Genomic DNA, 113,400 nt, shown 5'->3' on the forward strand with positions numbered 1-113,400 from the left:
ATGCCTGAAACGGTATGTCACGCGGCAGATCCACCGAACCCTGACGCAGGCCAACGCGACGACTTGACAAACATAGAAGCCTCCCGGTGAGTCCGGAGACTTTGATGTTCCCCGGGTTTCCCGGAGTCGGTTTGGCTGACTTCTTGGTCACGACACCGTCGAAGGAGACTCGTTCGTGCCAAGGCGCTATCCCGAAGAGTTCCGCCGCAAGGTACTGGATCTGGTCGCTGCCGGGCGTCCGGTCGCGCAGGTCGCCGCCGATCTGGGCATCAGTGACCAGACGATCTATGTCTGGCGCAAGCAGGAACTGATCGACACCGGCCAGCTACCCGGCGCAAGCCGCGCCGAGCAGACCGAACTGTCGATGGCCAAACGGCGGATCCGGGAACTAGAGCAGGAAGTGGCGATCCTGAAACGGGCTCGTGAACTGCTGAAAGAGCAGGGAGGCGACCCAAAAGGCGATACGCGGCCATAGCCACCATGGCGTCCGAGGGCTTGCCGGTGCAGGCCGCGTGCCGGCTCCTCGACGTCGCCGAATCGGGCTACTACGAATGGCGGTCCCGGCCGCCGTCTCAGCGTTCGATCCGGCATGTGTGGCTACTGGATCAGATTCGCGCCGTCCACGCCGCTTCCCGCGGCACCTACGGTGCCCACCGTGTCCACGCCGAACTCACCCTCGGTCTCGGAATCAGCGTGGGCCACGGCCAGATCGAGCTGCTAATGGCCCGCGCCGGGATCAAGGGGCTGCCCGGCAACCGCCGACCCAAGCCGAGGCATCAGACCCCGACAGCGGGAGATCTGGTCAACCGGTCGTTCACCCGATCACAGCCAAATCAGTTGTGGGTCACCGACATTACCGAGCACCACACCCGGGAAGGCAAGGTGTACTGCGCGGTCGTGCTCGACACGTTCTCCCGCCGGGTCGTCGGCTGGTCGATCGACTCGACCCAGACCGCCGCGCTGGTGACCAACGCGCTGGGCATGGCCATCGCCAACCGCTCACCACAGGCCGGGACGATCATTCATTCCGACCACGGAGTCCAATTCACCTCCTGGGCCTTCACCGACCGGGCCCGCAAGTCCGGGCTGGTGCCCTCGATGGGCTCGATCGGCGATTGCTACGACAATGCTGTCATCGAATCCTTTTGGGGCAGAATGCAAACCGAGCTATTGAACCGTCAAAGATGGAGAACCCGGATCGAACTGGCAAACGCGATCTTCGAATACCTGGAGATCTTCCACAACCGGCGACGCCGTCACTCGGCCCTGGGCATGCGGTCCCCTATCGAGTACGAGATGATGCAATCACCCATCCAACCCGTGGCCTGAAGTCCAGCATCCCGACTCCACGAAACCCGGGGAACATCACTTATCGGTATGACGGCCCGGCGGGTTGCTGGGCTGGTTGTTGAGAGTAGTAGGCGGTCTCCATCTCCGCGGGAGGGATATCGCCGCAGTAGCGGTAGAGCCGCCGGTTGTTGAACCAATCGACCCATTCGGCGGTAGCGAATTCGACGTGGTCGACGCTGCGCCACGGTCCGCGCGGTTTGATCAGCTCGGTCTTGTAGAGGCAATGCCGCGTAGTTAAGTCGTTGGTAGGCAGGTCAACTCGGGTTTTTCCTAAGGAGGGTGTCGGGGAGGTAAGGCAACGGGACCTCTGCTATTGAGAGAAGCCGTCCAAGGTCTTCCTGCATCCGAGAGGTCCCGTTGCCCTCCCAGTCTGTCACTACGACGCTCACCCGCACCATTACCGTGGCCGGAGGAATCTTCGCGCCCGGTCACCTTGGGGAGCTCACGCAGTACCTGCCGTTCGAGTTGATCGATGACGTTCTCACCCGGACCCGGACGGTGCAGCGTCGCACCCGCTTGCTGCCCTCGCGCGTCGGGGTGTATTTCGTTCTGGCTCTGGCGGTTTTCCCGACGCTGGGCTATGAGAGGGTCTGGGACAAGCTGATCGCCGGGCTAGGATCGCTGCTCCCTCGCAGGCCCTCGGAGAAGGGACTGCGGGATCTTCGCCGGCGTCTGGGAGCGGCACCGTTGAGGGCGCTGTTCGAGGTCGTGGCAGGCCCGCTGGCGCAGCCCGCCACCCCGGGTGTGTGCTATCGGCATTGGCGCACTGTGGCTTTCGACGGCTGCGGTTCGCTGCAGGCTCCAGACCAGGACCGGATCCGGATGCGGCTGGGCAAGTTCACTCGATACCGCGGCGGCACCGAGGGCTACCCGCATCTGCGGGTCGTGACCTTGTGTGAGACCGGGACCCGCGGCCTACTCGGCGCAGTCTTCGGCTCGATCAAGCGTAGTGAGACCGACTACGCCGCCACTTTGGTGCCGCTGTTGAACGACACGATGCTGTTGCTGGCCGACCGCAACTTCGGTGGTGATGACATTCTCACCCGCGTCGCGGCCTCCGGCGCTCAGCTCGTGGTCCGGCTCAGCTCTCGCCGTCGTCCGGCCGTGTGGGCCACACTGCCCGATGGATCGGTTCTGACCAGGATCAATGGTTACCGCTTCCGCATCGTCGATATCCAGATCACCGCCACCTGCGCGGACGGATCCCGCACGGGTGACCGCTACCGGATCATCACCACCCTGCTCAACCACCGCACCGACCCAGCGATCCAGATCGCCCGCCTCTACCACGAGCGCTGGGAGATCGAATCAGCATTCTTCGCGTTGCGCCACACCATGTTCCGCGGACGCGTTCTGCGTTCCACCGACCCGGTCGGCCTCGAGCAGGAGATGTGGGCCGCCCTGACGATCTATCAGACGTTGCGCCGCGCCATGTGTGACGCCGTGGAGACCGCTCCGGGAACCGACCCCGACCGGGCAAGCTTCACCGTGGCCATGACCGCCGCCATCAACCAGATCGTCACCGCAACCAACATCACCAGCAACGACTCACCCGAAAACGCAATCGCCCGAGCGGTTTTGGAGAAACTCTTGCCCGCCCGCCGTCCGCGCATCAGCGCCCGCAAGGTCAAATGCCCCATGTCCCGCTACGGGACCGCCCTCACCGGCAACCGCCCTACCAAGAGCCAAGCCGTCATCCGGCTGGAACTCTGCGCACTCACCGACCCACAACAGACCGAAGCGGCCGAACACCCCGCAAGCACTGCCGACCCGGGCCACCGCCAGCAAGTGTTGCAGCTACTGCGGACCGACCCCGACCGCGACTGGACTCCCAGCGAAATCACCCAAGAGCTGAAACACGTTCGCTACCGAAGCCTTTGCAGCCAAATAGGCCGATGGACCGACCAAGGGTTCCTCGACCGGATCGGTCGTGGACGCTACCGCCTCAACCGCCAATGGCTGGCACCGGAACCACCACAGCCAGACGGCGACTCGACAACCGACCCCACCGCTTAACTACGCGGCCTTGCTTGTAGAGGCCGTTGATCGTCTCGGCCAGGGCGTTGTCATACGATTATCCGACCGCCCCGACCGACGGCTGGATCCCAGCCTCGGCCAACCGCTCGGAGAACGCAATGGATGTATATTGCGAACCCCTATCCGTATGGTGCACAACATCTTTCACATCCCATCCGGCCCGCTCGCGGGTCCAGATGGCGTGCTCGATCGCGTCGAGCACCAGCGAGGTCGTCATGGACGTGGCGGTTCGCCAGCCGATGATCCGGCGCGCGTAGGCGTCGATCACGAACGCGACGTAGACCCAGCCCGACCACGTCGACACATATGTCATGTCCGCCACCCATAACCGATTCGGTGCCGACGGCGCGAAGTGACGCTGCACCAAATCCGCCGGCTGCGGCGCGGCGGGATCGGGCCAGGTGGTGCGTTTGACCCGGCCGCGGACAGCGCCGCGCAATCCGAGTTCACGCATCAACCGCTCGACGGTGCAGCGGGCCACTGGATGGCCCTCCCGGTTCAGCTGCAGCCATACCTTTCTCGCGCCATAGACCCCGAAGTTCTCCGAATGAACGCGTGTGATCTCCACCTTCAGTTCTTCGTCACGGAGCTCCCGTCGCGCCGGAAGGCGTTTGCGTTGCTCGTAATACGTTGATGGGGAGGCTTTTACGCCGAGTTCGCAGAGCGCGGCGCAGATCGACTCGACACCCCAGACGAGGCCACCGCTTTCACGGTGGCCCTGATGTTCGGTGATGAACCGAACGATCAGCGCTGGGGCCGGTCGATCTCGGCGGCGAAGAAAGCCGACGCAGCCTTGAGAATTGCATTGGCGCGCTTGAGTTCTGCGTTCTCGCGTCGCAGCCGCTTCAGCTCCGCCATCTCATCGGAACTGGTTCCTGCCCGGTTTCCGGTGTCGATCTGGCCTTGGCGCACCCATTTGCGGACAGTTTCCGGCGTCCCGACCCCGAGCAGGTCAGCGACCGCTTTCATCGCCGCCCACTCCGACTCGTGCTCGCCCTTGATCTCGGCGAACATCCGCACGGCCCGCTCACGCAGCTCCTGCGGGTACTTCTTCGAACTCGACACGACTCCATCCTTCACAGAGGTTGAAGTCTCCCGACACTCCGGGGCGGTTCACAACCTGGATCTGACCACCAATGCCGCGCCCGTGCCCGTCGATCCGAACGCCGCCGTGGGGCGATGGACATGGTCGAACGTGGCGGGTGTGTTGTCCAATCCCAAATACACCGGCCACCAGGTGTGGAACCGGCGGGGCCGCAAATCCAACAAGAACCAGGCCAACCCGATCTCGGAGTGGGTCTGGTCGGAAAAGCCAGTCCACGAACCGCTGGTCGATCTCGACCTGTTCGTCGCAGTCCAAGAGCGCGGCAAGACCCGGGACAACTCACGGCGCGGAGCCGGGGCGAACTCTCACCCGCAAACCAAACGCTCCTACCGGTTCCGGTCCCATCTCTACTGCGACCTGTGCAACCGGCGGATGTTCGGCAAGACCCGCCGCGTCGCCGCCTACTACGTGTGTGCCGCGAAAAAGGGCTACATCCCCGAAGGCCATCCCACCGGCGGCTCGTTCTTCGTCCGCGAAGACGACATCAGCGAACACCTCAACACATTCCTGAACCAGCACGTCTTCGGCGACTACCGCCGCGCCCTGCTGACCAACGCCAACCTCCATACCCACGCCGAAACCGAACACACCCAACGGATCACCGCGCTACGCCACGGGATCACCGACACCGAAACCAAAATCAAGCGACTAGTCCGCAGCCTGGAACTCGTCGACGAACCCGACCAAGACCTGATCCGAGACATCAGCGAACGCCGTGCCCAGTTACGCGACCACCTAGCAGACCTGCAGGCCCAACTCGCCGACGCCGAAACCCAGCAGCAGCAACAGCCCAACCCCACTCTGATCGATGCGCTACCCACCGGCGAAATCCGGATCGACCAACTACCCGAACACATCGCCCGCGATGTTTACCAAGCCCTACAACTGGAAATCAGGTACAACAAGACCGCCAACCGCGTGCGGTACCGCATCACGCTGACCGGCGCGACGCTCAACCACGCACACCGAACCACCAGCACCGCGATGGCACTACAACCAAGAACCGACCAGATCGGCGGCACCTGCCAGACAAAGCAGCCGCCGCCCGGCACCGCGCCGGGAAAATCTGTTCCCATGTTCACAGTGCCCCCGGCGGGGCACTGTGAACATGGTAACGGGCCTGACCTGTGATTCCCTGTAGGGCGGTTGGTCATTGAAGCCGATTACCAGTGACGGCGCTCGCTGAATTTCCCCGCTGACGCTCACCGAAATTCCCCATTTGTCCGTGTGGCTCCGCCGTGAAGGGCGGGCCTCCTCCAATGCTGGTGGTTACCACACCTGACCAGCAGATTCACCTCGGAGGAGGCCCGCTTTTCCATGTTGACACGTGAGGAAGATGTGGAAATCAGTGCCCTACGCGCCCGAGGCTGGACGATCTCCCAGATCGCCCGCCACACTGGCCGTGACCGCAAAACTGTTCGCGCCTATCTGGCCGGGGAACGCACTCCCGGCGTCCGCAAACGTCATCTGCCGGACCCGTTCGAGCCGTTTGTCGAGTATGTGACCGCCCGCCTGGCCGAGGACCCGCACCTGTGGGCGCAGACGCTGATGGACGAGCTGGAACCACTGGGTTTCCCGCTGTCGTATCAGTCGCTGACCCGCAACATCCGCGCCCGCGGACTGCGTCCGGTCTGCCAGGCGTGCCGGGCCACGACCGAACGCCCCAACGCCGTCATCGAGCACCCGCCCGGTAGTGAAACCCAGTGGGACTGGGTCGATCTGCCGAACCCGCCCGCCTCATGGGGGTGGGGTGCCAACGCGCACCTGCTCGTCGGATCCCTCGCGCATTCCGGTCGCTGGCGCGGCTACCTTGCCCCCTCGACTGATCAGCCGCACCTGATCGAGGGCCTGGACCGGGTCGCTCGCGCGTTGGGCGGGGTGACTGGGTCGTGGAGGTTCGACCGCATGTCCACGGTCTGCCACCCCGCCAGCGGTCAGATCACCGCGTCGTTCGCCGCGGTCGCCAAGTATTACGGCGTGCTGCCGGCGATCTGCCCGCCCCGGCGCGGGAACCGCAAAGGCGTGGTCGAGAAGGCCAATCACACTGCCGCGCAACGCTGGTGGCGCACACTCGCCGACGAGACGACCGTCGAGCAAGCCCAAGCCTCGCTCGACAAATTCTGCACGCTGCGCGGCGACACCCGGCTGCGGCCCACTGCCGACGGCTGCGCCAGCGTCGCGACGGTCGCGGCGTCCGAACCGTTGCGGCCGTTGCCCGCCGACCCGTATCCGGCGATGGTCGCCGAACCCCGCGTCGCGTCTCGGCAGGCGATGGTGTCCTGGCGAGGCAACCGCTACTCGGTCCCACCCGAACTCGCCTCCGCGACGGTGGTCGTCGCGCAACCGTTGCGCGGCAACCACATCGATATCGCCACCACCGCCGGGATCGTGATCGCCCGCCACGAACGCGCCGCCGACGGTCTCGGCGCCACCGTCCGCGACCACGGCCACGTCGTCGCGCTGGGCGCCGCCGCGATGGCGGCAGCGAATACCGGCCGCCCGCACCGCCGCAAGGAACGCATCCCGCCCGGCGACACCGCGCGCGCCGCCGCCGCGGCATTGCGCGCCGCCACCGACCCCACCGTCTCGACCGCCGCGGACACCGCCGGCGCGACGGTCACCGATCTGGCCGCCTACGAGCGCGCCGCCACCGCCAGGAGCCGCAAATGACCACCCCGGCCCCCAAGACCGCCACCCGCCGCACCACGAAAGCCGTCGGCGCCGACGAGACCGCGACCCGCTACCAGCAACTCCGATCACACCTGGCCACGCTCAAGCTGCACGCCGCCGCCGAAGCACTGCCGTCGGTCCTCGAAGACGCCACCGCACAGAACCTTTCGGCGACAGCGACGCTGGAGAAACTGCTGCGGATCGAGGTCGACGACACCGAAGCCCGCCGCCTGGCGGGCCGGCTGCGGTTCGCCAGCCTGCCCACCCCGGCCTCGCTCGACAACTTCGACGTCGATGCCGCGTCCGGCATCGACCGGCCGCTACTCGACGAACTCGGCACCTGCCGCTACCTGGAAACCGCCACCAACGTATTGCTGATCGGCACGCCCGGCACCGGCAAGACGCATCTGGCCACCGGTTTGGCGCGAGCAGCCGCGCATGCCGGCTACCGCACTTACTTCACCACCGCCGCCGATCTCGCGGCCCGTTGTCATCGGGCGGCGATCGAGGGCCGCTGGGCGACCACGATGCGTTTCTACGCCGGCCCAGCGCTGCTGGTCATCGACGAACTCGGCTATCTCCCCTTGCCGGCCGAAGCCGCTTCAGCGTTGTTTCAGGTTGTGTCGCAACGCTATTTGAAGACCTCGATCGTGATCACCACCAACCGCGGTGTCGGCTCCTGGGGCGAGATCCTCGGCGACAACACCGTCGCCGCCGCCCTGCTCGACCGGCTGCTGCACCGGTCGATGGTCATCAACCTCGACGGCGACTCCTACCGGCTCCGCGACCACCAAGCCACCGCGGACAACCTCCGCCGAGCCACGACCGGGAACCGGCAGCCCCTATAATCAGGACCGCTCACGGGTGGGGCATTTCGATGAGCCCGGTTGGGGAGATTCGATGAGCGCAGTCACCAGTTGTGAATTGGCGTGCGCATCTGATGCCTTGCAGGTCGTGACTTCCTCACGCAGCAGTCCCGTCACCCCCCGAACGAGCTAGCATCCGCGACGCTCAGCGGTTGGTCGCCAACCATCGCGGTGAACACCGATTGCTGGTCGGTTGGGTCGTAACGCGCGAGGTGGGCGTGGCGTGATCGGCGGCAGCAGTTAGCTTATGCGATGCCGCTGGTTCGTTGAGCGGAAGAAGTTTTGGCAATTCGGCGGCCACGAGTCCAACATCAAGCGGCACAAACTGTCCCGATACGTCGCAAATCGAACACAGCCATATCGAACGAGATCAAACCCCCCGTGAACGAAATCTCCGCCTCCATCGACCCATATCAGTCGACCAGGTAATGCGCTTCGATATAGGCGACGGTGGAGTCGTACGGTTCGCCCACTGGTTTCAACATGTACCGGCGGAAAACGGCGGCGGTCGCGCGGCGGGCCCCCCGGTTACGGGCGTCGGCGTTGTCCCACGACCGAGCGAGCGTGTTGGTAACCACCCGGTCGATCTCTTCGGCCAGGTTCCGCTCGGTGACCGTCAGCCCAGAGGGCGCATGGTCGTGGATGATTCGCGTTAGCACTCCTACGTGGTCATCGTCCAGCACGACAGCTTCGTCGGGGTGCTTCTGGGCGTTCACGATGGCGCGAGCGATTCGAAGCGCTTCGGACAAGAACTCCAGGGCGTCGTGAGAGTTCTGAATGATTCGGTCACGCAGCAGCCTGATCCGCTCGGCGAGGGCGGTGTACTTCGCAGATCCTGGTTCGACGCCCTCATCTAGTGCGGCCTTGATGTGGCGAAGGATTTCTGCTGCGGACGGCGGCGTTTTTTCCTCGCCGTCGCCCTTGCCGGGCTTGCGGCGGACAAGTGCCAGCAGTTCCTTAAGGATCGCGATGCCCTGGGCGTCCAGGACAAGGGGTTCTTCCTGGGAGGCGACCACAGAGAAGGAGTGCACGTGGCCATTGATGATCTCCAGGACCATCGGCCCCAGCTCGCCCAGCCGTTCCCTACGATCTTCGTCGGAGGACTTCTTGAGTAGGGTCGTGTAGACGGACCCGAACAGTCCAAATCCGTCCTGATACTTGGTAATCCGCTTGTCAGTATTGACGAATGGGTACAGCCGGGCCAGGAGCTGGTAGTTCTTCGTGAACACTTCGGCGGCGCCAGGATTCGCATCAAGGCAACTGTTAATAGCTCGCACGGATTCGTAGCCGTGGACCGCGAGGTCCAGGCCGTCCACGTCCGCGAGCATGTCTTCGATAGAGGCGAAGGTGGTGCGGAATTCGGCCACCAGCTCGGACACGTCGATGACGAACCCGCCGCCTCGGTCGGCCTCCGCCGGAGTAGGGTCGGCGACGGCTCGTTGGACCTCTGCGGCCAGGCCGATGTAATCCACGACGACACCGGCAGCTTTCACGAATCCGGTCGGGGACACCCACGTGCGGTTCGGGCGGGTGATCGTCTGGAACAGGCTGTGGGCCTTAAGCGGCTTGTCGAGGTACAGGACGCCCTCGTTGGGGGCGTCGAACCCGGTCATCAGCTTCGCGGTCACTACCAGGAAGCACAGCGGGTCGTCTGGCCTGAGAAACCGCCGCTTCTGTTCCTCCTCCTCATTCTCCGAAAGCCGGAATGGACGCATAGCGGGGTCTTCGTCCTTGGAGTCCGAGACGGAGATGTTCACCTCGGCAGTGATCCGGTCGTGCTTCCCGACCGCAGCGAGCACCTGTGAAGTCTCGAAGCCGGCGAGCAGCTCATTGATCTTGTCTGTGTAGGCCACGGCCAGCTCACGGTTGTAAGCGACGACCTGCGCTTTGAGGCCATTGCGGTAGGGGCCGGCCAGGTAGTGGTCCACGATGTCCTGACAGACCGCATGGATACGATCGGGGTTGGCGAACACCGAGGTGAGTCGCCCGAATTTGCGGGACAGGGTCTCGCGATCAGGATCATCGAGGTCGAACTCGTCGGCAAACCGGTCGAACTCGGTCTGCAATTCCCGGTCGTTCATCTCGAAGGAGACCGGGTGTGGGTCCAGCATGACCGGCACGGTGGCCTCGTCCAGAAGAGACCTGGACACCGAGTACCGGTGCAGTACCCTGCTTGGGTCGGTCTCCGCACCAAAGAGGCTGAAGGTGTCGGTGGCGAGGTTTCGGACGGGGGTGCCCGTCATACCGAAGAACTTCGCTCGTGGCAACGCTGCACGCATCTGCCCGGCCAGTGACTTCGACCGTGTGGACTGGGTGCGGTGTGCCTCGTCGACCATCACGATGATGTTGCTGCGAGTCGACAGGTTCTTGCCGACGTCGGCGAACTTGTGCACGGTCGTGGAGATGACGCCGCGCACGTCGTCGGCCAGCAGCGAACGCAACTCCTGGCTTGTGGTGGGCTGGTGGAAATAGGCATCCCCCATCGCCGAGGTGAATACTCCGGAGGTCTGGCGGACGAGCTGGGTCCGGTCCGACAGCAGGATGATCGTGGGCGACTCGGTGCGGGTGTCGGCCAACAGCAGGGAAGCGGCGAACACCATCAGCAGCGTCTTCCCGCTGCCTTGATGGTGCCAGATCAGGCCCTTCGACCCGTCCTCCAGGACCCGTTTGTGGATCAGGTGCGCGGCTTCCATCTGCGGGTACCGGGGCAGGTACTTCATGTCGACCCCTCCACCGGAGGTGTCGAACAAGGCGAAGTTAGCCAACATGTCCAGGACAGTGACCGGGTTCATCAACAGTTCGACCGAGCGCTGCACATCGGGCTGCCCGGACAGGTTCTCGTCGTCGGCGGTGGACCGAAACGGCTGCCACAGGTTCGTCGGTGCACCGGCAGCGCCGAACCGCAACTTCAGCCCGTCGGAGGCAACGGAAAAGACATTGGGAGTAAAAAACCACGGGTACTCGGTGGCGTACACGTTGTTGATCTCCCGCGCTGCGTCCGCCCACCCGGACTTCGCAGTCGGAGACTTCACCTCGACCACGACGAGAGGCAACCCGTTGACCCAAGGGTAACGGACTGGTGTGGCCCGGTGACCCGGATCGGACGCGGCGGGGGTGAGCTGGGTGTTGTGCACTCCGATCCTGGCGCGGCTGGCGGGCCGGGAGCTGGCGGGGCGGTGGCCGACTACATCGTTCACCGTGAGTCGGCTTCGGCCTCGATCGGTGACACGACGCTCGTCTGTGCTGGTGCAATGGTCCGACGGCCCGAGCGAGGAGGCGGTCAGCAGTTGGCTGGCCTGCGATGCCACCGAACGACGCGCCAGCAGAGCCGCGGATCGATCGCAGCCCGCTGCGTGGATGCGACCGCTGCTGGCCATGTGTGTAGTCACCACCGAGCGCACGATCACTCCCGCTGGCATGGACATGATCGCGGCGGCGCTCGAACGCGACTGCGGGGTGAGCGTGCCACGGACCGACGAGGGTATCGACTGGGAGCGGGCTGCTGATGTATGGGTCATGGCGCCGATTCAACTGAGCGGCAGCGCTTTCGAGTCACTGGCTGGCACGGCGGCAACGACGATGCAGGGCCCGGTCCCCGTCGCTCTCGCGCTGCGCCTGGTGTCGGAGTTCGTCGACCTGACCGGCGGTACAGCGCAGTAGGAGGCGCGGTAGGGACTCGCGGGTGCGGACGCGCTCGGTGTTGTCGAGATAGAGGCCGCTGATCCCGTGTGTACCGGTCGGAGCAAGAGCACGCGCGGGGGCCGTACGGGTCATCCGGCGGATTGCCGCTGTCGTTGCGCGGCATCACGTGCTCGGGACCAGGGAGATGTTCAGGTGTCGTGCTGGTGCTCGCCACGGGGTAGAAACGGTGAGGGCAATCGGTGTGGCCTGGGACGAGTGGGTCGGGTCGGCGATGGTGGTGTGCAGCGGGAACAGCTGACCGTCGATCCGCGCGGTCCACATCCGCGGGAACTCCGGCTGTGTCGACAATTCCGCGATCAGTGCCGCACGGGCCTGCTCGGGCACAGTGCCGCGCGACAGGTAGTGCAGAGCGTAGGTGAACACCGTCGTCACCTCGTGCCAAGCACTGCCCGCGAACACCAGTCGTGCCATCGGATCATAGACCAGCCACCGGAGGAAGTTTCCGGCCTCGAGTAGCCGCGGAAGTTTTTGCACGGCAGCATCATTGGCGGCTGCGATGTCGAAGAGCCCGGCAGTGAGCAGTATCGCGGGGAACCGCGTGGCGGTGAGCTGTTGTTTCATGTCGGCCGGGGCGGGGCCCGGCTCGGGCGCGGCCCGTGCGGAGGTTTCGTTGCGCAGGATCAGTTCGGCCAGGTGGTCGCGGACCTCGTGGGGAAGCCCGAGTGGGGCGGCGAAAGTCTGTAGCGTGCGCACATTCACGCGCCGTTGCCCGCGCAGTATTTTGCCGATGTGCTCCTTGGACAGCGATGTCTGCTCCGCCAGCTCCGAGTGCGTGATCTGACGTCCCACGGTCGCGAAACCCTCGAACACCCTGTGCTCCTCGAGTTCGGCGGCGATGATTCGATCCAGTTCGGCCTCCTCGGGCCGGCTGCTCGTGCCCTCGTCTCTGCTCTCCGGCGTCGGCGGGCCGCCGGATACGGGAGGCTGGTGCGGTGAGATCTGCAAGCCACTGCTGGGGAGATAGGGGTTGATGCCGTCCCGTGTCGGTGGTTGCCCTCTGCCCCGCCACGGCCCATCGTCCGCCCACGGCGACCGGGCTCGTGCCGTGGGGCCGCCCTCGTCGCTGTCGTCGTCGGCGGTGACGAGGCTCTGGTAGACCGCCATGCCCCGGTCGGGACCCGTCTGTGGGCGGTGTGGATGGATGCGTGGATCGGCCGAGTGTGCCCTTGTTCTGGCCATCGCCAGACTCCTCGTGTTTTCGTTCGGCTCCATGTGCGGAGTCACGCCGGGATCTCCCTCCTTGGCAGCGGTGGGAGTTGTTGTGCTGCTGGCGATGTCGAACGGTTCGGCGAACTGGGTGGCTCGCAACAGCTCCAGTTGTCCGTACCGGATTCTCACCAGCATGCGTACGAGCGCGGCCCGGCCCGCGCCCGCACGGACACAGACGACACCAGGAGCAAGGACCGGCTCGATCCCGGCGACCCGAACGCCACCCTGCCGACCACCGCTGCGTGTTGAGCAGTGGCCGACAGGGGCCGGATGTGGTTCTCACAGCACCGCACCTGCCGATAGCGGTGCACCTTCGGCAGTGCGGGGCCACAGCCGTGTCGGGGATAGCGTGACGACGGCACAGACCGTGCGCACGATTTCGAGGCAGTCGCGTCCCCACCGGTCGGTGAGGTAGGTGCGGGCGGGGACCATGACCGCGTCGGCGCGCCACTTGCGCACCCGGTGCAGGAGGTAGTCGACGGGATCGGTGGTTGTGTCGTCGCCCTCCGGTGGGAAGTGCGCGATGTCGGCGACTCGCCACCGGTGGCGGGCAGCGGTCGTGCGGATCGCGTGGTCTTCGGCTGGCGTGATCGCGCTGGCGATCGCTTGAGTCCGGCAGGAGTGCAGATCGGGACGGATCAGCCCGACGACGACGGCTTGTGGACCGCGTCCGACGAGAGCGTCTGGCGGCAGCGGGTGCTCTGCCGCGCAGGGGATCGGGTCGGCCGCTCGCGGGTAGGGTGCGCTCGCGCTCAGAACCGGGGTGAATGTGGTCATGTCAGGACGGTTTCTTTGAGTGCGGTGTGGAGTGTGCCGGGGTCGGCGGGAATCCGCAGCGCGATGTGCCCGTCGGGGCGGACCAGGCACGCGGTGTCGTCGGTGGGCTGACCGTAGAGGTCGTGCACGCGGGCGTCGTGGGCGACGAGTGCCCCGGTGGGCGCGTCGGCCGGGATGTCGGGTGAGGTGATCACGACGGTTCGCACGAGGTCGTGGTAGGGCGCGGTGATTTCGGCGAGGCCGCCGGCCACGGGTGAGTGCGCTTGCCGATGCAGCATCAGCAGCGTGTAGTACGGATGAGACAACAGATCATGCACGCCGGTTGTCGAGGTGACGGGGATGTCAGGGGCGCGGTCGCCGACGGTGAGGCCGTCGAGTCGCGGCAGCCCCGGTGGCTGGGTGAGGACGTCGCGGTAGTGGTGCGTCAGGCCCGCGATCCTGGCAGCTGCCTGATAGGGGAAGTCGGGCTGCTGACGGATGATGTCGAGCCGGTCCTGGATCGAGGAGCCGTGCGCCATCATGATCTGATGCAGCATGCTGCTCGCGTCGCCGACTTGGACCGCGATCGGCAACCGCTCGGCCTGGTAGGTGTCGAGGAGTCCCTCGGGTGCGCGGCCGGTAGCGGCCGCGGCGAGTTTCCATCCGAGGTTGTGCGCGTCCTGGATGCAGTTGTTCATGCCGAGTCCAGCGGCGGGGCTGCCCACATGGACCGCGTCGCCAGCCAGCAGCAGACGCCCGCGCCGGTACTGGGTGGCCTGGCGGCGCCAGATCGGGAACTCGGTGGTCCACTGCGGAACGCTGAGCCGCGCACCGGGTAGCCAGTCGTCGACGACGGGCTGGAACGCGTTTCGCGCCGCGTGAGGGTCGGGGGCCGGGTTGGCCACGGGAGTGGCGCGCATATCGCTGATCAGCACACGGTGACCGGTGGCCAGGGTCGTGGTGAGCAGCATGTGGTCGGCGTCGATGAAGTAGTGGATCTCGTCGGTGCTGACCGGATACCGAGCGATGCGCGCGTCCATCATCCGGAATTGCAGGCCGGCGTACTCGTCGCCGGGAAAGTCGATTCCCATGTGGGCGCGCACTGTGCTGTGGAGTCCGTCGCAACCCACCAGCCAGTCCGGATGCATCCGGGTCCGGCCACGACCACCCCGGCTGGTGTGGTCGAGAACGGCGGTGATCCGGCCGTCGCTGTCGGTGGTGACCGAATCCAGCCGGGTATTCCACTCGATCGAGCCGCCCAGGGACGCCAGGTGCTCGCGCAGCGCGGCCTCGGTGTCCTGCTGCTCGATGACGAGGATGTAGGGGTACGGGGTGTCGAGCACCGTGAAGTCCAAGCGCTCGACAGCGCCGCCACGGAAGTGGAAGGCCATCCCTCGATGGCGCAGACCGCGCTCGAGGAACCGGTCGACACACCCTGCCCTGGCGAACCCCTCCAGCGTGCGCGCATGCAGCGTGAACGCCCGCGACGTGACCAGCGGACCGGGCCGCTTGTCGATGACACGGCAGTCCACCCCACGAGCCAACAATTCAGCGGCGATCGTCAGGCCCGTGGGACCGGCCCCCACGACGAGAACCGGATCACGCGAATGATGTGCAGACATGGGAATCCCTTCGTCCGATGCCGGGATCTCGGCAATGGTGCGAGTAGGCGGGAGAGCGAATGTGGTTTTGGTGAGGCGTTTACTGGGGCGCAGGGCAGTGGAGGTCGATAAGGCGAGCGTCACATGTCCGCGAGGAATTCGAATCGGTAAATACCCATGCTGCGCCTGGAAAGCTATCTACTCACGAACCTGGGGGGTGCCATAAAAATGTGTGTTCATCAGGCGTTATGTCTCGCCGACGGTACGGTGCTTCGCCCGAGGAGTAATCCGTCTGACCGGCTCGCCGGGTCGTCATGTGGCCAGTGGCGTACGGGGCCTGAAGACGGCGCGTAGGTGCGCCGGATACTCCTGAATGGGTTTTCCGGCGGGAGCTTCGCCTGTTAGTGGTGGTTCTCGGGGACGTGTTTCGCGATGTGGTGGCGGTTCGGAATGCCGAGTTTTGCCAGGGTGGCGGCAATCTGTCCGTCGACGGTTTTGGTGGAGGTGCCGCGACGGCGGGCTATCGCTGAATTCGAGAGTCCCGCTGCGGCCAGGCGAGCGACCGCTTTCTCCGATTCACTGAGTCTGTCCCATGGTGTTGCCGCGAACTTGAGGGGTGTGTTTTGAGTCGTGCGCCCGCCTCGCTGGGCGAATTCCTCCGGCGTGGGGGCGACGGAGAGGGTGAGTTCTCCGAGCGCGAGGCGATGGACGTCGTTGTTGTGTGGATTCAGTTGCTTGCCGCGGGCCGTTTCGGCTGCGAAGTGTTCGTCGCCGAGGATGCCTCGCGCTGTTACCTGGGCCTTGCGGCACATCTTGGCGAACGATCCCATGACGGTGATGTCGACGCCGAGGTGGGCTTGCAGGGTTTCGGCCCCGCCCAGGGTTTGGGCGATCTCGTGGGCGAGTTGCCAGTCGCGGTCGCGATCGTTGCCGGTGATCATGCGTTCGAGTGCCCAGGTGCGTAGCACGACGCTCCACATCGCCCCCCACTGGTCATCGAAAGCCATTTGGTAGGACAGTGTTTCGCGCAGGACGCGGGTGGCTTCGTGTGGGTCGCCGTGCATGGTCAAGGTGACGGCCCAGCTCAGTTTCACCCAGCTGGTGGCCCAGCTCGCTCCGGAGGCTTCGGCGATGCCCACGGCGCGGCGGGCGATGGTGTGGGCCTGCGGGGCCGACCCGAGCAATGCGGCGGCCAGCGCTCCGAACATGTGGGCGAACACCTCGGCCGGGTTGTCGGCGGCGTGGTACTTCTCGCGCGCTCGCTCGATGATCGCAATGGCGCGGGCGTCCTCGGCGCCCAGGAACAGGGCGGTACCCACCGTGATCTCGATGACGGCGGGCAGGCCGAAATCCCGGTCAGGGTGCTCGGCCCATTCGGCGCGGTCGGGCTCCGACAGATAGCACGGGATCACTTCGTCGAGGAAACGCCGGGCCTCGTGGCTTTGACCCGATCGGATCGCCAGCCACGCCAGCGCTGCTCGCAGCTCGAGCTGAAGGTCGACCGGTTGCGGCGACACGGTTTCGCTAGCGTCGAGGCACCTTTCGGCCAAGCCGCGGATTTCGCGTATCGACCCGCGTACGAAGGGCACGCGCAAGGTGATCAGTCCACCGCAGATCTGCAGGCCGGCCTCGGCTTCACCGCGCATGGTGATGCTGGTCTCGATCGCGGCGACGATATTGCTCCACGACGACCGTGCCCACATGACCAGCGCCCGCTCGCGCGGACTGAACCAATTGCGCGCGTCGTCGACCACCCGGTCGCGGTAGTAGGCGAGGTGACGTTTGGCCAACCGTGCGGGTTCGCCAGGGTCGTTGTCGCGCAACCGGTCCCATGCATACACCCGCAGGGACTCGAGCATCGAGTACCGCGACCCGCAAGGGGTGATGTGGATCGAGACCAGCGACTTGTCGGCAAGGCTTTCCAGCAGCCCTGCGATCTCGTGTGGAGACACACTCACCTGATCCGGGTCAGTGCTGGCGTGTTCGTCGCTGCATACGGCGATGATCGCGTCGAGGTCCGCGCCCACATCTGCCGTGTCACCGGTGTCGTCGGGATTTCTGCCGCCGGGTGCGAAGGCAGACAGCCTGGTGAACAGCAGTTTTTCCTTGTCGCTGCACAGTTGGTAGCTCCACGCGATGACGTTGGTGATCGCGAGGTGTCGCGGATCGGCGCCCGAGCGGGCTCCGGTCGACCATCCGAGCCGTTTGTCGTCCGCGCGGCCGGTCAGCTCGGCACACAGGTCCGCCAGACCTTGGTAGCGCAACCGGCCGACCGCGAGCCGGATGTGGAGGGGGTGGTGGGTGATGTGCTCGCAGATTTCGGTCGCGGCAGCGATGTCGTCGGCGTTCCATTCCAGCGAGCGTCCGATCAGGGTGCAGCGCTGCCGGAACAAGGTCAGCGATTCGGCGGGCGAAAGCACGGGAACCGGGATCAGGCGTTCGTCGACCCACGCGATCGGGCTGCGGCTGGTGGCCAGGATGGTCAGATTCGGCAGTGTGTTGAGCAGCTGGGCGATCAGATGCCGCAGAGCGGGCAGAACATGCTCCCCGTTATCGAGAACCAGGACCGCACGGCGACTCGGGCCCGCCGAGTCGGTGCCGCGCAGGGCGGCTTCCAAGGCTTCGCCCGCGCGCCTGTTGGAGAAGTCCGCGGAGATCACTGCCGAGGCGGTGGCCTGCTCCACCTGTTTGAACTCCGCATCCACCGGTAGCCGTGCCAGCGGCACCCAATACACCCGCACCCCTTGAGCCTTCGCGCTGCGGGCGGCTTCGTCGGCAAGCCGGGTCTTGCCGATACCCCCCGGCCCGATCAAGGTGATCAGTCGATCCGGCCCCGATATCAGCAGGGCGCTGATGAGCGACAGTTCGTCCTTGCGGCCCACGAAGCCATGAGTCGGTGCCGGAACCGCACCGCGAGCATTCCCCCCAGGGTTGGTCATGCCGACGACTATATCCCGGAAAAGGGCCGCACGGTCTCCATGAGCGAGCCGCGCGCACTATGGGTAGGTAGGTTTTTAGGTATATACCCATACCGACGAAAACGCTGAGAGCGCAACGGAATACGGGCCACGCCGCACAGCATCGTTTCGCTGCACTGCGATTCGGAGGCTGAAGCTCGAAAAGCCTCGCCATGCTGCATCTTTCGCGGTAGCCAACGATTCGATACCGGGTCCGGTCCGTCTCTGTCAGTGCCGCCGAATAGGTGTATTCCGGACGTGTTGTCGTTATGGGTAGGTGGGTTTTTGGGTATGCGTATCCATTTCGATGACGCTGATAAGGGTGGCACCGTATTGATTGGCTGCCGGGTAATTCGAGCAATTCCTCGCAGGCGATGAGATTGATTCCAGACCACTTTTCCAATGGAGTGACGTTGACCTGTCCTGTTGTCCATGGCTCTCCCATCGATACCGGCGAGGCCCGCGTGGCGATCCACGGGGAGAGCTTCCGCCGCGATCCGCACGCGGTGTATCGGGCGCTGCGGCGGCGGTATGGGACGTTGGCGCCGGTGGAGCTGGCGCCGGGCGTCCCGGCTACGCTGGTGCTCGGCTATTACACGGCCGTGCGGATCCTGCACGATCCGGAGCACTTTCCCGCCGATCCGAGGCCGTGGCAGCAGAGCATTGCCGGTGACTGCTCGCTGCGGCCGATGATGGAATGGCGTCCGGCCGCGCGGTACTCCAGCGGAGCCGAGCACGCTCGCTACCGGGCACCGTCGGTCGCCGCCATCGAGGGTGTCGACCTGCACGCGATGCACGCGCGCGTCGAACGGATCGCGACCGCGCTGGTCGACGCTATCCTCCCCGCGGGCCGAGCCGACCTGGCATCCCAGTACGCCTTCCCTCTGGTGCTGGCCGTGCTCACAGAGGTATACGGTGGCTCCGAGGACATCGTGGGCCAGGTCGCGGCCGGCACGAAGGAGCGCTTCGACAGCGACGGCACCGCGGCACCCGGCATGGACACCCTCACCGCCGCGTTGACCGACCTCGTCCCGTTCAAGCGCGCTCACCCAGGCGACGACATCACCACACGGCTGATCCAGCATCCCGCCCGGCTCGATGACCGGGAAGTGGCCGCCCAGCTGATGAGCTTCGCCGGAGCGGGCTTGCAAGCGGTGCCCGACCTCGTCTGCAACGCGCTGCGTTTGATGCTCAGCGACGATCGATTCGGCGGCAGCCTGCTCAGCGGCAGCCTGCACACCCGCGACGCCCTCGACGCGGTGCTGTTCAACGACCCGCCCATGGCCAACTTCTGCACCACCTACCCACGCCAGCCGATCCTGGTCGGCAACATGTGGCTGCCCGCGGTCCAGCCGGTCGTCATCAGCATCGCCGCCTGCAACAACGACCCCGAAATAGCCAGCAATGACACAGCCCGGTCGGGCAATCGATCGCATTTGGCGTTCAGCACCGGCCCGCATGCCTGCCCCGCTCGGACCGTGGCGTATCAGATCGCGCAGGACGCGATCGACTACCTCCTCGACCTCATCCCCGACATCGTCCTGGCCGTGCCCGCCGACCGGCTCGAGTACCGGCCGGGCCCGTTCCACCGCGCACTCACCGCGCTTCCCGTCGTGTTCCCCCGCGCCCAGCGATCAGGCGCACCCACCCCACACCGGACCGACCCCCGACATCTCCCACCGAAGAAAGGGTGAACACACATGCACACCGGACGCCCCAGCGACACCGCCGCCGCCATCGCGCACATCAGAGCCAAGTACTCCAAACTCCATCCAGAGATACTCGCCGATCCGCTCGCCGACCGAATCCTCTGCGAGCCGGTCCTCGACCACACAGTGCTCGATCGAGGGCTGGCACCGGACGTGGCGCACCGCCGGGGCCAATACATCCTCGCGCGCTCCCGATTCGCCGACGACCGCCTCGCCGCGGCTGTCGCCAGAGGAGTCGACCAAATCGTCATCCTCGGCGCCGGACTCGACACCACCGCCTACCGCAGCAGCCACCACGTGCGATTTTTCGAAGTCGACCACCCCGACACCCAGACCTGGAAACAGCGCCTGCTCGCCGAGGCCACCATCCCCGTCCCCGACACCGTGACCTTCGTACCGATCGACTTCGAACACACCACGCTGGCAGCAGAACTGGCGACAGCAGGTCTGGACCGCAGCCGCCCGGCGGTCTACATCGCGCTCGGTGTCACCGTGTACCTCACCCGGCCAGCGCTCGAGGACATGCTCGGCTACATCCTCGACCACCACGGCGGCGAAGGCGTCCTCGACTACTTCTACCCACCCCACCACGCCAGCGCCGACCACCTCCACACGCGCGCCGAAAGCACCGCACGACTGGGAGAGCCATGGCGCTCCTGCTTCACCGCCGACGAATTCCACCACCTCATCCAGTCTTTCGGGGGCCAGCTCCTCGAAGACCACTGCGCGTCCGAGCTTGTGGCCGCCTATGCCGGCCGGACAGAGATACCCTCCACGGCGGCGGGAACGCATGTCGTCCACTGCTCGGGCCGCTGACACCGGTCCAGGGCCAGGGCGCGCCCGCGACCTCTGGTTCTATCGGCGATCTGTGACGTCGCCGATCTGTGAACTCTGACGTCGCCTTCCGAACCGGTGATGTTCATATCGGGAATTTTGACGTCGTGATCTTGATGGTGGTGGAAAGGGGGCGTGTGCTTCGCCCTCGACGCACCCGTTGCAGGGATACCGTGCGCACCACCGTGCCTCGGACGAGGCTGCGGAGGTGCACCGCGGACCCGGCCTGCTCTACGAGAGAAGTGGCTCGAGCGCCGAGATAAGGGTAGTCGTAGCATTCGCCGAAAATCGGGCGGTTATGGCGTAGCTCGTGTCGATGTGCGAATCGACTTCTCACCTGAACTCGAAGTCGGCTTCCGCGCACTGCGGGTTCGCACTGGGGATCCGGGTGTGCCATGGAGGTTGTCGCTCGGGAGTTGGTGGCAGATCGGTGGCTGCTGCCTCTTGCTTCGCCGCTTCTGAAAGTGCAGACTTACGAAAGTGAGCGCTTTCAGAGATGTGGATCTGGCGATTCTGGGCGACCCGATGCGCAAGGCGATCTTCGAGCGGCTGGCGCGCCGGCCGTGTTCGGTGGGTGAGCTGGCGCAGGAGTTGCCGATCACTCGTCAGGCGGTCTCGCAGCATTTGCAGGTCCTCAAGCAGGGCGGTCTGGTGGTGGTCTCTCCGCAGGGCACGCGGCGGATCTATCGGATCAATCCGGAAGGGCTGGAGGCGATTCAGGCGTATTTCCAGCAGATCTGGGACAACGCGCTCGCTGCTTTTCAGAAGGCCGCCGAGGCGGCGGCCGACGATTTCGGACAGGAGAAACCGTTATGAGCACGACCCCGGATGTTGCTGCGTTGCAAGGGAAAGCGTCGGTGGCGCTGCCGATGGAGCGGGCGTTCGCGTTCTTCACCGAGTCCTTCGGTAGTTGGTGGCCGTCGGCCTACCACATCGGTGCGTCGGAGATGGCCGATGCGATCCTGGAGCCTCAGGTGGGCGGGCGCTGGTACGAGCGCGGGGTCGATGGCAGCGAATGCGATTGGGGGCGGGTGCTGGTGTGGGAGCCCCCGCACCGGCTGGTGGTGACCTGGCAGATCACCGGGCACTGGCAGTACGACCCGGATCCCGAGCGTGCGAGTGAGATCGAGGTGCGTTTCACCGCCGAGGGCCCGGCGCAGACCACGGTCACTCTCGAACATCGCCATATCGACCGGCTGGTCGAGGGCGCGGCGATGGCCAAGACCATCGTCGAGGGCGGCGGGGGCTGGAATTCGGTGCTGGAAGCCTTCGCCAAGACCGCCGAAGCCCAAGCCTGACTATGCCGGTCGCCGGTTGCCGCTGAACGCGGCGACCGGCACCACCGCCAAGGCGAGGACGCCACCGGCCAGTGCCAGGGCGGGGTAGCTGGTGGCGGCGACCATCAGTCCCGATCCCATGCCGCCGGTGGCTCCCGCGATGGCGATCGAGACATCGACCGTGCCTTGGGTTTTGGCGCGGGTCGCCAGCGGCACCGTGTCGGTGATGATGGCGGTCCCCGCGACCAGGCCCAGGTTCCAACCCAATCCGAGCAGCGCCAGGGCCAGAGCGAGCAGCACGATCGAATCTCCGGGGGCGAGGGCGGCCAGCAGTCCGGCACCCAGCAGGGTGATGCCGGAGGCGGCGGCGACGGGCAGGCGGCCGTAGCGGTCGACCAGCCAGCCGGTTACCGGTGAGGGTAGGTACATCGCGCCGACGTGGACGGCGATCACCACTCCGGCTGCGGCGGTTCCGTGGCCGTGGGCGAGCATGTGGACCGGGGTCATGGTCATGATCGCGACCATCACCAACTGGGTCACCGCCATCACGAAACCGCCTGTCGCGATGCCTCTCTCGATACCGCGGGCCGACACCGTATTCGCGGCTTGCGCGGTGTCGACGGGGTGCGCGGCACCGAGTTCACGTGCCAGCAGCAGCGGGTCCGGACGCAGCCACAGCCCCAGCACGAGCGCGGCCAGGCTGTACGCGAGGGCGGCGAGCAGGAACGGCCCGGCCAGATAGGGAATGCCGAGGGTGTCGGCCAGATCCCCGGTCGGGGCGGCGAGATTCGGGCCGACCACACCACCGAGGGTGGTCGCCACCAGCACCGTCGATACCGCGCGTCCGCGGTGGGCGGGCTCGGCGAGATCGGCTCCGGCGTAGCGGGCTTGCAGGTTGGTGGCGGTGCCCGCGCCGTAGACGAACAACGCCACGAACAGCACGACCGGGTTGTCGAGCACGGCTGCGGCGATGACGCCGAGGCTGCCGAGCGCGCCGGTGAGGTATCCGGCGGCCAGTCCGGGACGTCGGCCGCAGGCTTGGGAGAGTCGTCCGACGGCGATCGCCGCGAGGGCCGAGCCCGCGGTGAACAGGGCGCTGGGCAGTCCGGCCAGTCCGGTGGAGCCGAGCATGTCCTGAGCTAGGAGGGCGCCGACGGTGATGCCGGCGGCCAGCCCGGCACCGCTGAGGATCTGCGCGGCGACCAGAACGTTCAGCACGCGACGTTGCGCTCGCGCGGTCTCGGGGACAGGAGTACCGGCGGTGGTGGCGGGGAGGGACACGAGAGGTTCTTTCGCCGAAGGTGCAGGCAGGCCCGGGCCACCGCTGTTCGCCGGCGGTGGCCCGGTTCGAGGTCAGGCGCGAATGTTCCAGCGCGCCAGCCAGTCTCGCTCCTGCTGCTCCTTCTCGTGATGGTAGGCCGCTGACGGTTCACGCAGACTCACCTGCGGAGCGGGCGAGGCCAGGAACTCGCCTTCGCCCTTGGCCGCCAGGCCGTCTCCGAGCTCGACGTAGCAGGCTCCTTTCCCGGTGAACCGGGTATCGGGGGCGTCATAACCCAGATGCCGGGCGACCTGGTGGGCGGCGACCAGGGCTTGGGCCTCGGCGAAGATCGCGGCTTTGGGCAGGGGCTTGCCGTTGGGCAGTAGCAGCGCGGTGCTGTCACCGACCGCGTACACCCCCGCCGTGGCGGTGGCCAGGGTGCCCGCATCGACCGGGATCCAGCCGTTGGGGCCCAGTCCGGTGGAGGCGACCGCCGCGCCGGGCGCGTGCGGGGGAACGACAGCGAGCAGGTCGAAGGTTTCGGTGCTGCCGTCGGCGAACTCGACACTGCGCGTGGACGGGTCGACGCGGGTGGCCGAGGTGCCGCCGTGGAAGCCGATGCCCTTGGCGGCCATCATGTCCACCAGCGCGTTGCCGACCGCGGGCCCGGCGACCGGCATCGGCAGCGGATCCGGGGTGAACACGTCCACCCGAACCTGGGTGCTGGTGAATTTCTCGCCGAGCTGATCAGCGAGCAGGAACGCGGCCTCGAACGGGGCCGCGGGGCATTTGAACGGCGTCGAGGCAACGAGCACCATCACCCGGCCCGTCTCCAGCGCTTCGACCTTGTTGTGCAGGTCCGCGGCGCCGTCGGCGGTGTAGAACTGGCCCGCGACCCCGGCCTCGAGCGCAGCCGACAATCCGGTCAGGCGATCGAGGTCCAGGCTCGCGCCCAGCGCGATGACCAGCGCGTCGTAGCCGATCGTCCCGGCCGGGCCGCAGTCGATGGTCCGCGAGTCCAGGTCGATGCGCTCGATCTGTCCGGTCACCCGGTCGACCCCCGGCAGCGCGGCGGCGCTCGGGCGCACCGCGACCTGCTCGGTGCTGCGCCAGCCGCGCAGCACCCACAGCAGCGACAGGCCCAGGGTGCCGTCGAAGCCGCGGTCGATCAGCACGATTCGGTCCTGGGCGGGCAGGGTTTTGCGGAGTTCGGTCGCGGCGGTCAGTCCGCCCACGCCCGCACCGAGCACGACAACGGTTTTGCTCATGGCTTCGGGTTCCTTTGCAGCGGAAGGGATGTCAGACGTTGATGACCTGGTCGGCCCAGGCCGTCCAGTCGGCCAGCTCGGCCATCGAGGAACGGTGCGCGCCGTCGACGAGCTGGTCCTCGCCCATGCCGCGCGCGTCCATGCAGGCACCGCAGTTGCCGATCTGTCCGCCCTTGCCGGTGAAGGCGCTGGTCATCTTGGCCAGGTTGTAGAACCCGTTGGGAACCTTCTGCCCGGCAGTGACCGAGATGACCGCGTCAGCGAAGTTGAACACCCGCACCTGGTGTCCGGCGTCGAGCATCTGCCGGGCCCAGCGGATGCCGTTGTAGGTGCGTTCGGTGCCGTAGGGCGGGTCGTGCAGCACGAAGAGGTAGTTCACGTGTTCTCCCAGGTCAGGTGGCTCCCACCCGAAAGGGTGGCGGGGGTGCGAATACAATCGCCATGTCTGATGTTGTTCCAAAGAACTATGGAATAAGCTATTCCAAAGAGTATTGGAGAAGCAAGCGTGAGTGAGCCCACCGGCCGCAAAGCCGCCCTGTTCGACGAGATCGCCCGCGTCGGCAAAGCCCTGGGCAACGGCCGCCGCCTGCAGATCCTGGACCTGCTCGCCCAAGGCGAGCGCACCGTCGAGGCCATCGCGCACGCCACCGGCCAGAACGTGACCACCGCCTCGGCGAACCTGCAATCGCTCAAGTCCGGCGGCCTGGTCGAAGCCCGCCGCGAGGGCACCCGCCAGATCTACCGCCTCGCCGGCACCGATGTCGCCCGCCTGTTCGCCCTGGTGCAGACCGTGGCCGAGGCACACCTGGCCGATGTCGCCGTTGCCGCCGCCGCGGTGCTCGGCTCTCCTGAGGACGCGATCACCCGCGAGGAACTCCTCCGCCGCCACGACGCCGGTGAGATCACCCTGATCGACGTGCGTCCCCACGAGGAATACGACGCCGGTCATATCCCCGGGGCGATCAGCGTCCCCCTCGCCGAGCTGGCGGCGCGCCTGGCCGAACTGCCCACCGATCGCGACATAGTCGCCTACTGCCGCGGGACCTACTGCGTCATGGCACCGGACGCGGTCCGCATCGCGCAGTCCTCGGGGCGGCAGGTCAAACGCCTCGACGAAGGCATGCTCGAATGGGCCCTGGCCGGGCTGCCGGTGGACCGCCGATGGAGCCGGGCCCGATCTGTCACTGAGTGACGGTCGAATTCGCCGATACCGACGACAACATTCACCAGAACAACCACTACCTCCCGGTGTGGGCCGTGGTGGTCTTGCTCGATGAGGTGGCGGCAGAAGCTGCTGAGGTTCCGGGGACCGGGTAGAAGGCCCGTGCGGCGTCGGTGCGGGTCATCTGGCGGAAGGCGCGCGCGGTGGTGGGCCATGCGTTGGTGACCTCGCCGGACGGGCGTTTGAACCAGGCCCGCACGCCCGTGGGCCATACGGTGCGCGCCAGCTGCGCGTCGAGCCAGACCCGGTATTGCGACATCGCTGCCGTGGTGACCTCGATCGGGGCATCCCATCGGTCGGAGAGCGCGATACAGCGGGCGATGTAGCGTGCTTGATCGGCTTTGAGGGATGGATTGCTGTTGGCCGCGGTGAAGCTGTTGGGTCCGGCGATGAGGTACATGTTGGGGAAGCCCGGTACCGCGAGCCCGAGGAACGCCTCGGGTCGTGCGGAGTTCCATCGGTCGTGCAAGTCCACGCCACCGCGGCCTCGAATTCTGATCCCGCCCAGCAGTTCTGTTGCCCGGTACCCGGTGGCGTAGACGATCACGTCGGCGCGCCGGTGAGTGCTGTCCGCCGAGTAGATGCCGTCGGCGACGATGCGGTCGATCCGATCGGTCACCAGCTCGACGTTTGGCCGCATCAGCGTGGGATAAAACATGTTGTCGAGCAGAATTCTCTTCTCGCCGATCCGGTATCGCGGTGTGAGTGCCTGCCGCAGTGCAGGATCGGGGACCTGGCGCCGCAGGTGCGCGTGAGCGATCCAGGTCGCGGGCCGCGCCGACCAGCCGCCGCGCATGATCGGGGCCAGAACCGCGTCGGCCCCGTGATACAGACCCGCACGGTAGAGCTGGTGTGCTCCCGGGACACGCCCCAGAACCCAGCGAGACACCGGCCCGAATCGTTTTCCGGGTTTGGGCAAGATCCATGCCGACGAGCGTTGGTACACCGTCACGGATGCGGCGGTGCGTGCCAGCTCCGGGATCATCTGCGCCGCAGATGATCCGGTGCCGATGACTGCGATGTGCCCGGTCAGGTCGGCCTCGTGGTCCCAGCGCGCGGAGTGGAAGGCGCGGCCTCGGAAGCTGTGCGCGCCGGGAAGGGTCGGGTAGGCGGGGCGGTGCAGTTGCCCGACCGCCCATACCACTGACCTCGCTCGGATCTTCTGGCCGGCGGTGGTGGTCAGCGTCCATGTGCTTGTCGCAGAGTCGAAGTCCGCGCCGAGGACGGTTGTGCCGCACTGTAGATGCGTGCGCAAGCCGTGACGGTCGGCCACCTGCCGCATGTAGTCGAGGATGTCTGCCTGCCCCGGAAACCGGATGTCGGTGCCTCGGTACGGGTCGAAAGCGAATGAATACAGATGCGAGGGCACATCGCAGGCACAACCCGGGTAGGTGTTCTCGCGCCAGACCCCGCCGACATCCTCGCCGCCCTCCAGCACGACGAAGTTGTCGATACCCGACGAACGCAGTTCCGCAGCCATGGTGAGCCCACCGAACCCTGCGCCGACAATGACGACCTCGACGGTCCGCCCGGGACCTGAAACAGCCGACCGCATCCTTGCGGGTGGCTTTGTGCTTGTCATCAGAAACCTCGAATCAAATAACGGCAGCACAAGGAGCCTGCGCATAGTGCCGTGACGATCGGTCAGATTCAGCCGGGGCGGACTATTCGGTCACTCCGCCTATGCGGGCTTCCCGGGAACCGCTCTGCGTGATGCCCAGAATTCAGGCTCGTGTCAGCCGAGTCAACAACCGTAAATTGCCCAATTTGTGCGCGATGGACTGGTAATTGCCCAGACTGGGCAATTAATTCCGCAAAAGGTGCCTGAACTGGGCACCCGCAACCCTTTGACACCGACCTGACCTTCGAGTGAAGTAATAGAAGGCAAACAGCGATGCCGAATCCGAACTCTCTCACCATTTTTCGGCATCGCGTGCGCCTTCATTCCGGGGAGCTGTGATCGTGACGCAACTCCTCATCCTGCTCGAGAAAGGAATAAATATGGATCCGAACGATGTCCTCAACCTGCTCAATTCCGGTGCGATTCTCGCATCGAACCTGCTGTCTGTCGCCGCCCAGGCATTGAGCTTCGTCCTGTTTTTCCTCTGACCCTCGACATGCGGTGATGGGCGCTCCCGGTCGCATCGACGCCACCGGGAGCGCCCACACCGCGCATGCGCTGTCGAGCGCAATTGTCGAATCGGTTCTCCTCGTTCTTCCTTCCTCATAAGGGGTTATTCGTCATGCCCAGAAACAGAAGCAATCCCGCCGACATCACGGCCTGCTCCGAGCGCAATGCTCGACTCGGCGGGTTCGTGCATCGAGCCGTCCGCCGACGAGGTGTCGCGCTGGGTAGTCAGGCGTTGGTCGTCGGCGCGGTGCACGCGCTGGTCCTGCTGACCACGCCGGACGCCGCCGCCGCGACGATCGCGCCGATCGTCGACCAGCCCGGCGTGACCACTCCGGTACAGCCCGGAACGGCCACACCACCGCCGCCGCCACCGCCTCCTGCGCCACCGGTCGCGCCGTCGTATACCGAGCAACCGGCTGCGGTACGCAACGGACCCGTGCCCCGGCCCGCGCCATCCCCGGATCCGGTCGAGCCGGTGAAAGTGGAGGAGTTGCATCCCCCCGTCCCAGTCGCACCGGTCGCGCCTATCGCGCCGCCGGTGGACGAGATCAGGGTGGGCCAATTCGCGGTGCCGTCGCCGCCGTGGGTTCCCGGCGAGGTCCGCGACGCGATCAACGACACCGCGGCGACAGCAGAGGCTCAGGTCGCCACGGCTTTGGACTCGATCGGGATCCCGCCGGGCCGCTCGGACCGGGTCAGCGGGGCCACCCTCGCCGGTGCGGGGATCGGCGGCGCGATCGGTGCCACGATCACCGCCGCCCCGGCCGCAGCGGCCGGAGCGGTGGTCGGTGGCCTGGTGGGCGGGACGATCGGCGGGATCGCCGGGGCTGCGGTGGGCACGCTGGTCACGGTGCCGGTCATCGGGACCGTCACCTCCGGCGTCGCCGGTACCGCCATCGGAGCGGCCGCCGGAGCGGCGGCCGGAGCCATCATCGCCGGAGCGCCCGCTGCTGTGGCCGGTGCGCTGGTTGGTGGCACCGTCGGCGCGGGATTCGGTGCCGCGGTCGGGGTGGACCAACGATGAGAACCGTGCAGACGCGAACTCGTATCGCCGCTCTGCTGGCCCCGGTGGCAGCCACCGTCCTCGCGGTACCGGGACCGGCCGGGGCCGCACCCGACCCGGCCGGCCCCGGATGTCCGGTCTTGTGGGTGCTCGGAGTCCAAGGCACCGGCCAGTCGTCGCCGGACGCGAGCCGCACCGACGACACCGGGATGCTCGGCGCACTGCTCGGGCCGGTCACTGCGGCGGCCGGTACATCGGTGCAACACACCTACATCCCGTACGCGGCGGGATTCGGCGGCGTCGTCGGTGCCGGAGGAGGCGAGGAACCCTACGCCGACTCGGTCACCGACGTGATTACAGATCTCGGTGTCGAGGCTCAGCGCATCGTGGACCAATGCCCCGACACCGAGCTGGCGCTGGTCGGGTTTTCTCAAGGGGCGCAAGCTGTCTCGCAGGTCGCGCGCGCGATCGGCGCCGGGAACGGGCCGGTGGCGCCGGACAAGGTCGCGGCGGTCGCGCTCTACGCCAACCCCGAACGCAGGGCGGGCGGGCCGGTATTGGCGGGGCGGCCCGGACAGAGCACACCGGATCCCGCTCCGGGGACCAGCGGCGCGGCCGTGTCCACCGTGCACCTGGCCGCGCCGTCGGCGTCCGGGGGCGGGATCGCTGACGACGGAGCCGAATACGGGTCGCTCACCGGCCGGGTTCTCGACGTCTGTGCCGACGGGGACCTGGCGTGTTCGGCGCCCCAGCACGCGGCGGCGTTGCGGTTCGGTGCGCTGCTCGCTGCGCAAGCCGATCTGTCCAACCCGATCGCCGCCACCGACAGCCTGCAAGCAGCGATGTCGCAGGCGTTGGGGTCGGCGTGGACGACCGTGGTGCTCGACGACGTCGTCGTCGATGCGGACACCGTGGATTATCGTCCGCAAAAGTCGTTGTCGCAGCGGCTCATCGATGCCGCTGATCCACGAGTCCCCGCCCCGGGCCGGGACCGGGTGCGTGCGGCGGCCGATCGCTGGAACCAGGTGACTGCCACCGTCGTCTCTCATCCGGGCGAATTGCCGAGGCTGGCCGGACAGTTGGCGGGTGCGGTCGGCCAGGTGGCCGCCGACAACGGCGATCTGGCGAATCCCGAGGTGTGGGTTCGCATCCTCGGCACAGCACCGATCCACGAGGGGTACGCGGTGGCCGGTCAGCTTGCGTCCGGGATCGCGTGGCTTGTCGCGGTGGCCCATGACCTCGCCGACAAGGGGTCGCGATGACCGACATGACAAGGCCCGACGTCGATTTCTACACCCCGCCCGCTCTGGACGGGCTGCACCGGCCCGGAGACATTCTGCGGCTGCGTCCGGCACCGGCGTTGTCCGGCGCGGATCAGGCGTGGCAGATCCTGTATGTGTCTCGCGATTCGTGTGATCAGCCGATCCCGGTGTCGGCAACCGTGATCACCCCCGATGCCTCCGCACCCGATCTCGGTGGCGCGGTGCTGGTCTACTACCCCAGCTTCCATGGCCTCGGTGGGCCTTCGGCCTCTCAGCTGTTGGCCATGGGGGCCGAGCCCGACGGCGCCCAGATCCGGGCGGCGCTGGCACGCGGATTCGTGGTCGCGGTGGCCGATGGGGAGGGGCTCGGGGTGATCGGTTATGGTCCGCACACTTTTCTCGCCGGTCGTGCGGGCGGGCAGGTGATGCTCGACCTGGCCCGCGCCGCGACCCGTGTTCCCGCTCTGAACGCTGCGGAGTCCCCGGTGGTGTTCTGGGGTTACGGCGATGGCGGCAGGTCGGCGGTGTGGGCAGGGGGCCTGCAGCTGGTCTGTGCGCCGGAGCTGGATGTGCGCGGGATCGCTGCCGGGGCGGTGGTCACCGATCCGGGACAGGCCCTGCGCAGCGTGAATCGGGGCGCGTGGGCGGGTCTCGGGCTCGCGGCGCTGATCGGGCTCTCCCACGCGCATCGGCGTCTGCCGCTGCGCCACATCTTCACCGAGGAATCGCGCCAGAGCGTGGTGGGCGAGGCGGAAGTGTCGAACCGGGGGCGGTTCTTCGAGCGGTATCGGCACCCGGTCGGGGTCTGGTGCGAGCGGACCGACGTCTGGAACGACCCGCTCTGGCAGCACGTATTCGCTCTCGAGCTGATCAACGCGAGCCTGCTCCCGGCGGCGCCGATATACCTGTATCACGGCTCGACCGATGGCATCGTGCCGGTCACTTTCGGCCGCCGCCTCGCGCACGAGTTCCGTACTCGCGGTGCGCCGGTCGGCTGGCGCGAATACGACGGCGATCACTGCCGCACCGCCCGCACCGCCATCGACGACGTGTTCGACCAGCTCACCGAGTACCTGACCCGCCCGACACGCTCGTGACCCGCACACCGGGCACACCTGCCTGAGATGCCCTGCCCTGTCGGGTGCCCTCTCGACGGGGCGAGGCAGGTGGCACCGGGTATTCCAACTCCCTTGCGCCACATGACAATCCACTGACCGATAGAGGTGTCCATGTCCGAGTTCTACGCTGCCCCGATCCTCCACGGCGACCATTCCCCCGGTGAATTCGTGCGAATGCGCCCCGCGTTCGTTCCCCAGCTGCCCGGCGCGGCGGCGGCCTGGCAGATCCTGTTCGTCTCGCGCGATTCCCACGGCGCGCTGACACCCGCCTCGGGAATCGTCATCCTCCCCGACACCGCCACCAGCCCGGAGGCAATGCTGGTGTACTACCCGGCATTTCGAGGGCTGGGTGGGCCGTGCGCGCCGTCGCGGTCGCTGGTTGTCGGGTCCGGCCCCGACACCCCCGACATCGCGGTGCTCGCCGAGGCGCTGGCGCGGGGATGGGTGGTCGCGGTGCCCGACGGCGAAGGGCTCGGTGTGACCGGCGCGGGCCCGCACAGCTTCCTCGCCGCTCGCGCCGGCGGGCAGATCGTGCTCGATCTGGCTCGCGCCGCGCGCCTGGTTCCCGACCTCGAAGCCGACGACGGCGAGGCAGCCCAGCTGCCGGTGCTGGCATGGGGATACGCCGATGGAGGCCGCGCAGTCGCCAAAGCAGGCGAACTACACGCCGACTACGCACCGGACCTGGACTTGCGAGGACTGTGCGCGGGCGCGGTGGTCTCCGATCTCGCCGCGGTGGCCCACACCATCGGCACCGGCGCCTACTCGGCGCTCGCGGTGGCCGGGCTGATCGGATTGGCACGCGCCTACCCGCATCTGCCGCTGCTGGACGTGCTCAACGCCGAGGGACAACAGCTCGCCGCACACGCGGACTCCCTGACCGTCGAGCACCTACTCGATTGGTATCGCCAGCCGCTGTCGCACTGGTGCCGCCGCCCCGACCCGTGGAACGACCCGGTGTGGCGGTGGGTGCTGGCCGGAGAAACCCTGGGCCACACCGCACCCGGCGTACCGATACGGCTCTACCACGGTGTCGAAGATCAAGTCGTTCCCGTAACTGCTGGGCGGGACGCGATGATCGCCTACCTCCAGCGCGGCGCGGACGTGAGCTGGCGCGAGTACGACACCGGCCACCTCGCCACCGCCAGCCAGGCTTGCGGCGACGCCTTCACCTACCTCGCCAACACCCTGACCGACCCCACCGGCGACCGCCAACAGCCCGCGCGTCGCACCGACGCGGCACGCGCCTGACCCCCACCGGGGACACCTGCCCGCACCCGGCCACCCCTGCCGCCGAGTGCGGGCAGGCCACCGAAGCCGAACCCGACCGAAAGGGGTGTGAAACACGGTGCCTCGCAACGACAACAGCCCCGGCGAGGAATGGAACCGACCGGCCACCGCGCCTGAGGCGGAACTCGACCTCGACGCCGCCGAGGCTGCGACCCCGTCAGCACAGTCGGCTCCCACAGCCCAACCCGCCTGGTTCACCCCACCGTCCCCCGATGTCGACCTCGAACAACCACCAGCCCGGCGGCGCGGACGTGCTCTGCGCGGGTGGGCCGCCCTCGCGGCCCTCGCCGCGGTCTCCGTCGGCGTGCCAGCCACCACCCACACCAGCCACGAGAACAGCCCGCGTACCAGCGGGATCTCGGCGACCGCGCACCCACCAGCCACCACCACCACGGCGGCGAGCAGCGACCCGTGCGCGGGATTGTCAGGAACAGTGGTGACCCGTCGTGCCGGTAGACCCGACACCATCGCGGGCGTGATCGCCACCTTCGAATTCGACTACTACGTCGCGCGGGATGCCGAGAAGGCCATGGCGCTCGTTTCGCCGGACGCCGGAATGACCCAGCAGGGACTGGCCGAAGGCATTGCCACGATCCCGCTGGGCGCCACGCACTGTGTCGCGATCACCCCTGTCACCACCAACACCGCCAACGCCCACATCGCCGAGCTACACCCCGACGGCCGCCGCGTCGACTACCTCCAGGTCATCAACACCGTCTCAGCTCCCGCCCCCGGTGGCGGCCTGCTGATCAGCCACGTTCAGGAGCAGGGATGAAGCCGCCCGCCCAGGTGCGCGACCCGGACGCTGCTCGCCCGCGGTTGTGATGGCTTCGGGCGCACCACTTTTCCGCCGTAGTGCGGGTCGTGGGCTGCTCATCGCGGTGGCCGGAGTAGGGCCGGGCTCAGGTGTCACGACCACCACGGTCGCGCTCGCACGGACCTGGCCCGGACCCGAGCAGGCGGTGATCGTCGAAGCCGACCCGACAGGCGGACAACTGGCCGCCCTAACCGGAGCAGACCCATACCGGGGTCTGGCAAGCATGGCCCGCGCCGCCTCTGCCGGCGCACCGGCCAAAGCCCTGGAGCTCACCGAGCACGCCCAGCTCCTCCCCGGCGGGGTCGCGTTCCTCGCTTCGCCGCCCGGACCCGACTCGGGCCCCCGCGCCGCATGGACCACCGCGCTACTCACCGCTGACGACAACAGCCACCCCCGGGACTGGAACCCCAGCGGTGTCACTGTGTTCGCCGACTGCGGAGCCCCCGAGCCGGGCTCGGTCACCGCCTCGATCCTCACCCACGCCGACGCTCGCCTGCTCGTCGTGCACGCCGACCGCGACGACCCGGTCCATGCCCGGCACCGGATCCTCGCGCTGACCGCCCACGGCCGCCGCCGGGCGGTCCTGCTCATCGACCCCCACCCCGGCAGCGACTACGCGACCGCTCTCGGGATCCCGGTCATGGCGCGCCTGCCCGCCGACTCAGCGTCCGCTGCCACGCTGCTTCGCCGACCCCGCCCCTGGGCTCGCCGCAACCATCTGCTGCCCGCCGCCCGCGTCATCGCCACCGCCATCGACACCCAACTCCGCCCGTCCCGACCGACACCCCGAACCACCAGAACCCCGCGCACCAGCCCAGCGACGGGGCGCCACCTCTTCGCCCGCCCGGCGGCACGGCCGACGGTCTACCGGATCGACCTGCCTGACCGCCCGCCACCGGCCGGGCGACCGGCACCGGATACCAGGACCAGCCCGGCCTCTCGCCGGTCACCACCCGAGGCACCCGCCAACACGGGCACCGGCCGCGCGGGTACCGGTCACCGCAACCGCCACGACGCGGACAACGCCAGAACCGAGGTGCCGCAGCGGCCCACCGCATCCCTGCCCCCCTCCGGCGCGGCCGGACGCGACGCCCGGTCCGAGCCGAGATCACCGAGCGCGGGTCCGGCCCCGACCCGCGACGGCCCCGGGGCCTCTGCCACGGTCTGCACTGGTATGCCCGAGGCAGACGCGGCGGTGCCGAGGGAACCAGCGCCGGTGTTGTCGGTCACGGTGTTCGGGCCGTTGCGGGTGCTGTGGCGGCCGAGCGGCCACGACGCCCCGGTCGAGATCACCCGGAACTTGCGGCCTCGCGAGCGCGAGCTATTGATCCTGCTCGCGGTCCACCCGGCCGGCGCGACCCGCGAGACGGTAATCGAAGCGCTGTGGCCAGAGCACAACTCGCCCCGCCCGACCAACACCCTCAACACCGTCGTGTCCCGCCTGCGCACCGCCCTGGCCACCGCCACCGGCGACACCGCCAGCACCTTCATCGACAACGACCACTCCCGCTACCGGCTGGACCCCGGCCTCTGGGACGTGGACTACCGCGTCTTCGACTCCGCCGTGACCGCGCTGCGCGCCGCCACCGACCCGGTCGAGCGTGAACGGGCGTGCCGGGCGGTGCTGTCCGCGGCCGACGGCGTGCTCGCCGAAGAGCTGACCGCCGACTGGATCGCGCCGATCCGCGAGCACGCCCGCCGCGACCGCCTCAAAGCCCTCGGGAAGCTCGCCGCCATGCTGGTCGACACCGACCCCGATCAAACCATGGCCATGCTGGAAACCGCACTCGCGCTCGACCCCACCAACGAACCGATTTACCAAGACATTCTCCGCCTGCACGCCCGCCTCGGCGAACGCACCGTCATCAACCCCACCCTTGCCCTGCTGAAACGCCGCCTCGAATCCATCGGCGACACCCCCACACAACGCACCCTCGATATCGCCGAACGACTCCGCGACCAACAACCCGGCCACCACGACACCGGACCCGGCCCCGGTCAATAAACACCTAAGAGTCCCGATATCGACAATTACTAACCCCGGAGAAATAATAGCGTCACCAACGGCCCGGTACTCGCGATGGAATAGCGGACCCGATATCTCATCGCCGAGAATTGATTATCGAACAGACTCCGGCGATGCATCGGGCTCGATGCGTGTCAGGCGCTGTCGAGTCGCCTGACGGTGCTCACCCTCTATCGAGGTGATCTTGCCGGCTCGGTGGGTGCCGATACGGGGGCCGATAGGTGGGCCGATAGACGGGCCTTTAGGTGGGCCGCTTGAGATCGGCCCACCCCATCGACCGCATACACACAGGTCACGGCCTATTTCGCGCCGAGCCACACGTCCAGGCTGTATGGAGATACAACAGGGTCAACACGTCGGGGGTGGCCCCTCACCCCACCGGAACGACAGTCCCGGCCCCCTCCCGGCTTCGGTTCCCGCTTCGTGTCGCTCCGGTCGGACGACCGGCGACCTCGCTGCCGGGCCGCGCTGCTGCCGGGCCGCGCGGCGGACCGAATTCATTTCCGGGAAATGAAACTCCGCGCCGCTTGCTGTGTCGACAATTGCCGCGAGTCCGGTGTCGCGGCCGGAATTTTCCAATATTTTTCCGGTGGTTGTCTTGAATTCGCACCATTTCGCGAGCTACTTTCGACCGGTACCGACCGGGCAGGAACAACAGAATTCCGATTCCCGGACCCCCGCGTCGAATTCGGCAATTCGCCGACAGGATGACGCAACCAATTTCCGACAGGAGTTACCGACATGACCACCTATACCCCCGCAACGGCGACCGGCGCGGCCCGGCTGGCGAACGGTGAATTGCGCGCGATGGTCGCGCGGGTGCTGGCTGACAACCCCGGCACCGAATTCGGGCCGCGCCAGATCTCGCTCGTGCTGGGCCGGTCGTCCGGTGCCATCGGCAACGCCCTGGACAGGCTGACCGGTGCCGGACAGGCCGAACAAACCAACACCCAGCCCCGCCGCTACCGCGCCACCCGCACCACAGCCACCGCCGCCATCGGCGCGGCCCCCGCCCGGACCCCGCGCCCCGACCGGACCCCGCGCCGACCCCGGCCCGCCATCGTGCCCGCCCCGGCCGCGCCCGGCCCGGCCGACGCGTTCGCTGCCCTGGGCCGCGCCGCTGTCGTGTTCGGCCGCGCCGCTATCGCGCTGATAGTGGCTGTTGTCGCGGTGGCCGCCGCGCTGGGCCGCCGCACCCTCGCCATCGTGGCGCACCCGGCGACCGCCCGCACCCGCCCCGCCCCGGCCGCCCGGCCGCGCGTCACCGTGGCCGCCGCCCCGCCGCGCGTCCGCCCGGTTGCCACCACCCGCCCCGAACAAGCCCCGGCCGCGCCCAGCACCCCGGCCCCGGCCGCACTCGCCCCGGCCCCGGCCGACACTGCCTCGGTGGCTGACACCCCGGCCGCCGCGCCCGCGCCTGCCACCGCCCCGGCCGACACGGAACCAGCGACCGACACCACCGCGCCCGCTACCGAACCCGCCCCGGCCGCGCCGCGCACCGCCGCCCGCAAGGCCACCAAACCCGCCACCAAGAAACCCGCCGCCCCCAAGCGCGCCCCGGCCGCCCACGCCACCACCGACGACACCGCGACCACGGCCACCGCACCCAAACGGCGCGCCCGCAAGGACGCCACCCCCGCCGCCGACACGGCCGCCCCCACCACCGCCCCGGCCGCGTCGGGCACTACCCGCAAGGCTGCGAAACCCGCTGCGGGCACACGCACCAAGGCCGCCACGGGCAAGACGGACACCGCCACACCGGCACCGGCACCGGCGGCGGGCACCCCGGCTGCCGACGCGCCCGCCCCGGCGGCCCGCCGGACGGCGCGCAAGAACGCCACACCCGACCCGGCAAAGTCGGGCGCGGCCCGCAAGAACACGAAAACCGCTGCCGCCAAGCCTGACTCGGGCACCGACAGCAAGGCCGAAACCGTGACCGCCCCGACACCGGCCGACACCCCGGCCGCCTCGGGCACCGCGCGCAAGGCTGCGAAACCCGCAGCGGGCAAACGTGCCTCGACCACCAAGCGCGCCACCGCGACCGCGCCGGACACCGCGAACGCCACCCCGGCCGCGCGCCCCCGCCGCGCCCGCACCGCCCCCGCCACGGCCGCCGCCAGCGCCGCCGCCTGATCCACATCCCCGGCCGGGCCCCGAACACCGTGCCCCGGCCGGGGTGCCCCTGCCGCGCCCGTGCCGGTGTCCCGCTCCCTGGGACACCGGCACAGGCGTATCGGGGGCTGTATGGCCCTGTGCGGGATCGTGGGCCGCGTCCGGGCCCTTTTCCCGGGCAACGTGTCTGAACGCGCGTCCGGCGGCCTGACCGGGGCGGGCCGGGGCGGGGGCGGACGTTGGCCGCGCGGTGTGCCTGCGCCGCAACGCAACCCGCCCCGGTGCAACCTGCCGGGCGCACGACGAGAAGGGCCCCGGGGTGGGGGGGGGGGCCCGGCGGCCCCCCCCCCGGGGGGGGGGGGGGGCCCGGGGGGGGGGGGGGGGGGGGGCCCGCCGGGGGCCGGGGGGCGGGGGGGGGCGGGGGGGGGGGCCGCGCCCGCCCCCCCCCCCCCCCGGGGCCCCCCGGGGGGGGGGCGGGCGGGGGCGGCCCGGGGGGGGGGGGCCCCCCCCCCCCCCCCACCCCGGGGCCCGTTTGCTGGTCCCGAGGGGCCGGGGCGGTGCGGCCCGCCCGGGTGCCGGTGCCCGGCGGATGCTCTGGGCCCGGCCCGGGACTGCCAGCGTTGGGCGTACGCGGCCCGGGTCCGGTTGGGACGGTATCGGTTTTCAGTGTCGGCGCGGCACCGCGCCCGGCCGGTCGTTCAGTTGGCGGTGCCGGTTCGCCCCGACAGCCAATTCAGCACGGGGCCGACGGTGGTGTCGGTGTAGCCGTTCTGGTGGATACCCGAGGTCAGGTTGGCGAGTGCGTTGCGGGTGTCGGGGGTGGTGGTTGTAGTGAGGGTGTGGGCGAGTGTGGACAGGCGGGTGCCGCCGTCTCCGGTGAGGGTCGAGGCGGCGGTGGTGACGAGGTCGGCGGCGATGGGGCCGAGTCCGGTCACGGCGACTGCGGCCCCGGCGGGGTCGCCGGTGGTGAGTTTTTGTACTGCGTCCCAGGCGATCTCTTGGGCCTGGCCGATGTCGGTGGCGAGGCGTGCGATGTCGAGGTTGGCCAGGATGCTCACGATCTGCGCGGCGATGGCGGTCCAGCCCGATGTGTCGAGAGGCGCGGCGAGGGTGAGGGCACGGGCGACCAGGTGCAGATCGACCTCGGCGACCGCCTGGACCAGAGGCGCGAACTGATTGTTGAGGTCGCCCGAGACCTGGTGCAAGGCGGGGATGTTGCCGGTGACGATCAAGCCCGGCAGTTGGACGAGGTCGTTGCCGATCGCGGGGAGGTTGGCGGCGAACTCGGCGAGTCCGGACAGGACGGTAGCCACTTGCTCGATGATCTGGGACGGATCGAGACCGCCGATCGCGCCCGGCGCGGTCGGGTTCGAGTCGGGGCTCGTGGGCCAACTGGTCGTCGGCTCCGGTGTCGTGCTGGGGAACACCAGCGTGCTCGGCGTGGTGGTGGGTGTGGTGTCGGTGCCGGAGACGGCGCGTCCGAGAGCGGTGAGTACGGGGTCAGTGTCCGGGGAGGCCGAGCAGTAGAGGTCGTCGCGGGCGCAGACGGTGCGGACTCGGTCGTGGAGTTCGCCGAAGTCCTGTGCGCGAGGCCCTTCCACACCTTGCCCGCCGGCCGGCTCGCCCAGCTGGGGAGTCGAGGATCCGCGTCGAGGGTCACCGAGGAGTCCGACCGCGAGGACTCGCGATGCCGGCACGGGACCTTCCCCGTGCCCGATGCGAGTCGCGAGGTCCCCGGCGATCTGCGCGCCGTCGGAGTAGCCGAGCACGATCACCCGTGTGGTCGGGCATAGCGACGACAGCAGCGAGGCGAGCGCGTCGTGCCCGGGGTTGCCCGAGGCGTCCGGCGTCGGGGAGGTCGGCGGCGAGTCCGGCACCGTACGCACGGCGAGGTCGCTGCCGTAGCGGGCCTGCAGGTTTCGAGCGACCGGGTCCAGCACCGACGAGGGCGCACCCGACGCCGACGCCGTGTCGGTGTCGGTGTCGAGGTGTGTGTCGCGTGCGCCCGGTACGAGGACGGCGGTGACCTTCGCGCAGCCGGGCTGCTGCGGGGCGGCCACAGCGGCAACGGGGACCATGCACACGCTGGCGGCCAGCACTGTGGCCGCGCACAGCACCGCAGCGGCCAGCCGCCGCACCACCGGGCGCGGCCGTAAGCGGGTAGTGCGTCGCGCGGCGGGGGTTGGTGTTGCGATCATGGGGGCCTCCCGAGGTAGGGCGAGTGACGGGACAGCGGCAAGCGCCGTTGGCGTTTCCGCTGTCCGAGGACTCACGCTCGGGGGCGTGGAATGGACATCCGGGATCCGGCGGAATTCCCGGCCAGGGCGGGGCGGTGCCCGTGGTGGCGTCCATGGGCAGCGGCGCGCGACGCGCTGCCGGTGGCGCGGGCGGGGTGCGGGTGTGGATATGGCCGGGCCCCGGCGTCGGTATTCGTTGCCGGGGCCCGGGTTACGCGGTGGTGTTCGCGCGGGTGCTGTTCGTCTATGTGTGGGCGGTGATCATTGTTCGTACACGGCGTTCGCGGCGGCGGACGGGTTGTCGAACACCCGGCCGTCGGGCAGCATGAGCCCGCCGGTGCCGGTCACGATTGCGCTGGTGTCGGTGTCGGCCATGTTCAGCGTGGCCCCGACGTTCAAACCGCCCGAGTTGACGAGATCGCGCACGGTCCACCGGTCCGTGACGCGGGGAAATGGGAACGGGTCGTCGAAGTCGTAGTCGATCTGCCAGAGGTCAGCGCATTCGGCGCAGATCGTCTCGCCCTTGCGGTGTGAGCACTCGGCGGGTGGCACGACGGTGAAGGTGTGTTCGCGGATACGGGTGACTCTTTCGCCGGTGGCGAATCGGGTGTAGGACTCGTCCAGTCGGGCGGTCAGTTGCTCGTACACGAGGCGTCTCCTGCGGTAGTTTCGGAAACGTCACGGCCCAGGCGGATAGAGGCCGCCTGGGCCGTGACGCCTTCAGGGGTGGCGGTGCTATGCGGTGGTGGCGTGCGCCCAGTCCAGGGGCAGCCGCCCCCCGCCGCTCAGGTGGCCGTCCAGAACGGTGGCGAGGGCGACCGCGTCGCGGTAGAGCGCGGCCAGCCGCTCGCGGTGCCCGTCGTCGGAATCGGCGGCGTGGCCGTCGATTTCGGCGTCGATCTCACTGTGCCGCAGCCGCAGCCGCCGCAGCAGGTCGTCGGGATCGTCGGCGCGGACCGGACCGGCCAGCGCCGCCGGGGCCGGGGCTATGCCCACGTTGCGCGCGTAGCGGTATGCCTCGATGATCGCGGCGGTGCGCTGCCAGGGCGCGTGGAGGGCGGGGAATGGCCGAGCCTGTCCCGTGGGCCGGTGCACGCAGTGGCTGATGTAGACGTCGCGGCGGTATCCGTGGCTGCCGTCGCCGTCGCCGGGGTGGACGGTCACCGCGAACCGGTGCGCGCCCATATCGACTACAACCGTTGCCACACCGTCGTTTTCGGACCAGTGGTGCGGCAATGCGGTGGCGGCGAGCGCGAACACTTGGACAGCGACGGCGGTGTATGCCTCGTCGGCCGGGACGGGACCGTGCACGGCCATGCGGGCCCCCGTGTGCGGTTCGTGGACGTGGTCGGCCCAGCTGTCGCACCGCCAGCATGTGCGGCGGGGCGAATTGCCCAGCTGGCCGAGATCTTCCAGCTCGTTGTCCAGTTCCAGCGCGCGGGACAGATTCCGGGCGTCGGCGGCCCGGTCACGGGCCGCGCGCAACTGCGCGATCGGCTCGATGTAGGCGTGAGTCGTCATGGCATGTTCCTTAATTCGGTTGTGCGGGTGAATTTTTCGAACCGGTGCCGCCACCGGCCCGGACGCGCCGGGCCCGTGGCGGATGCTGGGCTTTAGGCGTCCGCTGCCAGCGCCCACCGTTTCGGGGCGTCGCAGGTGCGGACGGTGACCCCGTCGGCGGTGAGCTTCTCCAGCGCGTTGTTGATCGCGCCGCTCGACAGCGTGCGAGGGGCGTGGATCTCATCGAGGGCGTTCTTGACGGCCGTCGGGCTGACCGACTTGCCGGGGTTGTCGCGCATGAAGTCCTCGACCATGCCCCGCAATCCGCCCGAGGGCAGTTTCTCCAGCGGGGCCTCTCCGTTGCCGGTGTCGGCCGGGGCGGCCTTGCGGCTCTTGCGGGCGGCGGCGGGTTTCTTGGCGGGGGCTGCTGGCGCGGCCGGGGCGGCGGTGGCCGCTTTCTTGGTGGCGCGCGGGGCCCGCTCGGTCCGGCCCGCCCGTTTCGCGGGTGCTGGGGTGGCCAGCGTCCACCGGTGGGCCCCGTTGGGCTTGTCGGGGTCGGTGATGCGCGTGGCGGTGCCGTCGTCGGCCATCCGGCCGAGAATGTTGCGGGCGGTGGACACGCTCATTCCGGCGGTGAACGCCAGCGCGCTGGCGGTGGCACCGGGGTCGGCGGCCAGCGCCGCGCGCAGCGCGGCCACGTTGGGGTCGGTGTTCGGTCGTGCGTTTTTGGACATGACATCTCCGTCGTGAATCGGGTAATTCCCAGTGGATGGGTTGCCATGCCCCGGCCGGGGCGGTCACCCGCAATTCCGTGGAATTGCGAATAACCACCTATATCAACGCTCGACACCCGCATGAATGTCAAGCCGGACACTGAAACAAACGGTCACGCCGCGTTTTCCTGCCGCCATCCGGGCGCACTGGAATTCCCGAAACGGGCGAATTATGGGCCGCGAAATCGGAACCCGCCACCGCGACGATTACCACCGCCACGGCCGACGATTCGCACGTACGCGGCAGGGCAGAGACCGCCGGAACAACCCGAGTCTCTGTGTGGTGAGTGCATTGCGCGGCCGGTACGTGGTTGACGAGACCGCTTCTCGGCCGAGAATGGCGAGTTATTTTATGTGCGGTGCGTCAGGTGCCTCGTGAATTGCTTTCGGTGCGGGGGTATACGCGAGTCGCGGAGAGAAAGTCGTCGCCTGAGTATCGGTAATTCTCGATTTTGACTCGCTGTCCGAAGTCGGGAGCGTCGATCATTTGATTGTTTCCCAAATAGAGGGCGACGTGGTGGATGCCGTCTTTTGCGTTGGCGTAGAAGAGGAGGTCGCCGGGGCGGATCTGGTCGGCGGAGACGGGTGTCGTGGCGTGGTATTGCTCGGCGGCGGTGCGCGGCAACGCGATTCCGGCGGCGGCGTAGGCGGCCTGGGTTAGCCCGGAGCAGTCCCAGCCGCCGGAGGCTTGCGGCCCGTTGCCTCCCCACACATACGGCTGCCCCAACTGAGCGCACGCGAACGCGAGCACCGTGGCCGCGGTGGGGTCGGTACCGGACAGGTGCTCGCAGTCCCCCGATCCCGGTGGTGCGGGCGGGGTGGCGGCGCGGTAGCGGTCGGCTTGGTCGAGGACATCGCGCACGTACCAGTCGGCGTGGTTGTAGGCGAAGATCGCCGCGTGCACGTCACCGTGGTCGGCGCCGGAGTCGCACAGGTAGAACGCGGAGGCGTGGATGGCGTCGGAGGCGTTGTAGCGCGAGGGTGGGCTCGCGCCGCCTGCGGGCAGGTGGTGGCGTGCGGTGACCGAGTCGAAGGTGGAGGCCAGGAATTGCATGGGTCCGGCGGCGCCCGCGCTGTTTTCGCCCTCGGTGACTCCGGGCAGCTGGCTGCGGCCGTGGTCGGTTTCGACCTTGCCGATGCCGGCGAGGATCGTCCAGTCGAGTCCGGGACAGTCCGAGGCCGCCTCGCGGTAGAGGACGAGCTTGTCGGGCGGGATATCGGCGACCGCATCCGGACTGGGGGCAGGCTGCTCTCCGGTCGCGTCTGGTGTGTTGATGCTCGCGCGCGGGTAAGCGTCCTCGACCGCGACGACGGTGACGGTGAACGCGCCGACCGTCACCACGGTCAGCAGTGCGGCGGCCCCGGCCGCCGCCCCGAACATCACCGCGTCTCCTGCTCGGGCGGGCGCGGCGGAGGCGCGGCGATCACCACTCGCTGGTCGGCCGCCGTGGCTTCGCTATGGCTGGCCGTGGTGAGGCGTAGCCGGGGCCAGGCGGAGGCCAGGGCTGTCACGGTGATCCGAGGTCGTGGCCGGGCCGGGGCCGGGTGCAGTGGCAGCCACACGGGCCCCGCCGGGCCCATGCCCGGCTGGTGGTCGGCGGCGGCGGTGGCGATCGAGACGGTGTCGGGGTGTTCGAGTCCGGCGGCGGTGGCGGCCAGCGCGGTGCGGGCGGTGGCTTCGCGTTGGCTGGTGGGTAGCCAGACCAGTAGCGGGGTGGTGAGTCCGGTGGCGGCGGCGAGGTTGGCGTACCCGCCGAGTTTCCGGGTTACCTGGGTGAGTGATTCGGTGCCGCAGTCGTATTCGAGAAAGAACTCGATCCCGACCGGCCCCGACGCGGTGGGGGTGAGGCGGCCGTATCCGTCGGGGCGGGCGAGGTCTCCCCACAATCGCGCGCAGCGGGTGGGCGACCACCAGGTGGTGAGTGTGGCGGGGAGGTGTGGGTCGGTGGCGAGGGTGGTGAACCAGTCGGCGACGCCGATGTCGTGGTCGAGGCGGAGGCTGTAGGCCATGGAGAGGGCGCGGTCGTGGCGCCAGCGCAGCTCGCGCGGGTCCAGGCCGTGCTCGGCGGCTAGTACCGCGGCCCCGGCGGGGGCGAGGGTCCAGTGCCAGGGCGCGGTGCCGACGGGGCGGTGGGGCCGGAACCGGTCGATCACCCCGGCCTCGTGCAACTTGAGCAGGCGGCGGGTCGCGCGGCGGACGGCAGGAAAGGCGAGGGCGCTGATCTGGGTGGTGGTCAGGACCCGATGCTCGTACAGCATCGCCAGCAGCCACCGGTCTCGCGGGGTGAGGATGCCGGCCAGACTCGCCCGCCCGGCCAGCACCGGCACCGCCGACCGCGACGGTTCACCGGGCGAGGCAGCAGGAGACGGTGCGGCGGTTCGGGAACGGTGAGCGCGGGACATCGAACCTCCAATCGACCCGGCACACCGGCGAAGTCAGGCCAGGCGAGCCGGAAGGTGTTGTGCTGCTCGTGGTTCAGCGGCGGCGTGGATCGCGCCGGGACACCCGGGGCGCGGGAGCCTTCAGCCGAGGTGTGGGACTCGCTGCTGGCGCGGGACGTGGGACGGGTGTGGTGCGGGCAGCGGCGCGGACGCGGCGGGCCCGTCCGGGGATGGGTGGCGGCAGTGGTTCGGTGGCGACGGTGCACGGCGCGGTGTTCTGCCCGTTCACCACGAGGCGGGCGGCGGCGTGGTAGGCGTCGAGGTGGGCCAGATCGTGGTCCGACAGCTGCGGAAGCGTATGCCGCGCAAGGTCGCGGGAGTCCTCGGGAGAGACGGCGAAATAGATCTTGTTGCGGGCATTGGTCGAAATCGCCTCGCGCAGTGTGGGAGTGAGCTGGCCGAGGTTCTGATGTGCCAGCACCATCGACAGTTTCAGGGCGCGGGCCTCGGCGAGCATGTCTTCCACAGGTGTGGATGAATGCAGGAAATTGTGGAATTCGTCGAGATACAGGGCCGCATCGCGGCGCTCGGTGGCGGGGGTGGCGGCGCGGGCGGTGGCGACTTGCCAGGTCCGCGCGACCAGCAGCGCCCCGAGCAAGCGGGTGGTGTCCTCCCCGAGGCGGCCCTTGGGTAGCCGCGCCAGCACAAGACCACCGTGATCAAGCGCGGCAGTGAGGTCGACGGTAGCGGGACCGCCCGCGAGAGCAGTCTTGACGAACGGCCGCAACAGTAGCTGGCGGAGTTTGTTGAGCAGCGGTGCGGTGAGCTGGACGCGCCCGGACTCACCGAGCGCGTCGAAAGCGCGCCAGAAACGTTGCACTTCAGGCTTTTTCACCGAGGCGACGAGCCTGGCGCGGTAGGTGTCGTCGGCGAGGATGCGCTCTATGTCGGCGAGGGTGGCCGGGCGCGGCTGGGTGCACACGGTGTAGAGGCTGTTGCGGAACACATCGTCGGTGCGCGGGCCCCAGAACTGGTGATAGATGCGCGCGAACACGGTCCCGATGTTGTCCACGACCAGATCGAGGTCCCCGCCGAACGTGGTCAGATCCAGCGGGTTGATACACGGTGGTGGGCTCGCGGAATCGGCGTCGAACAACACCACCCGGTCACCGGCGTCTTCCGGCAGGCGGGTCAAGACGTCGGTGACGAGGTCGCCTTTGGGGTCGATCAGGACCAGTCCGCGACCTGCGTCGGCGTCGGCGAGGATCATCCGGCCCAGCAGCGTCGATTTACCCGTCCCGGTCGGGCCGAGGACATGGACATGATGGCGGGCATCGGACACCCGCATCGCGACCTGTTTGCCGGTGACGGCGTCGGCGCGGCCGAGGGGTTTGGTGCCGGATCCGCCGGAGGCGATGACTTCACTGGGCGCGAGCGCGCGGGCTCCGGCGCGGTGGATCTCGGCGATCCCCGCGTCGAGGGGCAGGTGCGCGATCACCGCGAGCTCGGGGCACGACAGTCGATCGCCACGCCGCAGCCGCCGCCACGACAGAGTTTGGCGCAGGCGGAGGCTGCGGCGGCGATGGTAGTGGTTGTGCCCGGAGGCCCCCGACAGAAACGAGGACACCGCGTGCGCGCGACCGCGCACTCTCGCCGCCACTTGTGACCGAGTGCTGCGGTCGGCATCGACCGGGACGGAGGCGGTGACCGCGTAGCGCACGACGGTGGCCCACTGGGTGGCGAGTGCCTTGTCGGCGGCGGCGCGATCCTGGGCAGACTGCTCCAGGCTCACCTGCCGATCCCGATACCCGCCCCGCACACTGGTACGACCCACCGGTCCGCCGACGGGACGCGCTGGGCCGCGCGTGAACAGCCCGAGGAACTCGCGGGCGAGTTCCAGCAGGAAACCCGCGAAACCTGTTGACACGCCCGTATTTCCGGTGTGGCGTGCGGGGCGGGTGGTGGTCGGGCGGGCGAGGACTTGCACGCAGGCGGTGGTGCGGGGCTCCATCGCTGAGGCGGCGTTGATCAGCGCGGCGGCGGGGTCGCCGGGAGCGTTGGTGCGGATCGGCCAGCGCGCGGCGCGACCGAGCCGCAGCTCACCCCCGGACAGCACACTGCGGTGCCCCGCCGGGGTCAGCGGTAGTGGCGGCGTGGCGGGCTGGGTGTGGGTGCGGGCACCGCGCCAGGCGACGGTGACCGCGTTCTCGATCAGGTGCGGCGGAACGCCGCCTGGCACCCACAGTCGGATGATCGCGCCCTCGTCGGGGGCGATGTGGTATTCGAATCCGAGCAGGTGCTGCCCGCCCCCCAGTCGCTGCCATCGGGTGCGGGCGAGCGCGCCGTGCATGTGCTCCCAGAACATTTGGGCGCTATCGGGCTGCACCTGGGGCGGGACCATGATCTCGACCTGCCGCGCCCCGTCGGCCCACCGCCGCTCGCGGCGGCGGCGCACCCACTCGGCGAGGGCCACGACGGCAGTGACCGCTGCGACGATGGTGAGGGCGGCCGAGACCGCGTGGTGTTCGGCGAGGGTGATCAGGTGGGGCAGGTGCGGGCCGTGGTCGGTGAGTAGCCTGCCGATCAGCCCGCCGGTGCCGTCGGACGTGTCGGGAGTGGTCTGGCTGTACAGGTCGGTGTGCATCAGGGGGCTCCCTTGTCTGCCTCGTCCGGGCCGAGGTCGCGTGCGGGGTCGGGGCCGGCGTACGCGTCACCGGCGCCGGGATCGAACTCGTCGGGGCCGAGGTCGATCTCGGTGCCGACGGTGTCGGGGGCGACGTCGTCGTAGCCGGTCTCGTCGGTGTCGTAGAGGTCGTATTCGGGGGAGGTGGTGGCGAGCTGGTGCTCTGCGGCCGAGGCGACTGCGGCGAACACGGTGCGCTGGTGGACGCCGGTGCAGATGAGTCCTTGGCCGCGGTCGGCGGCCAACAGGAAACGACGCTCGCCCTCCGACAGCGCGAAGGCATCGCCGACCTGGTCGATGGCCTGCGGAGCCTGGCGCAACAGGACTTGAGTAGCGCTGTTGGCGACGATGGCCTTTCCGAGGTCGGTGGCCAGTACATCGGCGGCGTCCTGGGTGGCCACCGTCAACCCGGCGAAGTATTTGCGCGCCGATTTCGCCAGCCGGGCCAGGAACTCGGCCCCGGCGCGCTGGCGCATCAGCAGCCATGCCTCATCGACCACCACCGAGCGCGGACGGCGCAGGCCCGGGTCGCTGACGCGGCGCCAGGTCGCGTCCAGCGCCAGCAGGGTGCCGATGGTGCGCAATTCCTCGGGCAGGTCCCGCAGCGAGTACACCGTCAACGCACCCGAGGGATCATGGCTGCTCGCCCCGTCGAGCAGCCCCGCGAACGCACCCGAGTCGACGTAGGGGGCCAGCCCGGCGGCCAGGTCGTCGGCGACGGGGCCTCCGGTAGCGGCGAGCTGGTCGCGCAACAGGTTCAATGTCGGCGCGGGTCGTGTCCAGGTGGCGGGGTCGTCGGTGATCCCGGCAGCGGCGTAGGTGGCGGTGACGGCCGTGTCGAGGGCCGCGCGCTGCGCGGGAGTCTGCTCACCGAGCAAGACCGCGATCACGGTGTGCAAGTACAGCTTTCGCCGGGTCAGCGCATCGGCCGGAGCGGTACGGTGCCCGGACGGGCCGTAGTGGATATCGAGGTCGAACGGGTTGAGGCAGACTCCGGGCGCGCCGAGGCGGATGTGGGTGCCGCCGAGCGCGTCGCACAGGACGGCGTATTCGTCTTCGGGGTCGATGACGAGGGTTTCGATGCCTCGATACAGCGACCGCAGGATCGAGGTTTTCGCCAGGTAGGACTTGCCGGATCCGGATCGGCCGAGGATGACTTCGTTGTGGTTGTGCATGGCGGGCCCGAATCGGTCGTGGAACAGCAGTCCGGCTGCGCCGTCGCGCCCGTAGAGCGCACCGGCCGGGGTGAGCGAGACCGGGTCGGCGGGCGGGAGCTGCGCGGAGGCGAACGGCACGGCGGCGGCCAGCGCGTGGGAGTCGAAGGTGCGATGCACCCGGACCGGGTCCAGGCCCAGCGGCAACGTGGCCGTCCAGCCCTGCACGGCGCGATAGCTGGTCGGGCAGGTATCGATCAGCAGACTCGCGGCCAGGGTCCGCAACGCGCTCACCTGCGCGGCGAGGTCGTCTTCGTTGCTGGCGTGCACGGTGAGATACAGCCCGGCCCGGAACAGCCGCGACTCCCCGCGCGCGAGTTGCGCCGAGAGTGCGGCGGCGTCTTCGGCGGCCACGTCGACGGCTGGATCGCCGACGCGGCCGTTCACTGCCGCCGAGGCTTGGCTGGATTCCAGGCGCGCGAGCTGGCGGCGCAATCGGAGTGCCGCCAGGCGGGGGTCGATCGGCTCGATGTGCAAGGCGATGTCAACCCGGCCGCCGAACGCCGCGAGTGGGGCGAGCCAGCCTGGGCTGACTTCGCGTGGGTATCCGGTGACCGCGATCGTGGCGATGAAATCCGACCCGACCTGGAGATGGCGGGCACCGATCGTCAACGACTCGGGCGCGAACTGCACCCTCGCACCCCGGCGCCCGGCGCGAGAGCCGAAGAGGCGACGGCCCCCGCGGGGAGTCTCGGTCTCGTCCTCGTCGTCGGCGGTGAGAGTCGCATCGAAGTGCATGCCGGCGTACTCGCTGGCTCCGGTGGTGATGATCTCGGTGGGGCCGGCTGCCTCGGCCGCGCCGAAGGGCACGAGGTTGGCGGGATTGGCGCAGCTGGTCAGGATCGCTGTCGCCGCGTCCTCGTCGAGGGCCCGCACCCCGATCCCCAAGGGGGCGAGCATGTCGGTGGCGTCGGTGACGCGCGCGGCGAGGCGGGTTTGCGCGGCGTGGCGGGCGTGGGCGGCGATGCGGCGTTCGTCGCGGCCCCGCGCGGTGAGCCCGCCCAGAACAGAGGCGGCGAGCCGGGTGACGGGGTCGAGGGGTTCACGCCAGATCAGCAGGACCTGCCGTTGCGCGGCAGTGTCGTCGTCGGCCAGCTCGGCGAGATGGCGGGCGTGGTCGCGCGCGTAGTCGGCCAGCTCCGGCGACATCTCCTGCGCGGCCAGCCGCAGGTCGCTGATACGACCGGTCACGTCCTGGCGCACCGACCGCAACAGAATCTGGACGCCCCCGGACAGGCTCTGCAAATAGTTGCCCAGCGCGGCGACCAGACCCGCCTGCTCGCCAGGTGTGCGCAGGGCGAGGTTGATGGTGGTCGCGGCGGCGATCACCGCGATCCCCTCCTCACCCAGATCGACCACACCCAGCCCCCCACTACCGGCACTGATGGATCGCGGTAGTGCAGTGGTGTCGCAAGTGATCGGGTGCGCGGCCGGTGGGAGTGGCCCGTGCGCACGATCGGTCAGCCATCGCGGTGGCGTCCCGTTGTGTTCGTCGCCGGGGTGGGCGGCGATCAGGTGGCGGTCGCGCCCGAGGTGACGCAGGGCGGCCAGCAGCAGCTGGTCGCCGGACAGGCCGTCGCGGGTGGTGAGCACGATCGCGGTCGCCACAGCGGCGATCGGGGCAGCGAAACCGGCGAACAGGGTGATCGGCACGAGAGCGCGGGTGGCGGCCCACGCCAGCAGCAGCACGAGCCCGGTCCCGGCGAGCAGACCCAGCTGGCGGGCGGTGAAGGGGCCGACGATCCGGTCGGGCCGCTCCACGTCGGAGGGGATGCGGTAGGAGTTCATCGAGAAGCACCTCCGGTGTCAGGTCGCCGTCGACGACGCACGGGTAGATCGGGCAAAGGCAGATGCAGCTGCCGCCCCGCCGGGCGCGGTGCGGGCGGCGCGATCCACACCGGAGCGGGCGTCGGCGCCGCACGCCGGACTCGCCTGACGTCGAGGGGCAGCACGTACTGGCCCTGGACAGTGGCCTTCGGGCGCGCGTACGGGTCAGCGGGCCGCGCCGCAGACACGGCGGGGGCGGGTTGTGCGGCCGGGAACCGCAACGCCAGCTGGCGACCTTTCGGAGCCCGCTTCGACCCCGGCGGAGTCGATGCCGCCGTGCCCGCTGTTCGCGCCGGAGTCGTGCCGACGCCCATGGCACTCGCGCCGGGAGGATGGCGGCCAGCGGGCGGCTTCGTGACCGGGCTGGCGTAGAACAGGGCGTACTGTCCGTCCGGGCGGGGCGCTTCCCGTGGTAGCGGCGGGCTCGGCGTGGTCAGGTCCAGCCTCAACTGGCGACCCATGTCCGGCGATGGGGAGGCGGGCACTGCGTGACCGGCGGTCTGTGTCGCGGGTTTCGGTTTCGGATTGGTGCGTTTGAGTCCCGGCAACGGCAGCAGCATCTGCCCGTCTGCGGCGGTCTCCACCTTCGAATAGGGGTCGGCGAGCTTTCCGGCTGCCTTCGTCCGGGCGGCGGGCCGGGGTGGCGTCGAGGTTTTCGATGCGCCGCGCAGCATGCCGAAGGTTTTGTAGGTGAGGTAGCTGCGGACCATGCCACCGACCAGGGAGCGGCCGGATCCGATCCGCATGGCCGAGAGCATCCAGAACGGGACCTTGGCCAGGATGCCGACGAGTGCGATCGAGACGATCAGGTTGATCAGCCCGCCATTGGAACTGCTGCCGTTCAATTTCCAGCCGTCGGGAGACAGGAACACACGGGTGGCGGTGATCAGGGCGAGGCTTTGGATGACCTGGATCGCCAGGCACGCGGCGATCGAGCGCCACCACCAGCGGGCGATCGGCTCGGTGATCGGCAGCGCGTGGCACATCAACGCCAGCGGTGCGGCCACGATCAGCACGATCGTGACCACGACCCGGATCACGTACCCGAGCAGCAACGCCACCAGACCCACCACCAGCACGAGCCCGAGTAGCAACCCGAACATGCCGAGGGTGCCGACCATCTCCGGGGAGGTCACCAGCTGCCGCAGCGCCTGCCCGGCCGAGTCGGGATCGACCCCGTTCCCCGCGACGGCCGCCGACAAGGCGTTGGCGGCGCGGACGGCGAGGGTGAGCAGCGGGAAGCTCAAGGCGGCGGCGATCATGCCGAGGATGAGGCCGGGCGCGATCTCGCGTGCGGACCAGCGTGACTGCAGCGTCTGATATGACATCACCAGCACTCCGGCGGCCATGATCAGCAGCCCGTACACGGTGAGAGTGATCTGCCACGACGAACTCCACAACTGCCCGACCCGGGGCAGGCTCGCCGGGTCCGGTGTCGCCAGCAGCGTGGTCGACAACAGCTCCAGCAGCGGGTTCAGCGCCGAGGACACCAGATTGCGGAAGAACCCGTCCATCGCCTCGACCACGCAGCCACTGATGTGGTCGATCCCGCAATCGGGTTCCGGCGCAGCAGGGCGGTGCTCGCCGTGTCGGCTGTCGGGTGGTTGCTGCGGTACACACCCGGCCGGATCCGTGCACATTCCCGCCGGAACCGGAGCCGTCGCCGGGGGCGGCGAGGTCATGGGAGACACCGGTCCCGGCACCACCGAGGCAGCCGGCGGGCTCTGGACGGGGACCGAGGGGCTCGTGGTCACCGGCGACGAAGGTGAAGGGACGGGCGGGGCCGCCCACACCGGACCGGCAGCGATACCGACAACGACGCTGATGCTCAGCGCCAGCAGGCTGCCTCGCCGCAGCCATCGCGGTGGGCCGTTGCGCGAGGGGTGCGTGGGGAGGTCGATGGTCATGTCAGCCACCCACCAGCGACTTGAGAACATTCACCACGACCGGGGCGAGGATGGCCAAGGCGTAGCCGATCATCGCCGAGCGCACGGCGGACTTGGCTCGCTCGACCTCGCCGGCGTCGCCGCCCGAGAGCACGTACCGGACTCCGCCGACGGTGAGATAGGTGGTCGCGATCGTGGCCAGAATCGCGACCAGCCAATTGCGGAGGCGGTCGCACACCTCGTTGAGCGACCCGGCCATCGCCAACACGACCGGCGTGGCCCTGGCCGGGGCCGCCGCTGCGCACACCAGGATGGTCACGGCGCAGGCCGCGAGGGCAACGGTCACCGCCAGACGACGAGAGCTGCGGGGCCGCCGCGATGCAGTGCTCGGTCGTGCGGGGATGGGAGGTGGAGTGATCATGCGCATCGGCGTTGCTCCTCGTGCGATGGGTGCGCCGCGGTAGGGGCGGACTTCGGCAGTGGGAGGACTCGCGCCGCCGACCCGGTTTTGGACATTCGCGCCGGAGCCGGTCGCCGCGTGGCGGTGTGGGTGAGGGTGTCGAGGGCGGCGGTCTCGACCCGGGTGGAGACCTGGGTGTCGGCGATGCGTTCGCGCAGCCACGCCGCGAGCCGGTGCTCGGCGCGGCGGCGGCGTTTGGCCAGCCCGTCGTAATTGATTCCGGTCTCGGCGGCGATGGTCTTGAGTCGCCGCGGATGCAGGCGGGTGTCGATGATCAATCCCGCGTCGGCGGCGGTGAGCACGCCCTCCTCGACGGCCAGCGCCAGCAACAGCTCCGGGTGCCCCTGCGGCGAACTCACCGCCTTTCCGTCGCGGGAGTGACCGCTGTCGGGCAGCCAGTCGATCGGGGTCGGCGCGGCCATACGTTCACGCACCGGTGGGCAGGCGCGGTGGAAGGTGGCCCACCGCAGCCGGTAGGCCACATTCGGGCGCGCCACATCAAGGCACGCCACTGCGTCGAGGAACGCGACGAGCACCATCGCCTCGGTGTCGGCGCGATAGGCCCAGTGCCCGCACAGCTTGGCGGTGATCGCGCTCAGCATCGGCAACGCGGCACCCGCACACACCAGCACCGCCGTCTCGTCGCGGGTGCGGGCCGCCTCGATCAGCCGCACCCACACCGCGTCGACCTCCTCGGCGGGGACCTGAGAGTTCAGTAGGGTGGCGAGGCGATTCGCGTTCAGCCGGTCCCAGCCCGGCGGCAGGCCCGGTACCCGGTAATCGGTGAGCCCGGCGAATCGCTGGCGGATCAGCGCCAGCGGCGTCGCTTCCCGGTGGGCGGGGATTCGCGCATTCGGCATCGTGGTGCTCCCGTCTCGGCGAAAAAGAAATCGACGAGGCAAGGAAAGAAGGCGATATCCACACAGCGATGACAGGAATACGTCACCGCGAATTCACGCCAACCTCGAGGCGGATTCACCACCGAATACACGCACGCGAAGACCTCAGCTAGACACCGCCGACTCACATGCTCGGCAAGCGCATGAAATAGCGCTCTACCTGCGATGTGGCGTCCGTGTGGCGCTCGTGTGGCGCTGCCGCACCGAGGCCGCACCGACCGACCGCGCAGCCAGGAAATAGTTTGTCGGCCCGATTATCAGATCGTCTTTCCCGGCGTTTATTCATGCTGTGGCGGGGTGTAGCGAGGCGGGTTACACGAATGAATCTTTGTCAGTGGATGTCCAGAAGCCGGTCTTGGGGCGGAGTCCCTTTCGCAGACCCACCCGCCAACCGGAAACGAGGTATCCCGCATGACCACACGCACACCCGCCGCCAAGCCTCGGCGCGGCGCCGCTCCCGGATCAATCCCCTCGACCTTGTGGGCGTGCGGGCCCGCGCCGATCGAGGTGGCCGACTCCTGGCCCCCGCGCGTGCTCACCCGCGCGCTCCTCGAATACAGCGCCCCCGGCGAGCGCGTCCTGCTCATGCCCGCCACTGCCGACGCCGAGCGTGTGGTCGTCGATCTGGACCGCGTTCCGGCCTCGGCGCTCGGCGGCTCTCAGGTCGCCGACACCGACCTGATGGTCGCCACCACCCTGGCGCCGAACACCGCAGCGCTGAGTCCGTGGGCGGTTGCCGAGGAGGCTGCGTCGCGGCTGCGGGCCGGAGGACTGCTCGTGGTCCTGGCCCGCTGCCACCGCGACCCCGACGGCACCTTCCACGACCCGTCCGGCGAGCTGGTCACCGCGGCCCAGAACGCCGACCTGCTGTATCTGCAACATCTCGTCGCCGTCGGCGTTCACGGCACCGACATCGCCGCCCCCCGCCCCGACGACTCGGGTGCCTCTGGCGATCACGGCGACACCGGCCGATCCGGTGCGGTCTTCACCGACCCGTCCCACCTCGATGTCCTGGTGTTCCTGCAACCCCACGACCTCACCACCGCATGAGAACCACCACCACCGCACCGCATCCACCCGCCGCGCACGGCGGGCTGTCCCTCATTTCGAAAGGCGAACCGATGTCTGCTCCCGAAACCACGCCCAGCCAGACCGCGACCACCCGGCCAGCGCCGGTGTCGGTGTGGGCGACCGCGCAGACCAGCCCCGCCGCCCAGCGCGGGGACCGCTACACCCGCGAGTCGTCGGCGCACCCGGCAAAAATGCTGCCGAACATCGCCGCCGAGGCCATCACCCGCTACAGCAACCCCGGCGATCTGGTCACGGATCCCATGTGCGGCATCGGCACCACCCTCGTCGAGGCCGTCCATGCCGGCCGTCGTGGCGTGGGCGTCGAGTACGAGGACCGCTGGGCGGCCATCGCCCGCGACAACCTCGCTCTCACAGCGGAGTCCGGACACCCTCATGAGGCGGTCGTGTATTGCGGTGACGCCCGCAAGCTGGCGACCTTCCTGCCAGAGGAGTTGCGCGGCACCGTCGACCTGGTCCTCACCTCGCCCCCGTACGGGGACAGCGTCCACGGTCATGTGCGTACCGGGAACGGAATCCGCAAGGTCAATCACCGCTATGGCAACACCCTCGATCGCGGCAATCTCGCCAACATCGGCGTGCCTCGCCTGCTGACCGGATTCACCCGCATCCTCACCGCCGCCACCGGCTACCTCAAACCCGGCGGCCACGTCGTCGTCACAGCCCGCCCCTGGCGCCAGCACGCCGAACTGGTCGACCTGCCCTCACTGCTGACCCAGTGCGCTGCCACCGCCGGACTCGTGCCCGTCGACCGCGCCGTCGCGTTGCTGGGGCGGCTGACCGACAACGACATCGTCGCGCACTCGTCGTTCTTCCAACGCGACTTCGTCCTGAAAAACCGCGACGCGGGCCTACCCCTGGCCCTCATCGCCCACGAAGACGTCCTGGTCTTCCGCACCGCCGCGAACAGCTCAAGTTCATTGAACCTGAAGCGTTCTCAGCGCGAAGGGCATTCAGGGGACCTGGCGGCCTAGCGACAGAAGAGGGGCCGGGCCGGTGTCTTTACACCGGCCCCTCTTCACGTCCTAGAGGGCAACAGGGAAAGCGCGACCTCCAGCCCCGTGGTGTAGCGGTGCCCGCCCGCGTTGTGTTCCCGCGCGCGCCAGCCCAAGGGCTCGCCCGTGCTGTCAGGCCCCGTTCAATGGGCGGTGCGGATGTCCAATCCGGCCGCTCGAGCCGGAGTCCTCCCCGTGAACGATCCCCGTCGTCTATCACTTCGGAGAGCCCATGTCTGCCGATCGCACGTCGCCGCCCGTCCGCACCGGGAAAGACGAAAGAGATAGCAATGCCTTCAGTAATAAGCACGACAAAAAGAGACATCGGGCCCCCAACGCTCACCGCATCGTCGTACGCGATACCCGATACGACCCTCCCGACGCCCGCAAACTCGCAGAAGTAATAGTTAGTTTCGCCGAATCGCTTGCCGCCGAACATGACGAGACAAAACATTCGACAGGCATCGACACGGCAGAAAAACCTCCGGCGGCGGCATAGAAAAACGCCGACGTTTTGATAAAATGACATGTTCCATCCGGCCGGATGGTTCGGATCAATTTCGAAATGTCGCCACAGGTGCGAAGCGCTGCCAATCATATTCGGATTGGCGGCGCTTTTCATCCGGCGGCACCCCGGTTAGTCAACGACAAAGAAAGAGAATTCTTCATGGCAAGCGCATATTTAGATTTCGACGGTGAACACACACCGGACGACGCGCTGACCGCCGCCGAGTCGTTCCGGGGTCTGAGGGTGGAACCGGGAACCCGAGCGGTCATCTACCTGCGCGTATCATCCCCCGGTCAGGTCAAGACCGATTACGACCCGGAAGGTCAATCGATTCCGGCGCAGCGCGTCAAGTGCCAGCAGAAGGCAGAACAACTCGGGCTGACCATCGTGGACGAGTACATCGAACCAGGGCGCACGGCCACCGAAATGTCGAAACGAGTCGCCTTTCAACGATTACTCGCCCGAGTGCGGGCCGAACGAGACATCGACTATGTCATCGTCTACAAGCTATCCCGCATGGCACGCAACCGGATAGACGACGCCATCGTCATGGCAGATCTCCGCAAACGCGGTGTCACCCTCATCTCGGCCACCGAAAGCATCGACGACACACCAGTCGGCCAGCTTATGCACGGCATCCTCGCCACCTTCAACGAATACCAATCTCGCGAATCCGGGGCCGACATCGCCTACAAAATGGGCCAGAAAGCCCGTAACGGAGGCACAATCGGACGCGCCCGACTCGGCTACCGCAATGTGATCGACCGATTCGACGGCCGCGAGATCCGCACCATCGCCACCGACCCCGAGCGAGCGCCACTGGTGCAACTCGCCTTCGAACTGTTCGCCACCGACAACTACACCCTCGACACCCTGTCCGACGAACTCTACGACCGGGGCCTGCGTACCCGGCCCACCAGGAAACACCCCGCCAAACAGGTCTCCATCAACAAACTCTCCCAAATGCTGCGGGACCGGTACTACCTCGGCTACGTCACCTACGACGGTGAAGAGATCAAAGGCCGCCACGAACCCCTCATCAACGAAAACCTCTTCGACCGCGTCCAAGACATCCTCGACGCACGCAGCACCGCCGGGGAACGCCGACGCGAACACCCCCACTACCTCAAAGGCTCCCTGTTCTGCCAGCGCTGCCACCGAACCACAGGCAGCACCACCCGCATGATCATCCAGCACACCCTCAACCGACGTGGCACCGAATACACGTACTTCTTCTGCCGCAACAGACAAGACGGCACCTGCGACGCCCCCTACATCAACGTCGCGCTGGTCGAGGACGCCGTGGAAGCCCACTACGCGACCGTGCGCTTCAGCGCCGAGTTCATCGCCGAAGTCCGCGCACACGTGACCACGGTGATCAACGAACGAGACGCGGCCGAGCGACTACTCCACAAACAACTCACCACCGAACTACAGGCATTGGACACCCGCGAAGACAACCTGATCGAACTGGCCGCAGACGCCACCGCGCCGCAACTCAAGATCAAAACCAAACTCCAGGAGATCGCCCGCGACCGCCAACGCCTGACGCAGCGCCTGACCACCACGACCGAAAACCTCTCCGACAGCGCCAAACTCATCGACATAGCGCTCGAACTACTCGAGAACCCCCAACAGCTCTACCGCCGATGCAACGACCACCAACGCCGGATGCTCAACCAAACCATCTTCCGCGCCCTCTACATTGAGGACGAACAGATCGCCGACCACCGTCTCCACGAACCGTTCAACCGTCTCCACGCGATCCAACGCGCACGCGGAACCGGCCACCCCACCGCATCCCCCCTGACAGACGATGGGGCCGCTAAAACGAAAAACGCCACCGCTTCACACGGAAGCGATGGCGTCGGCGTACTACTACACGGCATTGATTCGGCACCGTGTTCTAGTACACCCTCCAAGGTGGAGCTAAGGGGACTCGAACCCCTGACCCCCACACTGCCAGTGTGGTGCGCTACCAGCTGCGCCATAGCCCCGTGGTGTTGCCTTCGGGGGGCTCCCCGTTGGCTTGAATGAAGTTACACCACTGGCGGATGTGGGGCCAAATCGGCTGGTCGGGGGGCTGGTGGAACTGGTGTTCGAAAGGTAGGATCGAACACATGTTCGACGGCGGAGAGCTTCAGGCGATGAGCGATGAGGGGCTGATCGATGCGCTGCGGCGGGCACATGGGGCGGCGGCGTTCGCGCAGGCGGCCGAGGTGTTGGCGGTGCGCGAGCTGTATCGGCGGCGACGGGAGGAGCGGGGAGAGGAGGGGGACGACGGGCGGGCCGGGGAGTTCGCGGCCAGTGAGGTGGCGATGGCCGTGCGGGTGTCCGAGCGAGTGGCGGCGGCGCTGATCGATGTGGGGCTGGGGCTCGATGAGATGCCCGCTACGCGTGCGGCTTTCGCGTCGGGGCGGATCGATCTGGCGCGGACGCAGGTCGTGGTCGAGACAGCGCGGGGGGTCACGGCCGCGGCGCGGGCGGAGTTGGAGCCGAAGTTGATCGAGGCGGCGGATCGGGCGGATCCGGTGCGGTTGCGGCATACGGGGCGGCGGTGGGTCGGGCGGCTGGATCCGGAGGGTGAGCGGCGCAGACGGGAGGTGCGGGAGGGCGAGCGGGATGTGCGGATCAGGGGCGTGCGCGACGGGGTGGCGCTGTTCGACGGGTTGTTGCCCGCGGCCGCCGCGCAGACGGTCGCGATGCGGTTGCGGGAGATGAGTCACGAGGTGTGCGAAGAGGATCCGCGCACGATGCCGCAGCGGCGGGCCGACGCGTTGGTGGCGCTCGCGGACGGGTCGGGGCGGTTGCGATGCGAGTGTGGGCGCGGGAAGCGTTGTCCCGCACCGAAATCGAGTGGCGAGAGACGTCGGCCGCTGGTTCAGATCGGGATCTCGGCGGAGAGCCTGTTGGGGTCGCGGGAGGATCCGGCGCTCTTGGCGGGGTACGGGCCGATCGACGCGGAGCTGGCGCGGCGGATCGCCGAATCGGCCGAGTTCCAAGTGATTCCGGAACGGACGGAGGATCCGAGCGGCGACGAGGAGGCCGATCGGGAGGAGCCTCCGGTATGGCTGGATCGGGAGGTGCGGGCCGTGGACGGGCTCTGCCGGTTCCCGGGCTGCACCATGCCCGCCACGCTGGGCCGGATCGACCACAGCAGACCCTTCGATCGCGCCCACCCCCGGCGCGGCGGTGCGACGGTGCCGTCGAATCTCGCGGTCCTGTGCACGCGGCATCATCGGCTCAAGAAGGCGGCCGACGACGGCGAAACCGCCTGGCGCACAGACCGTCTCGACGCCGATCGCCTCGAATGGACCAGTCCCGAGGGCGATGTCCGCACGACCGTGCGGGAGGGCGCGCGATATCTGTTCCCGCACACCGATATCGAGGCCCCGCGACTGCCCTGGCCGCAGCCCGCGGAGGAGACCGAGGCGCCGCCCGCGGCCGCGCTCGACCTCACCTATCCCCTCGAACGAGACGTTCCGCTCCATCCCGGGCTGTCGACGGCGATTCCGGAGGACGACCGTCCCTACGCCCTGGAGAACCAGGGCCGATGAACACCTACCAGGATCATGAGGACACGGCACAGCGATGGACAACCCGGACCCTCCTCCGGCGCCGACGGTCATCGATGTCGGAGTGGAACGCGAGCGGATCGCCGGTCTCGAGCAGATCCGCAGGCGGCTGGAAGCCGAACTGGACAAGGCCGAATCCGGTTGCGGCTACGCGGCCATGGCACAGCAGTTGCGCGACACGATCAACGCGATCGCGGACGCGCGCAACCGAATCTACGAGGCCCTGCTCACCGACGAACTGGGCGAGGAGTAGCCCGCGGGTCGGCACCGCGCGGGGAGCGGGCGCCCGGACGGCTGGGGATGCCGCCCGGGCGTCCGCGCTACGGCGCGACCTTGTCGACCCAGCCGGAGTCGTTGAGGTTCAGATCGTTCGAGCCGTCGAGCACGGTCGGGGTGCGCACCTCGCCGACGGCCGCCTTCAGGGTGGTCATGGCCGACTGGGCGTGGTTGCGCGCCGAATCGACGCGCTGCCCCTTCGTGATGCACTGCTGCACCTCGGCGGGAGCCCCGGCCTCGGCGGCGATGGCGGCCAACTGCTCGTTGCCGAGGTCGCCGCCGTTCTCACTGGGTTGCTTGGTGGTGAACAGCGCGGTGTGGAACTTCGAGTACACCGGCCCGTTCCCGGCGTCGGCGACGCACTCGTTGGCGGCGACGGCGCGGGTCGAGTAGTCCTTGCTGCCCGACTTCTGGTCCAGGAAGTTGACGAGGCGATAGCGCACGGCCAGCTTGCCCTGGTCGATCTTCTGCGCGATCAGCTGACCGTAGAGGTGTTCCAGCGAGCCGCAATTCGGGCACATCGGATCCTCGTAGACGTCGATCGTCTTGGCGGCGTTGGCTTTTCCGAGCACGATCGCGCCGTCGGAGTCGAGCAGCACGCTGACGGCCGGATCGTGCACCGGACCGTACCCGTCGCCCTGGACCTTCAAGGAGTGATCGCTGTTCCAACGCACGACGAGCACGACGATCAGCACGATCACCAGCAGGGCGACACCGCCCAGGGCGTACGTGGTTCGGCTGGACATGGGTCGCGGCGTGTACTTCGATCCGGAGGAGGAGTTCACGGCGTCCACTCTGCCAAAACCGAACCGGCGATTCGACGCCGACTCACGCGTCGACGACGGCCCGCCGCCGCATCGGCTCCGGAACCAGCACCCAGCACAACGAGGCCGCGACCAGGAGCGCCCCCGTCACGGCGAGCGCCACCCCGAACGACGCTCGTTGCGCGATGGCGCCCACGGCGATCGGGCCGATGACGGTCCCCAGATCAGCGGCCATCTGGAATCCGGCCAGCACCGGCCCGCCCCGGGCCCGGGGCCCGATGACGTCGGCGACCGTGGCCTGCTGCGCCGGGGTGTACATGCCCGACCCGAGTCCGGCGATGAACGAGGACACCAGCAGCCAGGTCAGATTCTCCGACAGGCCGAGCAGAATGGTCCCGACGGCGCACACCACCGTGCCGACGACCAGAAAAGGCTTGCGGCCCAAGCGATCCGACAGCCGCCCCGAGACGAACAGCACCGCCGCGTTGCCCGCCGCGAACACCGTCAGCGCCACACCCGCCAGCCCCGGCGAGAGCCCCAGCACCGAAACCACCAGCAGCGGAACCAAAGCCATCCGCACCCCGAACACGGCCGCGCCATTGGCGAAGTTCGACCACAGCACCGCGAGATACGCCGGACGCGCGAGCGCGTCGCGGAAGGTCATCACCCGCAACTCACCCGGGGCCTCGGGTGCGGCCAACCGCGAGTCGCGCAGACTCCAGTACACGACGGCCGTCGCGGCCAGTAGTGCGACGGCGTAGATCACGAACGGCACCCGCAACCCGAATCCGACCAGCGCGCCGCCGATCAGCGGCCCGGCGAGCGAACCGATCAGGAAGCTGCTCGACCACAGTCCGGACACCCTCCCCCGCTGTCCGGGCGGCGACATCCGAATGACCAGTCCCAGCGACGACACCGAGAACATGGTCGATCCGATCCCGCCGAGCGACCGCAGCACGATCAGCTGCCAATAGCTTTGCGCCAGAGCACAAGCCCCCGTCGACAAGGCCACGATCAGCACGCCGCTCAAATACACCGACCGCTCCCCCAGCCGCTGCACCAACCGCCCGCTCACCGGGGCGAACAACAACCGCATGAACGCGAACGCGCTCACGATCGCCGACGCGGCCGCCACCCCGACTCCGAAACTCAAGGCGTACTGCGGCAGAGCCGGGGCCACCAACCCGAAGCCGAGCGCGATCAGAAACGCCGCCCCCACCAACACCCAGATCTCCACCGGCAGCCGCCCGGCCCCGCTCTCCCTCACCGATCACACCCGTCGTCCACGCCGAATCACAACTCCTCGAAACGAACAATCCATTCCATCAGGTCCGGGTGCTCGGCACGGCGACAATGGCGTCCGCGAGCGCGATCACCGGGACCGCGGAACGCAGATACCGCATTGCCGCTGGACCGCGCGCTGCCGCCAGGCACACCGTCCGGCATCAGGTGGCGTCGCCCGACCTCCCCGCCCGGGCCGATCACCCGAAGACGCGTGCGACGAATCCACTGATCACCGAAGATGCTTCACCCGGCTCGATGGAACCCCGCGCGAGTTGCAACAGCAGGCCCTCGACGAGAGCCAGGAGCCCCCGTGCCTCACGCAGTGCCTCCTCGCGAGAACGACCGATCGCGCTCGTACACAGCGCGGCCGCGATCGCCGCGGCGAGTCGATCGGATCCCGCGGACAAGCGGGCCGACATCTCGGGGTTCCGCGCGGCCCTGTTCACCACGGCCAGCCATGCCATCACCTGTATCCGCCAGCTGTCGTCGGGTCGCTCGGCCGCGGGATCGACGACGGCCCCGGGGATCATGCCCTGAAGTGCTTCGCGCACAGTCGATTCGGCGTCCGCGGGCTCGGCGAGCGTCGTGAGTTGATCGACGAGCCGCTCATCGAGGATGTCGAGCACGCCGGAGACGGAGTAGTCGAGAAGATCGTCGAGCCCGGCGAAGTAGTGCTGCAACGAACCGAGCGACAATCCCGCCTCCGCGGCGACCCGGCGCAGGCTCACCGCATTCCAGCCCTCGCGATAGGCCAAGCGCCACAGGGCGGCCGCCAACGCGTCGCGTCGCTGTGTCCGATCGACGACTTTCGGCATCGAACCTCCTTTTTTAGTACAGTGACTCATATCAGGAGACACCCGAACCAGGGAGGGGCACGATGGACGTGGTCGTTCGCGCGGCGTGTGGGGCGGTCCGCGGCGAAGCGCGCGAGAATTCCTTCGCCTTCTTCGCCATCCCCTATGCCGCGCCCCTGGTCGGCGCCCGTCGCTTCCAGGCCCCGGGCCCGCCGCGGCGGTGGAGCGGCGTGCGCGACGCGCGCAGGTTCGGCTCCTCGGTACCGCAGCCGATCCTCTGGCATCCCGGCGACGACCCCGAATGCCTCACCGTGAACGTGTGGACCCCGGATGTCGGCGCCTCCGGCCTGCCGGTCATGGTGTGGCTGCACGGCGGCGCGTGCCTGGGCGGCACCGCGGCCACCACCGATTTCGACGGCGCTGCCCTCGCCGCCGCGGGGGTCGTGGTGGTCACGGTGAACTATCGAGTGGGATACGAGGGCTTCGGCTGGGTCGACGACGCGCCGTGCAACCGCGGCGTACTCGACCAGATCGCCGCGCTCGGCTGGGTGCACGACAATATCGCCGCCTTCGGCGGAGATCCGGACGCGGTGACCTTGATCGGACAGTCGGCGGGCGCGTCGTCGGTCGTGGGCCTGCTGGCCGGTGATCGCGCCCCGGATCTGTTCCGGCGCGGAATCGCGCAGAGCCCGGGCAGGATCTTCGTTCCCGCCGACGAGGCTCGTGCCGTCTCGGCGATGATCACCTCGCGGCTCGGCATCCGCCCGACAGTCGAGGCGTTGGCGGCACTGCCACCCGAGGCGATCCACGCGGTCCAGATGACACCGGTGGCCGTCATGGCGGCCGAGCCGGGACGATGGACCCATCCGAACGCGCCCTACTCGGTGATCGTCGACGACGAATTGTTCACTGCCCCACCCTGGCTCGGCTACCGAACGTCCGCGACCGGCCGCGAACTCGTGTGCGGATTCACCACGGACGAGGCGCGAATGTTCACGGTGGACGCGGACCTGTCCAAGACCGAACCCGTCGACACCGCCCGTGCCTGCGGTCTCGACGCGAGCGCGGTCCGAACCTACCGGCTCGGAAATCCGAACATCACCGACGACGAACTGCACGCCCTGATCCTCTCCGACGCCCTGTTCCGAATGCCGTCGCTGTGGTGCGCCGAGGCCGCCACCAATGCCGAAAACGCCTCGTACCTCTACGAATTCGCATGGCCGAGCCCGGCGCGCGACGGCGCCCTGCGGGCATGCCACGGCCTCGACGTCCCCTTCACCTTCGACACACCCCGCGGCCCCCTCGCCACAGATCTCATCGGCCCAAACATTCCCCCGGACTTCGCCGCCCTGTCGGCGGCCATGCGCAAAGCGTTCGTAGCGTTCGCCACAACCGGCGACCCCGGCTGGCCCCGATTCGACACCACCGAACGAACCCGCCGAATCTGGGCGACCCCACCCGGGTCGGGTGTCGACTCACTGGCCACGTCCCGCCGGAGCTGGAGGACCCCAAACGGGCCTGACGCCGACTCCCTGGCGACGCCTCACCGAAACCAGCCGACCGGACCCGGGTCAGACGCCGACCCACTGGCAACGTCCCACCGAAACTAGCCAAGCCCAACCGGATCGGACGCCGACCCCCTGGCCACGTCCCACCGAAACCAGCCGACCCCACCCGGATCGGACGCCGATTCGCTGCCGACGTCCCGCCGAAACTGGGCGACCCCACCCGGGCCGGACACCGACTCCCTGGCGATATCCCACCGGACCTGGCGGCCCGAGCGGCAATGACCCACCGGCACAACAAGTTCCGAGCAGAACAAAGGCCATGCGCACCGGCGCGCCCGATGCGAACACCGAACCACTCAACGCGAAAAGCCCCGAACCCTCACTCCCCCAACGCCCGCCCCACGACCTCCTCCGCCGCCCCCTGCACCTGCGCCAGATGATCCGGCCCGTGAAACGACTCCGCGTAGATCTTGTACTTGTCCTCGGTCCCCGAGGGCCGGGCCGCGAACCACGCGTTCTCGGTCGTCACCTTCACCCCGCCAAGCGCGGCGCCGTTCCCGCGCGCCCGGGTCTGCACCGCGATGATCGGCTCACCCGCCACCTCGGTGGCGGTGATGTCGTCCGGTGTGAGCGCGGCCAGCCGGGCCTTCTGGTCCGGGGTGGCGGTGGCATCGATGCGCGCGTAAGCCGGGCTGCCGTAACGCTTTTCGAGTTCGGCGTAGCGGGCCGACGGGCTCTGGCCGGTCACGGCGGTGATCTCGGCGGCGAGTAGGGCGAGCAGGATGCCGTCCTTGTCGGTGGTCCAGACGGTGCCGTCCATGCGGAGGAAGGACGCGCCCGCGCTCTCCTCGCCGCCGAAAGCCAATGAGCCGCTGAACAATCCGGGGACGAACCATTTGAAGCCGACGGGGACCTCGTGCACCTGTCGGCCCAGAACGCTTACCACGCGATCGATCATCGAGGAGGTGACCGCCGTCTTGCCGATCTTGGTCAGCGCGTCCCAGCCCATCCGGTTGGCGATGAGGTATTCGATCGCGACGGCCAGGTAGTGGTTCGGATTCATCAGGCCCGCATCGGGTGTCACCACGCCGTGCCGGTCGGCGTCGGCGTCGTTGCCCGTGGAGATGTCGTAGTCGTCGCGAATGGCGACCAGCGACGCCATGGCGTAGCGCGAGGACGGATCCATGCGGATCTTGCCGTCGCTGTCGAGGGTCATGAACCGCCAGGTCGGGTCGACGAACGGGTTGACGACCTCGAGTTCGAGGTCGTACCGCTGGCCGATCTCCTCCCAGTAGTCGACGCTCGCGCCGCCCATGGGGTCGGCGCCGAGCCGGATGCCCGCGCCGCGAATCGCGTCCAGGTTCAAGGCATTCGGCAGATCGGCGATGTAGTGGTCGAGGTAGTCGTAGCGTTCGACGCTGGTGGCCAGCGCGTGCTGCAAGGTGGTGCGCTTGACCCCGGCCAGGCCGCCGCGCAGCAACTCGTTGGCACGCTCGGCGATGGCGTCGGTGGCGACGGTGTCGGCGGGGCCGCCGTGCGGGGGGTTGTATTTGAAGCCGCCGTCGCGGGGCGGGTTGTGCGAGGGGGTGACGACGATGCCGTCGGCCTGATGGCGGGTGCCGCCCCGATTGTGGCGCAGGACAGCGTGACTCAGCACCGGGGTGGGCGTGTAGCGGCCGCGGGCGTCGATGACGGCGGTGACGTCGTTGGCGGCCAGGACCTCGAGCGCGGTGGTCCAGGCGGGCTCGGACAGGGCGTGGGTGTCGCGGGCGAGGTACACGGGTCCGGTGATGCCGCGGGTGGCGCGGTACTCGACGATGGCCTGGGTGATGGCGAGGATGTGCGCCTCGTTGAACGCGCAGTCCAGGCTCGATCCGCGATGGCCCGAGGTGCCGAAGGCGACCAGCTGTCCCGGCTCCGACGGATCGGGAATTCGGCTGTAGTAGGCCGTCACCAGATGCGCGAGATCCTCCAGGTCGGTAGCCCGGGCCGGTCGGCCGGCTCGATCGTGGGCCATGCTCGGGCCTCCCTTCTTGATCACCTGCGCCCGGCTCGTCATCAGGATCACGGTCCCACCAGCCGTGCCGGACCCAGAGGGGATACCGTATCGAACCCCACCGACAGACCACGATCCGCCGGAATCCGGCCGCGGCGCTCGGCGCTCATCGACCGCTCCCCGCTGTTCGCCTCATGACTACCCCCGATCGTCGTGCCGTTTCGTCGTCCATCCATCGAACCGATGACCGTCACACCCGATTCGAGCAGTTTACGAGTTTCCGCGCGTCCGGCGGCACGAGCGGATCTCCCCGCTCCCGTGCCGACCGGCCGAACCACCTGGGCAACCTCCCATTCGCGACCGCAACCGTATCGGGTCATGCTAACTGCCAGCGACCCCCGACCCGACGGCACGCGCGTCACCCGAGCGTGTCCCCGCTCGCCTTCGATCCGCACCCCTTGTTCGGATCCGCACGCCCTTTCGGGCCTTGGAAGGGGTGCGGATTCGAATAGAGGGTGCGGCTGGGGTGGTGGGGTCGGTTGGGCGCGCTGAAATGGTGGCGGTGGGGGAGACTCTGTAATAGCCTTCAGCAATCAATCCGAGCCGGTTGGTTTGTGGGGTGTTGCGTCAGGAAGGCGTTCATTCGGACGACATTGATGGAGTGACGATGGCGGATGATCGAGTCGTACACCGAAGGCCCCGGGCCGGCGGGCGCAGGGCCGCAATGACATTGGTGACAGCGCTGATTTCGGCCGTGGTGTGTGGCATGGGGGCCGCGCCCGCGCGGGCGGCGATCTTTCCCCTGCCCGATGGCGACCCGTTCTATTCGGCGCCGCCGAACATCGGGGACTATCAGCCGGGAGACGTCGTGCGCAGCCGGACGGTGGCCGCGACCGGGTTCCCGGGTGCGACGGCCTATCAACTGGTCTATCGCTCGACGAATTCGGCCGACGCGCCGATCGCCGCGGTGACGACATTGCTGCTGCCCCCGGGCGGCGGCACTCGGCCGCTCGTGTCGTATCAGCCGTTCGTGAATTCGCTCGGTCTCGAATGCGCCCCGTCGCACGCCCTGTTCGACGGCGGTCTCCAGGAGTCCCCGGCGTTGAACGTGCTGTTGGGCCGGGGCTGGGCGGTCGCGGTGCCCGATCACCTGGGTCCGGTGAGCGCGTACGGGGCGGCCAAGCTCGGCGGTCGGCTCACGCTCGACGGGGTGCGCGCGGTGAAGCGGTTCGCCCCGGCCGGATTGGCCGACGCCCCAGTCGGTTTGGCGGGGTATTCCGGCGGCGGCATGGCGACCGGATTCGCCGCCGCGATGGCGCCGGAGTACGCGCCCGAACTGCCGATCGTCGGCGCGGCCATGGGCGGGGTGCCGGTGAACATCGGCAAACTCGCCCTCGACGTCGGCGCGAATCCGAGCCCGCTGTTCGGGCTGGGCTTCGCCGCGGCGGTCGGCCTGGAACGGGAGTACCCCGGTGTCATGTCGCTGGACGCGAATCTGAATCCGGCGGGCTGGGAATTGCGCAACCGCATCGCCAACGCCTGCACCGATCAGATCATCGCCGCGGGCGCGAACAAGAGCTTCACCGATTACTTCTACGGCGGCGTCAGCGATGTCAGCGACCGCCAGATCGCGGTCCTGCACGAGAACAGCCTCGAGATCTACCCCGGTGTCCCCCGCGCCCCGATCTACCAGTGGGCGGGCGCCAACGACCAGGTGAACCCCTGGCTCGCCCGGGACGTCGCGGGCCGCTACTGCGCCGCAGGCGACCGCGTGCAGTTCGAGATCATCCCGGGCGCGGACCACGGCACGGCCATCGCCGCCGGGGCCGCCCAGGCCTTCAATTACCTGGGCGACCGCTTCGCCAACCTCCCGGCTCCCAGCAACTGCTGAACGAAAACACAAGCGCCCCCGCCTGATTCATCTAGGCGGGGGCGCTTGCGTCCGAGCACGAGGGCCTCACCGCGAAACCCGGAGCGTCCCCGCACAATCCACTCGCGCGGGGACGCGGCCGTTCACTCTCAGTGCACGATCACCGGCTCACCCTCGGCGGGCGCGGGCACCGTGCTCGGCATGAGGATCGCCGTGATCACGGCCCCGACCGCGAAAATCGCTGTGGCCCACCAGAAGCTGGTGGTGTAGCTGTGGATCGCGGATTCCGCCACCGCCACCGCCGTGGGCTGGCGGCCGCTCAGATAGTCGGCGGCGGCCGAGGAGGCGATGGTGCTCAGCAGGGCCGTGCCGATCGAGCCGCCGACCTGCTGGCTGGTGTTGACCATGGCCGAGGCGACGCCCGCGTCCTCGTGGTGCACACCCGCGGTCGACCCCTGGAAGGCCGGGGAGAGCGCGCTACCGATGCCCAGACCCATCAGGATCAGCGACGGGAGGACATGGGTGGCGTACGCGGTGTCCAGGCCGATGCGGGTCAGCAGGGCCATGCCGATCGCGGCGAGGACGAAGCCCGCGGTGACCGTGATCTTGGGGCCGAGCTTGGGCAGCACCAGCGACGGGACGGTCGTGGACGACAGCACCATGCCCGCGACCATCGGCAGGAAGGCCACACCGGTGACGATCGGCGTGTAGCCCAGCGTCAACTGCATGTAGTAGGTCAGGAACAGGAACAGCGCGAACATCCCGATGCCCATGACGAACACCGTCAGATACGACGTGCCGCGGGTGCGGTCGAGCACGATGCGCAGCGGCAGCAGCGGATGCGCGACCCGGGTCTCCAGCCAGGCGAACACGCCCAGCAGCAGCACGCCGCCGATCAGGAAGGCCAGCGTCACGCCGTTGGACCAGCCGTGCGACTCGGCGTGCGAGAAGCCGTAGACGATGCCGAACAACGCGGCGGTCACCACGGCCGTGCCCGGGATGTCCAGCCGCGGCCGCCGATCGCTGACGTGCTTGGCCAGCAACAACGCACCGCCGACGAAGGCCACCGCGGCGAAGATCAGGTTCACGTACATCACCCAGCGCCACGACGCCCACTCGGTGAGCGCGCCGCCGAGCAGCAGGCCGAGCGCGCCGCCCGCACCCGCGACCGCGCCGAAGATGCCGAACGCCTTGGCCCGCTCGGACGGCTCGGTGAAGGTGACCGTCAGCAGCGACAGCGCGGCCGGGGCCAGCAGCGCGCCGAACACGCCCTGGGCGACGCGCGCGACGACGAGCATCTCGAAGCCGTTGGCCGCGCCGCCGACGGCGGAGGCCACGGCGAAACCGACCAGGCCGATGAGGAAAGTGTTGCGGCGACCGAACAGGTCGCTCAGCCGACCGCCGAGCAACAGCAGGCTGCCGAAGGCCAGGGCGTACCCGGTGACCACCCACTGCCGGTCGCCATTGGAGAAGCCGAGGTCGCGTTGCGCCTCGGGCAGCGCGATGTTCACCACGGTCGCGTCGAGCACGACCATCAGCTGGGCCACGCCGAGGACGGCGAGCACCCACCAGCGCAGGGCATGCGAGCCGCGACGGCCCGCTTTCGGCGACGTCTCCGTCGCCTCCGTTTCGAGGTCGAGCGCGGTAGTCATGGGACTCCTACGGGGAAAGTGATAGCCGACACATATGCGGAGAGAGTTCCTCCACTTACCGGAGTAAGCTAACACCATAACGGAGAGAAAGCCTCCAGTTAATCCCCGTCCTTGTTAGGATCTTCGTGTGAATCGCGCCACTTCCCCCGCTCCACCTGGGCCTTTGTCACAGCCTCGGCGCCTGCGCGCCGACGCCGCCCGCAACCAGCAACGCATTCTCGAGGCCGCCCGCGAACTGTTCGCCGAGCGCGGCCTCGACGTCACCCTCGACGATGTCGCCGAGGCCGCGAAGGTGGGCGTGGGGACGGTGTATCGGCGCTTCGCCAACAAGCGCGAGCTGATCGAGGAGGTCTTCGATCGGCACGTGGCCGAGATGGCCGAGGCGACCGAGCGCTGCAACCGCGTTCCGGATCCGTGGCTGGGGCTGGTCGAGCTGTTCGAGTGGGCGTGCCAGCACATGGCGGGCAACCGCGGTTTCGGCGAGGTCATGCTCGAATTGCCCGACGCCAAGGAACGTTTCGCGTCGGTGCGCTGCCGGATCAAGCCCGCGCTCGAGGAGCTCATGGCCCGCGCGCACGCGGCGGGCGTGCTGCGGCCCGGCATCACCGTCGCCGACTTCTTCGCGATGGTGAACATGGTCGAGTCGATGGCCGCCTTCGCCCGCCCGATCAATCCGAACACGTGGCGGCGCTATATGGCCATCGTGCTCGACGGGGTGCGCGCGGACGGCGTCCCGCGACTGGAACTGACCGTGCCGCCGCTCACCGAGGACGAGGTGGAGCAGGCGAAGGAGGCCGTCTGCCCGCGCAAGAGGTAGCGCGGCTCACATCGATCCCCTAATGTTGGTCACATGACCAACTCGTGGATGAACTGGGCCGGGGATCAGGCGTGTGCCCCGGCCGAGATCGCCACTCCCCGAACGGCCGACGAGGTGGCCGAGCTGCTGGCGCGCGCCGACAGCGCCGGGCGGACCGTTCGGGTCGCGGGCGCGGGCCATTCGTTCACCGACGCCGTGCTCACCGACGGCCTGCTGCTGCGGCTGTCGGGGCTCGATCGCATCCAGTGGGTGGACCGCGCGACCGGGCTCGTGCGGGTCGAGGCGGGCGCGACCCTCAACGCGCTGAGCACCGCGCTGCACCCGATGGGCCTGGCGTTCCCCAATCTCGGCGACATCGACGTGCAGACCATCGCCGGAGCCACCGCGACCGGGACGCACGGCACCGGAGCCACGCTCCAGAACCTCAGCGCCGCACTGCATTCTATCGAATTGACGCTCGCCGACGGCAGTCGCGTGGAGCTGAACGAACAGTCCGATCCGGACGGCTGGCGCGCGGCGCGGGTGAGCGTGGGCGCGCTCGGGGTGGTCACCGCGGTCACGCTCCAGCTGGTGCCGTCGTTCGTGCTCGAGGGCGTGGAGCGGCCGGTTCCGGTGGCGGAGGTGCTCGCCGATCTGGACGAATACGTCGACGGCAACGAACATTTCGAGTTCTACATGTTCGCCCACAGCCCGCTGGCGATGACCAAACGCAACAATCGGGTGCCGCTGCCCGAGCGGCCGCGCGGCAAGGCCGTGGACTGGTTCGCCGACATCCTCATGTCGAACTACACCTTCGACGCGCTGTGCCGGTTGAGTCGCGCCCGGCCGCGGCTGATTCCGTGGATCCATCGGGGCGCGGCCTACGCGGGCAGCTATCGGCGGCAGGTGGACCGGTCGTATCGAGTCTTCGCCTCCCCCAGGCTGATCCGGTTCACCGAGATGGAGTACGCGATCCCGCGCGAGCACGCGGTGGCGGCGATCGAGCGGATCAAGGAGTTGGGGCGTCGGTTCGATTCGCCGATGCCGACCGAGGTGCGTTTCGTCGCGCCCGACGACGCGTTCCTGTCCCCCGCCGGTGGCCGCGACACCTGCTATATCGCGGTGCACCAATATCGGGGTATGCCCTACGAGCCGTACTTCCGGGCCTGCGAGGAGATCTTCGATACGTTCGAGGGCCGCCCGCACTGGGGCAAGCGGCACTTCCAGACCGCGGACACGCTGCGCGAGCGGTATCCGCACTGGGATCGGTTCCAGGAGGTGCGCCGCCGGTTCGATCCCAAGGGCCGGTTCGCCAATCCCTATGTGGAGCGGGTGCTCGGTCCGCTGGACTGACGCGCGAAGTGCAGCTCCAAACGCACTGCGACGGTGTCGATCTCGAGGGCCTGGCGCAGGCGCGGCAGCGCGTGGGCGATGATTTCGCGGCGCAGCGCGGTCACATCGGCGTCGGGTGCGGCGGTGACGGTCAGGCGCAGTTCGGGTGCGACGGCGGGGCCGAGCAGGCGCGCGGTGACCGAGCGCACCCCGGCGTAGGTCTCGATATCGGCGGCGACGGGTCCGGCCGCGACCGCCGAATCCATCACGATGGTGTCCGTCTCGGCCGGGCGGGCACACCAGCGCGGGGCCGCCGTCGCCCGCCTCGATAGCGCGGAAACCTCACGGAGACAGGCGAATCCGAGAACACTCACGCCGCCGACGAGCACCGCCGCCGACAGGACGAGCGACGGATGGTGGGCGGCCGTCACGGACCCGATGGCGACGAACAGCGCGCCGAACGCGCCCAGCGGGACGCGGCCGAACCGCGAACCCGCGCACGGCCCGATATTCGCGAGCCGGGCGTCGACGGCCGCGCGGACCTCCTCCGCCAGACCGGGCCGCGCCCCCGCCGCCTTGGCCACCACGCGAAGTCCGCTGCGGCCCAGCCTGATTCGCGCCGAGCGCACACCCGCCACCGACTGCGCCGCCACGCGCAGGGCGGTGGCCAGTCCGCGCCGGGCGACCCGGGCGGTGATCTCGTCGTCGGCGACCATCGGCACCAGGACCCTCCGTCCCGACAGCCCGGCCGCCGCCAGCAGCGCGAGTCCCGCCGCGAGGGTCGTCCAGGCGACGGCCGTCACCGCGCGCCCGTTCCCGTGACGAGGGCGCTCACCTCGATGTCCATCCGGGTCACCGTCAGTCCCGCGCGCTGGCGGACGCGGTCGGTGATGTGCTGTCGGGTCACCGCGGCCACCCGCCAGATGGGCAGCGGGTAGCGGATCGGCAACCGGACGGCGAGTTCGACGGTGTCGCCGCGCACGTGGGCGCGCACCTCGACATCCGTTGCGACGCCGGTGATCTCGCGCGCGGCGGCGTGCGCCAGCGCGGTGACCGACTCGTCGTCGACCGTGCGCAGCCGCGGTGGCTCGAACGCGGATTCGGCGGCGGGAGACGGGAATTCGGTCACCGTGCTCGTCATCGGTTCCTCCTGGTCGACCGCATGACGAAACCCTATCCGGCGCGCACCGACTTCTCATTCGACACGCCCGAGAGAATGGCTGCCCGAGGCGGCGAATTGATCGGGCTGAATTAGCGGGAATTCCCCTTTATTGCCTGCTCAGCGCGCATCCGGCCGGTCAGAATACCTTTTCCCGCAAGGCGTTGACACGCCCGACTCGACGCGGTGAGGATATTGATTGGCAGTTTCCTGAGCGTGCAATCCATTCGATACGGAGGTTTCGATGGGCACCAAGATGGACCGCAATGCCAAAGACAAGTCCCGCAAGGGCATGAAGGACCAGCCGCGCGGCGGCCAGCAGGCCATGAAGCGGGATCCGGATATGGAACGCGACGAGGAAATGCTCGCCGACGGTGACATGCCCACCGAGCGCCGCAACCGCGGCGGCAAGAACAGGGACAGGCTGGGTTAGCGCCTGTCATGAACCGGCTCGCGGCTCCTGACGACACGGAGCCGCGGGCCGATTTCATATCACCGGGAGCGGCCCCGCGAATCCAGCCGCAATTCCATGCTGACCGGAACGATCTCGACATCGAGGGCCTGACGCAGCCGCGGCACGGCGTGCCCGAGAATGCGGCGACGCAACTCGGTGAGATCGGCGTCCGGCGCGGCGGTCACCACCAGATGCAGTTCCGGTGCGCGACTGGGCCCCGACAGCCGGGCGGTCACCGAGCGCACGTCGTCGTAGGACTCGATATGGGCGGCCAGGGGCGCGGCCGCGGTATCGGAGGCGAGGACCGTGCGACCGGTCGCGGCCGGGGTGCCCACCGCCCATTCCGTCGCCCGGGGCAGCCGCCCGACCTGCGCGGCGAGCCAGCGCAGCGCGGCCAGCGCGAGCACCACGGCGCCCGCCACGACCAGGTACTCCACCCACAGCGGCGGATCCGCGGTGCCCGGCACCAGCGTCGCGTCGCGATCCACCCAGGGCAGGGCGCCCAGATGCGCGGCGACGGCGTAGCCACCGGCGGCCGCGATCAGCAGGCCGATCAGCCCCAGCAGACTCCGGTTGAGCCGGGCCGGGCGGTTGATCGAACTCATCGTCGTCCTCCCGTCCGCGCCGGGCGCAGCGCGGTCTCGATCCGCGGTGGCACCCGTGGCGCGATCGTGCCGAGCCGTTCGGCGACCGCGGCGCGCACGGTCTCGGGCGCGGCGTCGGCTCCGCGCCCCTTGACGCGAATCCGCTTGCGGCCCAGCCGCACTCGTGCGGAGTCCACGCCGTCGACGCTACGCACCGCGTCGTGGACCGCCCCCCGCAGGCTGCGCCGGGCGATCCCGGCGCGCACGCCGTCCTCGGCGTCGAGCGGCACGACCACCGATCGACCGGGCCACAGCGCCGCCGCCAGCAGCACCGCCCCGAGCACCAGGGCCGCGATTCCGCCGACGAGCACCGGACCGGCGGACCAGGTGGTGTCGTGCAGCCGGGTCGCGAGCGCGGTGTAGGAGACGAATTCCCTGTGGTCGCTGAGCTTCTGGATCAGCGACACCGCCACGGCGATCGACCCCGCCAACAGGGCGAGGGCGACGATCACCGCCGGGGCGATGCGGCGCGATCGGCGCGTCATCGGACCCTCCCGTTCGGTACGGCCACCGGCAGTTCGGACACCTCGATGTCCACCCGCGGCACCGCCAGCCCGGCCAACTCGCGGGTGCGTTCGATGAGATGGGCCCGGCATTCGTCGGCCACCCGGCCGACCGGCAGCGGATAGCGGATGGGCAGCCGCACGTCGAGGGTGGCGGAATCACCGGCGACGCGCGCGGTGACGCGCACCCCCGCCTCGACCCCGCCGACCTCGCGCGCGGCCCGTTCGGCGATCCGGCGGACCGCCCGCTCGGCGACCGTCGTCCGGCCCGGAAGATCTCCGGCGGACTCGGCGACGGCCGTCATCGACGACCCCGATCACGCTGCGGGCGAACCAGTCCCGACAGGTCGACCTCGCCGTCGAGCCAGCGGCCGACGAGCAGGCCGAGCCCGCCGAAGACGAGCACGATGGCGAACGCGCCGAATCCGCCGAACGCGGCCGCGAAACCGAGAGCCAGCCCGAACACCAGGCAGATCGTGGTGGCGTTCATGTCACTGCACCCGATCCCGGGCGGGCTGCTGCTCGTCGTCGTCGCCCTCGATGTAGACGTCGTTGACGTTGACATTGACCTCGACGACCTCGAGCGCGGTCATCTGCTCGATCGCGGTGATGACATTGCGCCGCACCAGCCGGGCCAGTTCGGCGATGGCCACGCCGTATTCGACGACCAGCTCCAGGTCCACGGCGGCCTGCTTCTCACCGACCTCGACCGAAACCCCTTGTCCCACACTGGCCGAGGCGCCCGGAATGCGGTCGCGCAGCGCGCCGAACGCGCGGGCCGCGCCGCCGCCGAGGGCGTGCACGCCGCGCACCTCGCGGGCGGCCAGCCCGGCGATCTTCTGCACCACGACATCGGCGATGGTGGTGGTGCCCTGATCGGTAACCAGTGCGCTGTCGGATTTCGAGTCGGCGCCGGACTTGGTGGTGCCCGCGGCCTTGTCGTTCGTCGTGCCGGTCATGGTGATTCCTCCCGATTCCCTTGCGGTACAGCGGATAACGGACTTCACTCGATAGACACGACCGCGAGCGAATCGTCACGGCCCGGACGCGTGATCTAGGTAACTGCGCGATTGCCCGAATTCGGCTCGCGAAACGCGGCGGCGTCGAGTTCGGTGACGGTCACGCGCAGCGCGACGTCGGGCCGGTCGGCGGCGACCAGCACCGCGCGGACGCGTTCGGTGAGCCGGTCCAACAGCGGCGGCAGCGGCAGCGCGGTGGCGACCACCCGCAGTTCGATCAGGGCCGAATTCGCCTCCACCGCAGCGCGTTTGCGATCCCACGGGAGCCAGCCGGTGTCGGGCAGGCCGAACGGGACCGCGGGGCGCAGGCCCTCGACCGCCTCGATGGCGGCCACCAGCTCGTCGATCAGCGCGTCGTTCGTTCTCACGGTGTCCCCGGTTCGATGTCGAGCACGGTCACCGAGACGGCGTCGACGGTCACGCCGGTCTGCTCGGCGACCGCCCGGGCCACCCGCCGCTGCACGGCCTCGCCGACCGCGCCGACCCGGCCGCCCGCGGCGATCGAGAGATCGATGTGGACGGCCAGCCAGCCGCCCGCCCGGCGCACCCGCACGCCGGTCGAGGGCGCGGACTCCTGTCCGGTCCACCGCTGACGGCCGGAGCGCGCGAGGTGCCCGACCAGGCCGAGGACACCGGGTTCCAGGCGCAGCACACCCGGCACCGAGGCCGCCGCGCGCGCGGCCACCCCGGCGATGACCGCGTCGGTGACGACGTATTCGGTGTCGCGGGCCGCGGCGGTCATCGGTCCTCCTCGTAGAGGTCGACCACGGTCACGTCGACGCGTTCGACGACCAGGCCGACGCGCGCCGAGGCCGCCGCCCGCACCCGCTCGCGGACCAGCGAGATCGTCTGCGCGACAGGGGTTTCGCTCATCCGCACCGCGATGGTCAGCTCGACCGCGACGGCCAGCGCGCCATCGGCGGCGGGGCCGCGGTCGTGCACCTGGCAGCCGCGGGCGCGCACGCCGTCGACGGTGTCGGCGGCGTAGCGCAGCACGACCGCGATGGCCTGGTCACTGACCTCGAGGGTGCCCGAATGCGGGGTGTGCAGCGTGAGCGTGCGACCGCGCCGGACCTCGGCGCGGACCGCGGACATGATGCGCCCGAACAGATCCGGGGGCGGCGGATCGGGTTCCTCGACGAGTTCGCGGGTCGCGGTGCGCAGGGTGAGCAGGCTCTCCCGGGCGGCCGCGCAGTGCGCGCAGTCGATCTCGTGCGCGTCGCCCCGGCCGTCCTCGACCGCGTCGAGCCGTTCCCACACCCGTTCCAGGCCGCGTCCGCACGGCAGCAGGTAGTCGCTGTCGGTCGCGTCGGTCACCGCCATGGCCGCATCACCTCCGCCAATTGTGCCCGCGCGCGGGCGATTCGACCGCGTACCGCGGTGCCGTTGGTGCCGACGATCTCGGCGATCTCCTCGTAGGACCGCCCGTGCACCTCGCGCAGCAACCAGCAGGCCCGCTGTTCGGGGGTCAGCAGTCGCAGCGCGTCGGTGAGGGCCGCGAGCTGGCCGTTGACCTGCGCCGCGTGCTCGGGCCGGGTGTCCGCGCGCGGTGATTCGGTGGTGTCCGGGTCGACGTCGGCGGCGACCCTGCGCGAGCGCAACACGTTGAGGCAGCGGTTGGTGGTCATCCGGTACAGCCAGCCCGCGAAGGCCGAGTCGTCCTGTAGTTGCGCGATCCGCCGCCACGCGGTCAGGAACACCTCCTGCGTGACGTCCTCGGCCTCGGCCCGGTCGGCCAGCATCCGCGCGGCCAGCCGGAACATCGGTCCCTGATAGCGCAGCACGAGTTGCTCGTAGGCCCGGACATCGCCGTCGCGCGCGCGGCCGGCGAGGGTCGCGTCGTCGAGCGCTGCCTCGGGTGCCGTCGGCGTCGTGGTCACTCGGGCACCTCCTCTGCTCGTGGGAAGGACACCGTCATCGGCCGAACCGCACGCGGACGTGACCGGAGTCACGTATGCCGGGAGTTCGCCGATACGACCGTACCGCGCCGGAGGTTACTCGTTGACGACCCGGAGATTCGGTTTGCGGGCGTGGCGGTCGAGGAACCACACCTGCACGCTCTGATCGGCGGCGGGATCGAGGGTTTCGAACTCGATCTCCACCACCCCGCGCAGCGGGTGATCCAGATGCATTGTGCCCGTGCGGAAATCGCTCATGCGATGTTCTTCCCAGCGGCAGGCGAACTCGGGGATGCCCTGGAGGTCGGCCACGGCGGCGGCGAGATCCTCGTCCTCGGCCCACAGCGAGCGGGACAGGCGCAGCCGGGAGGTGATCATGTCCGCGGTGGCCTCCCAGTCGGTCCAGCGCCGCGCGCCGGGGTGTGCGAAGAAGTAGCGGGCGAGGTCACCGCGCACCTCGGCGTCGAAGAAGCCCAGGGGTTCGACGAAGTCGCGCCAGGCCGTGTTCCACGCCAGCACGTTGAGGTGGCGGCCGACGACGAACGCGGGGGTCGGGTCCAGCGCGTCGAGCACGGCCCGCAGGGTGTCGGGGACCTCGTCCGGGGCGGCACTGGACGGGCAGCCGCCGGTGTGCCGGTCGCCCAGGGCCAGTTTGACGAAGTGATGCCGCTCGACATCGTTGAGCCGCAGGGCGTCCGCGAGCGCGCCGAGGACCGAGGTCGAGGGGTTGGTGTCGCGGCCCTGTTCGAGCCGGGCCAGATAGTCGGCGCTGACCCCGGCGAGGGCGGCCACCTCCTCGCGGCGCAGTCCCGGGGTGCGCCGCCGGCGTCCCACGGGCAGCCCCACGTCCTCGGGCCGCAGGCGGGCGCGGCGAGCGATGAGGAATTCGGCGAATTCGGATCGTGCTGCCACCCGTTCATCCTGTCGTATCCGCGCCTCGTTAGCCGCGCCCTGCGAGTGCCAGGATAAGCGCGGCGTGGTTAACCGGACCGTGGTCCGCAAGGCTGGGGGCATGACGACTTCCGAGCAGACCCTGAAGACGGGCTCGTGGGCCCTGGACACCGCGCACTCCGCGGTCAACTTCACCGTGCGGCATCTGGGCATCTCCAAGGTGCGCGGGCGGTTCAACCGCTTCGAGACCGAGTTCGTGGTCGACGAGTCCGGCGCGGCCGCGATCTCGGCCACGGTCTACCTGGACTCCTTCGACACCGGCAACGCCGACCGCGACGCGCATGTGCGCAGCGCCGATCTGCTCGACGTGGAGAAGCGGCCCACGCTGACCTTCCGCGCCACCGAGCCGGTCCGCGTGGCCGAGGACTTCCAGGTGAGCGGCGAGGTGACGATCGGCGGCGAGACGCATCCGATCACCCTGGACGTGGAATGGGGTGGCATCCAGGACAATCCGAACACCAACGCCCGGCACATCGGCTTCGCGGCGACCGGGACGCTGAAGCGCACCGAATTCGGTGTCGCCACCCAGGTTCCGTCGGCGATGCTCAGCGACAAGATCGCGATCGAATTGGACATCCAGCTGATCGAGCCGCAGGACTGAGACCGCTCAGGGCAGCAGACCGGCACGCCGGGCCCGGACCACGGCCTCGTGCCGGGTGTGCGCCCCGAGTTTGGTCATTGCGCTGCGCAGATAACTCTTGATGGTCTCCGGCCGGAGCGAAAGACGCTGGGCCGCTTCGGCGTTCGTGCACCCGAGCGCGACGTGGGCGAGGACGTCGAGTTCACGCGGGGCGAGCGCCGGTGTCTCGCCGGGGATCTCGGGCCCGGACATCAGCCGGGCGAGGCGATCGGACAGCTCGCGCAGGCGGGCGCGGGCCGCGGCGTCGGTCACCGTCTGCGCGATCCCCCGGACCTCGGCATGGATATCGCGAAGTTGTTCGGCGACAACGGGATCCGGCCCCTGCGGGACGGCCGCCTCGCGCAGCCGCAACCGCCGGTCGACCTCGTCGCGGACGGCCAACTCGGCCGCCAACCGGCGCCCGGCCCGCACCACCAGATCGGCCGCGCGATCGCCGATCGGACCCGCCTCCCGGCTGGCCACGTAGAGCACCGCCCGCGACTGCCCGCCCACCACGACCGGCACCCCGACCACCGCGCGCAACCCCTCGGTGAGCACGGGCCCGTCGTAGTGATGGGTGATCGTGGAGGCCGCCCGGTAGTCCGACACCGACGCCGGACGCCGGGTGGCCACGGCCGCGCCGCCCACCCCCGAGGCGGGTGAGACCGCGAGCCCGCGCATGGCGTTGGTGCGCGTGCCGAAGAATTCGCTCAGCACCAGCGTCCCCCCGAGCACCTGCCCGCCGAACACGACCGGCAGCCCCGCCACCCCGGCAACCCGGCGCAGTTCGGCGCGCAGGGCGTCGGCGTCGCGCGGGCGGAGCAGGTCGGGGCCGGTCATGTCGGTACCCCTTTCCGGGGGTAGTGGACGGGAAATGTGACCTGGATCCTATAACCGTGAGTTCGATCACGGGCCGCTCTCGACCGGCCAGTTATACGCATGGAATCTGGGACGTGCCGCTGCTCGGCGACACCATCGGGGCGAATCTGGACCGCACGGTCGCCGCGCATCCGGACCGGGAGGCGCTCGTCGACCGGGTGACCGGGGCGCGCTGGACCTATCGGGAGTTCGCCGCCGAGGTCGACGCCGTGGCGCTCGGACTGCTGGCCGCGGGTGTCGGCAAGGGCGACCGGGTCGGCATCTGGGCGCCCAATCGCGCCGAGTGGACGCTGGTGCAGTACGCCACCGCGCGGATCGGCGCGATCCTGGTCACCATCAATCCGGCCTATCGCGCCCACGAACTGGGATACGTGCTGGCCCAGGCCGGGGTTCGGCTGCTGGTGGCGGCGCGCGAGTTCAAGGGTTCGGACTACGCGGCGATGATCGACGAGATCCGGCCGGAGTGCCGCGACCTCGAGCGCGTCGTCCTGCTCGACGGCGACGACTGGGCGAACCTCGCGGCGGCGGGCCGGGACCGCGATCCGGACGAGCTGCGCGCCGCCCAGGCCGAGCTGTCGGCGGACGATCCGATCAATATCCAATACACCTCGGGCACAACGGGTTTCCCCAAGGGCGCGACGCTGTCGCACCACAACATCCTCAACAACGGCTACTTCGTCGGCGAGTTGTGCGGCTACACCGAGGCGGACCGCATCTGCCTGCCCGTCCCCTTCTACCACTGCTTCGGCATGGTGATGGGCAATCTCGCGGCCACCAGCCACGGCGCGGCCATGGTGATCCCCGCGGCCGCCTTCGATCCGCGCGCCACCCTGGAAACCGTTGCGGCCGAACGCTGTACGTCGCTGTACGGGGTGCCGACCATGTTCATCGCCGAACTGGCCGACCCGAGTTTCGCCGAGCACGACCTGTCGTCGCTGCGCACCGGCATCATGGCCGGTTCACCCTGTCCGGTCGAGGTGATGAAGCAGGTCATCGAGCGGATGGGCATGGCCGAGGTGAGCATCTGCTACGGCATGACCGAGACCTCCCCGGTCTCCACCCAGACCCGCCGCGACGATTCGCTGACCCAGCGCACCGCCACGGTCGGCCGGGTGGGACCGCACCTGGAGATCAAGATCGTCGACCCGGCGACGGGCCGGACCGTGCCGCGTGGCGAACCGGGCGAGCTGTGCACGCGCGGCTACTCGGTCATGCTCGGCTACTGGAACGAACCCGAGAAGACCGCCGAGGCCGTCGATTCCGCGCGCTGGATGCACACCGGCGATCTGGCCACCATGGACGACGACGGCTACGTCGCCATCACCGGGCGCATCAAGGACATGGTCATCCGGGGCGGGGAGAACATCTATCCGCGCGAGATCGAGGAGTTCCTCTACACCCATCCCGACATCCTCGACGCCCAGGTGATCGGCGTGCCCGATCCGAAGTACGGGGAGGAGCTGGTGGCCTGGATCCGGCTGCGCGAGGGCGCGGCGGAATTGACCGCCGAGGCGCTGCGCGAGTTCTGCGCGGGGCGGCTCGCGCACTACAAGATCCCCCGCCACGTCCATCTCGTCGACGAGTTCCCGATGACGGTCACCGGCAAGATCCGCAAGGTCGAGATGCGCGAGATCTCGGCCCGGCTGTTCGCCGGGACCACCACCGAAGGAGACCCGCAGTGACCTCGAACACCGAACGCTACCGGGCCGCACGCGACCAGTTGCTCACGCACGCAACCGATTACGAGGCCGCCGTGCGCGAGTTCGCCTGGCCGGACCTGCGCGGCCGGTTCAACTGGGCCGTCGACTGGTTCGACGTCATCGCACGCGGCAACGAGCGCACCGCGCTGTGGATCGTCGAGGAGGACGGCCGCGAGCAGCGGATCAGCTTCGACGCGATGGCCCGCCGCTCCGACCGGGTCGCGACCTGGCTGGCCGGGCTCGGGGTCGGCAAGGGCGATCGGGTCATCCTCATGCTGGGCAATCAGGTCGAGCTGTGGGAGGCGATGCTCGCCGTCGCCAAACTGGGCGCGGTCATCATGCCCACCACCGCCGCCCTCGGCCCGGCGGATCTGACCGACCGGATCACCCGGGGCGCGGGCCGATTCGTCCTCGCCAACAGCGCCGACACCGCCAAATTCGCCGAGGTCGAGGGCGACTACGTGCGGATCGCGGTGGGCGAACCGGTCGCGGGCTGGCACGACTACGCCGATTCGGCTGCCGCCGAGGCGCATTCGTTCGACACGGTCACCGAGGTCGACGATCCGCTGCTGGTGTACTTCACCTCCGGCACCACGAGCAGGCCGAAGCTGGTGCAGCACAACCAGATCAGCTATCCGGTCGGTCATCTGACGACCATGTACTGGATCGGGGTGCGCCCGGGCGACGTGCACCTGGCCATCAGCGCCCCGGGCTGGGCCAAACACGCCTGGAGCTGCTTCTTCGCGCCGTGGATCGCCGAGGCCTCCATCTTCGTCCACAACTACGCCCGGTTCGACGCCGCGGCCCTGCTCGATCAGCTGCGCCGGGCGGAGGTGAACACGTTCTGCGCGCCACCGACGGTGTGGCGCATGCTGATCCAGGCCGACCTCGGCGAGCGCCCGGCGGGGTTGCGGGAGATCCTCGGCGCGGGGGAGCCGCTCAATCCGGATGTCATCGCCCGGGTGGCGGACGCGTGGGGACTGACCATCCGTGACGGCTTCGGCCAGACCGAAACCACCCTCCAGGTGGGCAATACGCCCGGCCAGCCGGTCAAACCCGGTTCGATGGGCCGTCCCGCGCCCGGGGTGCCGGTGGTGCTGGTCGATCCGATCGACGGTCGCCTCGCCGAGGAGGGCGAGATCTGCCTGGATCTCGGCGCGCGGCCGGTGAATCTCATGACCGGGTATCTCGGGGATCCGCAGCGTGATTCGGCGGTCCGGGCGGGCGGTTACTACCACACCGGCGATGTCGCGGCCCGCGACGCCGACGGCTACATCACCTACATCGGCCGCACCGACGACGTGTTCAAATGCTCGGACTACAAGGTGTCGCCGTTCGAGCTGGAGAGCGTGCTCATCGAACATCCGGCCGTGGTCGAGGCCGCGGTGGTCCCGCAACCCGACGCGACCCGGCTCGCCGTGCCCAAGGCGTACGTCGCGCTCGCCGAGGGCTGGGCCGCCGACGCCGAAACCGCCCGCGCCATCCTGGAATACGCGCGCGACCACCTCGCCCCCTATCTGCGCGTGCGCCGGGTCGAGTTCTACGACCTGCCCAAGACCATCTCGGGCAAGATCCGCCGCGTGGACCTGCGCAAACGGGAGGAGCAAGCGCATGCGACCGGGACGGGAATCAGCACCGAGTACCGCTACGAGGAGTTGTTGCCGCAAACCACCGGCTAGGGATTGCCCGGTCATTGCGCCCATTCCGCCGGCGGTGCCGTAGCCTGACATGCGGCTCTCCTCGCCCCGCGGCGGCCGGAACTTGGCGCGTTTGCCCGAGAGTGGCGCGTTCGGCGCTGGCCTACCGGTCGCCGAGCGACCAGACTGGCCTCCGTGCCCGCCGCGAGGCACCGACCCGTCGTCCTCGGGATCCGTCTCCCCTCCACCTGACGGATCCCCCTCCCGGGACGACGGGCCGCTCGCGGTGTCGGCTCGTCCGCGGTTCGCGTCCCGGTTGAAGAAACAGCGGGGATATCGCGACCGCTACGAGTCGTGATCGACCGTAAGTACCTACGACCGATTGGAGAACACACCGTGTCGAACACCTGCGAATCCGCCACCGCCTACGTGATCGCCGAGCTGGAGGCCAAGGGCACCGCGACGCGGGACGATTTCGACGTGCCCGCCATCGTCGCGGCCTCGCACGCGATCGTCGAGGGCTGGGATTTCGCCGACATCGATCGCGGCACCTTCTGGAGCATCGCGGCCAGCAACCTGCGGGTCTAGCCGCGGGCGGCTAGCGCTGCCGGTCCCATCCGTCGGTCCGATGCGAACGCGCCACGACCGACCAGCGCGCCGCCGCCCGCCGCACCGAGGCGGGGTCGGCGTAGCCCAGCAGTTCCGCCTGCCGCTCGCGGGTCACCGGACCCGCGGCGGCGGCCCGTTGGGCCCGCGCCCGATCCAGTTCCCGCCGCCAGGTCGTCCCGGCCTCGGCGAGCCGCCGTTGCAGGGTGCGCGGGCTGGTCGCGAGGCGGCGGGCCACCCGATCCAGCGACACCTCACCGGCGTCGAACGCCTCGGCCAGCGCGACCGCGACCCGCTCGGCCCACGCGGTGGCCAGCGGCGGCGGGGGCGGCAACGCGGCGGCCAGCGGCTTCAGCACCTCGGCCAGGACCGGATCCGCGGTCGTGAGGGGCAGGTCCATATCGGTCGCCCGAAAGGTCATGGCGTCCACGGGCGCCCCGAATTCGATTGCGCGCGTGCCCAATACATCGATGAAGTGCCGCGGGTCGCGCGGGGCGCGCTGGCGCAACGACACCCGGATCGGATTCAACGGCACGTCGACACAGCCCCGCGCGCGGGTCAGCACGGCGACCAGACCCCACAGCTGGGTGAGGTCGCGGCCGCGGCCGTCGCCCTCGATCATGTCCAGATACAGCGTGGTCTCGCCGTCGTTCTCCGCGACCAGATCGAACCGGTGATTGGTGGTGACCGCGCTGACGTACGGGCCGCAGGTGGCCAGGCCCGCGCCGACGGTCGCCGCCGAGGAGAACAGGTAGTCGTAGAGCCGGGTCGCGGGCCGCTGGTATCGGCTGGCCACGTACAGGGCCACATTCGCGTCGTCGAGCCCGCGTTCGCCGATCTCCCACAGGCGGGAGAACGTCTCGCTCGGCACGTGCACGCCCGGGCCCTCCATGGCCCACCGCGGCAGGCCGCACTCGCGGACCAGGTGGTCGCGTTCCAGCCCGGCGTCGGCGAGTTGCGAAATCACGAAACGATGCAACAGCGTCTGATCGGTCCCCATGGCTCTCCTTCCGAACCCTCCTCCGCTTCGGCTACGCGACCTATATTCGTGCCCGGCACCCCGAGGAACGCTAGTTGTCGGCAGGCGTTCCCGAACCGTAACCGTCCGGCTGTGTCCACCGACACTCGCGCGGTGTCCGATTCGTTCAAGACCCGGGGCGTCGCGGGCCCTACCGTCGAGGTCATGACAGCGCACTTGGACGTCGTCGGCGTGGTCGTCGCCGACCTGAACGCCGCACAGGACTTCTACCGCCGCCTCGGACTGGAGTTCGGCGAGCCCATGGGCGGGCACGTCGAGGCCGCCCTGCCCGGCGGGTTCCGCCTGACCCTCGACACCGAGGACAACATCCGCGAATTCCACCCCGGCTGGCGCGGCGGCGCGGGCCGGATCGGGCTCGCGTTCCGCTGCGACGATCCGGCCGAGGTGGACGCGCGCTACGCCGAGCTGACCGAGGCCGGGTACCACGGCGAGCTGAAACCGTTCGACGCGGTGTGGAGGCAGCGCTACGCGACCGTGCACGATCCGGACGGCAACGGCGTCGACCTCTACGCGCCGCTGGCCTGATCGCCGCCGAGCAGTCGGCCCAGCGACCGGCCCGACAGGCCGCGCACCTCCCGCGCCAGATGCGCCTGATCGGCGTATCCGGCGCGAAAGGCGGTCTCCGCGAACGGAATTCCCGCGCGCGCGAGCGTCAGGGCGCGCTGCATGCGCAGCACCCGCGCCAGCGTCTTGGGGCCGTATCCGAAGGCCGTGAGCGACATCCGGTGCAGCCGCCGCGCGCCCAAGCCCAGTTCGTCGGCCGTGGCGGCCACCGACGCGCCCTGGTCCAACCGCCGCACGATGTGGCGCAGCCGGGCGTCGGCCGGATCGGCGTCGGCGGCGTATCGCCGGGCCGCGCGCTCCAGGCCGAGCATCGGATCGGGCGCGCTCGCCACGATCGCGGTCAGGTCCCGGGCGCGCGCGGCGGGCCACAGGTCGTCGAGTTCGACTCGCCGGTCGCGCAATTCGTGCGCGGGCACGCCGAGCAGCGCGGGCGCCGTGCCGGGATAGAACCGCAGGCCGGAGATGGTGGCCGACGCCGTGCGCGCGGCCACGTAACCGCGGGTGTCCGGCCCGGCGACCAGCACCCGGTCCCCGATCCACAGCAGATCCATGCAGCCGTCCGGCAGCACGGGCGCGTCGTCGCCGGGGGTGATCGTGCGCGTCCACACCACCGCGCCCGGGAGCCCCGGCGCGGGCCGCTCCCGATACGCGGGCGTCGCATCGATCGGCACGAGCCCGAGACTAGCGCGGCACGACCGCGCCCTGCCCGCGAGACCGGTACGGTCCCTCTACGCTGAGGCGTCATGGACACCGCGGCCCAGCGCGATCTCATCCCCGATCGCCGCGAACGCCGTCGCCAGAGCGCCGCGCACCGGTTCACCGCCCTCGGCGGAGTGGCCGCGCTGTCGCTGAACGCCCTGTCGAGCCTGGCCTACGGGCCGGAGGCAATGCTGGCGGTGCTGGTCACCGTGGGCGCGTCGGGCGTGCGCTACACCCTGCCGGTCGCCGTCGCGACGGTGGTGCTGCTGCTTGTGCTGGTGTGGTCGTATCGGCGCGCGATCGCGGTGTATCCGGAGGGCGGCGGTTCGTACGCGATCGCGACCCGCGAATTCGGGCGCGGGACGAGCCTGCTCGCGGCGGCCGCCGCGGTGCTCGACCAGGTGCTCACGGTGGCGATCGGGCTGGCGGCCGCGACGGCGGTGCTGGGCAGCGTGTTCCCGCTGGTGGCCGAGCATCGGCTGGCGACAGCGCTGCTCGGGCTGGCCGCGCTCACGGTGCTCGAGCTGTTCGGCGTCGCCGCCTCGCCCGCGGTGTTGCTGGTGCCCACGCTGCTGTACGTGGCGGCGATCGGGGGGATCGTGGTGGCCGGGCTGCTGCGGGCCGAACCGGTGGCCGAGATCGGCACGCCCGCCGATCTACACGATCTGCCCGGCGTCATCGGGCCGTGGGTGTTGTTGCGGGCGTTCGCGATCGGGACCTCGACGCTCACCGGACTCGAGGTGGTCGCCGACCACGCGGCGGTGTTCCGCGCCCCGGCCGTGCGGCGGGCCCGGCGCACCGAGCTGATGCTGGGGGCGTTGCTGGCGGTGCTGTTGCTCGGTATCGCCGGAGACATTGTGGCCCATGATGTTTCGCCGCGCGAGGGCGTGACCGTGCTGGCGCAGCTGACCGCCGGGGCCGTCGGCACCGGGACCCTGTTCTCCGCGATCGGTCTGGTGCTCGCCGCGACGCTGGCCGCGGCCGCCGCCTCCGGTTTCGCCGGGCTGCCGGTGCAGTTGAGTCGCCTCGCCCGCGATCGGCGGATGCCGTATCTGTTCGCGGTGCGCGCCGAGCGTCCGGTCTACCGGTACGCGGTCGCGGGGCTGGCGGTGTTCGCGGCGCTGGCCCTGGTGTGCGCGCGGGCGCGAGTGGACCTGCTGCTGCCGCTCTACGCGATCGCGGTGTTCGTCGGCTTCACCGTCACCCAGGTCGGTCTGGTGCGGCACTGGGTGGAGGCGCACGCGCGGCGCTGGCAGGGGCGGGTGCTGGTGAGCGGGATCGGCGCGGTCGCCACCGGGGTCGCCGCGGTGGTGCTGTTCCTGGCCGAGTTCACGGCGGCGACCTGGGTGCTGCTCATCGTCGCGCCCGCGCTCATGCTGCTGTTCGACCGCACCGAGCACTATTATCGCGAGGTCGGGGACCATCTCGGTCTGGGCACGAAAATCCCTCCGCCGCAATATGATTCGGCCAAGCGCACGATCGTGGTGGTGCCGGTGGCGGCGGTCAGCTGGCTCACCCGCCGGGCGCTGGAGGCGGCCCGGCGCATGGGCGACGAGGTGCATCCCATCGCCGTCGACGTCGATCCGCGGATCACCGCCGGGCTGCGGGAACGCTGGCGGGAGTGGGATCCGGGCGTCGAGCTGCGGGTGCTGCCGAGCCCGGCCGAACGACTGGTCGAACCGATCGCCGACTACGCCGACTCGCTGACCGCGCCCGGCACGCTGGTGATCGTCCTGATGCCGCGCATCGAATCGCGCCGCCGCCGCTACCGGCTGCTGCACAACCAGCGCGCCCCGCTGATCACCAACACGATCAATCACCGCACCGACGCGATCGCGGCCACCATCACCTTCCACGTGGATTGACGACTCCGCGCGTCACTAGACTGCACGCTCATGTTCAAAGGGTTCAAAGACTTCCTCATGCGCGGAAACGTCATCGACCTGTCCGTCGCGGTGGTCATGGGTACGGCGTTCACGGCCGTGGTCGGCTCGGTGACCAAGGGCGTCGTGGAACCCCTGCTCGCCGTCGCGGGCACCAGCGCGCAGTTCGGTCTCGGCGTGCAGTTGGTGGCGAGCAAACCGGCCACGTTCGTCGCCGTCGGACCGATCGTCAGCGCGCTGATCAATTTCCTGATGGTTGCCGCGGTGCTCTACTTCGTGCTCATCCTGCCGATGAAGACCGTGCAGCGACGGTTCGGCGGCAAGAAGAAGACCGTCGTCGAGCCGACCCAGACCGAACTGCTGCTCGAGATCCGCGATCTGCTCGCCGCGCGGGTGATCCAGGACGCCAGGGCCGACGCCCGCGCGCGGCGGAGCGAGGACGACGACGAGGACGACGACCGGACCGAGCGGCAGCCGGTGAGCGCGTAGGCAAGATCACCGCGAGACCGCGGCTGCGGGTGCGGCGGCGCGGAATCGAGTAACGGACTACTCGCGTCCGCGAGCGTTTCCGAGCGCAGGCTCGAAATGTGGCACAGCACAAACTCTTCTGCGTTCCGGGCACCTGGGAGGCCGTCGCGGCGGCCGAGCGGATCGGGCGGATCGAGCCGGGCACCGAGATCGGCATGCTCACCGGTGTCACCGATCTGCTCGATCGGACGGTGTTCGACGTGGTCTACGTGAACTATCCGGCGAGCTTCGGCCCGGTCCCGGGCGGCGGCGAGAGCCTGCTCGACGCGCTCGGGCACCCCTCGTACCACGCCTCGCGCGATCTGGGCGTCGCCGAGGTGATCCGGCTGATCCGCGCGCACGAGGGCGGCTTCGGCATTCTCGGCTACAGCCAGGGCGGGGCGATCGCCTCGCTGGTCGGCCGGGAACTGGTGTCGGGATCGCTGCGCGAGCGCCGCGCGGACTGCCGCTGGCTGCACGCCTTCGCCTCCCCGCACCGGGCGCGCGGGCACACCTTCCCGCTCGGGAATCAGCTTGTCGGACAGGGCATTTCCGGCGACCCGATCGTCGACACCGGCGGCATCGACTGGTTCGACTACTGCCTGCCCGGCGACCTCTACGGCGACGCCGACCTGGCCCACACCTATCTCCGACTGGGGTACGAACTCGCGATCGAGCTGTCGCTGGTCGACCCGTTCACCATGATCGCCGATCTCGCCGACAGCCTGCTGCGCGGCGCGTTGCGGGACGCGATCATCGGGCTCGGCGAGGATCCGGCGCCGACCGTCGAGAAGGTGGGCATCACCGCGGCCACGCTGGTGCCGTTCCTGCAAAGCTTCCCGCACGACAAATACGGTGTGCGCGAGATCGTTCCCGGACTGACCGCGTTGCGGCACTCGGCCAACCACCTGAACTTCTGGGGGCCGCGCATCGCCGCTGCTGGCGCGCCGCGACCGCCGGTGTCCGCGCTGCTGTACCGCTAAGGCGTTGTCGCGCCGACGAATTCGATCGCGCCGACCATGCGCCGCGCCAGTTCCTCCGGATCGTCGCCGCCCAGTTGGGAATTCGTCAGCGCGCCCTCGCGCCACAGCGCGCAGAAGCCGTGCACCAGCGACCACGCCGCCAGTTGGGTGGCCCGCCGATCGTGCGGGGCCACACCGAGTTCGGTCACTCCGGCTCGCAGCGCCTCCCCCGAGCGGGTGCGCGCGGCGATGAGCCGCTCATCGTCCGCGCGCAGCAGGTCGTGGCGGTACATGACGTCGAAGTGGCCGGGGTGTTCGCGGGCGAAGCGGATATAGGCGAGCGCGACGTCGCGGAAATCGCCCGCGGCGGCGCGCATCTCGGCGTCGAGCAGTTCGAAGCCCTCGACGGCCAGCGCGGTGAGCAGGCCCTGCCGATTGCCGAAATGATGGGCGGGCGCGGCGTGGGAGACGCCCACCCGCTGGGCCAGGGCGCGCAGCGACACCGCGGCGACACCCTCGGCGGCGATCTGGTCGGCGGCCGCCCGCAGCAGTTCGGCGCGCAGGTCGCCGTGGTGGTACGCGGTCTTGGTCACCCCTCGATGGTCGCCCAGAATCTTGACATTGACAAGTTCCGCTGCGTGCGCCTATCTTTCCACTGTCAAGATTCACCGTTCGCAGGAGCTTCCGATGGCACCGCTCATCACCCTCGTCGTCGTCACCGCACTCGCCCGCCTGGCCGGATGGCTCGATCTGGCCGACTGGCTCGACTCCTGGCCGCATGCCGCGCGTATCGGCCTGGCGGCCATGTTCGCGCTGACCGCCTCCGCGCACTTCCTGTCGCCGCGGCGGGACGGGCTGATCGCCATGGTGCCGCCACGACTGCCCGCGCCCGCGGCTCTGGTCACCTTTACCGGCATACTCGAATTGGCCGGTGCGATAGGGCTTTTGATCCCGCCGGTCGCCCCGGTGGCCGCGGTCTGTCTGGCCGTGCTGATGGTCGTGATGTTCCCGGCCAATGTGCGGGCGGCGCGGGCGGGTATCGGCGTCAAGACCATGCCGCTGCCCGCGCGGACGCTCGTGCAGGTGCTGTTCGTCGCCGCCTGCGTGCTGGCGGCGTTCTGATCAGTGGAAGTGGGGCAGGACTTCCTTCTCGTAGCTGTCGAAGAAGCCGTCCATATCGGGACCGATCTACTGCACGTAGACCTCGTCCACGCCCGCGTCCACGAACTGCCGGATCTGCTCGATGTGCCGCCGCGGATCGGATCCGACGGCGTACTGGTCGCGGGTCTGCTCCTTGGGCACCAGCGACATGGCGTCCTCGAAATCGCGTGGGCGCGGCAGCGTCTGGCCGAGTTGGCCCGGCAGCAGTTCGTTGGCCCAGAGCCGGTGGGCGGTGTCGAGGGCCCGCTCCTCGTCGCGATCCCAGCACACCTTCGTCCCCGCCTGCACGGTCTTGTCGCCGCCGCCGGAATCCCGGAACAGTTTCACCAGATCCGCGCTCGGCATCGCCGTGCAGTATCCGTCGCCGATCCGCCCCGCCAGCCGCGTCGCCTCCGGCCCGAAGCCCGAAACATACACCGGCACAGTCTCTTCCGGCCGCGTGTAGATCCGCGCCTGCTGCACCTCGTAGTACTTGCCCTCGTAGTCGACGACCTCCCCGCCCCACAGCGTGCGAATCACGTCGACGGCCTCCTCGAGCATCTCCAGCCGGATCCGCGGCGACGGCCACGGATCCCCGAAGATGTGCTCGTTGAGCGCCTCCCCACTCCCCACCCCCAACACGAACCGCCCCCCGGTCTGCACCGCCGCCGTCGCCGCCGCCTGCGCGATGATCCCCGGATGAATCCGCATGATCGGACAGGTCACCGCCGTCGTCACCGGCAACCCCACCGCCTGCGACAGCGCCCCGATCACCCCCCACACGAACGGACTCTGCCCCTGCGCGTCGTTCCACGGATGAAAGTGATCCGAGATCCACAACTTCCGAAACCCGGCCCGCTCCGCCCGCTTCGCCTGCTCCACCAGCTCATCGGGCCCGAACTGCTCACTGGCTAGAAAGTATCCGATGGTCGTCATGGTGAGCGGCTACCCGGGGGGTGGGGGGCTACACGGGGGCTGTGTGGTCGTGCGGAGTCCCCGAGATGCGAACAGACGGCGACTGGCCGAGGAGGGTGCGGCAGCGACAGGCTTCAGCGGTCGGCGGGTCCCTGGGTTTGCTCGGGAGTACCGGCGGTGGGCGGGCCGACGGGTGCCGGGGGCGGGGCGGCCGGGCCGGTGGGTGGGAGGGGGACCAGGCGGTGGGAGGGGTCGAAGAGGTAGCGTTCGGCGACTCGGGCGGCGGCCAGGGCGGCCAGGGCCGCGGCGGCGAGCAGCATGTACATGACGACGATCTGGTAGCGGATGGCGGTGAGGGGGTCGACGCCCGCGAGGATGAGGCCGGTCATGGCGCCGGGGAGGCTGATCAGGCCGACGACCTTGGTCGCGTCGATGGCGGGGACGAGGGCCGTGCGCAGGGCCGAGCGACGGAACGGCAGGAACGCCTCGCGGGCCGAAAGACCAAGGCACAGGCGGGCTTCCACCGCCGCGCGCGAACCGCGGGCGTCCTCGTGCAGCCGCCGCAGCGCGATCCCGGTGGCCTGCATGGCCCCGGAGACGACCATCCCGCCCACCGGCACCACGACCCGCGCCTCGGTGGAGATGATCCGCAACCCGATCAGCACCCCGAGGGTGAGCGCCGCCCCGAAGGCGACCCCGATCGTCGCGGCCCACACCGCGTGCGGCAGCCCCGCCCCGCGCCGCCCGGCGACCTGACCCGCGATCACCACCATGAGCACCACCCAGGCCAGCGCGCCCGGTAATCCCGTGTGCCGGAACACGATCACCAGGATCGCCCCCACCGCGACCAGCTGCACCCCGGCCCGCACCGCCGCGATCACCAGCTCGGTGGTCAGGCGCAGGCGTTGCCGGTAGGCGATGGCCGCCGCCAGCGCGACCAGCACCAGCGAGGCCGCGACGCCGCCCCAGCCCGGTACCGAAAGTCCCTCTGTCACTGCGAATTCCGTTCGTCCAGCGCGCCCAGGCGGGACAGCCGCCCGCCCTCGAGCATCCAGATGTCGTCGGCCACCGTGCCCACGAACCCGCTGTCGTGGCTGACCAGAACCACCGTCCCGCCCCTGCGGCAATGGGTGCGGATCAGTTCCGCGATCACCGCGGCCGCGGCCTCGTCCAGCGCCGAGGTCGGCTCGTCCAGCACCAGCACCTCGGGCTCGACCGCCAACTCCCGCGCGAGGCAAACCCGTTGTGCCTCACCGCCGGACAGCTCGGCGCACCGCCGATGCGCGAACGCCGGGGGCAGTCCCACGGCCGTCAGCAGCTCGGCCACCTGCTGTTCGGTCAGGTCCGGGCAGCCCACCCGCAACTCGTCGCTCACGAGGTCGGTCAGCAACACCGCGCCCTGTGGCACCAGCCCGACGCGGCGACGCCACGCGAGCACATCGATCTCGGTGATCGGCACGCCATCGATGAGGATGCGCCCGGTGGTCGGCTCGTCGAGCCGGTTCAGCAACCGCAGCAGGGTCGTCTTGCCGACCCCGCTCGGCCCGATCACGGCCGTGCACCGGCCGCCCGGCACGACGGCGTCGATCTCGGCGAAGACCGGAGCCCCGCCGCGGCTCACCCCGATCCCTTCCAGAACGATGCTGTGCACGGCCCCAACCATGCCGTACATCCGCTTCGCCCGCATCACGGACCCCTCACGAACGGGCCGGGTACGGGTTGTGTCCGGTCACCGTCCGGGCGTACCGACAGCCAGTTACCAATCCCTCCTCGAGGTATTCACAGCTTCGAGCGGTCTCTGTAGAGAGTGAACGGGAAGGTTCGGTGGCTGGGGTTGGCCGGGTGCGCGCTGGCGCTGAGTGTTTCGGGGCATCTGGTGACGGTGACGGCGCACGCGCGCAATACGGAGACGGCGTCGGGGGCCGAGCCCACGCTGCGGGCGGCCGCGCAGCAGGGACCCGCGCTGGTCCAACAGATCCGGTCCGCGATCGAAACCGCCTCGCCCGGAACGGTTTCCGGCATCGACGTGGTAGACACCGAGACGGGCGCCGAACTGGCCGCGCTCGACGCCGACCGGCAGTTCTACACCGCCTCGGTCGTCAAACTGCTCATCGCGATCGACGCGATCGAGACCTCCGGCGAGAGCGTCGACGCCGATCGAATCCGGCAGATGCTCTCCGCCAGTGACGATTCCGCCGCCGACGCGCTCTGGGAAGCAGACGGCGGCGCCGACATCGTGCGGCGCACCGCGGCCCTGCTCGGCCTCGACGGCACCGCGCCGCCGGACGATCCGGCGCAGTGGGGCGAAACCCGCACCACGCCAAGGGATGTCGTGACGATCTACCGCTATCTGACGACCGTGGCGCCGCCGTTCGAACGCGCGCTGATCCTCGACGCCCTCGGCTCCGTCAGCGAGATCGCCGCCGACGGCACCGACGAGTTCTTCGGCATCCCTGCCGCGCTGCCCGGCGCCGACTGGTTCGTCAAACCCGGCTGGATGACACTGGACTCGTCGACGACCCTGAACAGCACCGGGCTGGTCGGCCCGCCCGACGATCCGCAGCGCTACGCGGTCGTGGTGTTGACCACCCAGCCCGCCGGAACCGGCTGGGACGCGGGCGGTGCGGCGCTCACGGCGGGCATCTCGGCCCTGGCCGCCCTGGTGGAATCATGATCAACCGCTAGCATTTCGGATGTGGCGAAGCTGAAGGTCTCCCTCGACGTCCCCCTCTCCCCCGAGCAGGCGTGGTCGCACGTGTCGAATCTGCGCGATCTCGACAAGTGGCTGATCATGCACGAGGCGTGGCGCGGCGAGGTGCCCGAAACCCTCACGCCCGGCACCGAACTGGTCGGCGTCGCCTCGGTGAAGGGCCTGCGCAACCGGGTGCGCTGGACCGTGCGGCAGGCCGAGCCGCCGCGTCGCCTCGAGCTCAGCGGGAGCGGCAAGGGCGGCACCAAGTTCGGGCTGCAACTGCTCGTCGCGCCGAAGGGCGACGGTTCCGAGGTCACCGTGGACATCGACCTCGGCGGCCGCCCGCTGTTCGGACCGATCGGCTCGACGGTCGCGCGGGCGCTCAAGGGCGATATCGACAAGTCCCTGGCCCGGTTCGTCGAGCTCTACGCGTGAGAACCCTGGCGAACCGTTTCCCCTGAACGGCCAGTACACCGCCCTTCTCGGCTGTCTCACTGAGCGAACCGCTATTTACTTAACCGCCGCGTGACGGTTAATGTCGAGCGGACGTAGAGCGAGAAGGGATCGTCACATGCAGATCAACAACGCTGTTGCCGTGGTGACCGGCGGCGCCTCGGGCCTCGGCCTGGCCACCGTGCGCGAACTGCACGACCAGGGCGCCAAGGTCGTCATCCTCGACCTGCCGTCCTCCGACGGCGAGGCCATCGCCAAGGAACTCGGCGAGAACGTCGTCTTCGCCCCCACGGACGTCACCAACGAGGAGCAGGTCACCGCCGCCCTCGACAGCGCCGCCGAACTCGGCGACCTGCGCATCGCGGTCAACTGCGCGGGCATCGGCAACGCCATCAAGACGGTGAGCAAGAAGGGCGCCTTCCCCCTCGCCGACTTCGCCAAGATCATCAACGTCAACCTGATCGGCACCTTCAACGTCATCCGCCTTGCCGCCGAACGCATCTCGGCCACCGAGCCGGTCGGCGAGGAACGCGGCGTCATCATCAACACCGCCTCGGTAGCCGCCTTCGACGGCCAGATCGGCCAGGCCGCCTACTCCGCCTCCAAGGGCGGCATCGTCGGGCTCACCCTCCCCGTGGCCCGCGACCTGGCCAGCCTCAAAATCCGAGTCCTCACCATAGCCCCCGGCCTCTTCCACACCCCCCTCTTCGCCACCCTCCCCGACGAGGCCATCGCCTCCCTGGGCGCCCAGGTCCCCCACCCCTCCCGCCTCGGCGACCCGAAGGAATACGCGGCCCTCGCCCGCCACATCATCGAAAACCCCATGCTGAACGGCGAAACAATCCGCCTCGACGGCGCCATCCGCATGTCCCCCCGCTGACCCTCCCCAGGCACACCAACCCAGCCGCACCCTTTATTTGGATCCGCACCCCTTATAGGGCCCTGAAACGAGTGCAGATTCGAATAAAGGGTGCGGCTGGAACATCACCCTGGACGACTACCTCCTCAAGTACGGCAACCCAGCCGCACCCCTTATTCGGATCCGCACCCCTTGCAGAGCCCTGAAACGGGTGCGAACTCGGATAAGGGGTGCGGCTGTGCTCGTTACGAGGGGTGGGTACACCGGCCGAAGCTGTGCTGACCGAGCACCAACGACTACCTCCCCCAGGTACGGCAACCCCAGTCGCACCCTTTATTCGGATCCGCACCCCTTGCAGGGCCCTGAAACGGGTGCGGATTCAGATAAAGGGTGCGGCTGGGTTTGCCGTACCTAGGGGAGGGGCGGGTCCTGCTAGCGGCGTGTCGCTCGGAGGATCGTGCGGCGCAATGGGTTCCGATTCGGCGGGCGGAAATGAACCACCAGCTGCCTCGCAGCGGACATAGTGGACAAAATCAGCGAGGCCGGTCCAGGGGAAGGTGGTGTGCGTTGCTCGTGCGGATGCGGTCGGTCGACCGGCGGCAGATGGCGTTCATGGCGATCGGCGCGGTGCTGGTTCTGCTGGTCGGGTCGCTGGTGATCGGGGCGGGGCGCGGGGAGCCTACGGGTCTGCCACTGCGTGGGTTGACGGGTGATCGCGTGGGGGCGAAGGCGCTGAACGGGCTGGAGCTTCGCGTGGATGCGCGCGGGCACGATCCGGCGGACGTACGGCTGAAGCTCGACGGTCGCGCGGTGTCCGGTCGCGTCGACGGCAGTGACGTCGTCTATCACCCGGAACGGCTGGCCGAGGGCACACACACCTTCAGGGCGGAGATCCCACCGCACGCTCCCATCGGCCTGCTCTGGAGCGGCCCGGGCGCGTCGGCGACGTTCACCGTCGACACCACGCCGCCGGGACTCGACCTCACCCCGTCGAATCCGCCGAACTCCTTTCGCGAGCCGATCGTGTTGCGCGGCAAGGCGATCGGAGCGGAGAAGGTCGCCGTGGGAGACCGGTCGACCCGACCCGGCAAGGATGGCAACTTCGAGCTGGCCCTGCCACACCCCATGGTCGGCGCGAATGTCGTCGCCACCGACGACGCGGGCAACGAGACCACTCGCCCCGTGACCGCCACCCCCGATCTCGGCCACCTCCGCGCGGTCCACGTCACCGCGCACGCCTGGTCCTACGCCCCGATGCGGGACGCCGTCCTCGACCTGGCCCGCCAACACCGCATCAACACCGTGCAACTCGACATCAAGGACGAGGACGGCATGGTCGGCTACGACACTCGCGTCCCCCTCGCCCACGACGCCGACGCCGTCGAGAACCTCTACGACGCCCCCGCCGCCCTGCGCGAACTGCACGACCTCGGACTCCAGGTGGTCGGCCGCATCGTCGCCTTCCGCGACCCGGCGCTCGCGACGTGGGCTTGGCATGCGGGACACCGGGATTGGGTCGTCCAGAATTCCGTAGGAAACCCGTACGCGAGTAAGTACGGACCCAGCGCCTTCACCAACCTCGCCTCTCCCGAGGTCCGCGACTACAACATCGCCCTGGCGGTCGAGGCCGCGAACCTCGGCTTCGACGGCATCATGTACGACTACGTCCGCCGCCCCGACGGCGCCATGTCGTCCATGGTCTTCCCCGGACTCGCGGACACCCCGACCGCCGCGGTCACCGACTTCCTGCGCCGCGGGCGCGATCCCATTCACACCGCGGGCGCCCACCTCGGCGCGGCGGTCTTCGGCATCGCGGTGAATCGCCCGGACCAGATCGCCCAGGACGTCCCGTCCATCGCCCGCGCGGTCGATTACATCGCCCCCATGGTCTACCCGTCGCACTGGAATTCGGGCGAATACGACGTCCCCTCCCCCGACGCGCACCCTTACGACATCGTCCTGCGCTCCCTCCAGGACTTCCGCGACCACACCGCGGGCACGGGCGCGTTCATCCTCCCCTGGCTCCAGGACTTCACCCTCGGCGTCCCCTACGGCGACGCCGAGGTGCGAGCCCAGATCGACGCGGCGACGGCCACCGGAATCGACGGTTACTTCCTGTGGAGCCCCCAGGTGAGCTACCACACCGAGGCGCTCACCCCACGCTGACCTACCGCCGCCGCCAGGACCGAGACCTCCACTGCCCCCGCGGAACCCGCTCGCTGAGCCCGGCCTGATGCAGGGCGAGCGCGAGCAGTCCGGCGATGACGAAACCCCAGACTCCGGTGGTCACGGCCTGATTGACGAGTTCCAGGAGCAGGGCGATGGCGAACAGTACGGCGGCAACTATGGCTAGCATGGTGGGGGCTTACCCAGCGTGCCGGTTTTGCATCATGGGAATGTGTAAGGGGGGTTGGCGGCTAAGCGCCGCCCCAGTGCCAAGAAAACTCCTCCGACCAGCTGAGCCCTGCGGCATGATCCCGGATTGTCAGCTCGAAATCCCAGGGCAGCTTCGCGACATCATCCGGAACTGCTGCGTGAAATACCTTCGTCATCCGCTTCGCCGAAGTTCCGCCACCCGCCGCGAGCTCCAGGGTCCCGAAGCTCGACCGCAGTACGGCGTCAACTTCGTAGTCCCACATCGATGGGGCCCCGTCATCAAAGACCATTGCCGTATAGGAAAATTCGATTCCTTCGGGATCGAGTGTCACCGGTGAGGTCCAGGTACGCATCACGTCGCCGGACCAGACGAAAGCCGGGTCGGTCAGCATGGCCAACCGGCCCCCGGATGCGATGGCCGGAGCATGGACCGCGTCGCCGGGCAACGACCATCGGACGGTCCAAGCCCCTTGCGTGGTGATGTCATCGATAGTCATCTCAATATCGAGCGGTGTCGTACTCGGATCGAGATCAGGTAGCGAAAACGTGGTTGTGGCATGGTCATCCGATGAACTGCTGGCCCAGCCGACCCGTGTTGCCGAACCATTGACGCACGCGGTCGCCCCGACCTCGTAGCGCTGCAGGGAAGGTACTGCGGCACCAGTTGCCCGCGCGGCAAGCGAAAAGTGCACTCCCGCAGGGCTTCTCAGAACCGGACCGACCCAACTCAGCATCCCGTTGCTGCCGTTGGAGACGAATTCTGGTGGTGCCCAGACAGCCAGGTCGAGTCCATGTTCCTTCAGTGCCATTGCTCCGGCGCACTCCTCTGTCTCCAATGCTGGTGGTTCCGCTGGTCAAGCTATCAGCGGCTTCCCTCACTTCGAAGGTCTGTGGCTATCATTCGCTGGCCACGTCTCCGCATGGCAGCGAGGTGGGCTGCGAGATGGCCGACGTAGCATGCTTACCTGCGCTGATCCATGCCTGCATCCGATAGTTGTTCGAGGTGTTCGTCCGGCACTTGTCGTTGTGAAATTGCAGCACGACAACCGGCTTACCCTGATCAGACCCGGGACTGGCTCGGCGCAGTACCGGCACCCACGAGCCCCCCACCTGCGTCTCCAACTGCGCCGTGACCTGGTGCGGATACCAGTCATCGCCGGTGCACTGCGAGGTGACACCCCATTCGACGAAGCCGTTGACCTCCCTGATGACATGGAAGTTCCCGGCGCAGGCACCGGTGCCGGCGCTCGCGGGCGCCGGATCGGCGGCAAACAGCCCACTGATCGCGAGCGATCCGGCGGCAAGCACGGTCGTGACGAACTGACGAGTTTTCATCTTGTCCCCCAGAGATATGCGAGTACGCAGTCGTCAACGGGATCTCGGGAGCGGTAGCCGCTTCCGAGAATCGTTGTGACACTTGCTTTGACGCGGCACGGCGCGAGTCGGTTCCCATCCGCTCGAAATACGTTCGGGCGCCCCTCTGGTTCCAAGGCCGACGCACCGATGAATTCCGTGAGCGAACCCGGTCTACACCTACACACCGAGTCCACCACCAGGAAGGCCTCCCATGACCGCCAACGCCCTCCCACCCATCGTCGACGCCGCGACCTGGCAGAAGGAACTCGACGCCCTGCGCGTCCGCGAGAAGGCCGCGACGCGTGAGCTCGACGCCATCGCCGCGCAGCGGCGGCGACTGCCGATGGTCGAGATGCCCGATTACGTTCTCGAGGGGGCCGAGGGGCCGGTGCGGCTCGCCGATGTGTTCGACGGGAAGCCGCAGTTGATCGTCTACAACCACATGTGGTTTCCGAACGAGGAGTGGCAGTGCAGCGGGTGCACCGGATTCACCTCGCAGTTCACTCGATTGGAATTCTTGGACAACTACGATGCCCGGTTCGTCATCGTGACTCAGGGTCCGATCGAGGAGGCGCTGGCGTACAAGCGGCGGGTCGGGAACAAGATGACGTGGTATTCGACGGCGAACAGTTCCTTCGGTGCCGATGTCGGTGCGCCGTTGGGCGGGGGTTTCGCCGTCAATGTCTTTCTTCGCGACGGGGACAAGGTGTATCGAACGTGGCATACGAACGGGCGTGGGACCGAACAGCTCAGCCATACGTTCGCGTTGATCGATCTGCTTCCGTACGGGCGGCAGGAGGTGTGGCAGGATTCGCCGGAGGGGTGGCCGCAGTCGCCGACGTACAGCAGGTGGAGCGGGTCAAAGGAGATCGCAGCGGCCTACGGTGAGGCCTGAATTCGAGGCCCTCACACCAAGTGCTGGATCTCGACGCCCTCCCAATGCCGAGCCAGATACTCCGCCACGAGCCGACGGTGACAATGCTCCGGAGATTCCTCTCCGCACAGCAATATCGAACTGTCCACAAGCTCCCGCGGCACGGTGTCCTGAATCCTCCGCTCCGCCATCAACCCCACGAACCGCTTCTCGAAAGGCCCGAACCCACTGCGCCCCTTGCGATAACCGTCGAGAATCTCCTGCGTCGGCGCCAGATCCACCCGGTGCGCGTACTCCATCCCGCAGAGCTCCCGAACGAAGTACCGCAAATCGTCCCGCTTGGCGAAACCCGCCAACTGGGACACGTTGTTCAGCCGAACATCGACCAGCGTCGTCGCCCCGGATTCGCGGAGCAGGCCGAAGAAGTGTTCGGCCGTCTTCTTGGTGAAGCCGATCGTGTGGATCCTCATGGTTCCGACGCTCCCGGTTCTCGAGTGGGTAGGGCGACAATGACGAAGGCCCGGTCCTCTCGGACCGGGCCTTCTCAGTGGAGCTGCCGGGAATCGAACCCGGGTCCTCCGCCGTGTCTCCAGGGCTTCTCCGTGTGCAGTTCGCTATGCCTCTACTCGGATCTCTCGGTCACGCGAACGAGCCGAGATGGCGATCCCAGTCGCTGTTGGTTGTCCCGTCCGACTCCGCGACCGAGGCGGACGGTAGAGCCCTCTAGCTGATGCCAGGGGCCGGGTCGAGGGCGAACCCGGGCTGACAGACTCGCTCTACTGCTTAGGCAGCGAGAGCGAAGTCGCGCTGATGAGAATCGGCGCTTATTGGGTTACAGCGACGCTTACGGTGGTCTCCTGCCTGCACCGACACGCTTCCCCTGAATCAACGTACGCAGTCGAAACCGTTCAGCCCCGTCTGTGTCACCGACTCAGATGACCCCGGCCGTGGCCGGGCTACCCATCATAACAGCTTCGCGCGAGCGTTCATTCCCCCGGACCGCCGGGCGTGGCGGGGGCGGGAGGGGCCACTGTCGTTCCGGCGCACCGGCTTTCACGCCGTGGCGATCAGGGCGACCGAGCCCAGGGCGAGGGCCATGCCGACCCGTTGCAGCGGGCCCACGCGCTCGCCCAGCAACACCATCGCGAGCAGGACGGTCGCCGCCGGGTACAGCGAGCCGATCACGCTGACCAGCGACAGCAGCGAACCGTGGAAGGCGTAGAGCATCGCCACATTGGCGATCACGTCGAGCACGCTCACGTAGGCGGCCAAGCGCAGCGGGCGGCCGCTCGGCGCGCGGAAGTCGCCGGTGGCCAGCGCCGCGACCCAGACGACGACCGTCGCGGTCGCGCGCGAGGACACCAGCGGCCACAGACCGGCCGGTCCGGACGACTCGTGGAGGAATACGAACGCCAGCCCGAAGGCCAGACCCGAACCGAGGGTCAGCAGAGCGACCCGGGCGTCGAAGCGCAGGTCGCGCTCCTCGTCGGGCGATTCCTTGCTGACCAGCGCGACGGCCACCACCGCGCATCCGATGCCGACGTAGGCGGCGAGATCGGCGCGTTCGCCGGACAGCAGGCCGATCACCACGGGAACTCCGGCGACGAGGACCGCGGTCAACGGCGAGACGACCGACATCGGACCGCTCGCGAGGGCCGCGTAGAACCACCACACGGCCAGCCCGCTCGCCACGCCCGCGGCGGCGCCCCACGCGAGCGTGACCACATCCATCCGCGCCGGGACCAGCGGCGCGATCGCGAGCATGAGCAGCACCGACAGCGGATAGGACACGATCACGATGCGCAGGGCGGCGACCCGGCGCGCGGCCACCCCGCCCACGAAATCGCTCACCCCGTACCCGACCGCGGCGAGCAGGGCCAGCAGGACAGCGGTCAACGCATGCCCTTGATCCGGCGACCGAGCTCGCGTGTCACCTCCCGCTCCGCGGTGCGGCGGGCCAGGTCCTGGCGCTTGTCGTAGTCCTGCTTGCCCTTGGCCAGGGCCAGTTCGACCTTCACCTTGCCGTCGGAGAAGTACATCGACAGCGGTACCAGCGTCTGCGAGGACTCCTTGGTCTTGCCGGTGAGCTTGTCGATCTCGCGGCGGTGCAGCAGCAGTTTGCGGGTGCGTCGCGGGGCGTGATTGGTCCAGGTCCCGTGCCCGTACTCCGGGATGTGCAGTCCGCGCAGCCACACCTCGCCGTCGTCGATGGTGGCGAAGGCGTCGACGAGCGACGCCTTACCCTCGCGCAGGCTCTTCACCTCGGTACCGACCAGCGCGACCCCGGCCTCGTAGGTTTCCAGGATCGTGTAGTTGTGCCGCGCCCTGCGGTTCGTGGCGATGACCTTGCGCCCCTTCTCCTTCATAACGACCAACAATAAGTGGCGGGGGCAATCGAATATTCCGCGCGTTCGCCGAGAGCGGATCAGGCGTCGACGACGGCGCGCAGATGGTCGAAGGCCTCCCGCACGTGGCCGGCGAAATCCCGGGCGCTCGGATCGTCCAGCCAGCGTTCGAAGGCGACGCGGAAGACCGCCACGCCGATCTCGGCGGCGAGAATCGCCTCGAGATCGCCCACCCCGCGGGCGCGCAGCGCGTCGGCCGTGGCCGAGCCGAGGGTGAGGAGTTTGGCCAGCTCGCGTTCCTGCAGGCTGGGATTGGCGACGATCACCTCGCGCCGCCGCAACGCGTGCGCGCGACCCTCCTGCATCCATTCGGCCACCGCGACCACCGCCGCCGCGACGATCTCGAGGGGCGTGGCGGACTCCGCGGCCTCGGCGATCGTGCCGACCAGGACCTCGCGCAGCTGCTCCTGACCGCCGAACAGGACCTCACGCTTGTCCGCGAAGTGCCGGAAGAAGGTGCGTTCGGTCAGCCCCGCGCGCACGGCGATATCGGACACCGTGGTCCGGTCGAACCCGCGTTCGCGATAGAGCTCCAACGCCGCCTGTTCGAGCCGGCCACGAGAGTTGGGCTCCCATCGACTCATGCCTCGATCTTAATTGATGACAGCGACTGACATGGGTGCTACGCTGACGACAGCGACTGACATCGACTTCTGAAAGGGTTCATCATGCGTGTATTCGTCACGGGCGCAAGCGGTTTCATCGGTTCGGCCGTCGTTCCGGAATTGCTGCGAGCCGGTCACGAGGTGGTCGGGCTCGCTCGCTCGGAGGCCTCCGCTCAGGCGTTGACGGCCGCCGGAGCCGAGGTGCGGCGCGGCTCGCTCGAGGATCTGGACGTGCTGCGCGCGGCCGCCGACGAGGCCGACGGCGTCATCCACCTGGCCTTCGTCCACGACTTCGACAATTTCGACAAATCGGCGGCCATCGATCTGCGGGCGGTCGAGACGTTCACCGAGGCGCTCGCCGGATCGGATCGTCCGCTGGCCATCGCCTCCGGGGTGCTGGTGCTGCGCGAGAACCTCCAGGCCGCGCCCACGTCACCGGCCGGGCCGCGGGTCGCCAGCGCGCGGACCGTGATCGCGGCCGGAGCCCGGGGCGTCCGATCGTCGGTGGTCGCGCTGCCGCCCTCGGTGCACGATATCGGCGACGGCGGTTTCGTCCCGCAACTGATCAGAGTCGCCCGGGAGAGAGGCGTTTCCGGCTACGTCGGTGAGGGCGAGAACCGCTGGCCCGCCGTGCATCGGCTCGACGCGGCGGTGGGGTTCCGTCTCGCTCTCGAAACAGCGCCCGCGGCAACGGTTCTGCCCATTGTCGGGGACGAGGGTATTCCCACCCGCACGATCGCCGAAGTGATCGGCCGTCATCTCGATGTTCCGGTCGTCTCGGTCGCGCCGGACAAGGCGTTCGAGCATTTCGGGTGGATCGGCGGGTTCTTCTCGCTCGACGCCGCCACGTCGAACGAGACCGCCATCGAGACTCTGGGGTGGAAGCCGACGCATCCGGGGCTGCTGGAGGATCTGGAGCAGGGGCATTACTTTCAGCAATAGTCCTGGCCTGAAGGCGTTGCACAGCAGTCTATTTCGCAATCGGCAAGCCCCGAACCGATTGGCGCACGGACCACCGAATCGCGACGGACCGGGCAACGACTGGATCGGCTGTAGCGAGTTGCGGCTGTCGCCCGGCCCGGCGGTCGTGGGACAGCCGGGCCGAGCGGGTCAGGCGCGATCGCGCGGGTCGAGCACCACCTGGGTGCCCGGGGTGGACGCGACCTGCAGCGTGCGCAGCCGGAGCAGGGTCGGGTTCTCCTCGAGCAGGCGGGCGGTGTTGGCGAGCGAGCGGAGTGCGGCGGCCTCGGCGCGGGCGCGCTCGAGGTCGGCGCGGCCGCGCTCCTTGGCGAGCACCGTCTCCAGGGCGGCCTTGCGGAGTTCGCCGGGGAGCATGAGGTCGCGGGCGCGGACGCTCGTCACCGCCATGCCCAGTTCGGCGACGGCCGAGGCCACCTCGTCGGCGCCGGAGAGCAGGTCGCGGTCGGCGATCAGGTCGTCGAGGGTGTGGGCGGCGACCTTGTCGCGGGCGACGTCCTGCACCGCGGAGTACAGCACGTTCTCCGGGTACTGGGCACCGATGGTGAATGCGACCGGGTCGGTCACCGACCAGGCCGCGACGAAGCTGGCGCGCAGGGACAGTCCGTCGCGGGTGAGGAGTTCCTGACCGCCGACCTGCAACCGGCGCGGTCGCATGTCGACCTTGACCAGCGTGCTGCGGCGCTGATCGAAGCGGTGGCGGCCCGGCTCGAGCACCTTGTCGAGCTTGCCGTCGCGGTAGAGGAGCGTGCGCTCCCAATCCATGACAGTAACGTGCACAGTGAAACTCCTTCCCCCACAACAGGTTCGGCGCGGACACGCCCTGTCCCGATCACGATGCCGCGGCGGGGGCGTCCCCCGCACGAGGCGGAGAGCCCGCAGAGCCGCGACACCGGCGGAGGATCGGAACGGGGCGCGTCGGAAGGGATTTGAACCCCGACAGACTCAAGAGGTCTGCGCCAACCAATGGCATGGCCGCTTCCGACACGGGGAACGCGGGCCGGAGATTCCGGTGCGCCCCTCGATGACGGCCACGGTCGAAAAGATACGGGCTCAAAGGCTTTCGGCGCCAGTGATTTTCCGCTGCCCTCGCGAACGTGCCACCTGGGCAAGGTACCGCGCGGATACCGGTTCGGACCAGGTAGGTCGATCTCGAATAGCCCAAGGACAAGGAGGTGATCAGAAGGCTCCCGGAAGGACCCGACAGCCCTCAACCGTTCGGCCGAAGTTCCAGATAAGCCAGGAGAACAGCGATAAAGATCAGCACCAGGGCCACGGTCGAGGCGCGTGGGCGGCCGCGATGCGGCTGCTGGTGCTGCGGGCGGAGCCAGCCCGCGTCCACGGTGCCGTCGACGCGCCGCGCTCGGACGCGCACGAGGTCGGGGCCGTCGCCACCGGAGCCGGAGTCGGAGGACTGATCCGAACGATCGTCGTTGCGGGCATGATGATCGTGCATGGCCGCACGCTATCCGGAGTGGGTTGCGCGAGTATGGGATTCGGACCGCGCGATCGGTGTGTCGAACATTTCTCCCCCGTCGTCTATCCGCCCGGCCGCACCTGGAGATAGAGCACCAGGGCGGCGACCCAGATGGAGGCCAGCAGCATGGTCGAGATGCGCGGACCGCCGAGCAGTTTGCGTGACCACACCCGTCGCTTGGCGGGCGGGTCGGTGGTGACCACCGGCTCGGCCGCGGGCATGGACACCGTGAAGACGGCACGGTCCACGGGAAGACCGTCCCCCAGGATCACCTCGTCATCACCGGGCGCCATACCACCACGGTACCCGCAGAGAAGACGCGAATACACGCAGTTCAGCGGGGCCGATTCGAGGTTTCGACCCGGTCGGATGTCCATTTCGAGCGGATTCGCCGGAAGACGCTCCCGCGCAACCGCTTTCGCGGCGATCAGTACATATCGTCCGGCGGCGGCTCGAAGTCCCAATCCGGGGGCGGCTCGTGGTCCCAGTTGTCTGGGGGCGGAGGGACGTCCTCGGCCGCCGCGAATCGCGACCCGGTGCGCGCGGACGCGCCGCGCCCACCCGACGCCGCCCGCGTGCCAGCGGCCCCGCTCGATGCGGAGCCACCCGGGCGCTGCGCGGCTCGGGCCGCACTCCCCGCGGCTCCGGCCTGACGTTGCCGCCGAGATGCCGATGCGTCGCCCGTGGTCGGAGCCGCACGGTCATCCGCGTGGCCCCCAGTCGCCCGGACACGCCCTGCAGCCCCGCGCCCGGCCGCATCCGAGGACCCCGTGGATGTGGAAATATCGCGCTCCCCCGTTCGAGCGTCACGCTTGTCCGCATCCGAAAGCCCTGCGGGCGTTGGCAACTCGTCCTGCACCATTCGAGTCTCACTCGCGGCCACATTCGAGGACTCTGCGGGCGAGGGCATCTCGCTCCGCCCCAACCGGGAGTTCGAGGCTTGGTTTCCCGTCTCGGATACCGAGCGCGAGCCAGAGTCCCCCGCCGCCATCCGCGAGGCCGAGGGCGAGTCCGCGCCGCTACCGACGGTCTCCAGCACACCCTCGCCGTACTTGGCCCGCTTGTTCTCACCGATTCCGCTGATCGTGCCCAATTCCGCGAGCGTCCGCGGTTTGCGGGCGGCGATCTCGCGCAGGGTGGCGTCGTGGAAGACGACGTAGGCGGGAACACCCTGTTCCTTGGCCACCGAGGCGCGCCAGGCGCGCAATCGCTCGAACAGGTCGGCGTCGCCGGGGGCGAGTTCGACCGCGGCGCGGGCGGTCTTGGTGCGCGAGACCTTCGCGGGTTTGGCGCGTTCCGGCTCGCGGCGCAGCATGACCGTTCGGCCGCGGAACAGCACCTCCTCGCTGGTTTCGGTGAGAGTCAGCACGCCGTACTCGCCCTGCACCGCCAGCAGGCCCTGGGCGAGGAGCTGGCGGATGACGCCGCGCCACTCGGTATCCCGCAGGTCCGCGCCGACGCCGAAGACCTTGAGTTCGTTGTGGTTGTGCTGCAACACCTTCGGGCTCGACTTGCCCAGCAGGATGTCGATGAGGTGACCCGCGCCGAAGCTCTGGCCGCGTTCGCGTTTCAGGCGCAGGATCGCGGAGAGCACCTTCTGCGCGGGGACCGTGCCGTCCCAGGATTCGGGTGGGGTCTGGCAGGTGTCGCAGTTGCCGCAGGATTCGCCGCGCTGGCCGAAGTAGGCCAGGAGTTGGGTGCGGCGGCATTGGACCGTTTCGCACAGGGCGAGCATGGCGTCGAGGTGCAGTTGGAGTTGGCGGCGGTGGGCGGCGTCGCCGTCGGAGTTGTCGATGAGTTTGCGTTGTTGCACGACGTCGGCGAGGCCGTAGACCATCCAGGCCGTCGAGGGCAGGCCGTCGCGGCCGGCGCGGCCGGTCTCCTGGTAGTAGCCCTCGACCGATTTGGGCAGGTCGAGGTGGGCGACGAAGCGCACGTCGGGTTTGTCGATGCCCATGCCGAAGGCGATGGTCGCCACGACGACGAGGCCGTCCTCGCGCAGGAATCGGGCCTGGTTGGTGGCGCGGGTGCGATTGTCGAGCCCGGCGTGGTACGGGACCGCGGGAACGCCGTTGCGCGTGAGGAATTCGGCCGTCTTCTCCACCGAGTTGCGCGACAGGCAGTAGACGATGCCCGCGTCGCCGGGGTGCTCGGCCTGGATGAAGGCGAGTAGTTGCTGTTCGGGGCGGTTCTTGGGTTCGATGCGGTATTGGATGTTGGGGCGGTCGAAGCTGGCGACGAAATGCTTGGCGCCGGTGAGATCGAGGCGTTCGGCGATCTCCTTGCGGGTGGCCTCGGTGGCCGTCGCGGTCAGGGCGATGCGGGGGACGTCGGGCCAGCGCTCGTGCAGCACCGACAGGCCGAGGTAGTCGGGCCGGAAGTCGTGGCCCCACTGGGAGACACAGTGCGCCTCGTCGATGGCGAAGACGGAGACCTTGGCGCGATCGAGCAGGTTCAGCGTGGATTCCAGGCGCAGCCGTTCGGGCGCGAGGTAGAGCAGATCCAGCTCGCCGGAGACGAATTGGGCCTCCACCGTGCGGCGTTCGTCGGGGAACTGGGTCGAGTTCAGGAAGCCCGCGCGCACGCCCAGCGCGTTGAGCGCGTCGACCTGGTCCTGCATGAGCGCGATCAACGGCGAGACGACCACGCCCACCCCGGGCCGCACGAGCGCGGGGATCTGATAGCACAACGATTTACCGCCGCCGGTCGGCATGAGGACCAGCGCGTCGCCCCCGGACACCACCTGCTCGACGATCTCGCGCTGTAGCCCGCGAAAGGTGTCGTAACCGAACACCTTCCGCAGAACCTGATGTGCCGCATCGGGTTTCGCACCCGCACCGGAGTCATCGGCGGCCGTCTCGAGCGTCTCGGGGAAACTCACCCTGGCCATCCTACGGATCTCCCGCCCCGGCGAAAGCCCTCATCCACACCCGCACCCTTTATCCACATCCGCACCCCCTTCAGGGCTCTACAAGGGGTGCGGATCCGAATAAGGGGTGCGGCTGGAGTTGCCGCCACCCTGAAGGGCCGCGCTTGCATAGAGGCCGCGCCTGGGTAGTGCCGCCACCGAAGGCGAACGGGCACCGCGTCATTCGCGGACGTAGTAGCGCAACGTTCCGTACGCGGTCAAAGCGGCGAAGGCTATGCCGACCGGGACGATGGTCAGGGTGACGATGGCGATGTCGTCGCCGGTGATGCGGGGGAAGACCTTGGAGGCGAACAGGTCTCCGAGGGCGCGGTCGATGACCAGTGGGCGGGCGATGAGGAGGCCGAGGAAGGCCAGGGCGGAGCCGGTGAGGGCGGCGACCACGGCTTCCAGGAGGAAGGGGAGCTGGGTGTACCAGCGGGTCGCGCCGACCAGGCGCATGATGCCGACCTCGGTGCGGCGGGTGAAGGCGGCGATCTGGACCATGTTGGCGATCAGGAGCAGGGCGGCCACGGCCTGGAGGACGGCCAGGCCGAAGGCGGCGTTGCGGAGGCCGTCGAACAGGCTGACCAGGCGGTCCACGATGTCCTTGTCGTTGCGGACGAAGCCGACGCCGGGGCGGGCCTGGAACTTCTGGAAGATCAGCGGATAGTCGGCCGCGTCGGTCATCTTCACGCGCAGCGAGGCGGGCAGCGGGGATTCGCTCACGTACTGGGCGAGTTCCGGCTGGTCTTTGAAGGTCTTCTCCTTGGCCTCGCGGATCGCGTCGTCGCGATTGAGGAACTGCACGGTCTCCACGCCGGGCATGGCCTTCAGATCCGACATGAGCGTCTTGCACGGATCCTTCGAACAGTCCGGATCCGACGCCGAGACGTCCTCGGTCAGATACAGCCGCACCTCGAGCCGATCCAGAAAGTACTGCTCGGTCTTGTCGGCCATCCGCACCGCGAGCAGACCGCCGCCGAGCATGGTCAGCGACACCGCCGTGGTGAGGATCATCGCGATGGTCATGGTGACGTTGCGGCGCAGGCCGTTGAAGACCTCGCCGAACAGGAAGCTGATCCGCATTACCGGCCCACCCCGTACACGCCGGTGGCCTCGTCGCGCACCAGCCGGCCGCGGTCGAGTTCGACCACGCGACGGCGCATGGCGTCCACGATGTGGTTGTCGTGGGTGGCCATCAGCACCGTGGTGCCCGTGCGATTGATCCGTTCCAACAGCGTCATGATGTCCTGACTGGTCTCCGGGTCGAGGTTGCCGGTGGGCTCGTCGGCGAGCAGGACCAGCGGCCGGTTCACGAACGCCCGCGCGAGCGCGACGCGCTGCTGCTCACCGCCGGACAATTCGCTCGGCAACCTGTCCGCCTTACCGGACAGGCCGACCAGATCCAGCGCCTCGGGCACCGCGCGGTTGATGAACTTGCGGTTCTTGCCGATCACCTCGAGCGCGAACGCCACGTTCTGCTCGACCGTCTTCTGCTGCAACAGCCGGAAGTCCTGGAACACGCAGCCGATGCGCTGCCGCAGCTTGGGCACCCGGCGGCCCGGTAGTCGATCGACCCGGAAGTCGGCGACGTGGACCTCGCCGGACGTGGGCGCTTCCTCCTTCAGCAACAGCCGCATGAACGTCGACTTGCCCGAACCGGACGGTCCGATGATGAAGACGAACTCGCCCTTGCCGATCTCGACGGAAACACTGTCCAGCGCGGGTCGCGTCGAGGTCTTGTACGACTTGGTGACGTTCCGCAGGGTGATCACGGGGAGCCAGTGTAGCCAGCTTTTCCGGCGACTCCCCGTGACCCGACGGTTATCGGCCCGGCGTCGGCGAGATCACCGATTGCGTAATCGAATTCGTGATCGGCGGAAAGCCGGAGTGCGTCGACGCGGTGGGCTTGACGAACAGATACAGCACAAATGTGACGACCCAGACGGCAACGAGGATCGCCGTCGACCTACGCGTTTTCACTCATTCCCTCCCGGCGCAGCGCGGCGGCCACCCGAACCCGCAGCTCACGCCCAACTTCGAATTGTTTGCCCGGCAATGTGCGGGCAACCATGCGGATGTTCATCTGATCGACCGTGAGGTCCTCGAGACCCATGACCGTGGGCTCGTCGAGCAGCAGGGATTTGAGCCTGCGATCCTCGAACGCCTTGGCGCCCACGTCGTGCAGGATCTCGTTGACCTTGGTGATGTCGGCGGTCGCCGGTACCGGGACGTCGATCGCGGCACGAGCCCAATCCTTCGACAGATTGGTGACTTTCACGATCTGGCCGTTCGGCACCGTGATCACCTCACCGTCGGCGTTGCGGAGGGTGGTGATCCGCAACGTGACGTCCTCCACCGTACCTTCGGCGGGGTCGGGCTGTCCGGTCACGGCGATGCGAACCACATCACCGAATCCGTACTGCCGCTCGGTGATCAGGAAGAATCCGGCGAGCAGATCCTGCACCACACGTTGCGCGCCGAAGCCGAGCGCGGCGCCGAGCACCGCGGCCGGGGCGACCAGCCCGCTGACGGTGAAACCGAAGCGCCGCAACACTTCCAGACCCACCAGGAAGTACACGATCGACAGCAGCACCCAGGTGATCACCTGCGCGAGCGCGTGCCGATGCTTGGCCGCCTCGGAGCGGACCAGCGAATCGCTGCTCTGGAAGCCCGCGTCGATCTTGCGGGTGATCCGGTCGCGCACGTAGGTCGCGAAGCGGCTGAACAGCATCGCGCCGACGACCAGCAGCACGACCTCGAGGCCGTTGCCGCGCAACCAGGTGACTACTCCGCCGTCGTCTCCGGCGGCAGCGAGATCCGCGATCATCCCCGCACCGAGACCTTTCCCTCGCCGAAAAGCACGCTTGACAGGCTACTACGGAGACCCGCTCGCCCACACGCCGTGATAGTGCCGTGATCTTCCATACGGTAGCCGTACCCGATATTCGTGATGTCGATCCGGAATTACTGGTCGTCGCCCTGTCGCATACGCCACCGGATTCCTTCTTCGATGAACCCGTCGATATCGCCGTCGAGTACCGCGGTGGGGTTGTTGACCTCGTAGTTGGTCCGCAGATCCTTGACCATCTGGTACGGGTGCAGCACGTAGGAGCGCATCTGGTTGCCCCAGGACGCGCCCTCGTTGGTCTTGAGGGCGTCCATCTCGGCGCGCTCCTCCTGCCGCTTGCGCTCGAGCAGTTTGGCCTGCAGCACGCGCATGGCCGAGACCTTGTTCTGCAGCTGGGACTTCTCGTTCTGGCAGGTCACGACGATGCCCGTGGGGATGTGGGTGATCCGGACCGCGGAGTCGGTGGTGTTGACGCTCTGGCCGCCGGGGCCCGAGGAGCGGTACACGTCGACGCGGATCTCCGATTCGGGGATGTCGATGTGGTCGGTCTGCTCGACGACGGGCAGCACCTCGACCTCGGCGAAGGAGGTCTGGCGGCGGCCCTGGTTGTCGAAGGGGCTGATCCGGACCAGGCGGTGGGTGCCCATCTCGACCGAGAGGGTGCCGTAGGCGTAGGGCACCTTGACCGCGAAGGTGGCGCTCTTGATGCCCGCCTCCTCGGCGTAGGAGGTGTCGTAGAGCTCGACGGGGTACTTGTGCCGCTCGGCCCAGCGGATGTACATGCGCATCAGCATCTGGGCCCAGTCGGCGGCGTCCACGCCGCCCGCGCCGGAGCGGATGTTGACCAGCGCCTCGCGCTTGTCGTACTCGCCCGACAGCAGGGTGCGGACCTCCATCGCCTCGATGTCGGCGCGCAGGGACGCGCGTTCGGCGTCGGCCTCCGCGAGGGCCGCGGCACGGGCCTCGCCCTCCTCGCCCTCGGCGAGTTCGTAGAGCACCGGCATATCGTCGAGGCGCTGGCGCAGATCGGTGACGCGGCGCATCTCGCCCTGGGCGTGCGACAACTCGCTGGTGACCCGCTGCGCGTGCTCCTGGTCGTTCCACAGATCGGGGTCGGCGGCCTGCTGCTCCAGTTCGTCGATCCGGCGGCGCAGCTCGTCGACATCGAGGACCGCCTCGACGGTCTTCAGGGTGGTGTCGAGTTGGGCGAGATCGGCGGCGACGTCAGGATGCACGATGCTCCAATCTACCGGTCGGCCTGGGCTGCGGTGAAATACGGCGAGCCCGCGCCGGGGCTCAGCCCGAGACCGCGCGCAGACCGCCGGGACGACGGCCGACCAGGGTGTCGAGCGCGGCGGCGGTGGCGTCGTCGGCGGGCAGGTCGACCAGGAGGTATTGGTCGTCGTCGGCCGAGAGATCGAGGCGTTCGGAGGACAGGCGCAGCGCGCCCGCCTCGGGGTGGTTCATGCGGGTGATGCCGTGGGTGTCGGGCACGCCGTCGACGGTCCGCATGCGGTCGGCGAACGCCCTGCCCGCGGTGAGGGTGAGCTCCTCGATGAGCGCCACCACCTCGGGAATGGATCGGTACGGGCCCTGCCGCAGGGTGGCTACGGTCTTGTCGGCCAGATGCTCCCAGTCCGGATAGACCTCGCGGGCGCGCGGATCGGTGAACAGGTAGCGCGGGAAGTTGGCGGGCAGGCCGCCGTCGAGCTGACCGGTCGGGCCGAATAGGCGGCGATAGCCGTCGGTGCAGGCCAGCACCTCGCCGAGCCGGTTGCGGACCGCGGCCGGGGCGGGTTCGAGCTGGTCGAGCAGGGCCCGAATCGGCGGGCGCACAACGCGATTGGGTGCGGCGGCGCCGGTGCAGTTGAAGCCGGGTTCCGCGCCCTTGGCCAGGCGGTGCAG

Annotated in this window: 101 protein-coding genes, 1 tRNA gene, 1 other RNA gene and 7 pseudogenes (1 of these 110 only partly in view); 45 read left to right on the top strand and 65 right to left on the bottom strand. The window is 68.8% G+C overall.

The window, feature by feature from the left end; all coding sequences use genetic code 11:
* The first annotated feature begins 175 nt into the window (after window positions 1-175).
* Window positions 176-1,329, top strand: a pseudogene (locus ACFYTQ_RS30235) (IS3 family transposase).
* Window positions 1,330-1,369: 40 nt separating this feature from the next.
* Here ACFYTQ_RS30235 and ACFYTQ_RS30240 read toward each other — a convergent pair.
* A pseudogene (locus ACFYTQ_RS30240) lies at window positions 1,370-1,570 on the bottom strand (IS3 family transposase); the annotation flags it as partial.
* Window positions 1,571-1,707: 137 nt separating this feature from the next.
* On the opposite strand from ACFYTQ_RS30240, the gene ACFYTQ_RS30245 reads away from it, so the two are divergent.
* On the top strand, window positions 1,708-3,366 hold the full coding sequence (locus ACFYTQ_RS30245; RefSeq protein ID WP_082976714.1) for an IS4 family transposase: 1,659 nt from the start codon (window positions 1,708-1,710) through the stop codon (window positions 3,364-3,366).
* A 61-nt stretch (window positions 3,367-3,427) separates the two neighbouring features.
* On the opposite strand, the pseudogene ACFYTQ_RS30250 reads toward ACFYTQ_RS30245, so the two are convergent.
* Window positions 3,428-4,140: pseudogene (locus ACFYTQ_RS30250) on the bottom strand (IS3 family transposase); the annotation flags it as partial.
* A gap of 394 nt (window positions 4,141-4,534) precedes the next feature.
* Here ACFYTQ_RS30250 and ACFYTQ_RS30255 point away from each other — a divergent pair.
* The 3 genes from ACFYTQ_RS30255 to istB all read left to right on the top strand — a co-directional run bounded on the left by ACFYTQ_RS30255 (window position 4,535) and on the right by istB (window position 8,010).
* The gene (locus ACFYTQ_RS30255) at window positions 4,535-5,623 is read left to right on the top strand and encodes a recombinase family protein (RefSeq protein WP_181065120.1); all 1,089 of its coding nucleotides are present in this window, start codon (window positions 4,535-4,537) and stop codon (window positions 5,621-5,623) included.
* 186 nt (window positions 5,624-5,809) lie between these two features.
* Window positions 5,810-7,162 (top strand): DDE-type integrase/transposase/recombinase, encoded by a 1,353-nt coding sequence (locus ACFYTQ_RS30260; RefSeq protein WP_064908888.1) that lies wholly within the window; start codon window positions 5,810-5,812, stop codon window positions 7,160-7,162.
* Window positions 7,159-8,010, top strand: coding sequence for an IS21-like element helper ATPase IstB (istB, locus tag ACFYTQ_RS30265; protein ID WP_064908887.1), 852 nt, complete (start codon window positions 7,159-7,161; stop codon window positions 8,008-8,010). Before ACFYTQ_RS30260 ends, istB begins: the two co-directional genes overlap by 4 nt.
* Before the next feature lie 431 nt (window positions 8,011-8,441).
* Here the strand turns inward: istB and ACFYTQ_RS30270 are convergent, their stop codons facing one another.
* The gene (locus ACFYTQ_RS30270) at window positions 8,442-11,453 is read right to left on the bottom strand and encodes a type I restriction endonuclease subunit R (protein WP_387368472.1); all 3,012 of its coding nucleotides are present in this window, start codon (window positions 11,451-11,453) and stop codon (window positions 8,442-8,444) included.
* On the opposite strand from ACFYTQ_RS30270, the gene ACFYTQ_RS30275 reads away from it, so the two are divergent.
* Window positions 11,386-11,688 carry a hypothetical protein gene (locus ACFYTQ_RS30275; RefSeq protein WP_143860466.1) on the top strand — a complete coding sequence of 101 codons (303 nt, stop codon included), beginning with the start codon at window positions 11,386-11,388 and terminating at the stop codon, window positions 11,686-11,688. The two genes, ACFYTQ_RS30270 and ACFYTQ_RS30275, sit on opposite strands and share 68 nt — an antisense overlap.
* 144 nt (window positions 11,689-11,832) lie before the next feature.
* Here ACFYTQ_RS30275 and ACFYTQ_RS30280 read toward each other — a convergent pair whose 3' ends face one another.
* From ACFYTQ_RS30280 to ACFYTQ_RS30295, 4 genes are all read right to left on the bottom strand, one after another.
* Window positions 11,833-12,834: a helix-turn-helix transcriptional regulator gene (locus ACFYTQ_RS30280; RefSeq protein WP_064909906.1), complete on the bottom strand. Its 1,002-nt coding sequence runs from the start codon at window positions 12,832-12,834 to the stop codon at window positions 11,833-11,835.
* A gap of 384 nt (window positions 12,835-13,218) precedes the next feature.
* Complete coding sequence (locus tag ACFYTQ_RS30285) at window positions 13,219-13,716, bottom strand: hypothetical protein (protein WP_064909907.1); 498 nt, start codon at window positions 13,714-13,716, stop codon at window positions 13,219-13,221.
* On the bottom strand, window positions 13,713-15,317 hold the full coding sequence (locus ACFYTQ_RS30290; protein WP_064909908.1) for an FAD-dependent monooxygenase: 1,605 nt from the start codon (window positions 15,315-15,317) through the stop codon (window positions 13,713-13,715). Before ACFYTQ_RS30290 ends, ACFYTQ_RS30285 begins: the two co-directional genes overlap by 4 nt.
* Before the next feature lie 380 nt (window positions 15,318-15,697).
* Window positions 15,698-18,235, bottom strand: a complete 2,538-nt coding sequence (locus ACFYTQ_RS30295) for an AAA family ATPase (RefSeq protein WP_082976730.1) — start codon at window positions 18,233-18,235, stop codon at window positions 15,698-15,700.
* 482 nt (window positions 18,236-18,717) lie between these two features.
* On the opposite strand from ACFYTQ_RS30295, the gene ACFYTQ_RS30300 reads away from it, so the two are divergent.
* The 4 genes from ACFYTQ_RS30300 (at window position 18,718) to ACFYTQ_RS30315 (ending at window position 22,094) form a co-directional block, all read left to right on the top strand.
* Window positions 18,718-19,947, top strand: a complete 1,230-nt coding sequence (locus ACFYTQ_RS30300) for a cytochrome P450 (RefSeq protein WP_064909910.1) — start codon at window positions 18,718-18,720, stop codon at window positions 19,945-19,947.
* Between the two features lie 6 nt (window positions 19,948-19,953).
* Window positions 19,954-20,778 (top strand): class I SAM-dependent methyltransferase, encoded by an 825-nt coding sequence (locus ACFYTQ_RS30305; RefSeq protein WP_064909911.1) that lies wholly within the window; start codon window positions 19,954-19,956, stop codon window positions 20,776-20,778.
* A 498-nt stretch (window positions 20,779-21,276) separates the two neighbouring features.
* Window positions 21,277-21,612: a helix-turn-helix transcriptional regulator gene (locus ACFYTQ_RS30310; protein ID WP_082976731.1), complete on the top strand. Its 336-nt coding sequence runs from the start codon at window positions 21,277-21,279 to the stop codon at window positions 21,610-21,612.
* Window positions 21,609-22,094 (top strand): SRPBCC family protein, encoded by a 486-nt coding sequence (locus tag ACFYTQ_RS30315; protein WP_064909912.1) that lies wholly within the window; start codon window positions 21,609-21,611, stop codon window positions 22,092-22,094. The genes ACFYTQ_RS30310 and ACFYTQ_RS30315 overlap by 4 nt, the downstream gene beginning before the upstream one ends.
* Here ACFYTQ_RS30315 and ACFYTQ_RS30320 read toward each other — a convergent pair whose 3' ends face one another.
* The 3 genes from ACFYTQ_RS30320 to ACFYTQ_RS30330 form a co-directional block, all read right to left on the bottom strand.
* Window positions 22,095-23,354 carry an MFS transporter gene (locus tag ACFYTQ_RS30320; RefSeq protein WP_064909913.1) on the bottom strand — a complete coding sequence of 420 codons (1,260 nt, stop codon included), beginning with the start codon at window positions 23,352-23,354 and terminating at the stop codon, window positions 22,095-22,097.
* A gap of 72 nt (window positions 23,355-23,426) precedes the next feature.
* A complete protein-coding gene (locus ACFYTQ_RS30325) occupies window positions 23,427-24,602 on the bottom strand; it encodes an NAD(P)/FAD-dependent oxidoreductase (protein WP_064909914.1) in 1,176 nt (391 codons plus the stop codon).
* A 31-nt stretch (window positions 24,603-24,633) separates the two neighbouring features.
* Window positions 24,634-24,981 carry a DsrE/DsrF/TusD sulfur relay family protein gene (locus tag ACFYTQ_RS30330; RefSeq protein ID WP_064909915.1) on the bottom strand — a complete coding sequence of 116 codons (348 nt, stop codon included), beginning with the start codon at window positions 24,979-24,981 and terminating at the stop codon, window positions 24,634-24,636.
* A gap of 126 nt (window positions 24,982-25,107) precedes the next feature.
* Between ACFYTQ_RS30330 and ACFYTQ_RS30335 the strand changes: the two genes are divergently transcribed.
* Window positions 25,108-25,794, top strand: a complete 687-nt coding sequence (locus tag ACFYTQ_RS30335; RefSeq protein ID WP_064909916.1) for a metalloregulator ArsR/SmtB family transcription factor — start codon at window positions 25,108-25,110, stop codon at window positions 25,792-25,794.
* 46 nt (window positions 25,795-25,840) lie between these two features.
* Here the strand turns inward: ACFYTQ_RS30335 and ACFYTQ_RS30340 are convergent, their stop codons facing one another.
* Window positions 25,841-27,406 carry a flavin-containing monooxygenase gene (locus ACFYTQ_RS30340; RefSeq protein WP_369829552.1) on the bottom strand — a complete coding sequence of 522 codons (1,566 nt, stop codon included), beginning with the start codon at window positions 27,404-27,406 and terminating at the stop codon, window positions 25,841-25,843.
* Between the two features lie 380 nt (window positions 27,407-27,786).
* On the opposite strand from ACFYTQ_RS30340, the gene ACFYTQ_RS30345 reads away from it, so the two are divergent.
* The 8 genes from ACFYTQ_RS30345 to ACFYTQ_RS30380 all read left to right on the top strand — a co-directional run bounded on the left by ACFYTQ_RS30345 (window position 27,787) and on the right by ACFYTQ_RS30380 (window position 37,604).
* Entirely contained in the window at window positions 27,787-27,933 is a 147-nt protein-coding gene (locus tag ACFYTQ_RS30345) for a hypothetical protein (protein WP_387368478.1), read from the top strand.
* A gap of 134 nt (window positions 27,934-28,067) precedes the next feature.
* A complete protein-coding gene (locus tag ACFYTQ_RS30350) occupies window positions 28,068-28,979 on the top strand; it encodes a hypothetical protein (RefSeq protein ID WP_143860464.1) in 912 nt (303 codons plus the stop codon).
* On the top strand, window positions 28,976-30,220 hold the full coding sequence (locus ACFYTQ_RS30355) for a cutinase family protein (RefSeq protein WP_082976732.1): 1,245 nt from the start codon (window positions 28,976-28,978) through the stop codon (window positions 30,218-30,220). The genes ACFYTQ_RS30350 and ACFYTQ_RS30355 overlap by 4 nt, the downstream gene beginning before the upstream one ends.
* On the top strand, window positions 30,217-31,317 hold the full coding sequence (locus tag ACFYTQ_RS30360; protein WP_064909919.1) for a lipase family protein: 1,101 nt from the start codon (window positions 30,217-30,219) through the stop codon (window positions 31,315-31,317). The genes ACFYTQ_RS30355 and ACFYTQ_RS30360 overlap by 4 nt, the downstream gene beginning before the upstream one ends.
* Before the next feature lie 132 nt (window positions 31,318-31,449).
* Entirely contained in the window at window positions 31,450-32,589 is a 1,140-nt protein-coding gene (locus ACFYTQ_RS30365) for a lipase family protein (protein WP_064909920.1), read from the top strand.
* 97 nt (window positions 32,590-32,686) lie between these two features.
* A complete protein-coding gene (locus tag ACFYTQ_RS30370; protein ID WP_064909921.1) occupies window positions 32,687-33,403 on the top strand; it encodes a hypothetical protein in 717 nt (238 codons plus the stop codon).
* 265 nt (window positions 33,404-33,668) lie between these two features.
* Window positions 33,669-35,450, top strand: coding sequence for a winged helix-turn-helix domain-containing protein (locus ACFYTQ_RS30375; protein WP_064909922.1), 1,782 nt, complete (start codon window positions 33,669-33,671; stop codon window positions 35,448-35,450).
* A gap of 762 nt (window positions 35,451-36,212) precedes the next feature.
* Window positions 36,213-37,604, top strand: a complete 1,392-nt coding sequence (locus ACFYTQ_RS30380; protein WP_387368482.1) for a hypothetical protein — start codon at window positions 36,213-36,215, stop codon at window positions 37,602-37,604.
* Window positions 37,605-38,281: 677 nt separating this feature from the next.
* Here ACFYTQ_RS30380 and ACFYTQ_RS30385 read toward each other — a convergent pair.
* The 11 genes from ACFYTQ_RS30385 to ACFYTQ_RS30435 form a co-directional block, all read right to left on the bottom strand.
* Complete coding sequence (locus ACFYTQ_RS30385; protein WP_082976871.1) at window positions 38,282-39,781, bottom strand: cutinase family protein; 1,500 nt, start codon at window positions 39,779-39,781, stop codon at window positions 38,282-38,284.
* A gap of 300 nt (window positions 39,782-40,081) precedes the next feature.
* Entirely contained in the window at window positions 40,082-40,468 is a 387-nt protein-coding gene (locus ACFYTQ_RS30390) for a hypothetical protein (protein WP_064911060.1), read from the bottom strand.
* Between the two features lie 87 nt (window positions 40,469-40,555).
* Entirely contained in the window at window positions 40,556-41,341 is a 786-nt protein-coding gene (locus ACFYTQ_RS30395) for a hypothetical protein (protein ID WP_064911059.1), read from the bottom strand.
* Between the two features lie 92 nt (window positions 41,342-41,433).
* The gene (locus ACFYTQ_RS30400; protein WP_064911058.1) at window positions 41,434-42,054 is read right to left on the bottom strand and encodes a hypothetical protein; all 621 of its coding nucleotides are present in this window, start codon (window positions 42,052-42,054) and stop codon (window positions 41,434-41,436) included.
* 403 nt (window positions 42,055-42,457) lie between these two features.
* Window positions 42,458-43,474, bottom strand: coding sequence for a bifunctional lytic transglycosylase/C40 family peptidase (locus ACFYTQ_RS30405; protein WP_064911057.1), 1,017 nt, complete (start codon window positions 43,472-43,474; stop codon window positions 42,458-42,460).
* Window positions 43,474-44,496: a replication-relaxation family protein gene (locus tag ACFYTQ_RS30410; protein WP_082976869.1), complete on the bottom strand. Its 1,023-nt coding sequence runs from the start codon at window positions 44,494-44,496 to the stop codon at window positions 43,474-43,476. The genes ACFYTQ_RS30405 and ACFYTQ_RS30410 overlap by 1 nt, the downstream gene beginning before the upstream one ends.
* A gap of 73 nt (window positions 44,497-44,569) precedes the next feature.
* Entirely contained in the window at window positions 44,570-47,119 is a 2,550-nt protein-coding gene (locus ACFYTQ_RS30415) for a type IV secretory system conjugative DNA transfer family protein (RefSeq protein ID WP_064911055.1), read from the bottom strand.
* Complete coding sequence (locus tag ACFYTQ_RS30420) at window positions 47,119-50,160, bottom strand: PrgI family protein (RefSeq protein ID WP_082976868.1); 3,042 nt, start codon at window positions 50,158-50,160, stop codon at window positions 47,119-47,121. The genes ACFYTQ_RS30415 and ACFYTQ_RS30420 overlap by 1 nt, the downstream gene beginning before the upstream one ends.
* Window positions 50,157-51,881 (bottom strand): hypothetical protein, encoded by a 1,725-nt coding sequence (locus tag ACFYTQ_RS30425; RefSeq protein WP_387368486.1) that lies wholly within the window; start codon window positions 51,879-51,881, stop codon window positions 50,157-50,159. The genes ACFYTQ_RS30420 and ACFYTQ_RS30425 overlap by 4 nt, the downstream gene beginning before the upstream one ends.
* Before the next feature lie 226 nt (window positions 51,882-52,107).
* Window positions 52,108-52,431 (bottom strand): pilin, encoded by a 324-nt coding sequence (locus tag ACFYTQ_RS30430; RefSeq protein WP_197521940.1) that lies wholly within the window; start codon window positions 52,429-52,431, stop codon window positions 52,108-52,110.
* A 71-nt stretch (window positions 52,432-52,502) separates the two neighbouring features.
* Window positions 52,503-53,405 carry a hypothetical protein gene (locus tag ACFYTQ_RS30435; RefSeq protein ID WP_064911053.1) on the bottom strand — a complete coding sequence of 301 codons (903 nt, stop codon included), beginning with the start codon at window positions 53,403-53,405 and terminating at the stop codon, window positions 52,503-52,505.
* Between the two features lie 450 nt (window positions 53,406-53,855).
* On the opposite strand from ACFYTQ_RS30435, the gene ACFYTQ_RS30440 reads away from it, so the two are divergent.
* From ACFYTQ_RS30440 to ACFYTQ_RS30455, 4 genes and pseudogenes are all read left to right on the top strand, one after another.
* Window positions 53,856-54,494 carry a hypothetical protein gene (locus ACFYTQ_RS30440; RefSeq protein WP_064911052.1) on the top strand — a complete coding sequence of 213 codons (639 nt, stop codon included), beginning with the start codon at window positions 53,856-53,858 and terminating at the stop codon, window positions 54,492-54,494.
* Window positions 54,495-54,565: 71 nt separating this feature from the next.
* Window positions 54,566-55,507: a TRM11 family methyltransferase gene (locus tag ACFYTQ_RS30445; protein ID WP_082976872.1), complete on the top strand. Its 942-nt coding sequence runs from the start codon at window positions 54,566-54,568 to the stop codon at window positions 55,505-55,507.
* Window positions 55,508-55,760: 253 nt separating this feature from the next.
* Complete coding sequence (locus ACFYTQ_RS30450) at window positions 55,761-56,027, top strand: hypothetical protein (RefSeq protein ID WP_143860211.1); 267 nt, start codon at window positions 55,761-55,763, stop codon at window positions 56,025-56,027.
* 168 nt (window positions 56,028-56,195) lie between these two features.
* Window positions 56,196-57,293: pseudogene (locus ACFYTQ_RS30455) on the top strand (recombinase family protein); the annotation flags it as partial.
* 360 nt (window positions 57,294-57,653) lie between these two features.
* On the opposite strand, the gene ACFYTQ_RS30460 reads toward ACFYTQ_RS30455, so the two are convergent.
* A complete protein-coding gene (locus ACFYTQ_RS30460) occupies window positions 57,654-57,827 on the bottom strand; it encodes a hypothetical protein (protein ID WP_219822978.1) in 174 nt (57 codons plus the stop codon).
* 133 nt (window positions 57,828-57,960) lie between these two features.
* Window positions 57,961-58,033, bottom strand: a tRNA-Ala gene (locus ACFYTQ_RS30465).
* A 123-nt stretch (window positions 58,034-58,156) separates the two neighbouring features.
* Between ACFYTQ_RS30465 and ACFYTQ_RS30470 the strand changes: the two genes are divergently transcribed.
* Both ACFYTQ_RS30470 and ACFYTQ_RS30475 read left to right on the top strand, forming a co-directional pair.
* On the top strand, window positions 58,157-59,593 hold the full coding sequence (locus tag ACFYTQ_RS30470) for a DUF222 domain-containing protein (RefSeq protein ID WP_387368490.1): 1,437 nt from the start codon (window positions 58,157-58,159) through the stop codon (window positions 59,591-59,593).
* Between the two features lie 34 nt (window positions 59,594-59,627).
* Window positions 59,628-59,864, top strand: coding sequence for a hypothetical protein (locus ACFYTQ_RS30475; RefSeq protein WP_387368492.1), 237 nt, complete (start codon window positions 59,628-59,630; stop codon window positions 59,862-59,864).
* Window positions 59,865-59,931: 67 nt separating this feature from the next.
* On the opposite strand, the gene ACFYTQ_RS30480 is transcribed toward ACFYTQ_RS30475, so the two are convergent.
* The 3 genes from ACFYTQ_RS30480 to ACFYTQ_RS30490 form a co-directional block, all read right to left on the bottom strand.
* Entirely contained in the window at window positions 59,932-60,633 is a 702-nt protein-coding gene (locus ACFYTQ_RS30480) for a DsbA family protein (protein WP_387368494.1), read from the bottom strand.
* Between the two features lie 82 nt (window positions 60,634-60,715).
* Window positions 60,716-61,918: an MFS transporter gene (locus tag ACFYTQ_RS30485; protein WP_387368496.1), complete on the bottom strand. Its 1,203-nt coding sequence runs from the start codon at window positions 61,916-61,918 to the stop codon at window positions 60,716-60,718.
* Window positions 61,919-62,132: 214 nt separating this feature from the next.
* Complete coding sequence (locus ACFYTQ_RS30490; RefSeq protein WP_387368498.1) at window positions 62,133-62,750, bottom strand: TetR/AcrR family transcriptional regulator; 618 nt, start codon at window positions 62,748-62,750, stop codon at window positions 62,133-62,135.
* Between the two features lie 62 nt (window positions 62,751-62,812).
* On the opposite strand from ACFYTQ_RS30490, the gene ACFYTQ_RS30495 reads away from it, so the two are divergent.
* Window positions 62,813-64,339 carry a carboxylesterase/lipase family protein gene (locus ACFYTQ_RS30495; protein ID WP_387368500.1) on the top strand — a complete coding sequence of 509 codons (1,527 nt, stop codon included), beginning with the start codon at window positions 62,813-62,815 and terminating at the stop codon, window positions 64,337-64,339.
* A gap of 277 nt (window positions 64,340-64,616) precedes the next feature.
* Here ACFYTQ_RS30495 and pgm read toward each other — a convergent pair whose 3' ends face one another.
* Window positions 64,617-66,254, bottom strand: a complete 1,638-nt coding sequence (gene pgm / locus ACFYTQ_RS30500; RefSeq protein ID WP_387368502.1) for a phosphoglucomutase (alpha-D-glucose-1,6-bisphosphate-dependent) — start codon at window positions 66,252-66,254, stop codon at window positions 64,617-64,619.
* Window positions 66,255-66,957: 703 nt separating this feature from the next.
* On the opposite strand from pgm, the gene ACFYTQ_RS30505 reads away from it, so the two are divergent.
* Window positions 66,958-68,124, top strand: coding sequence for a lipase family protein (locus tag ACFYTQ_RS30505; RefSeq protein ID WP_387368504.1), 1,167 nt, complete (start codon window positions 66,958-66,960; stop codon window positions 68,122-68,124).
* 128 nt (window positions 68,125-68,252) lie between these two features.
* Here ACFYTQ_RS30505 and ACFYTQ_RS30510 read toward each other — a convergent pair whose 3' ends face one another.
* Window positions 68,253-69,755 (bottom strand): MFS transporter, encoded by a 1,503-nt coding sequence (locus tag ACFYTQ_RS30510; protein WP_387368506.1) that lies wholly within the window; start codon window positions 69,753-69,755, stop codon window positions 68,253-68,255.
* A 163-nt stretch (window positions 69,756-69,918) separates the two neighbouring features.
* Between ACFYTQ_RS30510 and ACFYTQ_RS30515 the strand changes: the two genes are divergently transcribed.
* Window positions 69,919-70,572: a TetR/AcrR family transcriptional regulator gene (locus ACFYTQ_RS30515; protein WP_387368508.1), complete on the top strand. Its 654-nt coding sequence runs from the start codon at window positions 69,919-69,921 to the stop codon at window positions 70,570-70,572.
* Between the two features lie 33 nt (window positions 70,573-70,605).
* Window positions 70,606-71,904 carry a D-arabinono-1,4-lactone oxidase gene (locus ACFYTQ_RS30520; RefSeq protein WP_387368510.1) on the top strand — a complete coding sequence of 433 codons (1,299 nt, stop codon included), beginning with the start codon at window positions 70,606-70,608 and terminating at the stop codon, window positions 71,902-71,904.
* On the opposite strand, the gene ACFYTQ_RS30525 is transcribed toward ACFYTQ_RS30520, so the two are convergent.
* Window positions 71,871-72,686 (bottom strand): DUF6286 domain-containing protein, encoded by an 816-nt coding sequence (locus tag ACFYTQ_RS30525; RefSeq protein ID WP_387368512.1) that lies wholly within the window; start codon window positions 72,684-72,686, stop codon window positions 71,871-71,873. The genes ACFYTQ_RS30520 and ACFYTQ_RS30525 overlap by 34 nt on opposite strands.
* Complete coding sequence (locus ACFYTQ_RS30530) at window positions 72,683-73,024, bottom strand: Asp23/Gls24 family envelope stress response protein (RefSeq protein WP_387368514.1); 342 nt, start codon at window positions 73,022-73,024, stop codon at window positions 72,683-72,685. Before ACFYTQ_RS30530 ends, ACFYTQ_RS30525 begins: the two co-directional genes overlap by 4 nt.
* 262 nt (window positions 73,025-73,286) lie before the next feature.
* Here ACFYTQ_RS30530 and ACFYTQ_RS30535 point away from each other — a divergent pair, with 262 nt between their 5' ends.
* Window positions 73,287-73,475 (top strand): hypothetical protein, encoded by a 189-nt coding sequence (locus tag ACFYTQ_RS30535; protein WP_387368516.1) that lies wholly within the window; start codon window positions 73,287-73,289, stop codon window positions 73,473-73,475.
* A gap of 59 nt (window positions 73,476-73,534) precedes the next feature.
* On the opposite strand, the gene ACFYTQ_RS30540 is transcribed toward ACFYTQ_RS30535, so the two are convergent.
* From ACFYTQ_RS30540 to ACFYTQ_RS30585, 10 genes are all read right to left on the bottom strand, one after another.
* Window positions 73,535-74,101, bottom strand: a complete 567-nt coding sequence (locus ACFYTQ_RS30540) for an alkaline shock response membrane anchor protein AmaP (protein ID WP_387368518.1) — start codon at window positions 74,099-74,101, stop codon at window positions 73,535-73,537.
* The gene (locus ACFYTQ_RS30545) at window positions 74,098-74,625 is read right to left on the bottom strand and encodes a DUF6286 domain-containing protein (protein ID WP_387368520.1); all 528 of its coding nucleotides are present in this window, start codon (window positions 74,623-74,625) and stop codon (window positions 74,098-74,100) included. The genes ACFYTQ_RS30540 and ACFYTQ_RS30545 overlap by 4 nt, the downstream gene beginning before the upstream one ends.
* A complete protein-coding gene (locus tag ACFYTQ_RS30550; protein WP_387368521.1) occupies window positions 74,622-74,948 on the bottom strand; it encodes an Asp23/Gls24 family envelope stress response protein in 327 nt (108 codons plus the stop codon). The genes ACFYTQ_RS30545 and ACFYTQ_RS30550 overlap by 4 nt, the downstream gene beginning before the upstream one ends.
* Window positions 74,945-75,133 (bottom strand): hypothetical protein, encoded by a 189-nt coding sequence (locus ACFYTQ_RS30555; RefSeq protein WP_387368523.1) that lies wholly within the window; start codon window positions 75,131-75,133, stop codon window positions 74,945-74,947. The genes ACFYTQ_RS30550 and ACFYTQ_RS30555 overlap by 4 nt, the downstream gene beginning before the upstream one ends.
* A gap of 1 nt (window position 75,134) precedes the next feature.
* A complete protein-coding gene (locus ACFYTQ_RS30560; RefSeq protein WP_387368525.1) occupies window positions 75,135-75,602 on the bottom strand; it encodes an Asp23/Gls24 family envelope stress response protein in 468 nt (155 codons plus the stop codon).
* Window positions 75,603-75,697: 95 nt separating this feature from the next.
* On the bottom strand, window positions 75,698-76,030 hold the full coding sequence (locus ACFYTQ_RS30565) for a hypothetical protein (protein ID WP_387368527.1): 333 nt from the start codon (window positions 76,028-76,030) through the stop codon (window positions 75,698-75,700).
* Entirely contained in the window at window positions 76,027-76,404 is a 378-nt protein-coding gene (locus tag ACFYTQ_RS30570) for an Asp23/Gls24 family envelope stress response protein (protein ID WP_387368529.1), read from the bottom strand. Before ACFYTQ_RS30570 ends, ACFYTQ_RS30565 begins: the two co-directional genes overlap by 4 nt.
* Complete coding sequence (locus ACFYTQ_RS30575; RefSeq protein ID WP_387368531.1) at window positions 76,401-76,985, bottom strand: Asp23/Gls24 family envelope stress response protein; 585 nt, start codon at window positions 76,983-76,985, stop codon at window positions 76,401-76,403. Before ACFYTQ_RS30575 ends, ACFYTQ_RS30570 begins: the two co-directional genes overlap by 4 nt.
* Window positions 76,976-77,542 (bottom strand): RNA polymerase sigma factor, encoded by a 567-nt coding sequence (locus ACFYTQ_RS30580; RefSeq protein WP_387368533.1) that lies wholly within the window; start codon window positions 77,540-77,542, stop codon window positions 76,976-76,978. Before ACFYTQ_RS30580 ends, ACFYTQ_RS30575 begins: the two co-directional genes overlap by 10 nt.
* 114 nt (window positions 77,543-77,656) lie before the next feature.
* Entirely contained in the window at window positions 77,657-78,472 is an 816-nt protein-coding gene (locus tag ACFYTQ_RS30585) for a helix-turn-helix transcriptional regulator (RefSeq protein WP_387368535.1), read from the bottom strand.
* Window positions 78,473-78,572: 100 nt separating this feature from the next.
* Between ACFYTQ_RS30585 and ACFYTQ_RS30590 the strand changes: the two genes are divergently transcribed.
* On the top strand, window positions 78,573-79,112 hold the full coding sequence (locus ACFYTQ_RS30590; protein ID WP_387368537.1) for a YceI family protein: 540 nt from the start codon (window positions 78,573-78,575) through the stop codon (window positions 79,110-79,112).
* Window positions 79,113-79,118: 6 nt separating this feature from the next.
* Here ACFYTQ_RS30590 and ACFYTQ_RS30595 read toward each other — a convergent pair whose 3' ends face one another.
* On the bottom strand, window positions 79,119-79,970 hold the full coding sequence (locus ACFYTQ_RS30595; protein ID WP_387368539.1) for a response regulator transcription factor: 852 nt from the start codon (window positions 79,968-79,970) through the stop codon (window positions 79,119-79,121).
* Between the two features lie 56 nt (window positions 79,971-80,026).
* Between ACFYTQ_RS30595 and ACFYTQ_RS30600 the strand changes: the two genes are divergently transcribed.
* The 3 genes from ACFYTQ_RS30600 (at window position 80,027) to ACFYTQ_RS30610 (ending at window position 83,934) form a co-directional block, all read left to right on the top strand.
* Complete coding sequence (locus ACFYTQ_RS30600; protein WP_387368541.1) at window positions 80,027-81,691, top strand: AMP-binding protein; 1,665 nt, start codon at window positions 80,027-80,029, stop codon at window positions 81,689-81,691.
* On the top strand, window positions 81,688-83,388 hold the full coding sequence (locus ACFYTQ_RS30605) for an AMP-binding protein (protein ID WP_387368543.1): 1,701 nt from the start codon (window positions 81,688-81,690) through the stop codon (window positions 83,386-83,388). The genes ACFYTQ_RS30600 and ACFYTQ_RS30605 overlap by 4 nt, the downstream gene beginning before the upstream one ends.
* Before the next feature lie 354 nt (window positions 83,389-83,742).
* Window positions 83,743-83,934, top strand: coding sequence for a hypothetical protein (locus tag ACFYTQ_RS30610; RefSeq protein ID WP_387368545.1), 192 nt, complete (start codon window positions 83,743-83,745; stop codon window positions 83,932-83,934).
* Between the two features lie 10 nt (window positions 83,935-83,944).
* Here ACFYTQ_RS30610 and ACFYTQ_RS30615 read toward each other — a convergent pair whose 3' ends face one another.
* Window positions 83,945-84,952, bottom strand: a complete 1,008-nt coding sequence (locus tag ACFYTQ_RS30615; RefSeq protein WP_387368547.1) for an AraC family transcriptional regulator ligand-binding domain-containing protein — start codon at window positions 84,950-84,952, stop codon at window positions 83,945-83,947.
* A gap of 183 nt (window positions 84,953-85,135) precedes the next feature.
* Between ACFYTQ_RS30615 and ACFYTQ_RS30620 the strand changes: the two genes are divergently transcribed.
* Window positions 85,136-85,516, top strand: coding sequence for a VOC family protein (locus ACFYTQ_RS30620; RefSeq protein ID WP_387368549.1), 381 nt, complete (start codon window positions 85,136-85,138; stop codon window positions 85,514-85,516).
* Here ACFYTQ_RS30620 and ACFYTQ_RS30625 read toward each other — a convergent pair.
* Window positions 85,498-86,226, bottom strand: a complete 729-nt coding sequence (locus ACFYTQ_RS30625) for a helix-turn-helix domain-containing protein (RefSeq protein ID WP_387368551.1) — start codon at window positions 86,224-86,226, stop codon at window positions 85,498-85,500. The genes ACFYTQ_RS30620 and ACFYTQ_RS30625 overlap by 19 nt on opposite strands.
* A 72-nt stretch (window positions 86,227-86,298) precedes the next feature.
* On the opposite strand from ACFYTQ_RS30625, the gene ACFYTQ_RS30630 reads away from it, so the two are divergent.
* From ACFYTQ_RS30630 to ACFYTQ_RS30640, 3 genes are all read left to right on the top strand, one after another.
* On the top strand, window positions 86,299-88,119 hold the full coding sequence (locus tag ACFYTQ_RS30630) for an amino acid permease (RefSeq protein ID WP_387368553.1): 1,821 nt from the start codon (window positions 86,299-86,301) through the stop codon (window positions 88,117-88,119).
* A gap of 30 nt (window positions 88,120-88,149) precedes the next feature.
* Complete coding sequence (gene mscL, locus ACFYTQ_RS30635) at window positions 88,150-88,626, top strand: large conductance mechanosensitive channel protein MscL (protein WP_387368555.1); 477 nt, start codon at window positions 88,150-88,152, stop codon at window positions 88,624-88,626.
* A 98-nt stretch (window positions 88,627-88,724) separates the two neighbouring features.
* A complete protein-coding gene (locus tag ACFYTQ_RS30640; RefSeq protein ID WP_387368557.1) occupies window positions 88,725-89,627 on the top strand; it encodes a hypothetical protein in 903 nt (300 codons plus the stop codon).
* On the opposite strand, the gene ACFYTQ_RS30645 is transcribed toward ACFYTQ_RS30640, so the two are convergent.
* Complete coding sequence (locus tag ACFYTQ_RS30645) at window positions 89,624-90,199, bottom strand: TetR/AcrR family transcriptional regulator (protein ID WP_387368559.1); 576 nt, start codon at window positions 90,197-90,199, stop codon at window positions 89,624-89,626. The two genes, ACFYTQ_RS30640 and ACFYTQ_RS30645, sit on opposite strands and share 4 nt — an antisense overlap.
* A gap of 94 nt (window positions 90,200-90,293) precedes the next feature.
* Here ACFYTQ_RS30645 and ACFYTQ_RS30650 point away from each other — a divergent pair, with 94 nt between their 5' ends.
* A complete protein-coding gene (locus ACFYTQ_RS30650) occupies window positions 90,294-90,728 on the top strand; it encodes a DoxX family protein (protein ID WP_387368561.1) in 435 nt (144 codons plus the stop codon).
* A 69-nt stretch (window positions 90,729-90,797) separates the two neighbouring features.
* Here the strand turns inward: ACFYTQ_RS30650 and ACFYTQ_RS30655 are convergent.
* The 3 genes and pseudogenes from ACFYTQ_RS30655 to ACFYTQ_RS30665 all read right to left on the bottom strand — a co-directional run.
* Window positions 90,798-91,682: pseudogene (locus ACFYTQ_RS30655) on the bottom strand (TIGR03557 family F420-dependent LLM class oxidoreductase); the annotation flags it as partial.
* A 203-nt stretch (window positions 91,683-91,885) separates the two neighbouring features.
* Window positions 91,886-92,656 (bottom strand): annotated as a pseudogene (locus ACFYTQ_RS30660) (ABC transporter permease); the annotation flags it as partial.
* On the bottom strand, window positions 92,653-93,348 hold the full coding sequence (locus ACFYTQ_RS30665; protein WP_387368563.1) for an ATP-binding cassette domain-containing protein: 696 nt from the start codon (window positions 93,346-93,348) through the stop codon (window positions 92,653-92,655). The pseudogene ACFYTQ_RS30660 and the gene ACFYTQ_RS30665, both read right to left, overlap by 4 nt.
* 120 nt (window positions 93,349-93,468) lie before the next feature.
* Between ACFYTQ_RS30665 and ACFYTQ_RS30670 the strand changes: the two genes are divergently transcribed.
* The 4 genes from ACFYTQ_RS30670 to ACFYTQ_RS30685 all read left to right on the top strand — a co-directional run bounded on the left by ACFYTQ_RS30670 (window position 93,469) and on the right by ACFYTQ_RS30685 (window position 97,831).
* Complete coding sequence (locus tag ACFYTQ_RS30670) at window positions 93,469-94,335, top strand: serine hydrolase (protein WP_387368565.1); 867 nt, start codon at window positions 93,469-93,471, stop codon at window positions 94,333-94,335.
* A gap of 21 nt (window positions 94,336-94,356) precedes the next feature.
* Window positions 94,357-94,788 carry an SRPBCC family protein gene (locus ACFYTQ_RS30675; protein ID WP_387368567.1) on the top strand — a complete coding sequence of 144 codons (432 nt, stop codon included), beginning with the start codon at window positions 94,357-94,359 and terminating at the stop codon, window positions 94,786-94,788.
* A gap of 136 nt (window positions 94,789-94,924) precedes the next feature.
* Window positions 94,925-95,686 (top strand): 3-hydroxyacyl-CoA dehydrogenase, encoded by a 762-nt coding sequence (locus ACFYTQ_RS30680; protein WP_387368569.1) that lies wholly within the window; start codon window positions 94,925-94,927, stop codon window positions 95,684-95,686.
* Window positions 95,687-96,244: 558 nt separating this feature from the next.
* Window positions 96,245-97,831, top strand: coding sequence for a putative glycoside hydrolase (locus ACFYTQ_RS30685; RefSeq protein ID WP_387368707.1), 1,587 nt, complete (start codon window positions 96,245-96,247; stop codon window positions 97,829-97,831).
* A gap of 1 nt (window position 97,832) precedes the next feature.
* Here ACFYTQ_RS30685 and ACFYTQ_RS30690 read toward each other — a convergent pair whose 3' ends face one another.
* The 3 genes from ACFYTQ_RS30690 to ACFYTQ_RS30700 all read right to left on the bottom strand — a co-directional run bounded on the left by ACFYTQ_RS30690 (window position 97,833) and on the right by ACFYTQ_RS30700 (window position 99,376).
* On the bottom strand, window positions 97,833-98,021 hold the full coding sequence (locus tag ACFYTQ_RS30690; protein ID WP_387368571.1) for a hypothetical protein: 189 nt from the start codon (window positions 98,019-98,021) through the stop codon (window positions 97,833-97,835).
* Window positions 98,022-98,082: 61 nt separating this feature from the next.
* A complete protein-coding gene (locus tag ACFYTQ_RS30695) occupies window positions 98,083-98,850 on the bottom strand; it encodes a hypothetical protein (protein ID WP_387368573.1) in 768 nt (255 codons plus the stop codon).
* 88 nt (window positions 98,851-98,938) lie between these two features.
* Complete coding sequence (locus ACFYTQ_RS30700) at window positions 98,939-99,376, bottom strand: hypothetical protein (protein WP_387368575.1); 438 nt, start codon at window positions 99,374-99,376, stop codon at window positions 98,939-98,941.
* Between the two features lie 232 nt (window positions 99,377-99,608).
* Here ACFYTQ_RS30700 and ACFYTQ_RS30705 point away from each other — a divergent pair, with 232 nt between their 5' ends.
* A complete protein-coding gene (locus ACFYTQ_RS30705; protein ID WP_387368577.1) occupies window positions 99,609-100,292 on the top strand; it encodes a DUF899 domain-containing protein in 684 nt (227 codons plus the stop codon).
* A gap of 11 nt (window positions 100,293-100,303) precedes the next feature.
* On the opposite strand, the gene ACFYTQ_RS30710 is transcribed toward ACFYTQ_RS30705, so the two are convergent.
* The 5 genes from ACFYTQ_RS30710 to ACFYTQ_RS30730 all read right to left on the bottom strand — a co-directional run bounded on the left by ACFYTQ_RS30710 (window position 100,304) and on the right by ACFYTQ_RS30730 (window position 103,260).
* Window positions 100,304-100,741, bottom strand: coding sequence for a DUF488 family protein (locus ACFYTQ_RS30710; RefSeq protein WP_387368579.1), 438 nt, complete (start codon window positions 100,739-100,741; stop codon window positions 100,304-100,306).
* A 75-nt stretch (window positions 100,742-100,816) separates the two neighbouring features.
* Window positions 100,817-101,187: a transfer-messenger RNA gene (ssrA, locus tag ACFYTQ_RS30715) on the bottom strand.
* A gap of 137 nt (window positions 101,188-101,324) precedes the next feature.
* Complete coding sequence (locus tag ACFYTQ_RS30720; RefSeq protein WP_387368581.1) at window positions 101,325-102,167, bottom strand: EamA family transporter; 843 nt, start codon at window positions 102,165-102,167, stop codon at window positions 101,325-101,327.
* Window positions 102,164-102,637 (bottom strand): SsrA-binding protein SmpB, encoded by a 474-nt coding sequence (gene smpB, locus ACFYTQ_RS30725; RefSeq protein ID WP_387368583.1) that lies wholly within the window; start codon window positions 102,635-102,637, stop codon window positions 102,164-102,166. Before smpB ends, ACFYTQ_RS30720 begins: the two co-directional genes overlap by 4 nt.
* Before the next feature lie 59 nt (window positions 102,638-102,696).
* Window positions 102,697-103,260, bottom strand: coding sequence for a TetR family transcriptional regulator (locus tag ACFYTQ_RS30730; protein WP_387368585.1), 564 nt, complete (start codon window positions 103,258-103,260; stop codon window positions 102,697-102,699).
* Between the two features lie 84 nt (window positions 103,261-103,344).
* Here ACFYTQ_RS30730 and ACFYTQ_RS30735 point away from each other — a divergent pair, with 84 nt between their 5' ends.
* Window positions 103,345-104,223 carry an SDR family oxidoreductase gene (locus tag ACFYTQ_RS30735; protein WP_387368587.1) on the top strand — a complete coding sequence of 293 codons (879 nt, stop codon included), beginning with the start codon at window positions 103,345-103,347 and terminating at the stop codon, window positions 104,221-104,223.
* 168 nt (window positions 104,224-104,391) lie between these two features.
* Here ACFYTQ_RS30735 and ACFYTQ_RS30740 read toward each other — a convergent pair whose 3' ends face one another.
* The 9 genes and pseudogenes from ACFYTQ_RS30740 to ACFYTQ_RS30780 all read right to left on the bottom strand — a co-directional run.
* Window positions 104,392-105,039, bottom strand: a complete 648-nt coding sequence (locus tag ACFYTQ_RS30740) for a slipin family protein (RefSeq protein ID WP_387368589.1) — start codon at window positions 105,037-105,039, stop codon at window positions 104,392-104,394.
* A gap of 430 nt (window positions 105,040-105,469) precedes the next feature.
* Window positions 105,470-105,715 carry a hypothetical protein gene (locus ACFYTQ_RS30745; RefSeq protein WP_387368591.1) on the bottom strand — a complete coding sequence of 82 codons (246 nt, stop codon included), beginning with the start codon at window positions 105,713-105,715 and terminating at the stop codon, window positions 105,470-105,472.
* Between the two features lie 83 nt (window positions 105,716-105,798).
* On the bottom strand, window positions 105,799-106,029 hold the full coding sequence (locus ACFYTQ_RS30750) for a hypothetical protein (protein ID WP_387368593.1): 231 nt from the start codon (window positions 106,027-106,029) through the stop codon (window positions 105,799-105,801).
* Window positions 106,030-106,754: 725 nt separating this feature from the next.
* Window positions 106,755-108,626: pseudogene (recQ, locus tag ACFYTQ_RS30755) on the bottom strand (DNA helicase RecQ); the annotation flags it as partial.
* Window positions 108,627-108,824: 198 nt separating this feature from the next.
* Complete coding sequence (gene ftsX, locus ACFYTQ_RS30760; RefSeq protein WP_387368595.1) at window positions 108,825-109,730, bottom strand: permease-like cell division protein FtsX; 906 nt, start codon at window positions 109,728-109,730, stop codon at window positions 108,825-108,827.
* Window positions 109,730-110,419: a cell division ATP-binding protein FtsE gene (gene ftsE / locus ACFYTQ_RS30765; RefSeq protein WP_387368597.1), complete on the bottom strand. Its 690-nt coding sequence runs from the start codon at window positions 110,417-110,419 to the stop codon at window positions 109,730-109,732. The genes ftsX and ftsE overlap by 1 nt, the downstream gene beginning before the upstream one ends.
* Before the next feature lie 194 nt (window positions 110,420-110,613).
* Entirely contained in the window at window positions 110,614-111,474 is an 861-nt protein-coding gene (locus ACFYTQ_RS30770) for a mechanosensitive ion channel family protein (RefSeq protein ID WP_387368599.1), read from the bottom strand.
* Window positions 111,475-111,611: 137 nt separating this feature from the next.
* Window positions 111,612-112,730: a peptide chain release factor 2 gene (gene prfB, locus ACFYTQ_RS30775; protein WP_387368601.1), complete on the bottom strand. Its 1,119-nt coding sequence runs from the start codon at window positions 112,728-112,730 to the stop codon at window positions 111,612-111,614.
* 61 nt (window positions 112,731-112,791) lie between these two features.
* Window positions 112,792-113,400, bottom strand: the 3' portion of a protein-coding gene (locus tag ACFYTQ_RS30780) for a helix-turn-helix domain-containing protein (RefSeq protein WP_387368603.1). 249 nt of this gene lie beyond the right edge of the window; 609 of the gene's 858 nt are visible here — the last part of the coding sequence; the start codon falls outside the window, past its right edge — the gene reads right to left on this strand; its stop codon occupies window positions 112,792-112,794.

Origin of the sequence: Nocardia sp. NPDC004068 (assembly GCF_042874315.1) — a bacterium.
Classification (GTDB): Bacteria; Actinomycetota; Actinomycetes; order Mycobacteriales; family Mycobacteriaceae; genus Nocardia.

What these genes read in the sequence shown, in the direction of transcription:
- ACFYTQ_RS30260 (WP_064908888.1), top strand. Translation starts at nt 5,810, where the DNA reads ATGTTGACACGTGAGGAAGATGTGGAAATCAGTGCCCTACGCGCCCGA.
- istB (WP_064908887.1), top strand. Translation starts at nt 7,159, where the DNA reads ATGACCACCCCGGCCCCCAAGACCGCCACCCGCCGCACCACGAAAGCC.
- ACFYTQ_RS30275 (WP_143860466.1), top strand. Translation starts at nt 11,386, where the DNA reads ATGCGACCGCTGCTGGCCATGTGTGTAGTCACCACCGAGCGCACGATC.
- ACFYTQ_RS30270 (WP_387368472.1), bottom strand. Translation starts at nt 11,453, where the DNA reads ATGTCCATGCCAGCGGGAGTGATCGTGCGCTCGGTGGTGACTACACAC.
- ACFYTQ_RS30280 (WP_064909906.1), bottom strand. Translation starts at nt 12,834, where the DNA reads ATGGCGGTCTACCAGAGCCTCGTCACCGCCGACGACGACAGCGACGAG.
- ACFYTQ_RS30285 (WP_064909907.1), bottom strand. Translation starts at nt 13,716, where the DNA reads ATGACCACATTCACCCCGGTTCTGAGCGCGAGCGCACCCTACCCGCGA.
- ACFYTQ_RS30290 (WP_064909908.1), bottom strand. Translation starts at nt 15,317, where the DNA reads ATGTCTGCACATCATTCGCGTGATCCGGTTCTCGTCGTGGGGGCCGGT.
- ACFYTQ_RS30295 (WP_082976730.1), bottom strand. Translation starts at nt 18,235, where the DNA reads ATGACCAACCCTGGGGGGAATGCTCGCGGTGCGGTTCCGGCACCGACT.
- ACFYTQ_RS30305 (WP_064909911.1), top strand. Translation starts at nt 19,954, where the DNA reads ATGCACACCGGACGCCCCAGCGACACCGCCGCCGCCATCGCGCACATC.
- ACFYTQ_RS30315 (WP_064909912.1), top strand. Translation starts at nt 21,609, where the DNA reads ATGAGCACGACCCCGGATGTTGCTGCGTTGCAAGGGAAAGCGTCGGTG.
- ACFYTQ_RS30325 (WP_064909914.1), bottom strand. Translation starts at nt 24,602, where the DNA reads ATGAGCAAAACCGTTGTCGTGCTCGGTGCGGGCGTGGGCGGACTGACC.
- ACFYTQ_RS30340 (WP_369829552.1), bottom strand. Translation starts at nt 27,406, where the DNA reads ATGACAAGCACAAAGCCACCCGCAAGGATGCGGTCGGCTGTTTCAGGT.
- ACFYTQ_RS30350 (WP_143860464.1), top strand. Translation starts at nt 28,068, where the DNA reads ATGCCCAGAAACAGAAGCAATCCCGCCGACATCACGGCCTGCTCCGAG.
- ACFYTQ_RS30355 (WP_082976732.1), top strand. Translation starts at nt 28,976, where the DNA reads ATGAGAACCGTGCAGACGCGAACTCGTATCGCCGCTCTGCTGGCCCCG.
- ACFYTQ_RS30360 (WP_064909919.1), top strand. Translation starts at nt 30,217, where the DNA reads ATGACCGACATGACAAGGCCCGACGTCGATTTCTACACCCCGCCCGCT.
- ACFYTQ_RS30365 (WP_064909920.1), top strand. Translation starts at nt 31,450, where the DNA reads ATGTCCGAGTTCTACGCTGCCCCGATCCTCCACGGCGACCATTCCCCC.
- ACFYTQ_RS30375 (WP_064909922.1), top strand. Translation starts at nt 33,669, where the DNA reads ATGGCCCGCGCCGCCTCTGCCGGCGCACCGGCCAAAGCCCTGGAGCTC.
- ACFYTQ_RS30380 (WP_387368482.1), top strand. Translation starts at nt 36,213, where the DNA reads ATGACCACCTATACCCCCGCAACGGCGACCGGCGCGGCCCGGCTGGCG.
- ACFYTQ_RS30385 (WP_082976871.1), bottom strand. Translation starts at nt 39,781, where the DNA reads ATGATCGCAACACCAACCCCCGCCGCGCGACGCACTACCCGCTTACGG.
- ACFYTQ_RS30395 (WP_064911059.1), bottom strand. Translation starts at nt 41,341, where the DNA reads ATGACGACTCACGCCTACATCGAGCCGATCGCGCAGTTGCGCGCGGCC.
- ACFYTQ_RS30400 (WP_064911058.1), bottom strand. Translation starts at nt 42,054, where the DNA reads ATGTCCAAAAACGCACGACCGAACACCGACCCCAACGTGGCCGCGCTG.
- ACFYTQ_RS30405 (WP_064911057.1), bottom strand. Translation starts at nt 43,474, where the DNA reads ATGTTCGGGGCGGCGGCCGGGGCCGCCGCACTGCTGACCGTGGTGACG.
- ACFYTQ_RS30410 (WP_082976869.1), bottom strand. Translation starts at nt 44,496, where the DNA reads ATGTCCCGCGCTCACCGTTCCCGAACCGCCGCACCGTCTCCTGCTGCC.
- ACFYTQ_RS30415 (WP_064911055.1), bottom strand. Translation starts at nt 47,119, where the DNA reads ATGCACACCGACCTGTACAGCCAGACCACTCCCGACACGTCCGACGGC.
- ACFYTQ_RS30420 (WP_082976868.1), bottom strand. Translation starts at nt 50,160, where the DNA reads ATGAACTCCTACCGCATCCCCTCCGACGTGGAGCGGCCCGACCGGATC.
- ACFYTQ_RS30425 (WP_387368486.1), bottom strand. Translation starts at nt 51,881, where the DNA reads ATGACCTCGCCGCCCCCGGCGACGGCTCCGGTTCCGGCGGGAATGTGC.
- ACFYTQ_RS30435 (WP_064911053.1), bottom strand. Translation starts at nt 53,405, where the DNA reads ATGCCGAATGCGCGAATCCCCGCCCACCGGGAAGCGACGCCGCTGGCG.
- ACFYTQ_RS30440 (WP_064911052.1), top strand. Translation starts at nt 53,856, where the DNA reads ATGACCACACGCACACCCGCCGCCAAGCCTCGGCGCGGCGCCGCTCCC.
- ACFYTQ_RS30445 (WP_082976872.1), top strand. Translation starts at nt 54,566, where the DNA reads ATGTCTGCTCCCGAAACCACGCCCAGCCAGACCGCGACCACCCGGCCA.
- ACFYTQ_RS30450 (WP_143860211.1), top strand. Translation starts at nt 55,761, where the DNA reads ATGTCTGCCGATCGCACGTCGCCGCCCGTCCGCACCGGGAAAGACGAA.
- ACFYTQ_RS30470 (WP_387368490.1), top strand. Translation starts at nt 58,157, where the DNA reads ATGTTCGACGGCGGAGAGCTTCAGGCGATGAGCGATGAGGGGCTGATC.
- ACFYTQ_RS30475 (WP_387368492.1), top strand. Translation starts at nt 59,628, where the DNA reads ATGGACAACCCGGACCCTCCTCCGGCGCCGACGGTCATCGATGTCGGA.
- ACFYTQ_RS30480 (WP_387368494.1), bottom strand. Translation starts at nt 60,633, where the DNA reads ATGTCCAGCCGAACCACGTACGCCCTGGGCGGTGTCGCCCTGCTGGTG.
- ACFYTQ_RS30490 (WP_387368498.1), bottom strand. Translation starts at nt 62,750, where the DNA reads ATGCCGAAAGTCGTCGATCGGACACAGCGACGCGACGCGTTGGCGGCC.
- ACFYTQ_RS30495 (WP_387368500.1), top strand. Translation starts at nt 62,813, where the DNA reads ATGGACGTGGTCGTTCGCGCGGCGTGTGGGGCGGTCCGCGGCGAAGCG.
- pgm (WP_387368502.1), bottom strand. Translation starts at nt 66,254, where the DNA reads ATGGCCCACGATCGAGCCGGCCGACCGGCCCGGGCTACCGACCTGGAG.
- ACFYTQ_RS30505 (WP_387368504.1), top strand. Translation starts at nt 66,958, where the DNA reads ATGACATTGGTGACAGCGCTGATTTCGGCCGTGGTGTGTGGCATGGGG.
- ACFYTQ_RS30510 (WP_387368506.1), bottom strand. Translation starts at nt 69,755, where the DNA reads ATGACTACCGCGCTCGACCTCGAAACGGAGGCGACGGAGACGTCGCCG.
- ACFYTQ_RS30520 (WP_387368510.1), top strand. Translation starts at nt 70,606, where the DNA reads ATGACCAACTCGTGGATGAACTGGGCCGGGGATCAGGCGTGTGCCCCG.
- ACFYTQ_RS30530 (WP_387368514.1), bottom strand. Translation starts at nt 73,024, where the DNA reads ATGACGAGCACGGTGACCGAATTCCCGTCTCCCGCCGCCGAATCCGCG.
- ACFYTQ_RS30535 (WP_387368516.1), top strand. Translation starts at nt 73,287, where the DNA reads ATGGGCACCAAGATGGACCGCAATGCCAAAGACAAGTCCCGCAAGGGC.
- ACFYTQ_RS30540 (WP_387368518.1), bottom strand. Translation starts at nt 74,101, where the DNA reads ATGAGTTCGATCAACCGCCCGGCCCGGCTCAACCGGAGTCTGCTGGGG.
- ACFYTQ_RS30545 (WP_387368520.1), bottom strand. Translation starts at nt 74,625, where the DNA reads ATGACGCGCCGATCGCGCCGCATCGCCCCGGCGGTGATCGTCGCCCTC.
- ACFYTQ_RS30550 (WP_387368521.1), bottom strand. Translation starts at nt 74,948, where the DNA reads ATGACGGCCGTCGCCGAGTCCGCCGGAGATCTTCCGGGCCGGACGACG.
- ACFYTQ_RS30555 (WP_387368523.1), bottom strand. Translation starts at nt 75,133, where the DNA reads ATGAACGCCACCACGATCTGCCTGGTGTTCGGGCTGGCTCTCGGTTTC.
- ACFYTQ_RS30560 (WP_387368525.1), bottom strand. Translation starts at nt 75,602, where the DNA reads ATGACCGGCACGACGAACGACAAGGCCGCGGGCACCACCAAGTCCGGC.
- ACFYTQ_RS30570 (WP_387368529.1), bottom strand. Translation starts at nt 76,404, where the DNA reads ATGACCGCCGCGGCCCGCGACACCGAATACGTCGTCACCGACGCGGTC.
- ACFYTQ_RS30575 (WP_387368531.1), bottom strand. Translation starts at nt 76,985, where the DNA reads ATGGCGGTGACCGACGCGACCGACAGCGACTACCTGCTGCCGTGCGGA.
- ACFYTQ_RS30590 (WP_387368537.1), top strand. Translation starts at nt 78,573, where the DNA reads ATGACGACTTCCGAGCAGACCCTGAAGACGGGCTCGTGGGCCCTGGAC.
- ACFYTQ_RS30595 (WP_387368539.1), bottom strand. Translation starts at nt 79,970, where the DNA reads ATGACCGGCCCCGACCTGCTCCGCCCGCGCGACGCCGACGCCCTGCGC.
- ACFYTQ_RS30615 (WP_387368547.1), bottom strand. Translation starts at nt 84,952, where the DNA reads ATGGGGACCGATCAGACGCTGTTGCATCGTTTCGTGATTTCGCAACTC.
- ACFYTQ_RS30620 (WP_387368549.1), top strand. Translation starts at nt 85,136, where the DNA reads ATGACAGCGCACTTGGACGTCGTCGGCGTGGTCGTCGCCGACCTGAAC.
- ACFYTQ_RS30630 (WP_387368553.1), top strand. Translation starts at nt 86,299, where the DNA reads ATGGACACCGCGGCCCAGCGCGATCTCATCCCCGATCGCCGCGAACGC.
- mscL (WP_387368555.1), top strand. Translation starts at nt 88,150, where the DNA reads ATGTTCAAAGGGTTCAAAGACTTCCTCATGCGCGGAAACGTCATCGAC.
- ACFYTQ_RS30650 (WP_387368561.1), top strand. Translation starts at nt 90,294, where the DNA reads ATGGCACCGCTCATCACCCTCGTCGTCGTCACCGCACTCGCCCGCCTG.
- ACFYTQ_RS30665 (WP_387368563.1), bottom strand. Translation starts at nt 93,348, where the DNA reads ATGCGGGCGAAGCGGATGTACGGCATGGTTGGGGCCGTGCACAGCATC.
- ACFYTQ_RS30680 (WP_387368569.1), top strand. Translation starts at nt 94,925, where the DNA reads ATGCAGATCAACAACGCTGTTGCCGTGGTGACCGGCGGCGCCTCGGGC.
- ACFYTQ_RS30685 (WP_387368707.1), top strand. Translation starts at nt 96,245, where the DNA reads ATGCGGTCGGTCGACCGGCGGCAGATGGCGTTCATGGCGATCGGCGCG.
- ACFYTQ_RS30690 (WP_387368571.1), bottom strand. Translation starts at nt 98,021, where the DNA reads ATGCTAGCCATAGTTGCCGCCGTACTGTTCGCCATCGCCCTGCTCCTG.
- ACFYTQ_RS30695 (WP_387368573.1), bottom strand. Translation starts at nt 98,850, where the DNA reads ATGGCACTGAAGGAACATGGACTCGACCTGGCTGTCTGGGCACCACCA.
- ACFYTQ_RS30700 (WP_387368575.1), bottom strand. Translation starts at nt 99,376, where the DNA reads ATGAAAACTCGTCAGTTCGTCACGACCGTGCTTGCCGCCGGATCGCTC.
- ACFYTQ_RS30705 (WP_387368577.1), top strand. Translation starts at nt 99,609, where the DNA reads ATGACCGCCAACGCCCTCCCACCCATCGTCGACGCCGCGACCTGGCAG.
- ACFYTQ_RS30710 (WP_387368579.1), bottom strand. Translation starts at nt 100,741, where the DNA reads ATGAGGATCCACACGATCGGCTTCACCAAGAAGACGGCCGAACACTTC.
- smpB (WP_387368583.1), bottom strand. Translation starts at nt 102,637, where the DNA reads ATGAAGGAGAAGGGGCGCAAGGTCATCGCCACGAACCGCAGGGCGCGG.
- ACFYTQ_RS30730 (WP_387368585.1), bottom strand. Translation starts at nt 103,260, where the DNA reads ATGAGTCGATGGGAGCCCAACTCTCGTGGCCGGCTCGAACAGGCGGCG.
- ACFYTQ_RS30735 (WP_387368587.1), top strand. Translation starts at nt 103,345, where the DNA reads ATGCGTGTATTCGTCACGGGCGCAAGCGGTTTCATCGGTTCGGCCGTC.
- ACFYTQ_RS30745 (WP_387368591.1), bottom strand. Translation starts at nt 105,715, where the DNA reads ATGCACGATCATCATGCCCGCAACGACGATCGTTCGGATCAGTCCTCC.
- ACFYTQ_RS30750 (WP_387368593.1), bottom strand. Translation starts at nt 106,029, where the DNA reads ATGGCGCCCGGTGATGACGAGGTGATCCTGGGGGACGGTCTTCCCGTG.
- ftsX (WP_387368595.1), bottom strand. Translation starts at nt 109,730, where the DNA reads ATGCGGATCAGCTTCCTGTTCGGCGAGGTCTTCAACGGCCTGCGCCGC.
- ACFYTQ_RS30770 (WP_387368599.1), bottom strand. Translation starts at nt 111,474, where the DNA reads ATGATCGCGGATCTCGCTGCCGCCGGAGACGACGGCGGAGTAGTCACC.